This is a genomic window from Pseudohalocynthiibacter aestuariivivens (genome assembly GCF_018457175.1).
Classification (GTDB): Bacteria; Pseudomonadota; Alphaproteobacteria; order Rhodobacterales; family Rhodobacteraceae; genus Pseudohalocynthiibacter; species Pseudohalocynthiibacter aestuariivivens.
The window spans coordinates 1-115343 of the sequence record NZ_JAGFNU010000008.1 but is presented as its reverse complement, the minus strand read 5'-3'; the positions used below and the strand labels follow the sequence as shown (position 1 = coordinate 115343).

The 115343-nt window shown below is 52.7% G+C and carries 102 protein-coding genes, 1 tRNA gene and 1 pseudogene; 50 read left to right on the top strand and 54 right to left on the bottom strand.

Annotated elements, in window-relative coordinates; genetic code table 11:
• The first annotated feature begins 55 nt into the window (after window positions 1–55).
• Together J4E70_RS12820 and J4E70_RS12815 are read left to right on the top strand one after the other, a co-directional pair.
• Window positions 56–295, top strand: a complete 240-nt coding sequence (locus J4E70_RS12820) for an Lrp/AsnC ligand binding domain-containing protein (protein WP_213889954.1) — start codon at window positions 56–58, stop codon at window positions 293–295.
• Window positions 296–613: 318 nt separating this feature from the next.
• Complete coding sequence (locus J4E70_RS12815) at window positions 614–1120, top strand: thioredoxin domain-containing protein (RefSeq protein WP_213889952.1); 507 nt, start codon at window positions 614–616, stop codon at window positions 1118–1120.
• 50 nt (window positions 1121–1170) lie between these two features.
• On the opposite strand, the gene speB is transcribed toward J4E70_RS12815, so the two are convergent.
• The 8 genes from speB to J4E70_RS12775 form a co-directional block, all read right to left on the bottom strand.
• Window positions 1171–2142, bottom strand: coding sequence for an agmatinase (gene speB / locus J4E70_RS12810; protein ID WP_213889950.1), 972 nt, complete (start codon window positions 2140–2142; stop codon window positions 1171–1173).
• 22 nt (window positions 2143–2164) lie between these two features.
• Window positions 2165–2881 carry a type 1 glutamine amidotransferase gene (locus J4E70_RS12805; protein WP_213889948.1) on the bottom strand — a complete coding sequence of 239 codons (717 nt, stop codon included), beginning with the start codon at window positions 2879–2881 and terminating at the stop codon, window positions 2165–2167.
• A 6-nt stretch (window positions 2882–2887) separates the two neighbouring features.
• A complete protein-coding gene (locus J4E70_RS12800; RefSeq protein ID WP_213889947.1) occupies window positions 2888–4234 on the bottom strand; it encodes an NAD(P)/FAD-dependent oxidoreductase in 1347 nt (448 codons plus the stop codon).
• A gap of 9 nt (window positions 4235–4243) precedes the next feature.
• Window positions 4244–5590 (bottom strand): glutamine synthetase family protein, encoded by a 1347-nt coding sequence (locus tag J4E70_RS12795; RefSeq protein ID WP_213889946.1) that lies wholly within the window; start codon window positions 5588–5590, stop codon window positions 4244–4246.
• Window positions 5587–6405 carry an ABC transporter permease gene (locus J4E70_RS12790; RefSeq protein ID WP_213889945.1) on the bottom strand — a complete coding sequence of 273 codons (819 nt, stop codon included), beginning with the start codon at window positions 6403–6405 and terminating at the stop codon, window positions 5587–5589. The genes J4E70_RS12795 and J4E70_RS12790 overlap by 4 nt, the downstream gene beginning before the upstream one ends.
• Window positions 6402–7298 carry an ABC transporter permease subunit gene (locus J4E70_RS12785; RefSeq protein WP_213889943.1) on the bottom strand — a complete coding sequence of 299 codons (897 nt, stop codon included), beginning with the start codon at window positions 7296–7298 and terminating at the stop codon, window positions 6402–6404. Before J4E70_RS12785 ends, J4E70_RS12790 begins: the two co-directional genes overlap by 4 nt.
• Before the next feature lie 2 nt (window positions 7299–7300).
• The gene (locus J4E70_RS12780; RefSeq protein WP_213889941.1) at window positions 7301–8452 is read right to left on the bottom strand and encodes an ABC transporter ATP-binding protein; all 1152 of its coding nucleotides are present in this window, start codon (window positions 8450–8452) and stop codon (window positions 7301–7303) included.
• Window positions 8453–8519: 67 nt separating this feature from the next.
• The gene (locus J4E70_RS12775) at window positions 8520–9605 is read right to left on the bottom strand and encodes a polyamine ABC transporter substrate-binding protein (protein ID WP_213889939.1); all 1086 of its coding nucleotides are present in this window, start codon (window positions 9603–9605) and stop codon (window positions 8520–8522) included.
• Window positions 9606–9782: 177 nt separating this feature from the next.
• Here J4E70_RS12775 and J4E70_RS12770 point away from each other — a divergent pair, with 177 nt between their 5' ends.
• From J4E70_RS12770 to J4E70_RS12755, 4 genes are all read left to right on the top strand, one after another.
• Window positions 9783–10427: a GntR family transcriptional regulator gene (locus tag J4E70_RS12770; RefSeq protein WP_213890115.1), complete on the top strand. Its 645-nt coding sequence runs from the start codon at window positions 9783–9785 to the stop codon at window positions 10425–10427.
• A gap of 181 nt (window positions 10428–10608) precedes the next feature.
• Window positions 10609–12012: a glutamine synthetase family protein gene (locus tag J4E70_RS12765; protein ID WP_246531742.1), complete on the top strand. Its 1404-nt coding sequence runs from the start codon at window positions 10609–10611 to the stop codon at window positions 12010–12012.
• 28 nt (window positions 12013–12040) lie between these two features.
• Window positions 12041–13438 (top strand): aspartate aminotransferase family protein, encoded by a 1398-nt coding sequence (locus J4E70_RS12760; protein ID WP_213889937.1) that lies wholly within the window; start codon window positions 12041–12043, stop codon window positions 13436–13438.
• 18 nt (window positions 13439–13456) lie between these two features.
• Window positions 13457–14758 carry an NAD(P)/FAD-dependent oxidoreductase gene (locus J4E70_RS12755; protein WP_213889936.1) on the top strand — a complete coding sequence of 434 codons (1302 nt, stop codon included), beginning with the start codon at window positions 13457–13459 and terminating at the stop codon, window positions 14756–14758.
• Between the two features lie 668 nt (window positions 14759–15426).
• Here the strand turns inward: J4E70_RS12755 and J4E70_RS12750 are convergent.
• On the bottom strand, window positions 15427–16956 hold the full coding sequence (locus J4E70_RS12750; RefSeq protein WP_343229466.1) for a sulfatase-like hydrolase/transferase: 1530 nt from the start codon (window positions 16954–16956) through the stop codon (window positions 15427–15429).
• Window positions 16957–17059: 103 nt separating this feature from the next.
• Between J4E70_RS12750 and J4E70_RS12745 the strand changes: the two genes are divergently transcribed.
• The 8 genes from J4E70_RS12745 (at window position 17060) to J4E70_RS12710 (ending at window position 27051) form a co-directional block, all read left to right on the top strand.
• Window positions 17060–17878 carry a DeoR/GlpR family DNA-binding transcription regulator gene (locus tag J4E70_RS12745; protein ID WP_213889935.1) on the top strand — a complete coding sequence of 273 codons (819 nt, stop codon included), beginning with the start codon at window positions 17060–17062 and terminating at the stop codon, window positions 17876–17878.
• Complete coding sequence (locus J4E70_RS12740; protein ID WP_213889934.1) at window positions 17875–18642, top strand: inositol monophosphatase family protein; 768 nt, start codon at window positions 17875–17877, stop codon at window positions 18640–18642. Before J4E70_RS12745 ends, J4E70_RS12740 begins: the two co-directional genes overlap by 4 nt.
• Before the next feature lie 4 nt (window positions 18643–18646).
• Window positions 18647–20326 carry a Na/Pi cotransporter family protein gene (locus J4E70_RS12735; RefSeq protein ID WP_213889932.1) on the top strand — a complete coding sequence of 560 codons (1680 nt, stop codon included), beginning with the start codon at window positions 18647–18649 and terminating at the stop codon, window positions 20324–20326.
• Window positions 20327–20701: 375 nt separating this feature from the next.
• The gene (locus tag J4E70_RS12730; protein ID WP_213889930.1) at window positions 20702–22744 is read left to right on the top strand and encodes an ABC transporter substrate-binding protein; all 2043 of its coding nucleotides are present in this window, start codon (window positions 20702–20704) and stop codon (window positions 22742–22744) included.
• Between the two features lie 110 nt (window positions 22745–22854).
• The gene (locus tag J4E70_RS12725) at window positions 22855–23859 is read left to right on the top strand and encodes an ABC transporter permease (RefSeq protein WP_213889929.1); all 1005 of its coding nucleotides are present in this window, start codon (window positions 22855–22857) and stop codon (window positions 23857–23859) included.
• Window positions 23860–23864: 5 nt separating this feature from the next.
• Window positions 23865–25061 carry an ABC transporter permease gene (locus J4E70_RS12720; protein ID WP_213889928.1) on the top strand — a complete coding sequence of 399 codons (1197 nt, stop codon included), beginning with the start codon at window positions 23865–23867 and terminating at the stop codon, window positions 25059–25061.
• Complete coding sequence (locus J4E70_RS12715; protein ID WP_213889926.1) at window positions 25058–26056, top strand: ABC transporter ATP-binding protein; 999 nt, start codon at window positions 25058–25060, stop codon at window positions 26054–26056. Before J4E70_RS12720 ends, J4E70_RS12715 begins: the two co-directional genes overlap by 4 nt.
• A complete protein-coding gene (locus J4E70_RS12710) occupies window positions 26053–27051 on the top strand; it encodes an ABC transporter ATP-binding protein (RefSeq protein ID WP_213889925.1) in 999 nt (332 codons plus the stop codon). Before J4E70_RS12715 ends, J4E70_RS12710 begins: the two co-directional genes overlap by 4 nt.
• Before the next feature lie 23 nt (window positions 27052–27074).
• Here the strand turns inward: J4E70_RS12710 and J4E70_RS12705 are convergent, their stop codons facing one another.
• From J4E70_RS12705 to J4E70_RS12690, 4 genes are all read right to left on the bottom strand, one after another.
• Complete coding sequence (locus J4E70_RS12705) at window positions 27075–28343, bottom strand: APC family permease (RefSeq protein ID WP_246531741.1); 1269 nt, start codon at window positions 28341–28343, stop codon at window positions 27075–27077.
• Window positions 28344–28366: 23 nt separating this feature from the next.
• Window positions 28367–29182, bottom strand: coding sequence for a hypothetical protein (locus tag J4E70_RS12700; protein WP_213889923.1), 816 nt, complete (start codon window positions 29180–29182; stop codon window positions 28367–28369).
• Complete coding sequence (locus J4E70_RS12695) at window positions 29179–31641, bottom strand: Lon protease family protein (protein ID WP_246531740.1); 2463 nt, start codon at window positions 31639–31641, stop codon at window positions 29179–29181. The genes J4E70_RS12700 and J4E70_RS12695 overlap by 4 nt, the downstream gene beginning before the upstream one ends.
• A gap of 134 nt (window positions 31642–31775) precedes the next feature.
• Complete coding sequence (locus J4E70_RS12690; protein WP_213889920.1) at window positions 31776–32723, bottom strand: 1-phosphofructokinase family hexose kinase; 948 nt, start codon at window positions 32721–32723, stop codon at window positions 31776–31778.
• Window positions 32724–32899: 176 nt separating this feature from the next.
• Here J4E70_RS12690 and J4E70_RS12685 point away from each other — a divergent pair, with 176 nt between their 5' ends.
• Complete coding sequence (locus tag J4E70_RS12685; RefSeq protein WP_213889919.1) at window positions 32900–33574, top strand: phosphoribosyltransferase; 675 nt, start codon at window positions 32900–32902, stop codon at window positions 33572–33574.
• Between the two features lies 1 nt (window position 33575).
• On the opposite strand, the gene J4E70_RS12680 is transcribed toward J4E70_RS12685, so the two are convergent.
• Window positions 33576–35453, bottom strand: a complete 1878-nt coding sequence (locus J4E70_RS12680) for a heavy metal translocating P-type ATPase (RefSeq protein ID WP_213889918.1) — start codon at window positions 35451–35453, stop codon at window positions 33576–33578.
• 297 nt (window positions 35454–35750) lie between these two features.
• On the opposite strand from J4E70_RS12680, the gene J4E70_RS12675 reads away from it, so the two are divergent.
• Window positions 35751–36188, top strand: coding sequence for a DUF2267 domain-containing protein (locus J4E70_RS12675; protein WP_213889916.1), 438 nt, complete (start codon window positions 35751–35753; stop codon window positions 36186–36188).
• A 40-nt stretch (window positions 36189–36228) separates the two neighbouring features.
• On the opposite strand, the gene J4E70_RS12670 is transcribed toward J4E70_RS12675, so the two are convergent.
• The gene (locus tag J4E70_RS12670) at window positions 36229–36909 is read right to left on the bottom strand and encodes a helix-turn-helix domain-containing protein (protein ID WP_213889915.1); all 681 of its coding nucleotides are present in this window, start codon (window positions 36907–36909) and stop codon (window positions 36229–36231) included.
• Between the two features lie 157 nt (window positions 36910–37066).
• On the opposite strand from J4E70_RS12670, the gene J4E70_RS12665 reads away from it, so the two are divergent.
• Window positions 37067–37822 carry a response regulator gene (locus J4E70_RS12665; RefSeq protein WP_246531739.1) on the top strand — a complete coding sequence of 252 codons (756 nt, stop codon included), beginning with the start codon at window positions 37067–37069 and terminating at the stop codon, window positions 37820–37822.
• 3 nt (window positions 37823–37825) lie between these two features.
• On the opposite strand, the gene J4E70_RS12660 is transcribed toward J4E70_RS12665, so the two are convergent.
• The 6 genes from J4E70_RS12660 to J4E70_RS12635 all read right to left on the bottom strand — a co-directional run bounded on the left by J4E70_RS12660 (window position 37826) and on the right by J4E70_RS12635 (window position 45617).
• Complete coding sequence (locus tag J4E70_RS12660; protein ID WP_213889914.1) at window positions 37826–39361, bottom strand: PAS domain S-box protein; 1536 nt, start codon at window positions 39359–39361, stop codon at window positions 37826–37828.
• An 83-nt stretch (window positions 39362–39444) separates the two neighbouring features.
• Window positions 39445–40026: an NAD(P)H-dependent oxidoreductase gene (locus tag J4E70_RS12655; RefSeq protein WP_213889913.1), complete on the bottom strand. Its 582-nt coding sequence runs from the start codon at window positions 40024–40026 to the stop codon at window positions 39445–39447.
• A gap of 23 nt (window positions 40027–40049) precedes the next feature.
• Window positions 40050–41204 carry a site-2 protease family protein gene (locus J4E70_RS12650; RefSeq protein WP_213889912.1) on the bottom strand — a complete coding sequence of 385 codons (1155 nt, stop codon included), beginning with the start codon at window positions 41202–41204 and terminating at the stop codon, window positions 40050–40052.
• Between the two features lie 114 nt (window positions 41205–41318).
• On the bottom strand, window positions 41319–42533 hold the full coding sequence (locus J4E70_RS12645) for an efflux RND transporter periplasmic adaptor subunit (protein ID WP_213889911.1): 1215 nt from the start codon (window positions 42531–42533) through the stop codon (window positions 41319–41321).
• Window positions 42534–42537: 4 nt separating this feature from the next.
• On the bottom strand, window positions 42538–44901 hold the full coding sequence (locus J4E70_RS12640) for an ABC transporter permease (RefSeq protein ID WP_213889910.1): 2364 nt from the start codon (window positions 44899–44901) through the stop codon (window positions 42538–42540).
• Between the two features lie 8 nt (window positions 44902–44909).
• Window positions 44910–45617: an ABC transporter ATP-binding protein gene (locus tag J4E70_RS12635; RefSeq protein ID WP_213889909.1), complete on the bottom strand. Its 708-nt coding sequence runs from the start codon at window positions 45615–45617 to the stop codon at window positions 44910–44912.
• Window positions 45618–45835: 218 nt separating this feature from the next.
• Between J4E70_RS12635 and J4E70_RS12630 the strand changes: the two genes are divergently transcribed.
• Window positions 45836–45985, top strand: a complete 150-nt coding sequence (locus tag J4E70_RS12630; RefSeq protein ID WP_213889908.1) for a hypothetical protein — start codon at window positions 45836–45838, stop codon at window positions 45983–45985.
• A 162-nt stretch (window positions 45986–46147) separates the two neighbouring features.
• On the opposite strand, the gene J4E70_RS12625 is transcribed toward J4E70_RS12630, so the two are convergent.
• The 3 genes from J4E70_RS12625 to J4E70_RS12615 all read right to left on the bottom strand — a co-directional run bounded on the left by J4E70_RS12625 (window position 46148) and on the right by J4E70_RS12615 (window position 49378).
• A complete protein-coding gene (locus tag J4E70_RS12625; protein ID WP_213889907.1) occupies window positions 46148–46573 on the bottom strand; it encodes a c-type cytochrome in 426 nt (141 codons plus the stop codon).
• A 177-nt stretch (window positions 46574–46750) separates the two neighbouring features.
• A complete protein-coding gene (locus J4E70_RS12620; RefSeq protein WP_246531738.1) occupies window positions 46751–48082 on the bottom strand; it encodes a pyridoxal phosphate-dependent decarboxylase family protein in 1332 nt (443 codons plus the stop codon).
• Window positions 48083–48295: 213 nt separating this feature from the next.
• Entirely contained in the window at window positions 48296–49378 is a 1083-nt protein-coding gene (locus J4E70_RS12615) for a PLP-dependent cysteine synthase family protein (protein ID WP_213889905.1), read from the bottom strand.
• A 1081-nt stretch (window positions 49379–50459) separates the two neighbouring features.
• Here J4E70_RS12615 and J4E70_RS19545 point away from each other — a divergent pair.
• Complete coding sequence (locus tag J4E70_RS19545; RefSeq protein ID WP_213889903.1) at window positions 50460–51320, top strand: helix-turn-helix transcriptional regulator; 861 nt, start codon at window positions 50460–50462, stop codon at window positions 51318–51320.
• Window positions 51321–51430: 110 nt separating this feature from the next.
• Here the strand turns inward: J4E70_RS19545 and J4E70_RS12605 are convergent, their stop codons facing one another.
• Window positions 51431–52396: a D-2-hydroxyacid dehydrogenase gene (locus tag J4E70_RS12605; protein ID WP_213889902.1), complete on the bottom strand. Its 966-nt coding sequence runs from the start codon at window positions 52394–52396 to the stop codon at window positions 51431–51433.
• Between the two features lie 194 nt (window positions 52397–52590).
• Between J4E70_RS12605 and J4E70_RS12600 the strand changes: the two genes are divergently transcribed.
• Entirely contained in the window at window positions 52591–53478 is an 888-nt protein-coding gene (locus tag J4E70_RS12600) for a LysR family transcriptional regulator (RefSeq protein WP_213889901.1), read from the top strand.
• 84 nt (window positions 53479–53562) lie between these two features.
• On the opposite strand, the gene J4E70_RS12595 is transcribed toward J4E70_RS12600, so the two are convergent.
• The 4 genes from J4E70_RS12595 to J4E70_RS12580 all read right to left on the bottom strand — a co-directional run bounded on the left by J4E70_RS12595 (window position 53563) and on the right by J4E70_RS12580 (window position 58755).
• Entirely contained in the window at window positions 53563–55980 is a 2418-nt protein-coding gene (locus J4E70_RS12595; RefSeq protein ID WP_213889900.1) for a GcvT family protein, read from the bottom strand.
• 166 nt (window positions 55981–56146) lie between these two features.
• Window positions 56147–57400 carry an aminotransferase class V-fold PLP-dependent enzyme gene (locus J4E70_RS12590; RefSeq protein WP_213889899.1) on the bottom strand — a complete coding sequence of 418 codons (1254 nt, stop codon included), beginning with the start codon at window positions 57398–57400 and terminating at the stop codon, window positions 56147–56149.
• A 291-nt stretch (window positions 57401–57691) separates the two neighbouring features.
• Window positions 57692–57766 (bottom strand) — tRNA-Asn (locus J4E70_RS12585).
• Window positions 57767–57846: 80 nt separating this feature from the next.
• A complete protein-coding gene (locus tag J4E70_RS12580) occupies window positions 57847–58755 on the bottom strand; it encodes an MBL fold metallo-hydrolase (protein WP_213889898.1) in 909 nt (302 codons plus the stop codon).
• A gap of 43 nt (window positions 58756–58798) precedes the next feature.
• Between J4E70_RS12580 and J4E70_RS12575 the strand changes: the two genes are divergently transcribed.
• Window positions 58799–60124 (top strand): ATP-binding protein, encoded by a 1326-nt coding sequence (locus J4E70_RS12575; RefSeq protein WP_213889896.1) that lies wholly within the window; start codon window positions 58799–58801, stop codon window positions 60122–60124.
• A 53-nt stretch (window positions 60125–60177) separates the two neighbouring features.
• Here J4E70_RS12575 and J4E70_RS12570 read toward each other — a convergent pair whose 3' ends face one another.
• Complete coding sequence (locus tag J4E70_RS12570) at window positions 60178–60855, bottom strand: putative 2OG-Fe(II) oxygenase (protein WP_213889894.1); 678 nt, start codon at window positions 60853–60855, stop codon at window positions 60178–60180.
• A 300-nt stretch (window positions 60856–61155) separates the two neighbouring features.
• Between J4E70_RS12570 and J4E70_RS12565 the strand changes: the two genes are divergently transcribed.
• Complete coding sequence (locus J4E70_RS12565; RefSeq protein ID WP_213889893.1) at window positions 61156–61680, top strand: hypothetical protein; 525 nt, start codon at window positions 61156–61158, stop codon at window positions 61678–61680.
• 1 nt (window position 61681) lies between these two features.
• Window positions 61682–61957 (top strand): hypothetical protein, encoded by a 276-nt coding sequence (locus tag J4E70_RS12560; RefSeq protein WP_213889892.1) that lies wholly within the window; start codon window positions 61682–61684, stop codon window positions 61955–61957.
• 52 nt (window positions 61958–62009) lie between these two features.
• Here J4E70_RS12560 and J4E70_RS12555 read toward each other — a convergent pair whose 3' ends face one another.
• The 3 genes from J4E70_RS12555 to J4E70_RS12545 are packed head-to-tail and all read right to left on the bottom strand — an operon-like array spanning window position 62010 to window position 67361.
• Window positions 62010–65390, bottom strand: coding sequence for an error-prone DNA polymerase (locus J4E70_RS12555; protein ID WP_213889891.1), 3381 nt, complete (start codon window positions 65388–65390; stop codon window positions 62010–62012).
• Window positions 65387–66853 (bottom strand): Y-family DNA polymerase, encoded by a 1467-nt coding sequence (locus tag J4E70_RS12550; RefSeq protein ID WP_213889890.1) that lies wholly within the window; start codon window positions 66851–66853, stop codon window positions 65387–65389. Before J4E70_RS12550 ends, J4E70_RS12555 begins: the two co-directional genes overlap by 4 nt.
• Window positions 66807–67361 (bottom strand): ImuA family protein, encoded by a 555-nt coding sequence (locus J4E70_RS12545; RefSeq protein ID WP_213889889.1) that lies wholly within the window; start codon window positions 67359–67361, stop codon window positions 66807–66809. Before J4E70_RS12545 ends, J4E70_RS12550 begins: the two co-directional genes overlap by 47 nt.
• 205 nt (window positions 67362–67566) lie before the next feature.
• On the opposite strand from J4E70_RS12545, the gene J4E70_RS12540 reads away from it, so the two are divergent.
• A complete protein-coding gene (locus J4E70_RS12540) occupies window positions 67567–67932 on the top strand; it encodes a cupin domain-containing protein (RefSeq protein ID WP_213889888.1) in 366 nt (121 codons plus the stop codon).
• Between the two features lie 13 nt (window positions 67933–67945).
• On the opposite strand, the gene J4E70_RS12535 is transcribed toward J4E70_RS12540, so the two are convergent.
• Window positions 67946–68314, bottom strand: coding sequence for a LuxR C-terminal-related transcriptional regulator (locus J4E70_RS12535; protein ID WP_213889886.1), 369 nt, complete (start codon window positions 68312–68314; stop codon window positions 67946–67948).
• Window positions 68315–68338: 24 nt separating this feature from the next.
• Between J4E70_RS12535 and J4E70_RS12530 the strand changes: the two genes are divergently transcribed.
• The gene (locus J4E70_RS12530; protein ID WP_213889882.1) at window positions 68339–68575 is read left to right on the top strand and encodes a hypothetical protein; all 237 of its coding nucleotides are present in this window, start codon (window positions 68339–68341) and stop codon (window positions 68573–68575) included.
• A 229-nt stretch (window positions 68576–68804) separates the two neighbouring features.
• On the opposite strand, the gene J4E70_RS12525 is transcribed toward J4E70_RS12530, so the two are convergent.
• Window positions 68805–69125 (bottom strand): ArsR/SmtB family transcription factor, encoded by a 321-nt coding sequence (locus J4E70_RS12525; protein WP_246531737.1) that lies wholly within the window; start codon window positions 69123–69125, stop codon window positions 68805–68807.
• A gap of 145 nt (window positions 69126–69270) precedes the next feature.
• The gene (locus J4E70_RS12520) at window positions 69271–69762 is read right to left on the bottom strand and encodes a hypothetical protein (RefSeq protein ID WP_213889875.1); all 492 of its coding nucleotides are present in this window, start codon (window positions 69760–69762) and stop codon (window positions 69271–69273) included.
• 342 nt (window positions 69763–70104) lie between these two features.
• Between J4E70_RS12520 and J4E70_RS12515 the strand changes: the two genes are divergently transcribed.
• Window positions 70105–70995: a hypothetical protein gene (locus J4E70_RS12515; protein WP_213889873.1), complete on the top strand. Its 891-nt coding sequence runs from the start codon at window positions 70105–70107 to the stop codon at window positions 70993–70995.
• A 41-nt stretch (window positions 70996–71036) separates the two neighbouring features.
• On the opposite strand, the gene J4E70_RS12510 is transcribed toward J4E70_RS12515, so the two are convergent.
• The 5 genes from J4E70_RS12510 to J4E70_RS12490 form a co-directional block, all read right to left on the bottom strand.
• Entirely contained in the window at window positions 71037–71900 is an 864-nt protein-coding gene (locus J4E70_RS12510) for an SUMF1/EgtB/PvdO family nonheme iron enzyme (protein ID WP_213889871.1), read from the bottom strand.
• A gap of 143 nt (window positions 71901–72043) precedes the next feature.
• Window positions 72044–73825: a hypothetical protein gene (locus J4E70_RS12505; RefSeq protein WP_213889870.1), complete on the bottom strand. Its 1782-nt coding sequence runs from the start codon at window positions 73823–73825 to the stop codon at window positions 72044–72046.
• Window positions 73815–74849, bottom strand: a complete 1035-nt coding sequence (locus tag J4E70_RS12500) for an NAD-dependent epimerase/dehydratase family protein (RefSeq protein ID WP_213889869.1) — start codon at window positions 74847–74849, stop codon at window positions 73815–73817. The genes J4E70_RS12505 and J4E70_RS12500 overlap by 11 nt, the downstream gene beginning before the upstream one ends.
• A 210-nt stretch (window positions 74850–75059) precedes the next feature.
• Window positions 75060–75473, bottom strand: coding sequence for a GtrA family protein (locus J4E70_RS12495; RefSeq protein ID WP_213889868.1), 414 nt, complete (start codon window positions 75471–75473; stop codon window positions 75060–75062).
• Window positions 75474–75670: 197 nt separating this feature from the next.
• Complete coding sequence (locus J4E70_RS12490; protein WP_246531736.1) at window positions 75671–76474, bottom strand: metallophosphoesterase family protein; 804 nt, start codon at window positions 76472–76474, stop codon at window positions 75671–75673.
• Window positions 76475–76711: 237 nt separating this feature from the next.
• On the opposite strand from J4E70_RS12490, the gene J4E70_RS12485 reads away from it, so the two are divergent.
• Window positions 76712–77293 carry a VOC family protein gene (locus J4E70_RS12485; RefSeq protein WP_213889867.1) on the top strand — a complete coding sequence of 194 codons (582 nt, stop codon included), beginning with the start codon at window positions 76712–76714 and terminating at the stop codon, window positions 77291–77293.
• A gap of 163 nt (window positions 77294–77456) precedes the next feature.
• Here J4E70_RS12485 and J4E70_RS12480 read toward each other — a convergent pair whose 3' ends face one another.
• Window positions 77457–78020 carry a TetR/AcrR family transcriptional regulator gene (locus J4E70_RS12480; protein WP_213889866.1) on the bottom strand — a complete coding sequence of 188 codons (564 nt, stop codon included), beginning with the start codon at window positions 78018–78020 and terminating at the stop codon, window positions 77457–77459.
• A gap of 129 nt (window positions 78021–78149) precedes the next feature.
• Here J4E70_RS12480 and J4E70_RS12475 point away from each other — a divergent pair, with 129 nt between their 5' ends.
• The 3 genes from J4E70_RS12475 to J4E70_RS12465 all read left to right on the top strand — a co-directional run bounded on the left by J4E70_RS12475 (window position 78150) and on the right by J4E70_RS12465 (window position 80435).
• Complete coding sequence (locus tag J4E70_RS12475) at window positions 78150–78527, top strand: DsrE family protein (protein WP_213889864.1); 378 nt, start codon at window positions 78150–78152, stop codon at window positions 78525–78527.
• 65 nt (window positions 78528–78592) lie between these two features.
• Complete coding sequence (locus tag J4E70_RS12470) at window positions 78593–79507, top strand: pyridoxamine 5'-phosphate oxidase family protein (protein WP_213889861.1); 915 nt, start codon at window positions 78593–78595, stop codon at window positions 79505–79507.
• Between the two features lie 10 nt (window positions 79508–79517).
• Complete coding sequence (locus tag J4E70_RS12465) at window positions 79518–80435, top strand: PDR/VanB family oxidoreductase (protein ID WP_213889859.1); 918 nt, start codon at window positions 79518–79520, stop codon at window positions 80433–80435.
• Window positions 80436–80481: 46 nt separating this feature from the next.
• On the opposite strand, the gene J4E70_RS12460 is transcribed toward J4E70_RS12465, so the two are convergent.
• Window positions 80482–81231, bottom strand: coding sequence for a beta-ketoacyl synthase N-terminal-like domain-containing protein (locus J4E70_RS12460; RefSeq protein WP_213889857.1), 750 nt, complete (start codon window positions 81229–81231; stop codon window positions 80482–80484).
• Between the two features lie 274 nt (window positions 81232–81505).
• On the opposite strand from J4E70_RS12460, the gene J4E70_RS12455 reads away from it, so the two are divergent.
• Window positions 81506–82207 (top strand): tetratricopeptide repeat protein, encoded by a 702-nt coding sequence (locus J4E70_RS12455; RefSeq protein WP_213889855.1) that lies wholly within the window; start codon window positions 81506–81508, stop codon window positions 82205–82207.
• Window positions 82208–82923: 716 nt separating this feature from the next.
• Here J4E70_RS12455 and J4E70_RS12450 read toward each other — a convergent pair.
• On the bottom strand, window positions 82924–83118 hold the full coding sequence (locus J4E70_RS12450; RefSeq protein ID WP_213889854.1) for a hypothetical protein: 195 nt from the start codon (window positions 83116–83118) through the stop codon (window positions 82924–82926).
• A 251-nt stretch (window positions 83119–83369) separates the two neighbouring features.
• Between J4E70_RS12450 and J4E70_RS12445 the strand changes: the two genes are divergently transcribed.
• Window positions 83370–83753: an integrase core domain-containing protein gene (locus tag J4E70_RS12445; protein ID WP_213889853.1), complete on the top strand. Its 384-nt coding sequence runs from the start codon at window positions 83370–83372 to the stop codon at window positions 83751–83753.
• Here the strand turns inward: J4E70_RS12445 and J4E70_RS12440 are convergent.
• Window positions 83728–83892 carry a hypothetical protein gene (locus J4E70_RS12440; RefSeq protein WP_213889852.1) on the bottom strand — a complete coding sequence of 55 codons (165 nt, stop codon included), beginning with the start codon at window positions 83890–83892 and terminating at the stop codon, window positions 83728–83730. The two genes, J4E70_RS12445 and J4E70_RS12440, sit on opposite strands and share 26 nt — an antisense overlap.
• 379 nt (window positions 83893–84271) lie before the next feature.
• On the opposite strand from J4E70_RS12440, the gene J4E70_RS12435 reads away from it, so the two are divergent.
• Window positions 84272–85567, top strand: a complete 1296-nt coding sequence (locus J4E70_RS12435) for an MgtC/SapB family protein (protein ID WP_213889851.1) — start codon at window positions 84272–84274, stop codon at window positions 85565–85567.
• 457 nt (window positions 85568–86024) lie between these two features.
• The gene (locus J4E70_RS12430; protein WP_213890105.1) at window positions 86025–87125 is read left to right on the top strand and encodes a PQQ-dependent sugar dehydrogenase; all 1101 of its coding nucleotides are present in this window, start codon (window positions 86025–86027) and stop codon (window positions 87123–87125) included.
• Between the two features lie 105 nt (window positions 87126–87230).
• Here the strand turns inward: J4E70_RS12430 and J4E70_RS12425 are convergent, their stop codons facing one another.
• From J4E70_RS12425 to J4E70_RS12410, 4 genes are all read right to left on the bottom strand, one after another.
• A complete protein-coding gene (locus J4E70_RS12425) occupies window positions 87231–87533 on the bottom strand; it encodes a DUF6522 family protein (RefSeq protein ID WP_213889849.1) in 303 nt (100 codons plus the stop codon).
• Window positions 87530–87763 (bottom strand): hexameric tyrosine-coordinated heme protein, encoded by a 234-nt coding sequence (locus J4E70_RS12420; protein WP_213889842.1) that lies wholly within the window; start codon window positions 87761–87763, stop codon window positions 87530–87532. Before J4E70_RS12420 ends, J4E70_RS12425 begins: the two co-directional genes overlap by 4 nt.
• Before the next feature lie 236 nt (window positions 87764–87999).
• Window positions 88000–88860, bottom strand: a complete 861-nt coding sequence (locus J4E70_RS12415; RefSeq protein ID WP_213889840.1) for a helix-hairpin-helix domain-containing protein — start codon at window positions 88858–88860, stop codon at window positions 88000–88002.
• A gap of 5 nt (window positions 88861–88865) precedes the next feature.
• Entirely contained in the window at window positions 88866–89699 is an 834-nt protein-coding gene (locus J4E70_RS12410) for a class II glutamine amidotransferase (RefSeq protein WP_213889839.1), read from the bottom strand.
• 124 nt (window positions 89700–89823) lie between these two features.
• Between J4E70_RS12410 and J4E70_RS12405 the strand changes: the two genes are divergently transcribed.
• The 8 genes from J4E70_RS12405 to J4E70_RS12370 all read left to right on the top strand — a co-directional run bounded on the left by J4E70_RS12405 (window position 89824) and on the right by J4E70_RS12370 (window position 101606).
• A complete protein-coding gene (locus tag J4E70_RS12405) occupies window positions 89824–91287 on the top strand; it encodes a preATP grasp domain-containing protein (protein WP_213889837.1) in 1464 nt (487 codons plus the stop codon).
• A 276-nt stretch (window positions 91288–91563) separates the two neighbouring features.
• Window positions 91564–94272: a cation-translocating P-type ATPase gene (locus tag J4E70_RS12400; protein WP_213889835.1), complete on the top strand. Its 2709-nt coding sequence runs from the start codon at window positions 91564–91566 to the stop codon at window positions 94270–94272.
• A 392-nt stretch (window positions 94273–94664) separates the two neighbouring features.
• Window positions 94665–96371: an AMP-binding protein gene (locus tag J4E70_RS12395; protein WP_213889833.1), complete on the top strand. Its 1707-nt coding sequence runs from the start codon at window positions 94665–94667 to the stop codon at window positions 96369–96371.
• A gap of 3 nt (window positions 96372–96374) precedes the next feature.
• Entirely contained in the window at window positions 96375–97439 is a 1065-nt protein-coding gene (gene pdhA / locus J4E70_RS12390) for a pyruvate dehydrogenase (acetyl-transferring) E1 component subunit alpha (protein ID WP_213889831.1), read from the top strand.
• Window positions 97432–98412, top strand: coding sequence for an alpha-ketoacid dehydrogenase subunit beta (locus J4E70_RS12385; RefSeq protein ID WP_213889829.1), 981 nt, complete (start codon window positions 97432–97434; stop codon window positions 98410–98412). Before pdhA ends, J4E70_RS12385 begins: the two co-directional genes overlap by 8 nt.
• Window positions 98409–99521: a dihydrolipoamide acetyltransferase family protein gene (locus J4E70_RS12380; protein ID WP_213889828.1), complete on the top strand. Its 1113-nt coding sequence runs from the start codon at window positions 98409–98411 to the stop codon at window positions 99519–99521. The genes J4E70_RS12385 and J4E70_RS12380 overlap by 4 nt, the downstream gene beginning before the upstream one ends.
• Before the next feature lie 4 nt (window positions 99522–99525).
• Window positions 99526–100662, top strand: a complete 1137-nt coding sequence (locus tag J4E70_RS12375; RefSeq protein ID WP_213889827.1) for a Glu/Leu/Phe/Val family dehydrogenase — start codon at window positions 99526–99528, stop codon at window positions 100660–100662.
• Window positions 100663–100925: 263 nt separating this feature from the next.
• On the top strand, window positions 100926–101606 hold the full coding sequence (locus J4E70_RS12370) for a Pr6Pr family membrane protein (protein WP_213889826.1): 681 nt from the start codon (window positions 100926–100928) through the stop codon (window positions 101604–101606).
• A gap of 266 nt (window positions 101607–101872) precedes the next feature.
• Here the strand turns inward: J4E70_RS12370 and J4E70_RS19345 are convergent, their stop codons facing one another.
• Together J4E70_RS19345 and J4E70_RS12360 are read right to left on the bottom strand one after the other, a co-directional pair.
• A complete protein-coding gene (locus tag J4E70_RS19345; RefSeq protein WP_247079635.1) occupies window positions 101873–102142 on the bottom strand; it encodes a transposase in 270 nt (89 codons plus the stop codon).
• A gap of 401 nt (window positions 102143–102543) precedes the next feature.
• Window positions 102544–104364: a PHA/PHB synthase family protein gene (locus J4E70_RS12360; protein WP_213889824.1), complete on the bottom strand. Its 1821-nt coding sequence runs from the start codon at window positions 104362–104364 to the stop codon at window positions 102544–102546.
• Window positions 104365–104402: 38 nt separating this feature from the next.
• On the opposite strand from J4E70_RS12360, the gene J4E70_RS12355 reads away from it, so the two are divergent.
• Entirely contained in the window at window positions 104403–104720 is a 318-nt protein-coding gene (locus tag J4E70_RS12355; protein WP_213889823.1) for a hypothetical protein, read from the top strand.
• A gap of 334 nt (window positions 104721–105054) precedes the next feature.
• Window positions 105055–106671 (top strand): MFS transporter, encoded by a 1617-nt coding sequence (locus J4E70_RS12350; RefSeq protein ID WP_246531734.1) that lies wholly within the window; start codon window positions 105055–105057, stop codon window positions 106669–106671.
• A 10-nt stretch (window positions 106672–106681) separates the two neighbouring features.
• Here J4E70_RS12350 and J4E70_RS12345 read toward each other — a convergent pair whose 3' ends face one another.
• The 3 genes and pseudogenes from J4E70_RS12345 to J4E70_RS12335 all read right to left on the bottom strand — a co-directional run bounded on the left by J4E70_RS12345 (window position 106682) and on the right by J4E70_RS12335 (window position 110438).
• Window positions 106682–108274 carry a trypsin-like peptidase domain-containing protein gene (locus J4E70_RS12345; protein WP_213889821.1) on the bottom strand — a complete coding sequence of 531 codons (1593 nt, stop codon included), beginning with the start codon at window positions 108272–108274 and terminating at the stop codon, window positions 106682–106684.
• Between the two features lie 197 nt (window positions 108275–108471).
• Complete coding sequence (locus J4E70_RS12340; RefSeq protein WP_213889820.1) at window positions 108472–108714, bottom strand: hypothetical protein; 243 nt, start codon at window positions 108712–108714, stop codon at window positions 108472–108474.
• Window positions 108715–109230: 516 nt separating this feature from the next.
• Window positions 109231–110438: pseudogene (locus tag J4E70_RS12335) on the bottom strand (IS3 family transposase).
• Window positions 110439–110503: 65 nt separating this feature from the next.
• On the opposite strand from J4E70_RS12335, the gene J4E70_RS12330 reads away from it, so the two are divergent.
• From J4E70_RS12330 to J4E70_RS19615, 6 genes are all read left to right on the top strand, one after another.
• Entirely contained in the window at window positions 110504–110794 is a 291-nt protein-coding gene (locus J4E70_RS12330) for a TOBE domain-containing protein (RefSeq protein ID WP_246531733.1), read from the top strand.
• The gene (locus J4E70_RS12325) at window positions 110791–111105 is read left to right on the top strand and encodes a metallophosphoesterase (RefSeq protein ID WP_213889818.1); all 315 of its coding nucleotides are present in this window, start codon (window positions 110791–110793) and stop codon (window positions 111103–111105) included. Before J4E70_RS12330 ends, J4E70_RS12325 begins: the two co-directional genes overlap by 4 nt.
• Window positions 111050–111607, top strand: a complete 558-nt coding sequence (locus tag J4E70_RS12320; protein WP_213889817.1) for a metallophosphoesterase family protein — start codon at window positions 111050–111052, stop codon at window positions 111605–111607. The genes J4E70_RS12325 and J4E70_RS12320 overlap by 56 nt, the downstream gene beginning before the upstream one ends.
• A 685-nt stretch (window positions 111608–112292) precedes the next feature.
• Entirely contained in the window at window positions 112293–113219 is a 927-nt protein-coding gene (locus tag J4E70_RS12315; protein ID WP_213889816.1) for a LysR family transcriptional regulator, read from the top strand.
• Between the two features lie 201 nt (window positions 113220–113420).
• On the top strand, window positions 113421–114461 hold the full coding sequence (locus J4E70_RS12310) for an amino acid ABC transporter substrate-binding protein (RefSeq protein WP_213889815.1): 1041 nt from the start codon (window positions 113421–113423) through the stop codon (window positions 114459–114461).
• A 100-nt stretch (window positions 114462–114561) separates the two neighbouring features.
• The coding region (locus tag J4E70_RS19615) for an ABC transporter permease subunit (protein ID WP_213889814.1) at window positions 114562–115343 on the top strand (782 nt) is incomplete at its 3' end.

Here is a 115343-nt window from a genome sequence, read left to right as displayed (position 1 = left end):
AGGGGGTGCGGCATCTGTGCAAACCCTAGGGGTAGAACCCCAATCGGAGAGTGATATGACCACGCTCGTCTTTGTGCAGCTACGCTGCCGCCCCGGACAGACCTACCACGTTGCGGAAGAAGTCGTTTTGAAAGAAATACACTCAGAGCTTTATTCAACCAGTGGTGACTATGACTTGCTGCTGAAAATCTACATTCCCGAAGGGCAGGATGTAGGCAAATTCCTGAACGACAATCTGCTGACGATTGAAGGGATAGATCGCTCGCTGACGACCCTGACGTTCAAGGCGTTTTAGCTGCCGGAATTGTTTAGGTTTGAAAGGCGCTAAAGCTTGCGGGCGCAGATTTTGGCGGCGTTTCGACGCGCTATTACTCAAGCGGCAATGCTGCGTTGATCAAAGCTAATTCTTTGTTGATACTACCGTCTGTTTTTGCAGGTGGTTTAGGGGCAGGGGGTGTTGGGGAACATCTAAGATCAGACAAATTCGGTAGTTTGAACAGGCCACGGCGAACGACGGCTTCAAACCCTGATCAACCGAACGTGATTTGTGCCCTGCCCGAAAGCTCGCGATGTTGCTCTACCATTTATAGACTTTCCCGGAGAGCGTGCACTTATGAAGAGGCAACCGAAAAAACCTCGAAAGAAGCGCAGCGGTGGGCAGGTTAATCCCGCGTTAATCGCTGAGAAAGCTCGAATAGAAGGGCGGCGGCGTTTTCTACGCTTCATTCGCAATGGAGCGATTGCGCTTCCAGTTTTTGCGGGGGTTGTTTTTTTCTCGGTCCAGTCTGTTCAAGCCACTATTTGCGAGGCGGATCTAACCAAGGTCGGACAGGGCAAGCCGTCAATCGTTCAGATACACGACCCACAGTGCTCGCTTTGTCAAACGCTTCAACGACAGACCCGTAAAGCTTTGAAATCCTTTGACAGCGACGATTTTACGTTTCTGGTTGCGAATATCAAAACCTCTGATGGTAGTGCGTTTGCCGCGCGATATGGCGTACCGCACGTCACGCTTTTATTGTTTGATGCCCGTGGCGAGATGGTGCAAATCGTCAGAGGACCAAGTGACACGGACAGCTTGCGAACTATTTTTGAGGCTCACTTAGAGACCTACCGTTAGAATCGACCTGGGCAGTTGATCGAAATGAACCATTCGGTCGCGCGTAATTTCTACAGCCGTCCCATTTCCTTGCGTTTTGCGCCTTTTGCCTCTGCCAGCAAACATAGCCAGTCGTGTGCGACTGTAGCAGCGGCAATAGCTGTAATTTCTGCATGGTCATAAGCCGGGGCAACTTCGACGACATCCATGCCGACAAGGTTCATGCCGCCCATTCCCCGGAGCAATTCAAGCGCCTGCCAGGAACTGAGCCCACCCATGACGGGTGTACCGGTTCCCGGTGCGAACGCGGGGTCTAACCCGTCAACGTCGAATGAAATATAAACCGGCGTGTCCCCGGCACGTTCGCGGATAATTTTTAGCGCGGCGTCTATGCCGTTACGATGCACCCATGGGGCGGTCAGCATTTCAAACCCGGCATCAAAATCGTTAAAGGTGCGCAGGCCAATCTGGGTGGATTTGCTGGCGTCAACCACGCCCTCCGCGACCGCATGGGCAAACATTGTGCCATGGTCAATTGCACTTCCGTCGTCATCCCATGTGTCGCAATGCGCGTCAAACTGCACCAGCGCGATGGGGCCGTGTTTCTTAGCGTGGGCCTTGAGCAGAGGGTAGGCAACAAAATGGTCGCCCCCAAGGGTCAGCATCTTAGCACCGGACGCCAGTATTGCATCTGCGTGTGCTTCGATTGCTGCGGGAACACTGGCTGCATGATGCGGGTCAAGATAACAATCGCCGTAATCAACAACAGAAAGGGTGTCGAAAGGATTGAAACCAAAAGGAAAAGCCTTGAGTTCTGCCAGTTGGACAGAGCCAGCACGAATTGCACGCGGCCCCAGCCGACAGCCTGTCCGGTATGTCACCGCGCAATCGTAGGGAACGCCGCTTACCACAACATCCACCCCGTCAAGGTCACGGCTGTAGCGGCGACGCAGAAAGCTTAGTGCACCACCGTAGGTCATCTCGTGCCAGCTGCCTTCGTTTGTGTCGGAACGGAACGCGAAGTCACCCTTGTTGTCGGTCATCGTGGTCTCCATCGGTAGAATGTTAAATGGTATCGAGGTGGTCGTTGATCAGTTGAGCCAACTCTCGCCTCGTGGTTTCATACACCATGTTTGCCTGCCCCTGATTGGCATCGGCGTCGCTCAGAACCGTGCCTCTGCGGCTTTCAAGCAGTTCGCTGGTGTAGCGCTTGGCGAATTCCGGGTGCCCCTGAACCGTTATGGCAAAGCCGGGGTACCAGAGGGCTGCGTATTCACAAAAATCTGAGCGGGCAATCTGTTCTGCACCTTCCGGTGGTTTAACGATCTGGTCCTGATGATAGGCCTGTATGTTGAACGTGTCTGGCGGAGGGCCAAGTGCTTCTGGCCAATCAACCAAATCGTAGCGATGCACGCCCAGACCCCAGCCTTTGTCGGATTTTTCAACCTTTCCGCCCAGGGCCTGCGCAATGATCTGGTGGCCAAAACAGATACCAATCATCTTTTTGCCGGCATCACGGCAGTCACGGATGAATGCCTCTAGCGGAGCGATCCAGTCATGCCCCTCGTAGACGCCAAACCGCGACCCCGTAATAACCCAAAGGTCACATTCCTCGGGTGATTTTGGCAGTTCTCCATCCAGTGCCGCGTAGCTCGAAAACTCCGCGTTAAATGGAGTGAGCCAATCAGCAACCATACCGGGGTAGTCACCATGGTTTGCGGCCAGTTCTTCTGGTGGGCGGCCGGTTTCCAAAATGCCTATGCGCAGTTTCTTGGTACTCATCGTTCGTTATCCTCTGTCCATAAGCGCATACCACGAATAGGCAGGCGGCAGTATCGCACGGCGCCACCGCCCAAGCGGAAATTTTCTGAGCGGCGCCTGCATGAGGCCCGGAATGCGAATTCTCGATTTGGTGCCTGTCGCCATATCCGCAAGCAGCGATCCGGCATAGGTGCCCATCGCGACCCCGTTTCCGTGATAGGCCAATGCTGTATAGGCGTTTGGCCAGTCGGCAATCGGCCCGGCGTAGGGTGTCAGATTGCGCGAGAGACAGACAAGTCCTGCCCAGAAATGCGGTGTCTCAACCGCGCTCCATTCAGGAAACATCGCTTCAAAATCGCGCCTGATATCGCGTTTCATCTTTGCGGTCGAGGTTTGCGTCGTGCGCGTGCTGCCCCGCATTCCAAAGAGAAAACGCCGATTGGGCATAAGGCGGAAATAGTGCAACAAATTGCGAGTATCGTAAGACATCTGATCGCTGGTCCAGCCCTGCGCCTCTATCTCGCTTTCGCTCATCTCTCTGGTCACGATGATATTTGATTGAACCGGCAAATACCGAGCCGCAAACCAGTCCGGAATGTTTTCACTGCTATATCCGTTTGTTGCGAGCAATAACGTCTTTGCCCTAACAAGACCTTTGGGGCAGGTGATCAGGTGGTCGCCGGTGTTTGAGCGGCCAATCTTTGTTGTTGGTGATTGTGTATATATTTCAACCCCGGCATCGAGCGCAGCATGGGCCAGCCCAAGAACATATTTTCGGGGGTTCAGTGCAAACCCCAAAGGCGAGGTTATCGCGCCGTGAAACCGGGGGCTGTTCATCCCATGTTCAGCGAGCTCGTCGCGCCTGATGATTTGCGCTTTGACGCCAAAATCAGCCTGCAATAAATCAGCGTAGTCCTGAAAACCGGCTACGTCCTTAGGGCGATGTGCGAGCAGTGTTTCACCATTGGAATGGGTGTCGGCAATTATTCCGTGTTTTTCAATCAGTTCAGCGACCAGATCAATCGATGCACGCTGGCTTTGATGATAGAGCGCGACATCTTCCTGCCCGTATCGTTTACGCAGTGCGCGGGTGCTCGATTTTTCGCCTCCAATGCAGGCAAATCCACCGTTACGCCCCGATGCGCCCCAACCTGGTGTTTTCGCATCAAGCACGACAATACGCCCAGCATCCCTCTCTGCGAGGTGCAGTGCTGCAGATAAACCGGTGAAACCCGCGCCGACGACAACAAAATCACAGGTGATTTCGTCTTCGACATTCGGGTAGGGTGCGCGCGCGTCGTCTATTGTTGTACGCCAATAGCACCCATCATCCGAAGACGAGGCATAGGCCGCTGCTTCGTAAATCCGTTTCATCGGGAACCTTCAGAGGCGGCTAAGGTAATAGCGATACTCAACCGCTGTGATAATAGAGGTCAGCTCTTTTATTTCATCGCGGCGCACGGCCGTATAGATTTTCTGATAATCTTCGCCAAACAAATCTTTGGCAAAGTCTGACTCTTCAAACAGAGCAACTGCAGTTGTCCAGTCGTGGGTCAAAGGTTCTGCATCGCTTGACTTATCATCTTCAAGTGGCAGTGGCAGGTCACATTCATGATGCAGACCGTAGTGAATGCCCCCCAAGATCGCCGCGAGAACAAGATATGGATTCACATCAGCGCCGCTTATCCGATGCTCTAACCGCGCACCCGGGCCGGAAATTTCCGGCAGCCGAATGGCCGCCCCCCGATGATCAAGCCCCCAGTCCGGTGCGGAAGGCGCAAAGCTGTTTGGCTGAAACCGACGGTACGAATTCATATGTGGCGCAAAAATCGCCTGCATATCGCGCATCGTTCCCAAAACTCCTGCTACTGCTGCTTTCAGGCGCGGAGATACGTCTTCGTCATTTTCAGAGGCAAAAATATTGTTGCCGTCATCGTCAACAACAGACGCATGAACATGCATCCCATTGCCCGGTTCTTCAGCATAGGGTTTTGCCATGAAGGTTGCTTCCAGCCCGTGCCCGTCCACGATGCCGATCACCAGACGTTTGAACATAAGCGCAGTATCGGCCGCTGCCAGTACGTCGTCAGTGTGGTGGAAATTGATCTCAAACTGGCCGGGCCCGTATTCGGCAATTAACGCATCCGTTGCCAGACCTTGCGCTTTGGAGGCTTCCAGAATTTCTGTCAGGATTGCCTCTGACTGGTTGAGCACCTCAAGATCATAGTTCTGCGCGTCGGGCAGACCATCCGGCGGGGAGGGCGCATCGGAAGAATCGTCGCGACGCTTCACGATGTAGAACTCAAGCTCGGTGGCCACAACGGGGTGCAGGCCTTCTTTTTCGAACCGGTCAATCACGTTTCTCAGGTGGTTGCGGGTTGAAATGCTGCTGATATTGCAGTCTTCATCGACCATTTCAACGAGAACCTGGGCGACATTTCCGTTCGCCCAGGGAACAGGTTTCAAAGTTCCGTCTACAGGAACGATAAACCCATCAGGATCGCCGATCGTGATGCCAAGCCCAGTCGCTTCAACCTCGGACCCCAGAATATTTGGCGCGTATGTCGACATTGGCAGGCGAACCCCGCCGTTAATAAGCTTGTCGACCTCGTCGCCGGGCAGCCATTTACCGCGCAAAACAGCGTTGAGGTCACAGAGCATCATTTCGATGCGGTCTGGCGTTCCATATTCGTTGCAATAGGCATCATACTCTGCCTGAAAATCGCTCATTGCTTTAGGGCCTTTTGTTCTTCGTTTTGTCGACGGGCGATTGCCTGTTTTGATACGAGTGAGGCAGTGATCACACCGATCGCAACGATGGCGATCATAATCGTTGAAAGCGCGTTGATTTCCGGGCTGACACCCAGGCGGACTGCACTGAATATCTTGATTGGCAGGGTCGTAGACGACGGGCCAGAGGTGAACGAGGCAATGACCAGATCGTCAAGAGATAAGGTAAAGGCCAGCAACCAACCAGAAATAACCGCAGGTGCGATGATTGGCAAAGTCACGCTTTTGAAAGCGTCGAAGGGGCTGCACCCAAGATCAAGCGCCGCTTCTTCCAAAGAACGATCGAACGTGACCAGCCGCGAGGAAACTACAACAGACACGTAGCACATTGAAAACGTTGTATGGGCCAACACAATGGTAACAACGCCACGATCCAATCCAATAGCAATGAACAGCAACAGAAGCGACAAGCCGGTGATAACTTCGGGCATCACAAGTGGTGCATAAATCATGCCGGAGAACAATGTTCTGCCCCGAAACCGCCCGCCTCGCACCATGACATATGCGGCCATTGTGCCGAGCACCGTTGCAAAGGTGGAGGAGAGGACAGCAACCTTTAACGTCACCCACGCCGCGTCAAGAAACGCCTCGTTGTGGAGCAGTTCGCCGTACCATTTAGTTGAAAAGCCAGCCCAGACCGTCACCAGCTTACTGGCGTTGAAGCTGTAGATAATCAGGATGAGCATTGGCAGGTAAAGGAAAGTGAAGCCAAGCGTCAGTGAAGTGGCGTTGAACCATGAAAAACGGCGGGTCATCCTTCACTCTCCCTCTGTTTCTGCTCGTTGCGCTGGAACAGGATGATAGGAATAACAAGGATCAAAAGCAGGATGACGGCGACTGCTGACGCGACAGGCCAGTCCCGGTTCGAGAAAAACTCTTCCCAAAGTACCTTACCGATCATCAGCGTTTTTGAACCGCCAAGCACAGACGGGATCACAAATTCACCCAGCGCCGGAATGAACACCAGAAAGCACCCTGCGATGATGCCTGATTTGGAAAGGGGAATTGTCACCAGCCAAAAGGCCTGCATCCGGGAACATCCCAGATCTTCAGCGGCTTCAAGCAAGGATTCATCCAGTTTCTCAATGGCCGCGTAAATCGGCAGGATCATGAAGGGCAGATAGGTGTAAACAATGCCAATATAGACCGCCGTGTTAGTGTTCAAAATTGTCAGGGGGTCGTTGATGATACCTGTCCAAAGCAGAAACTGGTTCAAAAAACCTTCCTGGCTCAGGATACCCATCCAAGAATACACCCGGATCAGAAAGCTGGTCCAGAAGGGCAGGATCACAAGCATCATCAGGGTAGGGCGCCATTCATCCGGGGCCTTAGCCATGCCATAAGCAATGGGATATCCGACCAGCAAAGTTATAGCTGTGGATATCGCAGCGATCTGCAGGCTCGACAGATACGCCCGCCAGTAAAGTTCATCTTCGGTCAGGAAGATGAAATTCTCCATATCCAGACCCGCGAAAAAGGTTTTGATCCCTTCCCAACCATTTGAGAAATCCAGTGTCGGGATATAAGGCGGAATGGCGAGCGCCCCATCCGATAGCGCGATTTTTAGCACGATCAGAAAGGGCACCAGAAATAACGCAAGCAGCCATAAATATGGCACAAAAATCAAAAACAGGCGGCGAACATTCATTTTCAGCCCCCCGCATTATCCGAAAGGACGATGCCGGCTGTATCCGTAAACGAAAGCCAGACCGCGTCTTCCCAAGTGAAACTGCGACGGGCGAGACGACGGTTGTTGGCTGCCTGTGCCTTGATGACATGCCCAGAAGGAAGTTCCACGTGATAGGTGGAAATATTCCCGAGGTACGCGATATCAAGCACCTTGCCTTCAATACAATTCGCCTTATCTGAAACACGCTCTTGGGTGATCGATACTTTTTCAGGCCGGATTGCGAATGTTACACGCGTGCCATCTTGCACCGCGTTTGTCGCAGTTCCCTGGATTGCTGGCTGTCCTTCGGCCCAGTTTATTTCGACAAGACCGTCACCTTTGTTGGACGCGTTTCCTTCGATGATGTTCACATCCCCGATGAAGTCTGCAACGTAAACGGAATTTGGGTTTTCATAGATGCGGGCGGGTGTGTCGACCTGAACCAGCCTACCTTCATCCATAACGGCCACGCGGCTGGCAACTGTCATTGCCTCTTCCTGATCATGGGTCACGATGACAAAGGTTGTGCCGGTTTTTTCCTGAATATCCATAAGCTCAAACTGCGTGTCCTGACGCAGCTTTTTGTCAAGCGCACCAAGGGGTTCGTCAAGCAACAGAAGTTTTGGTGCTTTCGCAAGCGAGCGGGCAAGAGCGACCCGTTGGCGTTGACCGCCGGATATCTGATGCGGTTTTCGCGTTGCGAATTTTTCAAGCCGCACAAGGCGCAACATTTCGTCGACACGGCCTTCGATCTCAGATTTGGGCATGTCTGATCGTTTCAGCCCAAAAGCGACATTGTCTGCCACTGTCAAATGGGGAAACAAAGCGTAGGACTGGAACATCATGTTCACGGCCCGCTTGTTGGGCGGAACCGGTGCCATGTCCTGACCATCCAGCAAAATTGTACCTTCGGTGGCGGATTCAAAACCCGCAAGCATGCGCATCAGGGTGGTTTTACCGCATCCCGACGGGCCCAGCAGTGCAAAGAATTCCTGCTCAAAAATATCGAGGTTCAGATTATCTATCGCAGTGAAACTACCGAACCGCTTGGTCACATTCTTGAACTGGATCAATGGTTTTTGTTCGGAGTCTTCCCAAGGTGCGAATGTAGATGTGCTGGAAGAATGCGCCATGAAGTCACCATGCTTAAACAAATAAACCCCGCGCCTTTTTTGGGGGCGCGGGGCACAGAAACCCGGATTAGATACCGGACTTTATTTTGGTCCAAAGACGCGTGACGATCCGCTGAACTTTTGGCTCGTAGGGTGTCGTTGTATAAAGATTGGCGAGCGTTTCCTCGTCCGGATAAATCGCTGTATCGCCGATCACATCCTCTTCGAGGAATTCCTGAGAGGCGAGGTTGCCGTTTGCATAGTAAACGTAGTTAGAAGCGGCAGCCATGTTCTGAGCGTTCAGAATGAAGTCCAGAAACTTATGCGCACCCGATGGGTTGGGGGCATCAGCCGGAATCGCCATCTGGTCAAACCACATCAAGGCGCCTTCTGACGGGGCGGCATATTCAATTACAACACCATTGTCGGCCTCGTCGGCGCGGTCGCGGGCTTGTAGAATGTCTCCGGACCAGCCGAATGCAACGCAGATGTCACCGTTTGCTAGCGCATTAATGTATTCAGAGCTGTGGAACTTTTGCACATAAGGAGCGATAGCAGTGAGTAGTGGTTCTACCTTTGCAATTACATCCGGGTCTTGGCTATCGGGGTTTTCGCCGATGTATGCCAGAGCAGCCGGGATTATCTCGACAGGTGCATCAAGCATGTGAACGCCGCATTCCGCCAGCTTTTCCATATTGCTGGGTTCAAAAATTAGGGCGAGCGACCCGATTGGTGCGTCTTCGCCCAAAACCTCAATAACTTTGTTGACGTTTACGCCAAGTCCGGTCGTGCCCCACATGTAGTTGATTGAATAAGCATTGCCTGGGTCATACACCTCTGTACGGGCCTTGATCGGCTCCCACAGGTTTCCGGCATTTGAAAGTTGCGACATGTCGAGTGGCTGAAAGACACCTGCAACAATCTGGCGCTGCAGGAAGGTGCCTGAGGGAACGACAACATCGTAGCCGGATCCACCAGCAAGCAGTTTGGTTTCCAGCACTTCGTTTGAATCGAACACATCGTAAATCAGGTCAATACCGGTTTCTTCTTCGAACTTTGTCAGAAGATCTTCGTCGATATAGTCAGACCAGTTGTAGACCCGGACTTCCTCCGCGGTGGCAGCAGCGGCGCTCAGTGTTAGAGCGGCGGCCAGCGGTAGCCATGTCTGTTTCATAAATATTACTCCCGTTGTTTTTGAGAGAGAGTCGTTTTACCCTCTTGCGCAAGATTTGATCAAAAAAAACGACTCAATGCAATATGGTATTTTTTTTCGTGAAGGTTTAAGCTGAAAAGCAGTTTGGATTTTTGAAATGCCAAGGCGGGTTCTTAGTAAAGGAAATAAGACGTGGACATGTCTTATCGTAAGTTACCGACGCACGAATTAGTGTATCGGAAAATCCGGGAGATGATTCTTTTTGGAGAGTTAGCGCCGGGGCAGGCGGTCACGATTCAGGGGTTGGTGTCCGTGTTGGAGGTGGGAATGACCCCCGTGCGCGAGGCGATTCGCCGCCTGACAGCCGAAGGCGCGCTTGAGTTTCTTGGTAACAGACGAATCTGTGTACCAGTCCTGTCTGTTTCTCAGTTGGAAGAGCTTACATTTGCCCGGCTCGCTATTGAGCCGCACCTTGCATATCTGGCCTCGCAAAAGATTTTACCTGAACAGATCGAGAAGCTGAGCGAGATAGACAAAGCATTGAATGTCGCGATCGCGAATGGCGACGTTCGCGCCTATCTGGAGCAAAACTATCGGTTCCATGCCGGGCTCTACAGAATTTCAGAAGCGCATATTCTGAGATCCATTGTCAGCACTTTGTGGCTACGGGTTGGGCCGTCATTACGCGTTGTCTGTGGTCGATTTGGGACCTACAATCTTCCGGATAAGCACCAGGAAGCACTTGATGCCTTGCGTATCGGAGACGCCGACGCAGCCGCAAATGCTATCAAGGAAGATTTGCGCCAAGGGCTTGAACAAATTAAAATGTCACTGGGAAAATAGATATTTTGATCAAAACCAATTGACAGTAAATAATTTGATCATATTCTGACCCTACAACGCCGAGTCGCCCCGTGCGTCCAGACTGAGCGTGACCTGCCGACCCAAATTAGCGTTATAAGCGATACGGGTTCGAGTTTGTTTCGCTGCCGGTAACATGGGAGAATGCGGCGGAGATCCCGCTTTGGGAAAAGCAATAAAAACTGGTGATATCGTGGCTTCTGACAACAAAACTGACTGGAGAGAGTCCTTGCCTGATGCTTTCAAAGAGTATCAGTCAGGGCGGCGTATTGAAGAGGTGGAATGTATTATTCCGGACCTTGCAGGTATGTCGCGCGGTAAATCCATGCCGTATTATAAATTCAGCCCGGACAGCACGTTCTTTCTGCCAATTTCCCTGTTTTACCAAACCATTACGGGTGAATACGTCGATCTTGATATCAAGAACCAGTGGATGGAATATGATGTTGTCCTAAGGCCGGATATGGCAACGGCGTCCGCTGTGCCGTGGGCTGATGATGTGACGCTTCAGGTGATCAGCGATCTTGAAACCCGCGATGGTAAGCCGGTTGCCGTTGCGCCGCGAAACGTGCTGAAGCGTGTTCTGGGTTTATATACTGACAAAGGTTGGAGACCCGTCGTTGCACCCGAGCTAGAGTTCTATCTTATTAAGCCAAATGTCGACCCCAATGAACCGATCGAACCACCTGTGGGTCGTACGGGGCGGCGCGGGGCAGGGCGACAAGCCTATTCCATGGTGGCCGTAGATGAATACGGGCCAGTGATCGATACCATATATGATTACGCAGAGGCGCAGGGTCTTGCGATTGATACGCTCATTCAGGAAGGCGGCGCTGGACAGATAGAGATCAACCTTTTGCACGGTGATCCGCTGGTGTTGGCAGATCAGGTATTTTATTTCAAACGCGCAATTCGAGAAGCAGCGCTGAAAAACGGAACATTCGCGACGTTCATGGCAAAACCCATGCGTGACGAACCCGGAAGTGCGATGCATATCCATCAAAGTGTGATTGATGCAAAAACCGGCGACAATATTTTCTCTGCGCCGGATGGTTCTGAAACGGCTGAGTTCTTTCACTTTATTGGTGGCTCTCAATACCATCTGAAATCTGTCGTTCCTTTGCTTTCACCTTATGTAAACTCCTACCGCCGTTTTACAGCCGGGATGAGTGCGCCGGTAAATCTCGAATGGGCAGCCGATAACCGAACCACCGGGCTTCGTATTCCGAATTCGCCGCCAATCGCGCGGCGTGTTGAGAACCGCGTCGTGGGGATTGATACAAATCCGTATCTGGCAATCGCGGCAAGCCTGGCTTGCGGGTATCTGGGCATGGTCAACAAGATTGACCCAAGCCCTGCTGCAACCGGGGAAGTCTATGAGGAGGGCGCTGTACTACCTCGTAGCCTGAATGTCGCGATGGACGAGTTTAACAATGATAGAACGATTCAGGAAATCCTTGGCGTTGAGTTTTGCGAGCTCTACGCCGGAATAAAAAATGCTGAACTCGAAGAGTTCCAGCGCGAGATTTCCCCTTGGGAACGCCAACATCTGCTTTTGAACGTCTGAGAGCGTCAATTTCTAAAGGAGTCATGAGATGAACATGATTACGAACCATATGCCGACTGCTGAACTTCAGGCACTTGATGCTGCACACCACATGCACCCGTTTACCGACGGGGCAGAGCTTGCTGCAAAAGGCGTTCGCATCATTACGAAAGCCTCGGGTGTGACATTGACGGATTCTGAAGGGTACGAAATTCTGGACGCTATGGCCGGTTTGTGGTGCGTCAACATCGGGTATGGCCGGGACGAACTGTCAGATGTTGCGGCGCGGCAGATGAAGCAATTGCCTTACTACAATACTTTCTTTCAGACATCGCACGTGCCTGCCATCGCACTGTCGGCGCGTCTGGCAGAACTGGCGCCCGGCGATTTGAACCATGTGTTCTATGCTGGATCTGGATCTGAGGCGAACGACACGAACATGCGCCTCGTGCGGCATTATTGGGCGGCCAAGGGCAAGCCGGACAAGAAAGTAATCATCAGCCGTCATAACGCGTACCACGGATCAACAATGGCCGGGGCAAGCCTTGGTGGTATGACACCGATGCATGAACAGGGCGGACTGCCCATTCCAGATGTTGTGCATATTGGTCAGCCGCATTGGTATGCCGAAGGCGGTGATATGAGCCCAGAGGAATTCGGCCTGCTGCGCGCCCGCGAGTTAGAAGCGAAAATCGCTGAACTTGGTGAAGACAAAGTTGCGGCCTTTATCGCGGAACCGGTGCAGGGTGCCGGGGGTGTGGTTATCCCGCCATCAACCTACTGGCCTGAAATCCAGCGGATTTGCGATGCACATGAAATTCTGCTGATCGCGGATGAAGTGATCTGTGGATTTGGCCGGACCGGCAACTGGTTTGGATCCCAGACATTTGGCATCCGCCCGGATATCATGACAATCGCCAAAGGCCTTTCATCAGGCTACGTACCAATCGGTGGATCGATTGTGTGTGACGAGGTGGCAAATGTTGTCGCCAATGCGGGCGATTTCAATCATGGCTACACCTATTCCGGTCATCCGGTTGCGGCGGCCGTTGCGCTAGAGAACCTGCGCATTCTCGAAGAAGAAAAAATCGTCGATCATGTGAATGATGTGGCAGGGCCATACCTCGCTGAAAAATGGGGGCAACTCGCTGATCATCCGTTGGTCGGAGAGGCGAAATCTGTCGGTCTTATGGCGACAATCGCCCTAACGCCCGATAAATCCTCGCGCGCAAATTTTGCATCCGAAGCAGGAATGATCGGCTTGCGTTGCCGCGAGCGGTGTTTTGCGAACCAACTGGTCATGCGCCACGTTGGAGACCGGATGATTATTGCGCCGCCTCTGGTGATCAAACCCGCAGAGATTGATACGCTTGTGGAACGCGCTGCCAGATCGCTGGACGAGACTTACGCAAGCATCAAGAGCGACGGTCTGCTGAAAGCGGCTTAAGTCGCAAGGAGCATTGGCGTGGACATTCTGACATCCAACGACCGCGTCGGCGAGTATCCTTCGTCGTGGTACGCAGCAACGGCCAAGGGACCTGCGCCCTTTCCGGCTGCGGAAGGGGCACTGGCTTGTAACGTTTGTGTCGTTGGTGCGGGTTTCACCGGGCTTTCGGCTGCAGTTATACTGGCGGACAAGGGCTATGATGTCATTCTGCTTGACGCGCACCGGGTTGGCTTTGGGGCCTCGGGGCGCAATGGCGGACAGGTTGGCACCGGGCAGCGCGTCGAACAGGACGCGCTTGAAAAAATGGTCGGAAAAGAGACTGCCCGCGAACTTTGGGATATTGGCCTTGAGTCCGTCCAACTGGTGCGTGATCTCATAAAAACGCATGACATGGATTGCGGATTTGTGGACGGCATCATCCATGCCGATCACCGCTCGCGGCTTGTTCCTGAAAACCATTCCTACGCCGAAAAGCTGAGAAACGAATACGGCTACGACCTCATTCGATCTATTGACCGCGAAGAAATGCGCCATCTTGTTGGCTCTCCTGCATACCACGGGGGAACACTTGATATGGGCGGTGGCCATACACACCCGTTGCGGTTCGCCTTTGGTCTTGCAAAACTTGCGGCAGAAAAAGGCGTGCGCATCTTTGAGCGGTCCAAAGTGACGGGGCTGACAGAGGCTGAACCCGCGAAAGTCACTACTCAAAACGCTGAGATTACAGCGGACTACGTTGTTCTGGCCTGCAACGGCTATCTTGGCCACCTGCAAGGCAGGGTCGCGGCCCGTGTGATGCCGATCAACAACTTTATCGCGGCAACTGAGCCGATGAGCGAAGCAGATGCCGAGGCACTGATCCGGAACAACTATGCCGTTGCCGATTCAAAGTTTGTCATCAACTATTTTCGCCTGTCCGAAGATCGGCGGATGTTGTTTGGTGGCGGAGAGTCCTACGGTTATCGTTTCCCAAAGGACATTGCCGGGCTGGTGCGTAAACCGATGTCAGAGATTTACCCGCAACTTAAAGATATCCGCATTGATTATGCCTGGGGCGGTACACTTGGCATAACGATGAACCGGATGCCGCATTTTGAACGGCTTCGTGGGAATATCCTTTCGGCCAGTGGCTATTCCGGTCACGGGGTCGCGATGGCAACTTTGGGTGGGAAGATTGCGGCAGAGGCAATTGCCGGGCAGGCTGAAAAGTTCGACCTTATGGCGAATGTGCCAACCCCGCGGTTTCCGGGTGGGGCCGCGCTACGCTCGCCTTTGCTGGTGCTGGCGATGCTGTGGTTTTCCCTGCGCGACAAGCTTTGATTTAGCGGCCTCTTCAGGCAGGACCCTTGGCCGTGCTGCAGTGCCATGGATCACCGACGAATAAAATTTTAGAGAAAAGAAACTTCGCCCCTAAACCCCCAGTTTGGTATCTCAACGTAACTCACTTAAAACTTTGGGTACACGTCGTCTTGAAGTTTATGAACTTTGACGTCTCAGCGGGGGCTGAAATCAACAAAAACGCTATCCATTCTCTAGTTTTCAACAATTTTGAGCAGAAATTGCCAGGTAAATGTCGAATATAAACCCGTTGAAGAATGAGCACGTTGGTCGTGTGGAGAATTCAAACTGTGAAAATTAAAGAGAATCCCATTTTTAGGGAAATCGTTATTTTTCTAACAATTAACGTTGGTATATCCGTTCTGTTGCGTGAAGCGCAGCTTTTGGCGCCAATTGAAATTCACTCCACTCTCACATTTCTGATCGCAATTTGTTCCATGCTTTTGCTCAATGGATACCGTGCATTTGTGGTTCCCTTTGCGAGGATGGCTTACATTTCCATTATTCTTCTAAACATCTCTACGACGGTTCTCATTGGGAATAGCGGGTTCCTAACCTCAATACACACCCTCTATTTGGTTCGTTCCAGCCTTTTTTACTGAGAGACTTTCAACCAAAATTGGATCAAACTCGTGACTTCGCCCCCTGAACTATCGGCTACCCCTGACAGGGCCCTTGGCTGTGATCATGGTCGTTGCAAGGGTTTGGTCCGCGTTTTCCATTCGGTGATCCAGCAATTTCCGGGTCATGTCCAAAACGATTGGCGTCATTTCAGGCTCTGCCGCCAGATTGCGGAATTCTCCTTCGCCGTCTTTGTCAAACAACAACGGGGGAAGGCCGCCGTTAAAATGCACCAGCGAGTAACGTGGCCCACGCAAGATCGCGAGGTTCGCTGAACTTGGCCCCAGCCCAAGTTCCTGCTGCCAGATTGTCGGTGAAACCGGGTTTGCAAAATCAAGCTCTGAATAGCTGTAATCCGGCCAATTCTCCGTGTTGCCGCCACTCAGGAACGGAGTGAGTGATGACCCATCCATCGAGCTCGGAATATCTTGCCCCATCCAATCCAGAATTGTGGGAGTGATATCAATCGTCTCGGTTGGTTTACTGACTTCTGCCCCATGCATTTGGGGGTTGAGCGGATCGCGGACGATAAGCGGTGTGTGATAGGCCGCATCATAGACCGACATCTTGCCCCAACTAAACCGATCGCCCAGCATTTCACCGTGGTCCGCAGTTACAACCAGCAGCGTATTGTCGTACTGGCCGGTATCCTTCAGAAAGGTGATGACACGACCGATATGCAAATCGACTTCGGTTGCCAGCCCAAGATAGACCGCACGAAGCGTCTGGATATCATCGTCATCTGCTTTCAGATCAGGAAAGCCTTTTACAAAGCTCTCTGCTGGCTGATGGGCATGTGCTGGGGCGAAAAAGGGGTGAATTTCCCGCTCTGACGCTGCGCTATCCAAGCGTGCGGGCCGGGGCAGGGATTTCGGGTCATACATCCGGTTGTATGGTGCAGGGGCAACAAGCGGTGGATGTGGGCGTATATAGGTCAGATGGCTGAACCAGCTTTCCTTTTTCCGCGCAGCAAGCTTTGTCAGGCAGGCCTTTGTCAGAAAGGCCGTGTCACTGTCTTCAGCTTTGTAAAAGGCCGGGTCATCTATACGGCGCGCGCGTCCTTCGGGGGCAGCGGGAACGTAATGTTCCGAATAGTCCGGAACATCATATCCTTTGGCAATCAGATCCGCGCGCCACGGATAAGATTCATCCAGCCGCATTTCGACAACCTCGTAAAACCCATACATCGAGTGTTCGTAAGTTTTCAGCGCCGGATCATTGGGCGGGTAGGCCCGCGGGTCCTGTGATGTGTCGGTATAACCAAACAACATCGGCATATAGCCTGCCTTGCGCGCCTCTGTGGCAAGGTTGGGCGTGTCATGTCGAAGCGGTGTGCCGTTTCGTACGCTTCGGTGGTTCATCGCATATTGCCCAGTCAAAATGGAAACACGGGATGGGCCGCAGGGGTTTGTCACAGAATAATTGCGTTTAAAGGTTACAGCTTCGCCCATCAGGGCGCGCAGGTTCGGCAGGTCGACATGGTTTGCCAATTCGCCAAACAGTGCATCCGCACGCAATTGGTCGATAATAATGAACATGACGTTTTTCTGGTCTGACACGCCGAATCCCCTTCCAGCAATTTGATAAAACCAAATGATTATATTCGGTCATTTTCAACCATTATTCTGGACAAATGTGGATATATGTGGTGTTTTCCGCCCAATGACACGGAATCAAGCTGTCGTAGCGCACGAAAAAAACACAATAACCCACAGAGGCCACGAGCTTTTGAACGTCTTGCAACGGTTAGGCGGCTCGGCCAGAAATGCGCAGATTTCCCAGGTGATGGGTGTGTCCGAGGAAACGGTACGCAGACTGGTTAAGGCGCTCGACAAAGCGGGTAGAGTCGAGCGTGTGCATGGTGGAACCTATCTGCGCGGAAATGATGAAGCCCCGGTTTTTTCTGGAAGCCTTGGGCAAAACCCCAAGGAAAAATCCAGAATTGCGAATGCTGTCGCCGATATGGTCAGTGATGACATGACGCTTTTTCTGAACGTTGGCAGCACTACAACTTATGTGGCTGAGCAGCTTCGGCTGCGTCGCAACCTGATGGTTGTGACAAACTCCATATCAGTCACGCAGGCGCTGGCGAACCACAATGACAACCGCGTTTTCCTGGCGGGTGGCGAGGTGGAACCGAGTGAAAGAGGAACTTTTGGAAGTGAAACAGAAGCTTACGTGCGACAGTTCACCTATGATCTGGCAATATTCGGGGCGAATGCGATTTCATCCGAATTTGGATTTATGGTAATGAATCCCGCAGAAGCTGGCTTAACAAGAGTTGCGAGCGGTCAGGCAGATAAAGTTGTGTTTGCGGCCGGATCGACAAAGTTTGGGGCACGTGCCCCCGTGGTAGTGTGCCCGCCTGAAACAGTTACCCACCTGGTTACCGATGCGCCACCTGACGAAAAGCTCGCTGCGGTTTTGGCGAAATGGGGCGTTGAAGTGCGTATCGCAAACGAGAAAGTAGAACAGCCATGAAAGCGCCAACCATTTCGGACGCAATTTCAATTGCTGAGACAGCTGGCGCCGAAGCGCTCCGTCATTTTCGGGGCAAGCTTGGAATTGAATTTAAAGCTGATGAAAGCCCGGTTACGCAGGCTGACAAAGCAGTCGAAACAGCCGTTCGGCGTGTGATTTCTGAAAAATTTCCGAACCATGGTATTTTTGGTGAAGAATTCGGTGTTGAAGGCGAAGGCCGCTCGAAAATGTGGATTGTAGATCCCATTGACGGAACGCGTTCATTCCTGTCGGGGCATCCCTTGTTTGGCTTTCTTCTGGGGCATCTTGTTGATGGAGTTCCGGACATGGGGGTTGTTGGTATGCCTGCGACCGGGGAAATTTTTGCCGGAGCAAAAGGCCAGGGAGCAACGCTGAACGGCAAACCCATACGGGTTTCCGAACAGACGGACCTGAACAAGGCTATCCTTTACATCAATGAAGGAGAGCGAATTTACAAAGCGCTGCCGGATGTTTTTGATCGGCTGATGAATGCTGGGCAAACGCGACGTATGTCGTATGATTGTTATCCCCATGCACTTTTGGCTGCGGGCTACATTGATGCCCTGGTCGATTTTGGTCTGGAACCTTATGACCATTTGCCCGTTACCGCGCTGATCGAGGCTGCAGGCGGGATCATCACAGACTGGCAAGGCGATTCCATGACGATGAACTCTGAGGGCAGGGTTGTTGCCGCTGCGACGCCCGAACTTCACGCAGAACTTCTTAAGTTGGTAAGCGAATAGAAACATGGCCATACTCGGGTTTCTCATAAATCTTGCCGGGGCGACGATGTTGCTGCTGTTTGCTGTGCGAATGGTCAGAACAGGGATTGAGCGCGGTTTTGGCGCATCTTTCCAACGTATTCTAACCGAAAGAGAAGGCTTACTGGGTGCTTCGTCTGCCGGGTTGGGGCTTGCTGTCGTTTTGCAATCTTCTGCTGCGGTTGCGCTTTTGGTTGCTGGTTTTTCAGCGAGTGGCGTTTTGAGTTTTGGAACCGGACTGGCCGTTGTTTTGGGGGGCGATCTTGGTTCGGCTCTTATCATTCAGATCCTCAGCTTTCGACTTGATTGGCTGGTCCCGCTTCTTTTGGCTGCTGGGGGGTGGCTCTTTGTAAACAGCGATCAGCGCAGGCTTCGCCAATACGGCCGTATCGTAATGGGAATCGCGTTTATTCTGATCTCGTTGCGGTTTCTGCGCGAGGCGATGGACCCGATCCGGGAAAGTGACTTTCTTCCTGCTATCGCCGAGTACCTTGCACGCGATTATCTGACAGCGTTTCTTGTGGGTGCCGCACTTGCTTTTGTAATGCATTCCAGCGTCGCAACGATCCTGATGTGTGTCACGCTTGTTGCAATCGGGGCTATTCCGCTTGAGGCGGGTATTTCATTGGTCCTGGGCGCAAACCTTGGGTCAGCAATCATTCCTATATGGTTGTCACGCGGGATGAGCCCGCTTGCACGGCGCGTTCCTTTTGCAAACTTCCTGCTGCGCGGCAGTTGGGCGCTCGTCACACTTTTTTTGGTGAATCTGCTCCCAGTCACAACCTACTTATCAATGATGGGCCCGGCTCAAACATTGATCAATACACATATCGCTTTCAACCTGTCGCTTCTGCTTTTGGCTTTACCATTCGTACGTAAGATGGGTGGCGTCGCCGAGATATATTTTCCAGATGAAGTGGCGGAAGCCGGAATAACACTAGCAGAGCCGATAAGCGCCCTCGACAGAACCGTTCTGGACAATCCGCGCCTGGCGCTTGCCAGCCTCAAGCGCGAAATTCTTAGAATGAGCGAACTTGTTGAACGAATGGCGCATCCGGTGATGGAGGTTTACGAAAGCGGTGACAGCCGACGTATTTCTGAACTTATTGCGCTTGACCAACAGGTAAACAAAACCAGGACGGGTGTCCGTCGCTACGTCGCAGAGATGTCGACGGAAAACATGAGCAAGCTTGATGTTAAACTCGCACGCGAGCTGGCTGACTACGCGATAAATCTTGGTATGGCGGGGGATACTGTTGCGAAGCGTTTGCTTCCGCTCGCACGGGAGGTTGCAAAGAAAGAGCTGCGGTTTTCAAAGGCGGGGTGGTCAGAGCTCGTTTCAATGCATGAATGTGTGATCTCTAACATGCGTCTCGCCTCAAACGTTCTGGTCTCGGATGATCTGGAAAGCGCGCGTCTGCTTATTGCTGAAAAGGCTGAAATTGCGCGTGTCGAAAGCAAAAGCCGAAAGCGCCATTTGAAGCGATTGTCTGAAGGCGGTGCCGTTAGCTTCGAATCAAGTGATGTTCATCTTGAAACGCTGCGCGGCCTCAAAGATTTGAACAGTCAGTGTTCTGCGGTTGCTTACCCGCTGCTCTACCGTAACGGCCAACTGCTCGAAACCCGCCTTATCGAAACATTGGATGATGCTGATGCCGAAATTTAAAAACACAGCACGCCAAACGAAGGCACGAACATGTTTCACAATGGAATTTGCTCCGATCAATCCAGTCGGAGCAACCGTGCTATCGCCCGGCCTTGTTGCCGCCCAATATGACAAACGTGTGAAATTACAGAGGAGGGTTTTGAAAGATCATTGACAGCTCAAAGGCTTAAGTTCAGTCTCGCTCGAGTTAGCCATAGCTGCTACGTGTTTGTGCTAGTTGACATATGAATCTTCTAAAACAGAGGATTGGTGAGGATACTCAGATAGGCCAAGAGCCAACTCAATGGGTACAAGTTGAGTAAATAAATGATGTCGAAACAAGACACCCGGACTGGCAAGTCAGTCCGGTTTGAACAACAACGGAGAGAAAAAAATATGAAATCGCTTTTTTATTCTGGAGTCGCGCTGCTTGCGCTGGCGACCGGGGCATCTGCTGCCTCGTGCCCGGCGGTGACAGTCGCGGACATGATGGGAGTCGCCCCTGGCGCGTTCCCGCAGCAATATGAACTTTCAGAGTTCCAGTCGCTGGCGAACTGCGAAATGGAGTTCTCTGCGAACCCCGACATTGAGGCTATGAACGCCCGCATTCGCGGTAACGGTGACCTTCCGGCCCTTGCAGATCGCCTTCCGGCTGAGCCACTGGTTGTAGCACCTTACGATGCAATCGGTTCTTATGGTGGCACACTGGATGCTCTGTCGAATGCAACAGAGTCCGGAACATCAGACTTTATGTCTGTGCGCCACGTGAACCTTGTTCGTTACTCTGACGACCTTGAAACCATTGTTCCAAACGTTGCCAAAGGCTGGGAATGGAATGAAGACTTCACGCAGCTGACATTCTTTTTGCGCGAAGGTCACAAATGGTCAGATGGTGCACCATTCACCGCCGAAGATGTTGAGTTCTGGTATGAAAATCTGGCGCTTGATACAAATGTGATCGCAAGCCCGAAAGATTATGTTCTTGTTGGTGGCGAGCCAATGACAGTGGACGCGGTTGACGCAACAACTGTCCGGTTTAACCTGCCAGCGCCAAAGCCTGGTTTGCTTTCGCATTTTGCGAACCACTATGCGCAGGGCTTCCAGCCCAAGCATTTCCTTGGCCAGTTCCACCCAGCGGTTGATCCGAACGCAGATGCAAACGCGCAAGCTCTTGGTTTTGAGACCGGATATGAAGCGATCGCCGCTTACTATGGTAGTTCTGACTGGATGGATACACCGACACCTATGTTGTCACATCCTGACAAGGTTGCCGGGATGCCAGCAGACACGACACCAACTTTGGAAAGTCACATCCTGATTTCTGAAACAACGGAAGGTCGCCATCTGGTTGCCAACCCGTATTTCTTCCAGGTTGACACTGCAGGTAACCAGCTTCCTTATATCAACGAGCAGGACGAGCTTTTTGTTGGTGAAAGCGAAGTTCGCCTTCTGAAACTGGTCAACGCAGAAGTTGACTATAAATCTCAGGCGCTAAACCTTGATTATGCACCATTGCTTCTTGAAAATCAGGAAACAGGTAACTTCTCGGTTGATCTGAAACCAGAGATCGCCCTGGCAACCTTTGCTTTCAACGTAACCTCTGCCGATGAAGGCAAGCGCGAAGCGTTTGGTAACCTGAAGTTCCGCCAAGCTATGTCTTTGGCGATTAACCGTGATGAGATTAACGAAGTCGTTTATTTTGGTCTTGGTCGTCCTCAGCAGTATATTGCTTTCTCGCCAACACCTTCGTTTGTTCCAGAAGAGGTTGAGCAATACCTAGCTCAATTCGATCCGGATGCCGCAAACGCCCTGCTGGATGAAATCGGTATGGTTGATGTGGATGGCGACGGAATGCGCGAATTGCCAAATGGCGACCGGCTCGTTCTGAACCTGCAAGTTGCGACCCAAGCTATCTCTGTCAAATTGGTAGAACTTGTGGGACAAAACTGGAAAGACGTCGGCATTGATAACACGGTGAAAGAAGTTACGACGGACGAGTATCGTTCGGCGCAATCTTCGAACCAGCTTGATGTGACTATGTATGCAAAAGGCCAACCACTCGCGGTTATCCTTGGTATTTCAGAGCTGTTCATCCCGCCGTTTGACAACTATTTCAACCTGAGATCTGCAATGCTCTGGGGCGAATACATCGACTCTGACGGTGCTGCAGGTATCAAACCACCCGACTATGTTTACGGAATGATGGACGATATCAACGCGTTCCAGTCTGCAATTGCAGGGTCCGATGAATCGAACGAGATTGGCCTCAGGCTCGCTAGAACGATGGCAGAAAGCCAGTTGTTCATCGGGACTGTAAAAGCGGTCGCACCGATCTATCACTCAAACACCCTGAAGAACTTCGCAGAATTCCAAACCCAATCGTACGCGTACTATCGGACCTATCCGTACCGCGCGACGCAGTGGTATTTTGACGAATAAAGTAGTCTTCTGAAGACAAAAACTAACTGCGGGCAGTTTCGATTGCCCGCAGTTCAAAAATAAAATGAGCCAAAGAGCTTTTCCAATATCGCGGGGGCGTAAGAACCATAATGCTTCAATTCTCAAAGTTCGTAGCAATTCGAGCCTCGCTGGCGATATTAACTCTGATATTGGTTTCCTTTATCGTCTTTACCCTGATGGAACTGGTCCCCGGCGATTGCGCCGAGCGGTATGTTGCATTTAAAAACTCCCAGGGCGCCGTAATCTCGATTGCAGATATTGAAGCAGAGCGCATCCGACTTGGCCTTAACAAACCATATGTCCAGCGCTGGGGTGTTTGGATTATCAACGCATTTCAAGGTGAATTTGGCGACAGCTGTATTTTGCGCCTGAACATCAGCCAGCTTCTGGGTCAGAAATTCTGGCTAAGCCTCGGGCTTTGCCTCACGTCTTTGATGGTTGCTTATATCATCGCTATTCCTGTCGGGATTATCTCGGCAACGTCCAACAACCGTGTTTTGAACAACAGCTTGCGCCTTGTCAGCTATCTGGGACTGGCTTTACCGAATTTCTTGCTGGCGCTGATGGTGATGCTGTTTTCGACAGTAATGTTCGGGGATAGCTTGACCGGGCTATTCTCAAAAGAATTCCGGGATGCCGAATGGTCCTATGAACGGGTCATGGATTTTCTTGGCCATGCTTGGCTTCCGATCTTTATTCTGGGCTGGTCAGCAACTGCGTTCGCGATCCAGACAGTGCGAGCCTTGATGTCTGACGAGATTGGCAAGCTCTATGTCACGGCCGCAGAGGCCCGAGGGGTTTCAGGACGACGATTACTGATGCGTTATCCAGCTCGCCACGCACTCAGTCCGATCATCAATTCCTTGGGTTTTGATCTGAATAGAATTTTCAATGAGTTGCCTATTGTTGCCCTGATCCTGACGCTGACCGAGGCCGGGTCGCTTTTGATCGAGGCGCTTGCGCGGTCTAACGACCAACAGCTTGCGGGTGCGATTATTTTCATGCTGACGGGCAGTATCGTCGCGATCAACTTTTTGACTGATATAATTCTGGCGCTTACTGACCCGCGGGTTCGCCGCAGTATTGTGGGGTAAATGATATGACCGATACTTCGAACAACCAGGCATCCACCGACCAGAAACTAAAAGAGGCGTATTTTACCGCGTCTCAGGGGCAGCTTATCTGGCAAAGGTTCAAAAAGAACAAGTCCGCCCTTTTTGGTGCGTGGGTTTTGATTATTCTTATCCTGTCAGGCATATTTGCACCTTTCCTTACACCCTATGACGCGACGATTTCCGGGCGGGATAAAGACTATCTAAATGGGGCACCGCAGATTCCCAGTTTCTGTGATGACAACGGCTGCTCATTGCGCCCGTTTATCTATAGTTCTGAAAGAACCAGATCGATCGAAACCAGTTTTCGCTGGGTGACCATCGTGAACACAGAACTTGAGGGCCGTCGGTATCTCGAGTTCTTTGTTGAAGGATCGGAATACACGTATCTGTCTTTTGACATCAATTTGCCTGGTGAAGCGCTTGATTTTAGAATTCCCGGTTTCACATTCAACACTCATTTGTTTGGTGTCGACAAAGGCATGATCCATATCTTTGGTACGGACTCGACCGGCAAGGATATTTATTCCCGAACGCTGACAGCTATTAATACCTCAATGGCAGTTGGTACAATCGGGGTGTTTATTGCCTTTATCATGGCATTGGTGATTGGTGGAATCTCTGGGTATTACGGCGGTTTCCTTGACTCCAGCCTGCAGATGATTACCGATACGGTTCGGACAATCCCGAGTATTCCGCTGTTCATGGCCCTAGCCGCCTTTATTCCGGATGTATGGAGCGCCGAAACGCGGTTCCTGTTCATTTCGATGGTTCTTGGTTTGATCGGCTGGCCAACACTGGCCCGACGAATACGAACGCACCTTTTGACGGAACGAAGTCAGGAATATGTGCTGGCCGCGCAGCTTTGCGGGGCGTCATCAAGCCACGTGATCCGGCGGCACCTGCTGCCAAGCTTTACCAGCTATATCATCGTGGATCTGGTGATTTCATTTCCTTACATGGTTCTGTCTGAAACCGCGCTCAGCTTTATCGGGCTTGGGCTTAAAGACCCGGTAAACTCGCTTGGCGTGATGCTGCAGAACGTAACCAGTGCAGATGTTCTGCTGAACTACCAGTGGTACTTTATTCCTGTGATCTTCTTCATAACGCTCGTGTTGGCCTTTGTGTTCGTCGGAGACGGACTGAGAGATGCCGCCGATCCCTATTCGGATTCCCATAAATGACGCGCCTTCTTGATGTAGAAAACCTGACCCTTAAATTCAAAACGGATGAGGGTTTGATCACTGCCGTCGATAACGTGTCTTTCACGCTGGAAGCCGGCGAAGTCATGGGTCTTGTCGGCGAAAGCGGCTCAGGAAAATCAGTCACGGCAAAATCACTGATGAAGCTTAACGCATCAAACGCAGTCTATGACGAACGCACAAAGATCGTTTTGCATCTTGATGACGGCCCGGTTGACATTATGACGCTGAAAAGTTCGAAAGACTTGCGTGTTGTGCGTGGTGGTGCAATTTCGATGATCTTTCAGGAACCGATGGCGAGCTTTGCACCCGCGATTTCAATTGGCGATCAAATGGTCGAACAGTTGCAAATTCATACGGATATGAATGCTAAACGCGCTAAAGAAGTCTCAATCGAGATGCTGGACCGTGTTGGGATATCTGACGCCTCAACGCGTTTCAAGCAATACGCCTTTGAACTCTCTGGTGGCATGCGCCAACGGGCGATGATTGCGATGGCGCTTTCGACTAGGCCGAAACTGCTGATCGCGGATGAGCCGACAACCGCACTGGACGTAACCATTCAGGCGCAGGTCATTGACCTGATGAAGGATCTCGTCACCGAATTTGGCATGGGCATCGTCTTTATTACCCACGATCTGGGCGTTATTGCGCAAACGGCAGATTCCGTTGCTGTGATGTACCTCAGTCGAATCGTAGAGCAGGGGACTGTGCGCGATGTTATTCGCAGACCGGCACACCCCTATACCAAGGGCTTGCTGGCAGCGCTGCCAAGCCTTGATGACCTCGACAGACCGCTGACCCCGGTTCCGGGGGATATTCCCTCCCCGCTTGACCGCCCATCAGGCTGTGTTTTTAACACGCGTTGTTCAGCTAATCTTGGGGCAGTTTGCAGCCGCGACTTGCCAGATTTCACAACGGTTGCCGATAGTCACCGTGTGGCTTGCCATTTGTTTAACGAGGGAGCTGCAAAATGAGTGACGACCTTCTGATTGAAGCCCGTGACCTTTCAGTTCACTTTCCCATTCGTGGCGGTGGGCTCTTTGGGCCCGCTGTGGTTGTTCGCGCTGTTGAAGGTGTCAATCTGGACATCGAAAAAGGCAGTTTCTTTGGTTTGGTTGGCGAATCCGGTTCCGGTAAAACAACGCTTGGGCGCGCGTTGCTAAAGGCGGCGCCAATTTCGCGCGGATCGGTTCAATACAACGATGGTGAAGTTCAGCACGACCTGACGAAAATTGATGGCAAAGCGCTGAAAGACTACCGCTCGCGTGCGCAGTTGATTTTTCAGGATCCATACGCTGCGCTTAGCCCGCGGATGACGGTGCGGGATATTATCGCAGAGCCGCTTGAGGTTATGGGGCTGACGTCCTCGCGCGAAGAAACAGATGAACGCGTGCGCGAAATTGCTGCGAAATGCCGTCTGAACCTTGAACATCTTCGCCGTTTCCCACACGCGTTTTCGGGTGGGCAACGGCAGCGTATTTCGATTGCCCGGGCGCTTGTTTCCGGCCCACGCTTTGTTGTGGCAGATGAAAGCGTTGCGGCCCTTGATGTTTCAATTCAGGCTGATGTTCTGAACCTTTTGAAAGAGATCCAGCAAGAGATGGGTCTAACCTTTATGTTCATCAGTCATGATCTTAGTGTTGTTGCCCATATTTGCGATCATGTGGCGGTGATGTATCTGGGCAGGCTTGTCGAGTCCGCCCCGACACGAGAGCTCTTTGCCGCACCACGCCACCCGTACACAAAAGCTTTGCTATCTGCGATACCGTCGCTTGACCCGGATGCTCCGAACATCGCGCAAAAGCTGGAGGGAGAGATTCCGTCACCGACAAACCCTCCGCCGGGTTGTAAGTTCCAGACGCGCTGCCCTTACGCAACAGATATCTGCCGCAAAGAAGAACCGAAATTGGAACATTCCAGCGGTGAACATGAAGTTGCCTGCCATCATTGGCAAGATCTGATGGATTAACTGAAACCTGGCCCTGTGTCTGGCTATAGGATGAAGGGCCCTGCCAGCAGTGCTATGCAGGATAAAAATCCCAATACGGGAATCCAAACCGGAACAATGAAAACACCGTCCGGGGCTTTGGCTTTTCTAAACTTGATGGTGGCTAGCGACAGATTCACCAAAGTAAAAACCACCAGAATGATCTGCGTTGTCAGTTCTGCAAGCCGACTAATCGGAAAGAAAAGCGCCAGCACAAGAACCAATGACGAAACAATGAATGTCGAAACCAACGGTGTGTGGGTTGAAGCGTTCACACTCCCAAAGAATTCCGGAATTCGCCCTGCATTTCCAAGCCCGTAAAGTACCCGTGACGCCATGATAATCTGAATGACAATCCCATTCAGTGTCGCAACAATGGCAATCAGAGAGATAGCCAACGGCGACAAACCTGTAAGCTGTTCGAACATAAGACTGATTGGCGCCCCAGTGGTCGCAAGAGCCTGATGTGGAATTGTCATTACAGCAACCGTCGCCACAGAAAAATAAACTAACGTGACAATCAAAAGCGTCAGTATGATCGCCCGTGGCATCTTTTTGATCGGGTCTTTGGTTTCTTCCACCAGATTAACGACATCGTCAAAACCGATGAAGGCAAAGAAAGCGATCAGGCTTGTCGTGAAAGCGGCACTCATCGCCGCAGGGTTGCTTAAAGGTGGAAAGACTTCGGGAAGTCTTTGCGGGATATCCGGATGGGCCCAGATGCCAGCTATGATAATGATGAGCAGGCCTATAATTTCCAGAACCGTAAAAACGGCTGCAAATGTCACAGATTCCAGCACCCCCCAACCCGCGACCGTTCCCATAAGAACAACAATTGCAATGACGACCAATGGTTGCGGAAGATCCAGAATTGCCAAAACATATCCCGTGCCTCCAAGGGTGATCGCCGCAGCAGCCACGATAGCGGACAAGATCACAAACCCACCCGTTACGCGGGTCAGCCACGGTTTGCCAAAAGCTGCGTCCACATAGATGGCTTCGCCTGCGCTTTTGGGAAATCTTCCGGTTAGTTCAGCAAAACTGCCTGCGCTAAACGCCATCACAAAAGCAGCAATCAGAAACGAACTGGGGGCATAGATGCCTGCTTGCGCAACGGTTGCGCCGATCAGCACATAGATGCCAGCACCAATGGTAACCCCAAGACCATACAAAACAAGCAAAGGCAGCGATATTGCACGCAGCAGTTCCTGTTTTTCTGGTGCGGGTGATCGTGTGTTAAGATCGCTTTTTTTGGGATGCACGTCTTGCGTCAATTTGAAACTGCTTTCGGTTAGATTCAACGAGTCTCGGGAATGACCGTGCTATATTCGAGCGTGTGAGAGCCCGCATGCGCCCCAACCACCACGACCGGGCAACGTGCTTTATCCAGAAAATCCTGAAGTTCTTCGTTAGTTTGAAACGGACCGGCATCGATGTCGATAACAACCGTTGCCGCGTTGAAATGGGAAAGCCGTGTGAGCAAGTCTGATTTCGTGTCAAAAATTTCGCCGGATGATCCCCGTTGGTGGGCGTCTTGCAACATTTCGCGTTGTTCGCGGATTGCTGCTGAATACTCATGCTGGTCGGTGGCAATCGCAGCAATAAACAACGGTTTTTTCAGATCGTTTGATAGGTGTCTCGCCAGACTGAAGGCCGCTTTGTAGTCACGTCCCGGCTGATGAACAAGCACGACGTCTCCAATGTACTGATGGACGGTTTGGTGGCCAATCAACAGAATGTCGTGGCTACCTGTTGTTGCGCGCAAATGGCTTAGCATTTCGCCCCTAAACCGTTCGAACGTCCAGCTTCGAAAGCTCGCGCGCGCAAGATCAGAAACTGCTTTTTCAAAAGCACGGGCATCGCCGGCTAAAACCGTCAGCATTTGTTGCAGTGAAGGTGTAACTATTCGTTCTCCGGCAGGGGATACAATGCGTGAGGTCGGGAACTGCGCAATACTCAGCAACTGGTCTTCTTCAACAAGAATACCCCTGATGTCCGCCTTCGTAAGCGGCGCAAGCATTGCGGCGAGGTTCAGGGCAGGTGTCGCATCTGCATAGCAACTCGCCCCCACAATTATGCAACCAGTGGTTTCTTTGTCTTTGCTCTTGTTCATGACTCTTCCCCGTTCGGGCCGTTTTTTCCGGAACGCGCAAAGTTTTTACGGAGCTGAGCGAACTCGTACATGCGGCTTTCAACAAAGGCATTGACCGAGCCATCAGGGAAACGCCCGTTGCGGCCCCTTTTTCCGGCTTCGACCCCGGTTGCAAGTTCCAGACCCTGATCAATTGTCTCGACAGGTATAATCCGGAATTTACCCTTGCGCGCGGCGTCGACAACGTCGGGCCGAAGCATAAGATGGTCAACATTTGCCTCGGGTATCAGAACGCCTTGATGACCCGTCAACCGCCGGGTTTTGCAAATGTCAAAGAACCCCTCGATCTTTTCATTTACGCCACCAATCGCCTGAACTTCCCCGGCTTGGTTCACGGACCCGGTGACTGCGAAACTTTGTAAAATCGGAACCCCTGACAAGGCAGACAAAAGCGCATAAAGCTCTGCTGATGACGCACTGTCCCCGTCGACACCGCCATAGCTTTGTTCAAATACAATACTGGCCTGTAAAGACATCGGTACATCCAGCGCGTAGTGGGTGGCCAGATAGCCCGATAGTATGAAAACGCCCTTGGAATGAAGCGGGCCACCAAGTTCGACTTCGCGCTCAATATCAACGACTTTACCGGCACCAACGCGCACACGCGCCGTAATGCGCGAGGGGCGGCCGAAGCGATGCGTGCCAAGGTCGATAACAGAAAGGCCGTTTATCTGCCCGACGTCCTTACCGCTGGTTTTGATAAGGATCGTGTTGCGTGTGATCATTTCCTGGCTGCGATCGCGGATGCGCGACGCGCGATATTCTGCCTGGTTGATCGCTTGTTCAACGTCTGTTTTGTCGATGGTGTCGCGCTTTGCTTCGCCTGCATAATATTCTGCCTCACGTAGAATATCAGCCAATGCGCCAAGCTTGAGCGATAGCCGCTTGCTATCCTCGGCCATCCTGACCGCTTCATCCAGCAGACGGGCAACTGCGGTAGCTGTCAGCGGGCGCAAGCCGTCATGTCGCGCAGATGCAGCAATCAAGCGGGCGAAAAGCTGAAGCGTTTTCGGAGTGCGTTCCACATCTTGTTCAAAATCGGCCTGAACTTTGAACAAAGCGCTGAAATCTGGGTCAAACATAACCAAAAGCGCATGAAGATAGCGATCACCAATCAACACGATGCGCACATCCAGCGGAATTGGATCTGGTTCAAGTGACGTTGTAGAAACAAGGCTAAGCCGTTCTGACATTGAAGTGATTGAGATCGCTTTGTTGTCCAAACACCGCTTAAGGGCATCCCATGCGAAAGGTTCGCTCAGCAACCGACGGGCATCCATGACCAGATACCCCCCGTTTGCACGGTGAAGCGCGCCGGGTTTGATCAGGGTAAAGTTGGTCATAAGCGCACCCATGTCAGACACATGTTCGATCCGACCGGTCAGGTTCCCCAAAGTGGGAAGGCTTTCTTTTTCCAGCGGTGCGCCTTCGCCTTTGTTGCCATTGTGCGAAACCATGACATTGACGGCATAACGTTGGAAAATTGGTTCCCGGTGGAATTTCAATATCGCCTGCGGGAAGGGGCCCTGATCGCCACCCTGGCGAACCTGAAGAAACAATTCTGCATTGGTGACCATGTCGCCGCGAACCGCCTCGAGGTACTCTTTGATTGGTTCGACACCCAAAAATTTTTGCTGTACCTGTTTGATTTGTCCTGCAACAGCCTGTTCCGCCAGTTCGGCGTGCAGTCTTTCCAACCGCCGCCGGTGTTCTTTTTCAAGAGCCGGGAAGGTTTTTAGAACGGCAGACAGTTCTTCCTGCAGGGTTTCTATTTTTGACGTTATCGCATCTTGATCGTTTTGGCTGAGTTTCTCAAAAACTTCGGGCTTTATAATCTCGCCATCTTTTATGGCGGCCAATGCAAACCCGACTGGCGTGCGCAGTACCGCAACGCTCTGTTCTTTTGCGTGATCCACAAAATCCGAAAATGCGGTTTCATGTCTTTCGCCGAACTCCTGTTCAATTGAACGGCGTTGGGTTTGGTAATCTTCTGATTCAAAGAGGGCAGGGATTTCGACCGCCATATCGTCTACAAGTTCTTCCATCGCAGATTTCAATTGCTCAGCCATGCCCGCAGGAAGTCGCAGCGCATGAGGCTTGTGCGGTGCGTCAAAGTTGTTGACGTAGGCCCAGTCGCAAGGAATGGGGCGTTTTTCGGCTTGTTCCCCCAATAGTTTTTCAACAGCGCGGTGGCGTCCGGTTCCTGAAGGACCAAGAACAAATAAGTTAAAGTCCCTGTGGGATATCCGCGCTGACAGTCGCAACGCGTCCATCGCGCGTTCTTGTCCGATTAACCCTTGGATGTCTTTCAATTCTTTGGTTGTCTTAAAGGTAAAGGCAGAAGGGTCGCACTCGCGCCGCAACTCTCCCACCTCTAGGGGCAAGGGCATATTGCGTCTGCTTGGTTTCGCTTTGGACATAACCATCATCCCACTATTCTATGAACTGACTATGAAGGTCAGTCAGGATCATAGCATTGACTTGCGTCAAAACGAATATTTCGCGTGTTTGCTTCGCAAGGCGAAAAATTCGGCTTCTGTTCAGACAATTAGTTCTAAATACGTGCGATGTCGCATTCTGCGCGCAAACGTTCAGTGCTTGCTTTAGTGCAAAGCGCTGTCGCGTCTGTTGTAAGGGCGGAAGAGGCTGCAGCGACGCCCCATTGGAAAGCAATGGCATGCGGCTCACCACGTGACAGGCTAAGCGTCAGTGCCGCGAGAAAACTGTCGCCCGCACCCGTTCGGCTTTTGATGGCGACCTCTGCAGCCGTACAAGTCAAACATTCGTCTTTGCTCACCAGAACAGAACCGTCGCGCCCGCGCCCGACAATAATGACGTTCGCGACACCCGCTGCGACACGGTCAGCGGCAAACGCAATATAATCGCGTTCATTTACAAGAGATCGGCCAGATACATTTTCTGCTTCACGTTGGTTTAGTCTTACCAGATACGGCTTGTGCTTTGGCGCTGATACGGTCTGTTTAAGGGCTGCGCCGGAGGTGTCTACTAACAGTTTTGCACCTGCATTGTTTGCAATATCTGCTAGGGTTGAAACGATATCATCAGGCGTGCCGGGTGGCATGCTTCCACTAAGAACAATATAGCGATATTTCGGTGCCGCCTCTTTAATTTCGGATAGCGCGCGGGCCGTTTCTTCTTTTGCCCAAACTGGCCCGGGTAGGACAAAACGGTACTGTGCCTCTGTGCTGTCATCCGTGATCATAATGCTTTGGCGGGTTTCTCCGGGTCCGTCGAAAGGCAGAACAGTAACGCCGAGTTCTTCCAGCAAGCAAAGCAGGGTTGCCCCGGTTCGCCCGGCAGTCGCGACAAAGGCGGTGCTTGACCCGCCCAGTATCTGAGTTGCGCGGGAGATATTGATACCACCACCACCTGCGTCGACCCTGGGCGTGGCGCATCGCAGTTTTGGCCCTGCAACAACGCGTTCGACCGATGTGGAAATGTCCACCGCAGGATTCAGGGTGATGGTCAGAATTTTTGACATGTGACCTCATATAGCACCTGTAAGCTAGATCATTGATAGATTGTGCGAATGGCCCGCTCTTTGATCAGGATCAATCGAAGAAACGGCGATTGGCTGTAGACTAGATCAGTAACGCAAACCCCCATCGGTTGCCTGACACAGAATTCAATTGGGGGCAGGCGAACAAGGTGTAAGACATGACCTGGCGAAGGAATATGTACAACAACAGGGCGGATGCTGGCGCGCTTTTGGCCGAAGCGCTGCCAACGCCTGATCCAAAAGAAACTGTGGTCATCGCGTTGCCGCGCGGCGGTGTGCCTGTGGCTGCGGAAATTTGCCGGGCCTTTGATCTGCCCCTTGATTTGGCTTTCGTACGTAAAATTGGCGCGCCGGGCCAGCCCGAGCTTGCTGTTGGGGCCATTGTCGATGGCGATCAGCCAATGATCGAAGTGAACGAACGGATTGCGCGGGCTTTCGAGTTAAGCAAGACGGATATCAAGGCGATGGGTGCTGCACTGTTGCCTGAAATCGAGCGTCGCAAGGAACTCTACCTTGGGGGGCGGCCTCGCCCATCCCTAAAAGGAAAAACACTGGTCGTTGTCGATGATGGTGTCGCGACCGGTGCTACACTTCGCGCTGCATTAAAAGCGCTCAGACAAAAGAACGCCGCACGCTTAATCCTTGCGCTTCCCGTCGCACCGCCTGGCACGATCGAAGCGTTCAAGCCGTTGGCTGATGAAATGATCTGCCTTATGACGCCCGGCAGTTTTATGTCTGTAGGGGCCTATTATCACAGCTTTCCTCAAGTCAGTGACGCAGAGGTTATTGCGATAATGGAACAGTTTTCAGAAGGTCGCAAAAGTGGTGCCTGATCTAGGGAGCCGCGAACGGTTGCTTTTGTTCAGTTATTGAGTTCCCCTGCAGTGCGCGTAGTGCATTCAGAATGACAACCACATCAATCACTTCCTGCAAAAGAGCGCCCTGAACAGGGGTGATATGACCAAAGGCGGCAGCAAACATGCCAAGCAATGACAGCCCAATGCCTGCATAAACACTTTGTAGTGCTATATTTCTGGAACGGCGTGCGATCTTTAGGGCCGAATGAATGCGATCAAGCCGGTCAACCAGCAAAACGACATCAGCAGCTTCGGCTGATGCCGCGGCACCACGGGCACCCATTGCAACACCGATATCCGCGGCTGAAAGGGCGGGCGCATCGTTCACACCGTCCCCGATCATCATGACCGGGCCATTTTTGCGCTCTACCAGCACGACTCTGATTTTCTGTTCCGGCGTCAATTCGGCATTGATGGAATCAAAATCAAGGCCATCAACAACCTCTTTGGCAACATCACGTCTGTCTCCGGTCGCCAGAACGATGCGGCGAACACCGAAATCCCTGATGTTCTTCAAAAAAGCGTCAGTACCGTCGCGCAGGCCATCGGCAAATATCAATTCACCAACCCACTGACTATCTACCGCCATCGCCACGCTGATCGCACCGGGTGTTTCGTGCGAATTCGTAAGATTTGATGGATCGAGACCAATTTTATTTGCCACAAAGGCGCGGCCGCCCAAGATAACCTGGCGCCCGTCAACATTGCCTTCCATGCCTTCCCCGGCCGTTTCTTTGACAGATTTTGGTATTGAAAGGTTCAAACCCTGATTTCGTGCCTCTGCGACAAGCGTCTGGGCGATTGTGTGTTTCGATGTCTGGTCAAGCGAGGCGGCAATGCGAAGCATTTCCTGCGCGCCCATCTCTGTCGTGGCGGAGGTGGCCACAATATGCGCCTTGCCGTCGGTCAGCGTTCCGGTCTTGTCCAGAACAAAAGTCTGAACCTGCGACATGAGCTCCAGAACTTTGGTGCCCTTTATCAAAATGCCGTGGCTTGCCGCGCGCGAAAGCCCCGAAACCAAGGCAACAGGGACAGCAAGAATAAGCGGGCAGGGCGTTGCCACCACAAGCACGGCGACAGCGCGTATCGGATCATCCGAGAGGCCCCAGGCCGCACCCGCAATTGCGAGCGTTGCGAACAGGAAATAGATCGCAAACCGGTCAGCAAGCCGCGTCATGGGCGCTTTGCTTTTTTGGGCTTGCTCAACGAGACGCACAATACCTGCATATGTACTGTCAGCTGCTTTTCGTGTGGTGACAATATCGAAGGGATCACCAACGTTGGTTACGCCGCTCATGACAGCGTCACCAACGGAATGCCGTGCGGGAAGGGACTCTCCGGTCAGGGCGGCTTGGTCCAGTACTGCAACACCCTCTGAAACTGTTCCGTCCGTGGGAACGATATCTCCGTTCCGCACCAAAAGGCGGTCGCCCGGGATGACGTCATCAAGAGCAACTTCTTCCAGTTCTCCATTAAGGTGACGCAATGCGGTGCGCGGGACACGAGAGAGTAGCGCTGTCATTTCGCGCCGGGCACGGTGCGCTGCATAGGCGTCAAGATACTGCCCACCCGCATACATCAGCGCCACAACCGCAGCGGCCAGGTGTTCCCCAAAAACCAGAGCGGCTGTCATCGACAGGGCTGCAATTATGTCGAGACCATAGTCGCCCCTGTGCAGGCTGACCCATATCTCTGCGCATAGTTTTGCCAGAACTGGCAAGGTTGCCGCGACCCATAGAACAGAGGCGGCGGTAGCGTTTCCATACCAAAGCGCGGCAAGACCCAGGATCAGACCCAACAACGGGATCGCCACAAAACCTGAGCGGAGTATATTTATAGCTTTTTGAGGCGTCATTGAGCGCTTCTATCGAACGCAAACTTATGCGTCCCTAAGCGCGGAGTGCGACAGATAGTTCTTGATGGGGCGTTCAACATTTCAAAACTTCTGCAGATTTGGCCGCGAACGGTTTGACTGAGGACGATCAACTTTAAAGCTACCAGTACAATTTTCGTAAAAAATTGATACGGATCAAGCCAGCAGAAAATTGTTTCTCTACAATCGCTTTACAGGATTTCGACATATACAGAGCGCGAAAAATGTCGTTTGTTGAAATACTTGTTCGGACAATTACGCTGTAACCAGGGGAATAACATGACTGCAAAGGGCTTGGAAGTTATCGAACACACGGTCCATTTGACACATGAATGGATCAACGAACTTTGCGAACGCTTGGATTGGAGCAGCCACAAAGATGCGCTTAGACTGCTGCGTGTTACGATGCGCACGTTCCGCGACTATCTGAGCCACGATGAGATCGCCCAGTTCACAGCACAGCTGCCCTTGCTGATACGGGGTATGTTTTATGAAGGCTGGAACCCATCACCCACCAAAGGCAAGGACCGTCACCTTGACGCATTTCTTGCCGAGATTGATGCAGAAGTTTCGAATGTAACGGAATATCGAGGTTCAGAGGACATAAGGACGGTGCTGCGCTTTCTTAACGCACGGCTTTCAAGCGGCGAGATTGAAGATATTCGTGCGTCTCTGCCAGAAGCGATCCGCGAATTCTGGCCGTCGACCAAAATTTGAAGCTAGTGAGATTTTGGTCGATCAGAATGGTTTGTGCCAATCAGTTACTATAGGCGATTTTTAGCAATTCGTCCTCTTCTAACACGATCACAGTATGCGCATCATCCAGCGCAATAATGTTTTTATGCCGGAATTCCGATACAGTCCTGCTTACGGTTTCGGTTGTCAGACCTAAAAAATCTGCGATATCAGACCGGCTCATTGGCAGCTTGATCTTTTTGTATTGCCCTAAAGGTGTTCCTGCACGGTTCATCAGTGCGATCAGAAAAGACGCAAGTTTTTCTTTTGCCGTTTTTCGTCCGAGCATCAGGAAATGATCCTGCATCAAGGCAATTTCTTCAAGTGCAGATTCGGTCAGAAACTTGTGCAGCGCGACGTCGGTGGCGCAACTGTGAAGCGCATCGCGACGGTACATTTTGACCGTGCCGGCCGAGATAACATCGCATTCAGTGTGGTAGCGGCCGTTTCGGGGGAACCCGATCACGTCACCGGGGTAGCCGAACGATATCACTTGTCTTTGACCGTTTTCCAACACCCGGGTTAAACGCATGACCCCGCTGACAACCTCATACACATAGTCGGCTCTGTCGCCCTCTCTAAAGAGGGTCTGGCCAGTGATAAGGGCCCGTTCTTTCACCCGGGATTGTTTGTCGCTCTGCCTTTGACGATAGATCGGTTTTCCGGCCTGTGGGAAAAATTCATTTGGCACTGTGACATACATGTTAACCCCCTATATGTTGCCACCGCTCAAATTATCGGTACTTTGTCGCAGGGGTTATTTGTTGAATGTATTACTTTGTATGAATGTGTCCGCTATTGTAATCGAAACAATATCACTCATACTCTAAGAATTAGACTCAACAAATGGGGGTATTAATTTGAAGCGCGACGGTAGCAACCCATTGATTTTGGTTGTGGATGATGACCGAAGCGTTCGCAAGTTATTGCACCGTTGCCTGGAAGGTGACGGCTATATTGTTCTTGAGGCTGAAACAGAACGGGATGTAATTTCTGCGCTTGAGCAGAATGATATCCGGCTCATAACACTTGATCTGAACCTTGGCCACGAAAGCGGTGTTACCATTGCGCAGTCGATTCGACGGCGTTCAGATGTTCCGATAATTATGCTGACTGGCAAGGGGGATGTTATTGACCGGGTCGTCGGGCTTGAGGTTGGCGCAGACGACTACATCACGAAACCATTTCACGTTCGCGAAGTTCTGGCCCGTGTCAAAACCGTTCTGCGGAGAACGGATGCGCGGGCGCAGCCATCTGCTGGCGCGTCTGATAACCAAGTGTCCCGGAATACTGAAAGTACCAGCTTTCGCTTTGATGGACTGGTTGCGAATACTGAACGGTTTGAGTTGCTTGACCGTGACGGAAACGTAGCAGAACTCACGACTGGTGATTTTAATTTGCTCCAGATATTTTTGAAACACCCTAAACGTGTTTTGTCACGCGAACACATTATGGATCAGTTGAATGGAATTGAATGGACTCCATTGGATCGGACAATCGACAATCAGGTCGCCCGGCTTAGAAAAAAACTTGAACGAGAGCCTGCCAATCCAATGCTCATTAAAACCGTTCGCGGAATTGGATATATCTTTGCCACCGATGTGGAGCGCGGCTAGATATTAACTCTGATCTTCAGAAAGCAATGCGTGGATTTCCGCGGCGATATCCGCTTGGCGGTAGGGTTTGCGTAACAGGCGAAATCCACTTTTGGAAAGTGTGCCACCATTTAGCAGGTCTTCGGCATAGCCCGAAGTCAGAAGAATTTTGATTCTTGGCCATTTTTCATGCACGGTCTTGGCGAGATCATATCCTGTCATGTCACCTGGCATTACGAGATCGGTGAACATCAGATCGATGTCTGATCTGTCAGCCAAAAATTCCAAGGCTTCGGCGGCATCAGCGGCACCGATGACGTTGTAATTCAGTGCTTCAAGGCGCAACAGGGATATCTGTTGGATCGCCGGATTATCTTCGACCGCCAAAATGGTTTGGCCGTTGCCCGCGACAGAAACTTTTGTGAGATCATCGACTTTCACCGCGTCGCCATCTGACGCTGGAAGATAAAGGTTGACCGTAGTTCCCTGACCCGGCTCGCTGTAAAGTGCGACATGACCACCGGATTGCTTTACAAAACCGTAAACCATAGACAAGCCAAGGCCCGTTCCTTTGCGGGCGGGTTTTGTGGTAAAGAAAGGTTCAAAGGCCTGGCCCAATTCTGCCTGGCTCATCCCATGCCCCGTGTCAGTGACGGAGAGCCGTACGTATCTGCCCATTTCAATTTCAATCTCTTTCGCCATAAAGGCGTCATCGATCACAATATTGGACGTTTCAATCACCAGCTTGCCACCATCTGGCATTGCGTCCTGCGCATTGAGCGCGAGGTTAAGGATTGCTGTTTGCAGTTGCGCAGGATCAGCATGCACATGCCAAATATTTGGGCTTGGAACGATGTTTAAATCGTATCGTGCGCTTATTGTCCGGGCTAAAATTTTACCGACGCGATCGACGAATACGCTAATATCGACCGGTACCGGGGCGAGCGGGCTTCTTCGGGCAAAGGCCAGAAGACGGTGAATAAGATCAGCGCCATGTTCGGCAGACTCTAGCGCATCATTTAGTAACTCCGACTGTTCTTTTGTTCTCAGCGTAGGTTCAAGCAGTTCGAGGTTGCCGATGACAACAGTCAGCAAATTGTTGAAATCATGTGCGACGCCGCCCGTTAACTGACCGATTGCTTCCAGTCTCTGTGACCGGTTAAGCGCAGTTTCGGCGTTTTTCCGTTCAGTGAGGTCGTGCAGGACACCGACAAAAAAAACCTGCCTTCCGACTTCTGCGCTCCCGATGGAAAGATGCACCGGGAAAATGGAACCATCTTTCTTTTGCCCCTCGAGGTCGCGACCGACACCAATGATGGAGGTTTCTCTTGTCTCGAGATAGCGCTGCAAGAAATCGCCGTGTTTGGCCGCCATCTTATCGGGCATGAGAGATCTAACATTTAACCCCAGAATTTCGTCAGGCTCATATCCGAACATCTTGCTTGCTGCAGGGTTTGAACGAATAATGTTTCCCGTTTCATCGGAAACGATTATTGCATCGACGGCTGCATTTAGCAGGGCATCCAGCAGCGCCTCATTCTTGGCAGTGACATTGGTCATGCACAGAATATGGCACGCTTAAGGGTGCAAAGGTCAATAACTTAAAACAGCATAGTTTTTGCCGAGCAGTTGGTGTGTTTTTCCTATCGGGCGGCTGCCCCGTCTGCCTTCATTTGTTTTACCCATGCTTCCCGACCGGCACTGTTCTTGGTGTCAACCATGCCAATTAAAGACCAGCGAACCGGGCGAATACCGGAAAACTTTAGTATGTTCCTTTCAAAGCTTTTCAGACTGTGGGCGAAAAAGAACCATCGGTAGGCAGTTGCGGGCATTCCCATTGTAACGACTATACGTGCTGATCTGCCTTTCAAGTTGGCAGTCCAGCTGTTTCCGCCTTCTAAATCAAATGCAAAATCTGGCCGTAACACATGCTCAAGCCAGGCTTTCATCAACGCAGGCATGGTTCCCATCCAGAGCGGATAGATGAAAACGATATGATCTGCTTCAAGTATCTTTTCCTGCCCGTCCTTTACAAAATCGGGGGGTGTTCCGGTCTCCCATTCCTTTTTGGAGCGTAACATGGGGATATCAAGCCGCCCCAGATCAATTGTATGAACCGTATGGCCCGCAGATACAGCTCCTTCGCCGTAGGCATTGGCAAGCGCGTGACAGAAGTGCGGTTCAACACCGTCTGGATGGCCCTGAATGATCAGTATGTTCTTCATATTGATATCTCACTGTGCCGGATTCAGTCGCTACTTTTTTTGGGCTTCGTTGGTCCGCCCAACTCCTGAAGTATTGCAATAAAGGACAGAAGATCTGACAGTGTGATGACCCCAATAAGCCGACCGTCGCGAGAAACCAGAAATTTCCGCCGCCCAGTCTCAACAATTTGTTCCATCAGGGTTTCTGTTGGCATATCCAGGTTGACGGTGTTTTTGCTGTCCGTGGCGACAAAAACGTCGGCGACTTGCGTGTCGGGCCAATGTTCCCGATCGATCTTCTGCAAGATGCCGCTATCGACGTAACCAAGCAGGTGTTCCCCTTCGCAGACGGGAACAAAACTGACTGCGTGGTGCAGCAGAATTTTTTCGACAAGGTCTGACAAGGTTTCTTCGGGTTCGACGGACCATGGGGCAGGGGTCATCAGATCAGCAACGGTTTTTCCGGAGAATGCAGCTTTGAAAATGACCTGCTGGTAGGCCGTTCGTGCCGCCGTCAAAAGGAAAATCCCAATCAGAATTTGCCAGAGCCCACTGATTCTACCGCCTGAAAACAAGGTTAGAAACCCGAGCGCCATCAAACAATAGGCAAAGCCCACACCAAAGTTGCTTGCGACTCGTGTTGCGCGTGTCAGATCACCATACCAATGCCACAGGGCGGCCCTGAGTACCCGCCCACCATCAAGCGGAAACGCCGGCAGAAGATTGAAAAATGCAAGCACAAGGTTGATCACGGCAAGATAGTTAAGAACAACCTGCAAAGGTGCCGAAAGATCAGCACCTGCAGTCAATCGGCTGATCAGATACACGATACCGGCCAAAGCAAAGCTCATCAAAGGCCCGGCAATCGCGATCCAGAACTCAGATCTGGCGTCAGCCGGTTCATGCTCTAGCTCTGCAACACCACCGAAAATGAAAAGTGTAATCCCCCCAACGCCAAGCCCAAAACGCCGTGCAACAAGGGAATGTGCCAGTTCATGCAGAATGAGACAGGCGAAAAGGCCCAGCATCGCAATGATCGACAGGGCAATATAATCCAGTTGTCCGAGGCCGGGTAATGCATCAGGAAAAAAGCTTGAGGAGAGGCTCCAGACGATCAGAATTGCAATCAAAATCCAGCTGGGCTCCACCTTTATTTGAAACCCGAATATGTCGAATAGACGAACCGCTCTGGCTTGCATCTGCCACACTTTCCTAGCTAGGCTGGGTCAAGCTTACCGTAGCGTTTGATGCATGCTTTGATTTTACTCAATTATCCGACTTAATTCTTCGCGGCGTTTGAATTTTCTCGTATTTTACATCTGAGAGCGGCTGACGATTTCCACACCGTCTGCAATTTCGTCGCTGGGATGCGTGATAACCTGTTGTCCTTCCTCTAAACCGTTGATGATTTGGGCGTTTGTTCCATTGCGTCGGCCAATCGTTACCTCTGTCTTATGGGCAACGCTGTCATCTGCGACGAAAACAGCCCATTTTCCCTCGGACCTGAACAGTGCGCTGAGCGGAACTTGCAGGACATCCTCAGCCTGCCATTCGATAACCCTTAGAAAAACCGAAAACCCGTCTCCCAGACCTTTGCGTTCGCCCAGCGGAGATAACAGTTCAAAAGTGGCATCAACACGTTGCTCTTCGATCCCCAGGGACGAAACGATTGTACGTGCTGCTGGGTCAACTGAAACCAGCCGTGCCGATAACGGGTTTGGGCCGCCCCAACGCTCTACAATAGCCATGGTGCCCGGACCAATTCGAACGGCATCGCTCGAAAGAAGATCTGCAACGATTTCCAGATTGTTGCGGTCTCCAATGGAAACAAGGCGCGTTCCAACGCTTACCGGGCGTTCGCTGACAACATCTACAGATAAAACGGTCCCATCAATTGGCGCGCGCAGTTCCACGCAGCAGGTGGGCAAATCACCAAACCTGCCGCCGCTTGGTTCGAGCAATACTGCACGTGCGCGGTCTAGTGAGCCCGTTGCCATGTCGAGACGTGCAAATGCCGCCGCTCTAGCAGCCTGTCTGATCGCGACATGCTGCGCTGCATCTTCCAACTGAGTCTCAGATGTGACCCCACGCAAGACCAGAGTCTGAATTCGGTTGAATTGGCTTTGCGCGTAGGCAAGCTCTTCCTCGGCCTGGCTTATCTCACTTTCCGCAACATGTAGCGCTGCTTCTGCTTCACGCACCGCAGCTTCGGCCTGAATCCGGCTTCTGCCGTCAAGCAGACTTGGCGTGACGGGCTCAACAACGGCGACGACCGTTTCATTACCAATTACGGTATCCCCGACCTCAACAGGGGAACGTATCGCTGTTCCTGCTATGGGCGTTGCAACCTCATAAACATCGCGGATCTTGGTTTTGCCATCAGCGTTGATTGTGATCTGCAGGTTTTCGCGCGTAACCGGCTGCAGATCAACAGGGATCGGATCGGTCCGGAACGTCACGTACAGCAGCGCAGAAATCACGGCAGCAAGCAGCGTCGACAATACGACATTTCGCAGGTTCAGCTTCATCGGCTCACTCTCGCGTTTTCATAACGGCAACAAGGTCCAGGCGATCCAGCCGTCTGCGCACCACCAATGTTGCCACCAATGCAGCACTCAGGACAACAAGGCTCGCAAAACTGAATGTCGCGGGCTTTAAAATCAAAGGTATGGTGTACAGGTCGCTCGTGAACCCGTTTGTCATAAGGCGGGCAATCTCGACCCCGATCAACCACCCCAAAGGCTGCGCTAGCAGCGCAAGGATCATCGTCTCGCCCATCAAGATAAACGAGACCTCACCGCGGGTGAAGCCAAGGATGCGCAGGCTTGCCAGTTCTCTGGCGCGTTCAGACAATTGTATGCGCGCACCATTGTAAGCCACCCCAACCGTGATCAGCGTCGCAACAATTACATAAATCGTTGTCATGATGATCACATTCTGGCGGATTGTATCCAGAAAGGATTGCCGCGTTTCAGTCATCATCGTTGTTCCCGCCAGGTTTGGGGCTTCTTTCAAGGCAGCATGAAAATTGTCAGTTTGATTTTCATCAAGCGTTACGTTCACAATACCAATCCGCGGTTTCTGGCGAAACAGCGCCGACAGACCATCCATATCCATATAGGCACCAAGGCCAAGATATTGTGTCACGGTTCCTGCGACCATAATTTTGTGTGATTCACGCCGCCCGCTCAGAAAATCGACAGCTATTGTGTCACCCGCCCGCACATTCAGTTCAGACGCGAGCCGGTCTGAGAGCATAATACCGTTTGCTGGCGGGTTCACCACCCGGCCATCGCTGTCGATGACACGGCTGAGATCGGGATTTGGACGGCTGGACTCGATCGCAATCCGTTTAGACAGATGGCCGTTTCGCAAGGTGGCAGGATAGTACTGTTTGCTCTCTGCCTGTAGCACGCCCGGTAGCCTTCGAACGTCTTCCAAGACACTTTCATGCATTTCATCTGTAAAGGTAAGAACCGCGTCCTGCCGGTTTGATTGATAGAAGGCCGTGTCGACGATGGTGTCGAGCGAATCGTCAAAAAATGTTGCAGCAACCAGAATGCTGACCGCAAGAGACAAGCCAAGTGTGGTAAGTGCTGACCGGACGGGCCAGCGCATCAGGTTGCGAAAGATCATCATGGTCGGCTGCGAAAGGCGCAAAGCAAGAAGTGCATGGTCAAGCGTGTTTCTTTTGTACTTTGGCGGGGCAGGTGGGGACATCGCAACCGCAGGCGCAAGGCGTGCTGCGTTAAGAACGCTTCGTATCGCGCCAACAGCCGCTGTCGCGACACCGATAATTCCGGAAATGATGTAAGCATCATAAGAAACCCGGTAGATCAGAAATGGAAAATTGAAGAAATCGGCGTAAAGACGGGCTAGAGACTGGGAAAGCCAACTTCCCACACCCCAACCAATCACGATACCAACGACAGCGATGAGCCCAGCCAGCAGCAGGTAGTGAAGGCAGATATCGAAGTTAGAATATCCAATCGCTTTTAAAAGCCCGATTTCGCTCCGCTCCAGTGCAATAATACGGCCGATCACCATGTTGACTAAAAAGGCCGTAATACCAAAGAAAACCGGTGGTAGGATGATAGAGGTGCTTCGGAGTTGTTTGATTTCAGCATCAATGAAAGCATCTGATTGTTGTTGTGAACGGTCATAAGCATCAAGTCCGCCATAAGGTTCTAGCAAATTATCCAGGCTGCTTACGACGGTTTCAGCCCGGGCATCTGCCCTGAGTTTGAGGCTGACGTGATTGAAAGCACCTGCCATGTCAAACGCGGCGGCGACAGCATCTTCTGGCATCCAGATAATGCCATACCCTTCGTTATCTGGCATCAAACCGCCTGGGCCAATCGTATAGATGAACTCGGGCGAAAGCACTGTTCCGGTGATGGTCAACGGCCTTTTCTGGCCGTTAAGATTTGCGGCAAAAACATCACCGATCTGAAAGCCGTTGGCCTGTGCGAACGGTTCATTCACCAGAACCTGATCTGTGGTTTCCGGGTCCGGAACGTGCCCCGACCTTAGCAGTGGAACGTTCAGAGAAAATCTGCCCGACGTCGGGATTGAAAGGATGCGTCCAACGGCAGATTTGGAGCGCCCCGGGATGTCAAGAATTGCGGCACCGGATACACGTGTTTCAACCGCCCATACACCTTCGATTGTTTCTATTTCACGTGCGAGGGAAAGCGGCGCGCGGCGGGCATCGGAAAAGACGTCTGCAAACCGATTGCGCTCGTAGTAAGCGATGCGGGTTTCCTCGAGCGCGCGGTACATACCAAAGGACGTGATGAATATCGCTACGCCGCAGGCAAGCACCAGTGCGATGGCCAATGCCTGCGCCCAAAGACGTCTGAAATCGCGTAGTAACTTTCGGTCTAATGCTTGCATTGCCCCGCTCACCACACAATTTCGGAAGGCGGAAGTCTTTGGTCATTTGTATAAACATTGCTAATACGCCCGTCCTGAAAATGGATCACCCGATGGGCCATCTTCTGGATTGCCGCATTATGCGTGATCACAACCGTTGTCGTTCCAAAACGGTCATTGATGTTCTTCAAGGCTTCCAGCACCTGAATGCCCGTTTTGCTGTCAAGCGCACCTGTCGGTTCATCACATAAAAGCACTTCGGGGCGTTTCGCAATCGCGCGGGCGATCGCCACTCGTTGCTGTTCTCCGCCGGACATTTCTGCGGGGAAATGATCCATCCGGTGACCGAGCCCTACAAGTTCCAATGCCTCTTCCGGCGCCATTGGATCTGGCGAGACATCGGTAACCAGTTGAACATTTTCACGTGCGGTCAGGCTTGGAACAAGGTTATAAAACTGAAACACAAACCCAACGTGGTCGCGCCTGAACCATGTCAGACCACGATCATTTAATTGTGTGAGGTCCAGTTCTTTGAACCAGACCCGGCCTTCCGTCACATGGTCCAGTCCACCCAGAATATTCAGCAGCGTCGACTTACCGCTACCGGACGCGCCAAGAAGAACTGTAAACTCACCAGCAAAGAGTTTTAAATCCACGCCAGCAAGCGCGTAGATCTTTACTTCGCCGGTATCATAAACCTTGGTCACCCCTTCGGTCCTGAAGATTAGGTCTGGCATGAACGCACCTTTCCCTGCACATAGTCTCAGGTGCCGCCTGTTTGTTCTTTGATTTCGCTCAAAACTTGAAAGGCGGCTTAAAAAGCAGGCTTGTTTGATGGATATCAAATTACTGCAACGGTCTTTTGGCTAATAATTCCCTGCAAACATTAACTGCACCCGGGCAGACCGCTTTGCAACTGATCTTTGCGGGGTTCGGTATCTGGAAAGGATATAAAATGAAATTGTCCAGCCTTATTGCTTTGGCGCTGACTGCCGTTTTTCTGATTGGTTGCACTGGCCCCGACCAATACCCGATTTCGGGTGAGGAATGTGGTCCAAACGACCCCGTAAAGGATTTGAGCGTTCCAGACTGCCTTCCTGAATGATGCCTCATCCGGTGAAAACAGTTTAAACTGCTTCCGAGGCTCGGGCGCTTCTACCCAAGCCTCGGAAAAATAACACAGCCATTAAGCGACTTTGGATCGAATGATCATGAGAGCCCTTTTTCAAACCGGCCTGCCAAAGAATAATGCCGAGAGAGAAATTACTTAAGGTTGCTGGATACTTTGAAGAAAATACACAACCGACAAGATACGACCCTGCACGATGGCCTCCGAATCCAATCCATGGGATGACGGCAAGTCACGCATGGAATCTGCCATAAAATAATCACCCCAGACTGGCATTGTCCGCATTCCGTGTGCCGCAATATCGCGCCGCCCGTCTACAGCCTGATACACTTCTGAAAATGGAAACGCACCGCCGTTTTCTTTCGACAGAAGCGTCAAATCTTTTGGCTGTTGGCTGAACAAACCGCCGATCTCTCCGTCTCCCATACCGCCGTCGCCATGGCAGACAGCACAGCGCATGCTAAATTCTGTCCTGCCGAGCGCGGAATCCTGAGCGAATGCAGATGCTGCAAAAGTCATAGCAGCGCCTAAAGCGCATGCGAGCGTTAAAGCACGATGTTTCATGCCATCCTCCGTTGCTGATTGGTCTATGGCGGTATGTTCTTCTGATAACAGGCAGGCTGCATTGATAACTATCAATTGATCGCAACAATCCAGACACACACCCTTTGCGTGCTGGTACAGGGTTTTCACGCGGATTGTCCGAACTAAGTTAGAATTAAGCCCAACCGCTGGCTTGCTCTACGAATTCGGTTGGCAAATTTCAGCACCTAGACGCACCGTTTCCTTCACAAGGAAATCCAGGTCAGCCAGGGTCGTTCGGTGATTGTTGATCGCAACACGAAGACAGTGACTCCCCCGAACGGTCGTGTCTGAAATGGCAGCAACACCGGTTTCCTGCATCCGAAGCATGATTTCAGTGTTGACTTCCTTTAGCTCAGACTCTGATTTACCTTTGGGATTAAAGCGGTAGCAAACAATATTAATGTTTGTTTCGTGCGCAAGTTCTAGCATTGGTTCTTTCTGAACCAATTCATCAAGATATCTTGCTTGGTTGAAGTTCTGGTCGATCAGGCGGCCGAATTTTTGGATGCCATGCTCCTTGAGCGCCATCCAAACCTTAAGCGCTCGAAAGCCCCGAGATGTCTGAACCCCATAGTCATGCAGCCAATGTGCAGATGCGATGCCGCGCTCCGTCATCTCAAGATATTCAGGCGTAAGGGTAAATGCGCCGTAGTGGGCGTCGTGATCGCGCACCAATGCGCATCCGACTTCAAACGGGGCATGTAGCCATTTGTGAGGGTCCAACGCAATGGAATCGGCGCGTTCGATACCAGCCACCCGGTGTTTGTTCTCAGGCGCAATTGCGATCAGAGCACCAATGCAGCCATCGACGTGAAACCACATGTTTTCGCGCCGGCAAATTGCTTCGATAGCATGTAGATCATCGATGGCCCCGGTATTCACAGTGCCAGATGTCGCGATGACACAGGCGGGTTTGAGGCCAGCCGCCCGATCATTGGTGATAGCTTGTTCCAGGGCGCTGATGTTCATTGTGCAATCGGGGTTTGACGGAACCTTGCAAAGCGCCTTGTTTCCCAAGCCAAGTGTTTCAACACCGATCTGGTGGCAACTGTGAATCTGGTCAGATCCGTAGTACCGAAGGGGTTGTTTGATCACCGCGACCCCTTCTTCACGGACATCAATACCTGCCATCTGGTTGCGCGCGACGGTCAGCCCAATGATATTCGCCATTGAGCCGCCACTGACCAGCGTTCCGCTCGCAGATTTGGGAAACCCCATCATCTCTTTGCACCAGTCGACCACCTGCTGGTCAATACAACTTGCGGCGTGGTTACCACCGCCAAGGTTAGAACCAAGAATCGCTGCCAGAAAATCGCCAAGCGCCCCGGTGTAATTGCTCGACCCCATGTACCACATCCAAAACCGCGGATGGATGTTTCCCATCGGGTAAGGCATCATGTTTTCGGTCAGCAGATTGTAAACGTTTTCGATTGCAGTTGGTTCCTGAGGCAGCGGCTCGGAAAAAAGGCCGACCACGTCGTCCGGCATCGTTTGCCAAAGCGGGCGGTCCCGGACATCACGTGTAAAATCAATGGCTTCGTCGATTATTTTATGTGAAAGAGCACGTATGTCAGACCAGTCATTCGGGTCAAGAGTTTCTTCTTTTTTAGACGTAGTAAGTCTCTCTTTGAACTTTTCTGGAATTGTTGGATCGAAAAGACAAAGCGACGCATCAAAAAGGATGCGCCGCTCAGGTGTGGATTAGCTCATATGAAAGCCGGGTGTTGAGAGAGAAAGCGCGGTTTCCTCTTCATCCATGTCTTCAGGAATTGTCTCGAACAAAGGTGTGGTCATGTAACGTTCACCTGTGTCAGGCAGCATACATAGAATGACAGATCCAGGTGCTGCTTTGGCCGCGACTTCCATCGCGATTCCAAAGGTAGATCCGCCTGAGATCCCCGTTAAAATTCCTTCGTGCTTGGCAAGTTTCTGAGCCCAGCTTATTCCGACAGGACCGGCGATTGGGATAAGCTCGTCATAGCCCTTTGAATCGATATTTTCCTGTAGAACCAAAGGTATAAAGTCAGGTGTCCACCCTTGAATCGGATGCGGCTCGAACGCGCTGTGGCTGGCTGCGGGTGAGCCGCCATCGCCGCGTTTCTGGGGCTCGTTGCTTCCAACCAGCTGGGCGTTTGCAGGCTCTGTCAGGATGATCTTCGTTTCAGGACGTTCCTTGCGCAGAACGCGCGAAACCCCTGTCACGGTGCCGCCAGTTCCGTAGCCGGTCACAAAATAATCCAGACGCTCACCTTTGAAATCAGCAATAATTTCGCGCCCAGTGGTCGACTCGTGGATATCGGCATTTGCAGTTGTTTCAAATTGGCGGGCCAAAAACCAACCATTTGCTTCAGCCAGTTCAACCGCCTTTTTGTACATCCCTAAGCCTTTTTCGGCTCTGGGTGTCAGTACGACCTTTGCGCCCAGCATTCGCATAAGCTTGCGCCGTTCAATCGAAAAACTATCAGCCATTGTTACAACGAGCGGATATCCTTTTTGCGCACAGACCATCGCAAGTCCGATACCGGTGTTCCCGCTGGTCGCTTCGACAACGGTCTGGCCCGGTTTTAGCGTTCCGTTCCGTTCGCCTTCTTCAATAATGTTAAGCGCAAGACGGTCTTTAACTGACGCAGCCGGATTGAAAAATTCAGCCTTCACATAAATGGTAACGCCTTCAGGCGCGAGGTTGTTAACCCTCACGCAGGGCGTGTCGCCGACCGTATCCAAAATGCTGTCAAACAGGCGTCCACGCCCGTTCGTCTTTCTGATCTTTGTGTTCTTAGACATTGTTGGTCCCCTCTTCAATACGCCTTTATAGCGCAAATTTTGGGTACCGATGACGGAAAACGTGTTTCAGATAGATTTGTTTTTGTTTCAATTTTGTATCTGAAGTGGAGTGCACGTCGTCCAAAGGCGGGTGCGAAGCAGTTTTGTTTTCCGGAATGCGAAACGCGGCACAACAGTGAGTCGCTTTCGTAAAAAACACCTCTGCAGAAAACTACTGTTTCGTGATCAGCCGAACGTTGGCCCTGCTTCTTGGCGAGCGTTGGCAGGGATTGGCGCTGATAACAAAGGCTTTGGGTCCAAACTGAGCGACAATTTGTGCGGCTGTCGGGGGCTGATCGAACGTGTATTCCAGCTTGTTCACACCATCTAACGTCGTAACGACACTGTAGCCAGTAATGGATTGCAGCGCTTTTTTGCGTCGGCTTCTCGCTAGGCTGCTGTATTGCCGGGTTGCCCTATACCCGAAGCGGTCACTCGACTTCTGCTTAACTGGCAGGTTCATCGCGAATGTCCTCTAAAAAAATCCCTGACCAATTCAAAATTGCAAACCTTCATCGTGCGACCCCGCCATAAATGTATTTTTACCAAGTCAATACTGTGCGTGGCGACTCCAATGTGAAAACCTCCCGCCATTCACCTTCTAAAATACGCGGGTGAGGGTGCAGCACACATCCATCAACACAATGAATAAAGCAACCTTGGGATGTTCAATCACAGAAGGCGGTCGCCTCAGGGACGCTTTTTTGGTGTTTAGTTTGCTTACCTGTTTCGAATCATGCTCAGTACGCTTCGCTGCCAAGTTTAAGGCGATAATGAGGCATAAAATTGGCTATTGTTTTGAATAGCTGACACAAAGATGTTTGATCCCACTTTCAGCTCCTCGACCAAATAAGCCGAAAAAATACTTTAATAACAAAGGATTGTGCCTTGCCGCGCTTTCCTTGTGAAGGTCAAGTAAGCAAATTGCCTCGAAAACCTTGCGTTAGATAAGTGTCAGATAGGAAAATCTGAATGCCCCTCTGGCTGGAGGGCAGTGGTTGTAGAAATCTTTTGGTACGAGTTTTTATGTTTGAGGTGTGTTGTGGGTCAGTTATTTCAAAATCGCGCAGGACGACCGATTAATCCAAACAGTTTTGATGTGTTGGCAACATGGGTTCAGGCACTGCACGGTCAGGGCAAAATCACAAACGCTCTTTTCAGTCTTTTGTCACTTTACAAGTCCGATGCCGCGCTGATTGTCCGCTTTGTTGAGGGCAACTGGCAGCCGAGGAAAGTCGCTGTAGTTGATCAGAAGTCAGATAAATGTATTGCGCGCGGGCATTCTTCATTCGCGGAAATAATGCTTGGCGAGAACCTTGGCGTTTCAAAAACCGGCACCTTGTGGTTGTGGTCCGATTTGATTGAGGATTTTGATGCCGTGGAGAGTTTGCACATTCAACAGCGATTTCTAAGTAGCGGTCTGAGCGATGTTGGACTAATCGGCCTGGAAAATTCAGCCGGGCACTATGATTATCTGGAACTCCACTTTAAATCGAATCTTGGCAAAGACGATAAAAACCACCTTTCTCTGCTTGCGGCGACCTTGTCAAAAACATGGGAGCAGCGTTTGCCGGGTACTGTACAAAAGTTGCTGGCACAATCGCGCGTTCAAAAGACGCTTGATCAACCAGGGCTGCCCTCAAAACTGATACTGGACATCAACAACCCGTATGAGCTTAGTCGGTGCGAATACAGAATTTGCACGATGGTTAAAGAGGGCATGCTTGTAAAAGACATTGCATCCGGTCTTTCCATTCGTGAAGTCACGGTCAGGTCCCATCTTTGCTCAATCTACGCCAAGACTGATACCTCTGGGCAAATAGAGCTGTTGCATCGCTTGACCATTGGTACAGCGAGCGTTCCGCCGGAAATAATTGGACAGCCAAACCGCAAAATCAGCTGAACAGCGCAAAAGGTTTTTGACTCTGATTTGTCATCCGCCTTACACGCCCTCAGCGAGGTAAAGCAAACTGAAGAATGAGCTTTAACTTTTCTATTCGCTTTTACGTCCCGTCAGTAGCCACGCTTTGGATCGACAATTCTTGTTAGAGTTTCGCCCCTTCGGTACCGCCCGAGGTTCTCCGAAAACATTTCGACAGATTTCAGGTCCCATCCCGCATAAACGGAAGAGCAATGTGGGGTGATGATCACGTTGTCATATGCCCAAAGCTTATGATCGGCTGGCAAAGGTTCGGTCATGAAGACATCAAGGGCTGCACCGCGAATACTGTTTTCATCAAGCGCGCGGATCAACGAACCTTCGTCAATAACGCCACCTCGCGACACATCTATGATGACGGCATCCGGTTTCATTCGCGCGAAGGCATCGGAACTGACAAGCCCCTTTGTGCTGTCCAGCAAAGGCACACAAACGACTATAAAGTCAGCGTGGTGCCACAGGTCTGGCAATGCATCAATGCCGTACACCTCGTCTACATTGTCGGTCGGCTTTGGTTGCGCCCGCACACCGATGGTTTTCTGTCCCATGGGTTTGCAACGCGCCCCCACAGCCTCGCCGGTGTTGCCAAGGCCAATGATCAAAACAGTTTTACCGTCGATCGGTTCAACCTCTGCCGATATCCATTCATGGCGGTTTTGGGCGGCACGAAAAGCAGGAAATCCAAGCGAAAAATGCAACATTGCCCCAAGCGCATACTGCGCCATCATGTCCGCTGCGACACCCGCTGAATTTGTCACGATTAACCGTTTAGTATCCCAAGGGGTTATGTGATTTATACCCGAACCGCCGACCGATACCCATTTGACCGAAGCGCTTTCAACCAGCGTTTCTCGGGGGTAGTCAGGCGTATCCAGGAAGCGCATTGCATAGACCACTTCGGCTTGTGTTTCTTCAATCAGCGCAGGCAGATCTTCGTAGGTATCACAGGCAAAAATTGGTAGATCCGGGTGCTGTTTTGCAACCAGGTCACGCGCGGCTTCGGCGTTTTCTGTGTGAATGATAACGGTGGGGTTAATCATTTACTGGTCCTTGGTTTCAATCTATCCGACATCTTAAATTTAATGCACATGACTTGTTAGCGTGTTGCTCAATCATAGCTTCATTTTCGCATGATCTGCGAACCTAATCTGCCACTTTTATGCAAAGACAGTCTTTGTCCGGCAAGGGAACATAGGCAATAGAACCGATTTTGAGTTTGGTATACTAAAGCCCTATGAAAAATGTACCTCATCTTACCTTTTTGCGATCATTTGAGGCCGCAGCGCGCCATCTGAGTTTCACCAGTGCTGCGGAAGAGCTGAATTGCACCCAATCAGCGGTCAGTAATCACATACGTTCGTTGGAAGAATTTATCGGACGCCCGTTGTTCGTGCGCCATCCGCGGTCATTAACGTTGACCGAAGTCGGAGAGGCCTATTTGCCCTCGATCCGTCACGCCCTGCAAGAGATTGATGTTGCAACGGATTCTCTGATCTCGATCAGCCACAAGCGAGAGGTGGTGGTTTCCTGCCCAATCAGTTTGGCAGAAAGCTGGTTGCCGCAGGTCATGCAGGATTTCAACATTCTGCATCCTGATATCATTGTTACCGTTCATGGAACTGTCTGGACGGATGTGGAACCAAAGATTTCGGACATAAGCATTACTATCAATCATCTGGATGACGTAAATGGAGACGCGGTAAAGCTCTGGAATGAAAAGCTCTCACTCGTTTGCGCGCCATCCTATCAGGTCAGCGGTGTAGCTTTGAGTGATCCCGTGCAACTAGATGACGCCAATCTGATCCATATTCTCGGACGGCCCGTTTATTGGGAACTGATAGCGAAACATTTTGGTTTGGGGGAACTTGGGTTGAAAGCAGGGTTCCAGACAAACATTTCAAATCTCGCGCTGGAAATGGCGGTCAAGAACATTGGTTGTGCGGTGATGCCAAAATCGCTGGTGAAACCCTATCTGGAACGCGGGCTGCTGTACGAGCCATTCGCGTTCGATATTTCAAGCCCCTGGACATATTTCGCAGACTTCAAAGATAAATCGGCGACTCCGTCAGTGAAACTGTTCAAGAACTGGTTGTTAAAGGCTGCCGCAGAGATGGACGTTTGAGAATGCGGACGGAATAATTTTGACAGGAGAGCAGGTTTTTGTGGATTTAATGGGCCGTCCCAAGGGGGGCGGCCCTGTTTCATATCACGCCCGCAGTTTGTCACCATCAGGATCAAAGGGAGGTTTCGCAAGAAGTGTGGCCTTATGTGGTTTGCCTAGAATGAAAATGTGAACAGTGTCCCCGGGTTTTGCGACACCTTCCTTTGCGTATCCAAGCGCAAGGGACTTGCCGACCGAATAGCCGAAAGCGCCGGATGTTACACGGCCTACTGGCGTGCCATCTGGTAGGAAAATGGGCTCACCACCCGAGGCGTCGGCATCGTCTGTTATTTCAACCTCAAAGATTGAAAGCCGCTCACGAGCTACATTATCTTTGACTGACAAATATGCCTCTTTATTCAAGAAATCTTTGTCGAGCTTGATAAGGCGTTCAAGCGAAACCTCTTGCGGCCAGTATTCCGGAGAATACTCACGCCCCCACGAACCGTAGCCTTTTTCAATCCGAAGACTGCCAAGCGCACGGCCGCCAACCGGACCGCCATCAAATTCACGCGCGGCATCCAGCAAAGCGGTGTAAAGCTGCACTTGATCTTTTTCGTCGCAATGCAGCTCCCAACCCAAATCACCGGTAAAGCTGACACGGATCGCCAAACATTCGATACCGGCGACCTCGATGGTTTTTGAACGCATAAAGCGGAACGCAAAATTTGAAAGATCAGCATTGGTAAGCCGTTGCAACATGCTGCGCGACTTTGGCCCAGCCACGTTAAAGCCCGCAATATTGTTTGTTTCGACCTTAAAGGTAGTGCCTTCCGGCAATTCAATCATATTGAAGAATCGCTGGTGATAACGTTCTGCCATGCCAGAGCCGACCATCATGTATTTGTCATCCGCGACTTTCGTGATGGTGAAATCCCCGGCGACACCGCCGCGCACCCCGATCAGCGGGGTCAGGCAGGAACGGCCAACCTCGGACGGGACACGGTTGGCGACCAAGGCGTCCAGCCAGTCTTGTGCGCCCGTGCCTTTGATCACGTAATTTGCGAAGTTCGAAATGTCGATCACGCCAACATTGTCCCGCAACATTTTTACTTCACGCCCGACAGGCTCAAACCAGTTTTGTCGCGTGAAACCGATGGTTTCCTCTGCTCCCGGCGCATCAGCAAACCACAATGGATGCTCCCAGCCGCAGTTCAGACCAAAGACAGCGCCCATTCCTTTTTGCATTTCATAAGCCGGGCGCACACGGGCAGGGCGGCCCGCTGAGCGTTCTTCGTTCGGGAAATGAATTTTGAAACGGTGCTGGTACTGGTCACGCACCCGTGCCTTGGTGAATTTCTTGTCGGCCCAGTCGCCAAACCGTGCCAGATCCCAGGCGAACATGTCATATTCGGGCTCGCCTTCGATAATCCATTGGGCGGCCAAAAGGCCGAGACCACCCGACTGGCTGAAGCCCGGGATGATGCCGGTACAGCAGAAATAGTTTTGAAGCTCGGGCACCGTTCCGAACAATGCGTTTGAATCCGGACTCCAGATCATCGGGCCATTGATCACACGTTTCACGCCGGCTGTTGCCGCTGCCGGCACCCGGTCCATCGCGCGCATCACGTTTTCCATGATACGGTCAAGGTCATCGGCAAAAAGTTCGTGTCCAAAACCTTGGGGCGTGCCGTCTTCGGCCCAGAACTTCATGTCTTTTTCGTAGGCACCGATCAGCAATCCGTTGCCTTCCTGACGGAAATAATATTCGCCATCGCGGTCCGCTATAGAGGGCAGGCGCCGCCCGAGATCCGCAACTTCGCTAATGGCTTCGGTTACAAAATACTGGTGTTCAGTCGGCAGTAGCGGCAGTTCTATCCCCGCCATCGCAGCAACCTCGCGGCCCCAAAGACCGCCGGCGTTCACGACCCATTGTGCATGAATGTCGCCCTTCTTGGTGCGGACGATCCAACTGCCATCCGGTTGTTGTTCTGTTCCGATGACCGGGCAAAACCGTTCAACCGTTGCCCCCATCTGGCGCGCACCCGCAGCGTAGGCCATCGTGACGCCCGAAGGGTCAACATTGCCGCCCTCTGGTTCAAACATGATGCAGCGAATATCGTCAAACTGCGCCAGCGGGTGCAATTCCAGCGCTTTTTCCCTGTCGATCTCATAAAAATTGAGGCCGTAGAATTTTGCTTTGGCTTCTTGCAGGCGAAGCTGATGCTCTCGCTCTTCTGTCTGGGCAAGGTATAGCGAGCCGGGCTGAAACACACCGCAGCCCTGTCCGGTTTCCTTTTCCAGCTCTTTGTAGAGGTTCATCGTATAATGCTGGATTCGCGTGATATTGTTGTTGTCGTGAAGACCATGAATATTGGCCGCCGCATGCCAGGTTGAACCACTTGTCAGTTCGTCCCGTTCCAACAGAACAACGTTTGTCCAGCCAAGTTTCGCCAGGTGATAGAGGATCGAGCAGCCAACAAGCCCGCCTCCGATAACAACGACCTGTGCATGTGTCTTCATCTATACGTTCCCTTGCCTGCATTTAACCCAGAAACACGGCCCACAGGCAGGGTCCGCATTTTGCAGAGATTCGACGCGAAGCTAGCCCGAGAATGCGCGATGTACCCACAAATAAATCGGGCTCTCAGGCCCTGGTTTCGTTGTGCATAGAAAACCTTTGATCGCTTCACTCAGCAATGGTTTTCAGTGCTGCAAGAAACTGGGCAACTTCATGCGCGCTGTTGTAGTGGCACATCGATACGCGAACGCAGCTCGCAAGCCCCAAAGGTTTCAGGATATTGCCTGAATAATGGTCGTCTTTGCGCAGATGCGTGCGGATGCCCTGCGCGTTCAGCCTGGCAACCACATCGACCGAGGGCACGCCATCAACATAAAGCGAAACAAGGCCTTCGCGCGCCGGGTTGTCAACGCCGCCAATCAGATGCACCTTTTCCATTTCTGCCAGCCCCTCCAGGTTTCCGGTGCCGTGGATCATTGCGTCGGTCAGCGCTTTTTCCTGCGCATGAATCGCTTCACCCGCCGCAACAAATTTTTCACGGCGATCAGTCGTGTCGCTGACCTGTTCCCCCAGCCATTCAAAATAGGCGGCGACTTCGGACAGGGTGGCATAGGCGCCGGTATCGCGCGTGCCCATTTCCCAATTGTCAGCCGGTCCATCAATCAGGCAGTCATGGGGCAGGGCGCCCATCCGATCAGATATCCAGGCGAACCCGTACCCGTGACGCGAAAACACTTTGTAAGGTGAAATCACGTAGCCATCGATGTCATAGCTAGCGATGTCGATCCGGCCATGAGCAGCGTGCTGAATGCCGTCAACGATGATGAAACAATCCGGTGCAACCTTGCGTATCTCGGCGGCGACGGCGGCCACATCGACGCTCATACCGGTGACAGGAGAAGTGTGCACGATCGTGGCAACCTGCGTGTCTTTTGTAACTTTGGCGGCATAGGCGGCAGGCTCCAGCGTGCCTGTTGCGCCATCATGCTGAACTAAAACATGACTTTGGCGTGCAATCTTTGCCCAGCGGTCACAGGCGCTTCGCGTTGCGGGGTGTTCCAATGTCGAGCCAAGAACAACTCCGCCCTCGGGTGTGCCAAGACAGGCGTTCGAGATCAGGCGAAACAGCAGTTCAGTGCCACTTTCGCCAACAAAGAACTGCCCGCCCGGCGCATTCATAAAGACGCGCATGTCGTCCTTTGCCTTGTTGATGACCCGCACAAGTTCGTGGCTGGCCGGATTGTCACGCCCCTGGTTGTCGGGGATCGAGGCATATAGAGCTGAGCACTCAACCACAGAATTCAGCGTCAAGGCGCCACCAGCATTTTCGAAAAAGACGCGTGGGCCTTGTTGCGGACAATGGTCGACCTGCGCGAACTTTTTTCTGATGTTCACCAGCAGGGTCTGGTCGATCGATTTCATTATTACTCCATCGGTGCTGGAAAGGGCCGCAATGCGGACGGTAGGGCGCATCACCAAAAATGGCACGCGAAATTTCTGGTGCCAAGGGGTAACGAAAGCCGGACTGACGAGGTGGTGAAGAGCGCCAAGCAACATATGGTGTTTGTTACTAATAGTAAAAAACTGAATTTGCTGGCCAGAGTAGCAGCGAAAAATTCACACTTAAACGTTTGCCTCACTCTTTCGTGAAACATTCATATGAACTTTGCCAAACTCAACTAATCAATAAGTAATTGATAATGTATGATTATTTGGCTCCGGCGGTAGGGATCGAACCTACGACCAATTGATTAACAGTCAACTGCTCTACCGCTGAGCTACGCCGGAACACGACGCACGATATAGCGATAGGTTTTTGCGGCGTCCAGAGGGTTTTATCACAAAAGCACCGGAATCTGCTACAATTGTCAAATGAGCGAATAAACTGCGTCAATCGCAAGTTCACCTTTAGTCTTCACAAGTGATCTTTGAGACAAATCAATCAGGTGCGCAAACACGTTCCGTGCTGCAGCACCCAAAAGGGCAGCGGGAACATCTGTGTACATGTCTGCGGTCAGAGCTTTTACACTTTGCGGGCCTTTGGACAGGGCGCGCAGTATTTCCGCTTCCCGGCTGTGGCGGTGGCTGATCAGCCAGTCGATACGCGCCTTTGGCTCTGTAACCGGGGTACCGTGGCCCGGGTAATATATTCTGTCATTTCTTGCTGCCAGACGCGCGCAAGATGCCATAAACGCGGTCAGGTCACCATCTGGCGGAGACACCAGCGAACTGGCCCATCCCATGACGTGATCTCCTGTAAAAACCGCATTCCCCCAGACAAAGCTAAGATGATTTCCAAAATGCCCGGGTGTCCAGAGCGCTCGCAGACTCCATTCGGCGGATTTGATTTCTTGATTGTCTGCGAGCGTCACGTCAGGCGCAAACGCCGGGTCAACGCCTTCTCCGCCTTTGACAAGGCCTGATGCGGCCAGTTTTTCCATCAGTTGCGACCGCCCAGAGCGACTGTCGCCATAGGCCATGACGGGAGCTGCGGTTCTTTCCGACAAAGCCCGCGACAGGGGAGAATGATCCAGATGGCTATGAGTGACCAATATCGCCTCTACCTTTTGGCCATTCACCGCGTTCAGGATGGCTGAGAGATGTGCAGGGCTGTCTGGCCCAGGGTCAATTACCGCAACATGGCTTTCGCCCACCAGATAGGTATTCGTGCCGTGATACGTCATTGGCGATGGGTTTGGCGCAAGAATACGACGCAATCCAGGCTCCAGCATTTCTGCGACGCCGGTCGGCGGTGGAACATTCTCTTTTGCGCTCATAATCCTGCTTTCCGTTTGTCGATGGTATCGCTAGTCTTTTGTCATGTTTTTCGGTTGGCTCAAACGTTTCATGCCACGCAGCCTGTATGGGCGTGCCGCACTTATTCTGATTGTGCCGATTGTCACAATTCAATTGGTTGTGTCCATCGTCTTTATCCAGCGCCATTTTGACCGTGTGACACAGCAGATGACGCAAAACGTTGAGCTGGAACTCGCGTATCTTCTCGATGAGATCGAGGCTGAGGAAAGGCTTGAAGAGGCGCAGGAAGGTTCAAAGGCTCTGGCTGATCCACTGGAAATGACGATCACATTGCCGGGAGCCGGTACCAGTGCGACTGCGGACAAACGTGACTTCGCCGATCTTACAGGCATCACAGTCATTGAAACGCTACGCAGCGGTGGCTTGCCGATATCGGTCATAGATCTGCAAGGTGACAGCGATATCGTGCATTTACAGGTTGAAACGCGCCACGGTAACATGGCGGTAGAATTCTCGCGGTCCCGTGTGTCCGCAACCAATCCGCACCAATTGTTAGTTCTGATGATCGCTGTGAGCTTGTTGATGACCGTGATTGCTTATTTGTTTTTGCGCAACCAGCTGCGCCCCATCAAACGGCTTGCCGTTGCTTCGGAAGCCTTTGGGAAGGGCAGGTCAGTTCCCTATAACCCGTCTGGTGCGCTTGAAGTGCGGGCAGCCGGAAGCTCGTTTCTCGATATGCGGTCGCGTATCGAAAGGCAGATCGAACAGCGTACCCTTATGCTATCTGGTGTCAGCCACGATTTGCGCACCCCGTTGACGCGCCTCAAACTTGGTTTGTCTATGGTGGACGAAAATGAAGATGTTGATGCCATGTTGCAGGACGTCGCAGAAATGGAGCGGCTTCTGGACGGGTTCCTGAACTTTGCCCGGGGTGCCGCTGGGGATGAACTGGTGCTCTCAGATCCAATGGTGATCGCTCGCACGGCCGTTGAAAACGCGGAGCGAGCGGGCAAAGATGTGCAACTCGTTTCCGAAGAGGGGGCTGGGGAGGTCTTGGTGCGGCCTACGGCGATTGGCCGTGCGCTTGATAATCTTATTGGCAATGCCGTGCGCTACGGGACGCGCGCCGAAGTCAGCGTTGCTATTACCGAAAAAGCGGTGCGCATCTCTGTGGAGGATGATGGCCCGGGTATTGCGCCTGAAGACCGAGAAGAAGCGTTAAAGCCGTTTTCGCGTCTAGAACCTGGCCGCAACCAAAACAAAGGCAGCGGTGTTGGTCTTGGACTGTCAATCGCAATTGATATTGCGCGGGGGCATGGTGGCACCCTGCGTCTGAGCGAAAGCGACCGGCTTGGAGGTCTAAAGGTTGATTTGGTTCTGGCACGGTGACGACCGGCTCTGATCCCTTCGCTGTACCGCGATCCCGGCTGTTTTTTTTAACCCTACATGGCCCGAGTGCGGGTGTTGAATGCCATCACGATCCGGTCTGTTTCGCCAGTGTAGGGAAGGGCGCTGTGTAACAGATATGACGGAAAAATCACCAGCCGCCCGTCATGTGGCTGGACGTCCAGAAAGCCGCGTCCGAGATAGGCGTTTCCGTAGTCACGGACCAACCCGCCGCTGCTGAGAGGGCTGTAAAACCGGTTAATGCCATTTGCAGCCACAGCATTGCCGTCTGCACTGACTTCGCCCGCTTCACCGGCGACAAGATAATAGATGCCGCACCAGGAACATGCACCATGTGTATGCGCGTCATGGAAGCCGCCATCATTCGTTATGTGAAACCAGCTCTGCGAGAACTCAAGTTGCAAACGCTCTGGAGGAACCTGATCGCCGTTCACTTTGCTGACTGCAACCTTAACGCTGTTCGATATCCAGTTGACCAGTTTTAGAAGGCTTTCGTTCTTTGTGGTTGTGAACAGGTTCAGCGGGCTTTCTATAAGGCCCTTCGCCGGTTTCGCGGATTTGGCGACACCGCTTGCGATTGGCTCGTTGTAACCAGATGCAAGTTCATTAATATGCGAGACAATGTTTGGAGCATGAGTTGCGTGCTCTGCCCATTCACACAGGAACAGCATGCTGGGCCACGCCGGAGTGATGGAAATCGAATTTTGCTGCATGCGATGGTTTCCTGTTTTTGCGGTTTTTTCCCTGAATACTCTGTTTGACCGACAATTGGCAGGCTTGCAAAGTGAAAGATGCCTTGGCTGTGACGTGCCGCCGCCAAAGTAGCCATCCTTTAGCAAAGAAGTCGATTTCCACCGGCGCGGGTGAACACAAAAAATACAAGAATTTTTGAAGCCGTTTCACAGAGAAATAACAGCCCGTGAAAGCTGGATGGCCGTAAACTCAAAAAAGCTAACGAACGAAAAGAGACAATCATCACGACGATCAAATGGAAAAGCAGAAAGGCACTACGCATGGAAAAATTATTACACAAAAATATCGCGGCTACCGCAGTGGTCGTTGCCAGCACGCTGGCCGGCAGTGGCGTGCAAGCCTTTTCTACCACCGAAGCACAGCTTCACTTTGGTGATGGCTACCGTCTTGGGCGCAACGGGTTAGATGAAACAGCGCGCACACCGATTACGCTGGAACACTTCACAGCATTTGAACATGGTGATGTCTTTTTCTTTGTTGATTTGTTCAGCGATCACGACGGACCCTCAACAAATACCCAGAGCAGTCGTTATGGCGAAATCTACGGGCACCTGAACGGCAGCGCGTTGGGGTTGAGTTTCGGGGAGTCCGGTTTCATCAGTGATATTGGTCCGGATTTTGGCATTAACCAGGGCGATGATTTTCTTGTGGGGCTCTACGGGCTGCGTGCAAGCTTTAATGTGCCCGGTTTCAACGTGTTCACTTTCGGGGTCTACGCTTACGACAATGTTACCGATCCTTTCGATCGCAATCTGGACACGACCTATCAGGCGACTTTCGTGTAGAATGCGCCGTTTTGAGGTTGGAAGCCAGAAGTTCAGCGCTCAAGGGTTTGTCGATTTCATCGGTGATCAGGGGGCAGGTGTGGACGGTCAAATCGTGTTTTCCCCGCAACTGCGCTGGGATATTGGCCATGCTTTTGGCGGTGCGGAAAACAAGTATAATCTGGGGCTGGAATATACCCATTTTATTAACAAATTCGGGGTAACAGGCGTACACGGAAAATTCCGTGCCAGTATTTGTCGCGATGAAATTCTGACAATTTTTCGCAGACCAACATAGGTTTGATGCGAATAGGGCATCCCCGTTCATTCGCCTTGGCCGCTTGGCATTTCTAATGGAAATCCCGGCTTGGGAATAATTTCTTCGCCTGATCCCTTGGGTGGTATGCGCGGGCGGCGGGCTTTTTCGCGGTTCTGCGCGGGGCATCGTCTGCCTGCGGTTGGGTCTGGCCAATGCTGTCTGCATTTGGGTGGCCAAGCAGCGCAAGGCTGTGAGACATATCCTCAATACGCTGCGCGATCAGGTGCACAACAATACCTTCGCGTTGCAGATAGCCGGTGACCCGCAGCAGCCGCCCGCCCATTACCGCACGGCGATAATGCGCGCAGACCTTTGGCCAGACAATCACGTTGCTGACACCTGTTTCATCTTCCAGCGTCAGAAATACGACACCCGAGGCTGTGCCGGGGCGCTGACGGGTAATCACAAGGCCGCAGACGACAGCGCGCCCCAGAGAGGCCGTAGCCAACTCGCCGTGCGGGATAAGGCCGGGCATCGAGGGGCGCAGAAGTTCCATCGGATGGGCGCGCAAGCTAAGGCGCATGGCGACGTAGTCTTCCACAACCTCTTGCCCCAGATGCATGGCGGGCAGGGTGACGGCGGGCTCGTCAATGCCTTCGCCTTCAATCGGGTCATTGAACAGGGGTAGGGGCTGTTGACTGCGAATGGCCTTGATCCGCCAAAGTGCGTTGCGCCGCCCAAGCCCCATGTCGGAAAACGCATCCGCCTCGGCCAGCCGTTCCAGCGCAGCAGGTGTAATGCCGGCCCGCAGCCAAAGCGCCTCTGGGTCCGGATAACCATTGCCGCGTGCCGCCACGATCCAACTCGCGTCATCCTCTCGCAGCCCCTTGATCTGGCGAAATCCCAGCCTGAGGGCAAGTGCGCCGTCCGGGCGGCGTTCCAGCGTGTTGTCCCACAGGCTGTTGTTCACACAGATCGGGCGCACCTCGATCTGATGTTCACGCGCATCGCGCACGATCTGGGCCGGGGCATAAAACCCCATGGGTTGCGCGTTCAGCAAGGCACAGGCAAAGGCCGCAGGATGGTGGCATTTCAGCCAGGCTGAGACATAGGCCAGCATTGCAAAGGCGGCTGCATGGCTTTCGGGAAAGCCGTATTCACCAAAGCCTTCGATCTGGCTGAAACAACGCTCTGCAAAATCGGGGGTGTAATTACGCTCGAGCATGCCATTGATAAACCGGTCACGAAAGGTGCCGATGGTGCCCATCCGCCGAAAGGTGGCAAGCGAACGGCGCAGGCGATCCGCCTCTTCTGCGGTAAATCCAGCCGCGACAACGGCGATTTGCATCGCCTGTTCCTGAAACAGGGGCACACCAAGCGTTTTGCCCAGCACACCGCGCAACGCTTCTGACGGGATTTCCGGTTTCTCGCGCCCTTGGCGGCGGTTGATATAGGGATGCACCATGCCGCCCTGAATGGGGCCGGGCCGCACGATCGCAACTTCGATCACAAGGTCATAAAACTTACGCGGTTTCATCCGGGGTAGGAAATTCATCTGCGCCCGGCTTTCGACCTGAAAGACCCCAACAGCATCAGCCTTGCACAGCATTTCATAGGTTGGGGTGTCGTCCTGCGGCACCGTGGCGATAGAAAGCTGTTCGCCCCCGTGACCGGCAATCAGATCAAAACACTTCCGGATGCAAGTCAACATCCCGAGGCTCAGCACATCGACCTTCAGAATGCCAAGGGCGTCGATGTCATTCTTGTCCCACTCAATAACGGTGCGGTCTTCCATCGCGGCATTCTCAATCGGGCAGAGTTCGTCCAGCCGGCCCTTGGTAATGACAAAGCCGCCCACGTGCTGCGACAGGTGCCGGGGAAAGCCGATCAACTCTCCGATCAGGCGCAGGGTCTGGGCCAGCCGCCGGTCTGCGGGGTCAAGGCCAAGCTCGCGCACCCGGTTTTCATCAACACCGCCGCCCGACATGCCCCAGATCTGCCCTGACAGGCTGGCGGTCACATCCTGGCTTAGCCCCATCACTTTACCCACCTCGCGTATCGCGGCACGGGTGCGAAAATGGATCACTGTGGCGCAAAGCCCGGCGCGGTGGCGGCCATAGCGCTCGTAGATATGTTGGATGACCTCTTCGCGGCGCTCATGTTCAAAGTCGACGTCGATATCAGGTGGCTCGCCCCGGTGTTCGGACATGAAGCGTTCAAACACCATGGTGATGACCTCGGGTCCGACGTCGGTGATACCAAGCGCATAGCAGAGGATGGAGTTTGCAGCAGATCCGCGCCCCTGACAAAGGATGTTCAGACTGCGCGCGTGTTCGACAATGTCATGCACCGTCAGGAAATAGGCGGCAAACCCAAGCTTTTCGACCAGCCTCAGTTCCTTTGCAACAAGCGCGCGCACATGGTCTGTCACCCCGTCAGGGTAGCGGCGCGCGAGCCCCTCGTGCGTCAGGCGCGCAAGCCGGTCCTGCGGGGCTTCGCCATTGCTTATTTCATCGGGGTATTCATAAGACAGCTCCCCCAGATCAAAGGTGCAGCGGGCTGCAATTTCAAGACTGCGGCTGATCGCGGCGGGGTGGTGGCGGAACAGCCGAGCCATGTCGTCTGGTCCTTTCAGCCGGCGTTCCGCATTGGGGAGCGCGCGCGTGCCGATATCCTCGATCATTATATGTTCCCGCATGCAGGTCAGCACATCGGCCAATTGGCGGCGTTTGCCGTGATGCATGATGACATCGCCAACCGCAACCATCGGGGCCGCGCAGCGATGGGCAAGGCGCGCGCAATGGTCAAAATAAGCCTGATCGCGGCCGTCATACCGGGGGGCAGCCCCCAGAAAAACATGACCGGGGAAATGGGTGGCCGTGCGGCGGATATGGATCATGACATCGTGCTGCTCTGGACCTGTTTGTTTTGCTTTTTTCGGGGGCAGGGCAATCAGGATCATCCCCTTGGCACCTTCCAGAAAATCGCTCAGGGTCAGGTGGCATTCCCCTTTTTCGGCTCTGCGTTTTCCAAGGGTCAGCAATCGGGAAAGCCGCGCATAGGCCGCGCGGTTTTTAGGCAGGGCCAGCCAGTCAACCGGGCTGGCGCGCAACACCAGACGACACCCGACAATCAGGCGCGGTAAGGGCCGTTGCGCTGGGCGGGCAAGCATGACGTGATTGCCAATATCCTGCCGACTGCTTGGGTCAATGCGCTGACTTGAACGGATATGGATATCCTCTGTCGATTCACGTTTCAGTTCCTTGAGGGCCGCCCAGGCCCGCACGACACCCGCCAGCGAATTGCGGTCGGTGATGGCAATGGCTGCAAGGCCGAGTTCCGCAGCACGTGTCACAAGCTCTTCGGGGTGCGATGCCCCGGTCAGAAAGGTAAAATTCGAGGTCACGCAAAGTTCGGCATAGCCGCGATTGTACCCATTGTCGTGTGAACGTGGGGCTTGTGGTGCAGTCATGCAAATTCCCCCTGCACATACCAGCCGGGGTTTTGCGGGGTATGGAAAAGCCACAGCCGCCGCCCCTGACGGGTTTCCACCATCCAGTAATCACGCAGGCCGGTGCGCCATGCTTCATCCTCTAGCCACCATTCGGGCGCAATGCGTTCCGGCCCCGTGGCGCGCGCCGTGGACAGCGCCATGCGCCGCCAGCGAAACCCGCGCGGCGGGGTGCGCCCGGATGCGGCGATCTGTTCTGGCGGAAACAGGCGCAACGGGCGGTGATGTAGTACAGGCCATGCGCCGCCGGGCGCGCTATAGGCAGCCGATGCGGTAATATAGCTGCGTTCCGGGATATGGCTGTCGGCGGGCAGGAACCGGATGATATTGTCCAGCCCGATCCGGCTGCCAAGGCGCGTGATCAGGTCATCCAGTTTGTCGTCTGGTCCGCTGCTGGCGTGGCTGATCTGGCGCAAGGGCTGGTCTTCGACCAAGGTGGCCTCAAGACGCAGTTGATCAATACCAAAGCCGGCATCAACGGTTTCGACGCCTTTCTGAAACAAGGGCAGGATGCGGGCCGGATCACGCAGGGGCCGGGCGAGGCGCAGTTCTACCTGCTGGCTGGCCTGATCAACGCGCCGCAATGTGAGTTGCAGGGTGCGCGCACCCTGTTCCCTGTCGGTCAATCGCGCGCAGAGTTGCCCCAGCAACCGTTCAAGCCCTGCCATGACATCGCTGGCAAGGCCGATTGGGTCTGGCAGGCTCAGGCGCGCGCTGTAGCGCGGCGGATCAGGTAGGGGCGAGACATCCTCTGGCTGGTCGCCAAGGGCCTGATCAAGCCGCAGCAGCGGTTCGCGGCCAAAGCGCCGGGTCAGCGTGGCACGGGGCAGGGCGTGCAGATCGGCAATGCTGTTGATGCCCAGACGCTGCAGCGTGTCGCAGACCGACCCGGACAATCGCAAACCAGCAACCGGCAGGGGGGCGATCTTTTCCAGCGTTTTGTCGGGCAGGGCGACCCCTTCACCAAACCGTGCCAGGGCCCATGCGCCACCACGGGTATCGGCCAGCCCGAGCCGTGCCGTCAGCCCCGCCCGCGACAGCCGTGCGCGCATATCTGCAAGCAGTGCAGCCTCGCCCCCAAACAGATGGGCCGAGCCGGTGATGTTCAGAACCAGACCGTCCGTGCCTTCCTGCCCGACCCAGGGGCAATAGCGCGCGGCCCAACGGGCAAGAGCCCGTAGAAACTGGCTGTCAGCACGCGGATCGGCAGGGCAGGTCTGCAAGTCGGGAAAAAGCGCACGCGCATCGGAAAACCCCATGCCGCGTCTAAGACCCAGCTCTTCGGCTTTCATGTTCAGACAATAAAGCCGCTCGGTGTTGTTTTCGCGAAGCGTCAGGGCAAAGGGCGCGTCCATGGTGCGTGCGCGCAAAAAGCGGTCACTCGCCAGCCTCGGAAACCACAATGACACGACGCGCTTCTGCATCCCAGCGGACTCTCCAAACTTTTAATGTTCCCGATTTGTTCTTAATAAGTTCCCACCGCTGAAGAGTCGAGTCCTGCGCGTCAAATTCTGGCGAACACCGCCAGCGGGTTTCTGTTGCGTTGCTGCCCATCCCGTCAGAAATAATGAAGACACCCGTCGTCTTTCCCGCCTCTGCGGCCAATTGCAGGCGCCGCCCGGCCGTCAGGCCTAAGGGTTTGGTCAGTTCCGCAACAACAGTGCTGACCGCACCCGAGCGTAAGGCTTCTTCAGAGGCGGCCAGCACATCGATGGGGCTATCCGCACGCACCAGAACCACCTTTGCAGGATCACAGAAAGGGGCGAGGCCAACAGGGTTGAGCGTTTCCTGCTGCCAGCTTTCCACGATCCACATCGCGCCTTTTCCCCCATGCCCACAGGCGATTGCGGCAAAACTCAGGGCAGTGGGGCCCGTCACCTCATGGGCGCGGGATTTTCGCAGCGGGAAATGGTCTTTGAAACTGTTGTTCATGGCCCGTCGGCTGGTGTGTTTTGCTTACAGTCAGATAGCATGGCCACGCAGACGGGTTTGATCAAGTGTTTTCGTTTGTATCAACAGAGGGACGGACTTCAGTGACAAAGGCCAACCCTACCAAGATATTGAAACCAGCCATTACAATAAGAAGCGCTTTTCAGATATCTTGCCAGAAACATTTTGGAAGAAAGAGATCAGCATCATGCAATATTTGCACATGACTGAGGACGAAAACGGTGTTTCGTACTTCGCGGATGTAGAAATTCCACTGTCATCAGGTGATTTTGCACCACCCGCACCGACAATGCCGATCTCGCAAAAAGAAGACTGCAAGCATCTGTTATATCTTGTTCTTCCCGCGGGATGGGGTGGTGCAAAGCATCCTTCGCCGCGCAGGCAGGTCGGGTTCTGCCTGTCGGGCAGGTTAAGAGTGGAAGCAGGTAGTGGTGAGGTTCGCGAGTTTGGTGCCGGTGCGATATGGCGGATGGAAGATGTTTCGGGATCAGGCCATACCACGACCGTGCTTGGTGACGAGGATGTGCAGCTTTCCATTGTCCAGCTTGAATAGACGCAGTGCAGTGTTACTCCTGTGCAATGTTGAAGTGTACCAGCGGGTCTTTCGTGCTTGAAGGCGGTGCGGCGGAAAGGGCTGACAAAAAGAGCGAAAGTAGCTCTCCTTGCGAGGCAATCTGCAGTTTTGTGTAAACACGCCGACGGTGCACCTTGATGGTCTCGGGACTGTTATCAAAGGCCCTGGCAATGGCTTTGCTTGAATGCCCCCGCAGGATCATGTGTACAATCTCTCCTTCGCGGGGGCTGAGTATTGTTGAACCAAACGCATTAAATGCGGCGTCAAGATGGGCCGCCAGCCGCCCGGTGCCGTCCGTGCGTTCCGGTGTCAGAACCGTCCAGTATCTTTTGGCAAGTGACACGACGAAGGGCAGTGCCATGCGCAGTTGCGCCGGGCGCGTCCGATGCCCCTTTTGATGAACCCCGAACGAGAAAAACAATGCGGCAGTATCGCTGATATGGATCATCAGGCCGCATTCGTCGCGCAACCCCATCGCCTAGTAGAAAAGCTGGTAATACTCGCTTTTCTTGAAATTATCAGACGCAAAGTCACTGAGGCGAATAACCTCGTCGCCAAGCTTATCCTGAAATCACTTGAAAAAGGGATTCAGAACATAGGCAACATCGTTGTAGAGCTTTAAGGCGGTCCGAGTTTTTTTCATCATCGTGATTTGCGTAAAGGGGAACCGGCTTTTGATGGTCAAAAAAGGCACAAAGATAAACCGCATCGGCCAAACAGAGATCGGCGCAGAGCTGGCTTAGCAATTTGGGAAAGGCCTCAGTCCCGACGGCGTCCACGCAGTTCCCAAAGGTCTTGAAGCTCTCAATTGTCAAAGTCACATGGCTTTTCGATTTTTGAGACATCGTTTTTTACGACTGCCTGTCCAAATCCAGCAACGTGCCAATCTCAGACATTGCACGGCGAATGGCAGGCCTGTCAGGTTTATAAAAAACCCAGTTTTTAATTTGCTTAGAGGTGACCAGTCCAGCATCGGCGAGCTGTTTCATATGTGACGTTACAGTTGGCTGCGAAAGACCGATTTTTTCGGTGATAAATCCGACGCAAACCCCGTCTTCAACAAGATCGCCATCTTGCTGCGGTGGAAAATGCTCCTCCGGAGAGAGGACCCATTCCATGATTTTCAGGCGTTTGTCGTTTGCCAGTGCTTTCAAAACCATAAGAGGTGACATGCTGTCTTTCATATTGGTGAAAATCTATATGATTTATCACCGATGAAATGCCTTTACGCAAGCGCGCTGGGTCACATTTCTTTGAGAAACACCATGCCAAAAAAAATGCTTAGCAGGGGGTGGGTAAACATTTACCCAAGAGGCATTAGTTTGGGCCACACCAAAGGATGGTGTATTCAACGTTCGGCTCCATCTCCTCAGAGAGTAAAAGAAAAACAGAGCCTTGTGTTGTTGATGTGTCCGCAACGATTGAGCCGCTCAATGCGCGGCCGTTTTCAGACATCAGTGCGATCGGGTGAACGTTGTTGCCAACAAACTGGTTTGCACCCACGTCGACAGGTCTGGCCATCGTAATCACGATCTGATTTTCTGAACCGCTAAGAAATGCGGGTTTCGCATTTGCCGAGCTGGCCAATTTCAACGTGTCACCTGCGATAAAATCCTCGACACTCTCTATCTTTTCGCCACTGCAGACGCCGCACGTGATGCGCAGTGCGTTTGCCGAAAAAAGAAAGGCTGGTTCCGCAATCCGGTGTTCGTCGCGAAGGACAAACAGACCAACGTTTTTCAAATTACTTTCAGACGGCGGAAAACGATTCTCCGCATGTCCTGGTTCGTATTGAGAAGCCAGATTCATAATAACCTCTGTCGTCGCCTGTCTGATTTTGCATCAGTTTTATCGTTTGAAGCCTCGCGTTTCTTAGGGTCATTTTTTTGTCCAAAGAAAGATACTTTAAGGCCAATCAATGTTTAGCTTGCCGGAAGAATGTGGACCATGAACGCATGCGCTGACAGATATTGTCGAGATATCGAGGTGAAAATGTAAAAGAATAGTCGTATCCAAGCTGATTTCCATATCGCTAAATTGTAGCGGTGACTAGCGGATTTCCGCCCGCCTGATCGGCCCGACTTGACTGAAATCCAGTTTTCTTGGCAAAGAGTATCACTCTAAAAAAAATAATTGGAACACGGACAGCATATGAAAAGACTTTCCATTACTGGGCGGATCAACTTTTTTGTCTTTATCGCTTTTATAATTTTTCCAGCTATGATCAACTTTAGTGCATCAGCAGCCGAGTGTAACAGCCAGTTAACAAAGCAAATTCCGGCGCGTGCGGCGCGTGCATTGGTGGGGAGTGTCGTTATGGACCGATTGCTTCACCTAAGCGGTTCTGAGCGGGATCAGGTTGTCGCTGAGCAGGTTTTAGATGGAAACATTCCTGCTTTTTTGCGCAAACTTACACCGGTTATATTCGAGGGGGAGTTGTCGGACGGACAAAACGCCCAAGTAACGATCTGCGTTACGCCGGATTATCTTGCAATCGGTCATGATCGTGACTTTGTGCGTGTCCCGATGGGGCTGCCAGCTGCCGCAAGAATTGCGGTGCGGTTTGGATTTTTCCTTCCGACAACGAAAATGGTTGACGCGATCTATTCACAGGCCGCTGTACATTTGGAGCCTAGTCCGATGAGCCCGACCAATCAGATGACGTCGACATCTTATCTGATGCAACACAATTCGACTGTCGACACGATGCGCGCGCGCTCAGGCAGGTCTCTTGATGCGCTGACAGCGGGCCAGAAGAAAGACCTAGTGTTTTCGATGCGGCTGCGTGCGGCACCCGGTAAGGTTGCGATCTATGGCTGGCACCGGACCAATGGCATTCCGATTCAGCCGCTTAGCACTGTGCACGGAGCGCGTTATGCAGATTATAGTCACGGCGTAAGACTTGTGAGCCAGACCGCATTCGTGAATGGCAATGCCCAATCTTTGACAAGCATTATGCAGAACCCGGAATTGGCGCAAATGGTCAGCGAAGAAGGGCCAATTACCAATGCGCAGGATCTATTGATCTCTCTAAGCAACTGATATCATTTTTTTAAATGTTAAGTGATGAATGAACGGGCTGGTTAGTCTATGGTTTTACAACACCTGAATCCCAGATGATAATTCGCGTGACTACCAGAACTCATTACCCGTGAGCCGTGCCAGAACGGGGCCCTCCAGCGGCACCAATCCGGATGGGCGCGATATCTGTCAAATATGAACCAACTGCCTTTCATCTCGGTCACGCCGAGTGTCGTGCTGCCACGGCTGGCCATCTGGCCGGGCGAGAGCGGCAGGTTCATATGCTCGGCTGCGTTTCCGTTCAGATCATAAATACCAAGCGCACTGCGACAATTCGGGAAACTTCCGGTTGGATAGGTATTTGACCCGCAGCTCCGAAATCCACCGCCGCCGCATGTCGCGCTTTTCTGACTCGCGGCGGCACATGTTCCGCGTTCATATTCGGGACCATAGCTCCAGCTTTTGCTGGGCGCGTATCTGGCGTTATGCGCTGCCTGCATGCGCCTTACGGCAGTTCCTGCCGAAACTCCTGCCGCCAGATCAAACCGATAGTCTGGTGGTTCCAGCGCACCTGCACAGGCACCTTCCCATTCATGGGCATCGCAAAGGCGTTTACCCACGGCAGCACAAATCTCTGCGGCTTCAGCCGCTTTTGTCCAGACCACAGGGTAGGTGCAAGGAATGTTGGGGAACTCAAACTGGTCAATGCAGGCCGTCGCGTCTCTTGGCTGTTGTGTGCGCGGATCATAAAGCGGCGCCATGTAACGGTCGCCACAAACCCTCTCGTTTCTGGCATTGTTATAACCGTTGGTTCCATCCGGTATACGTGCGCGGCACTGTTCAGGTGTAAGCGGATGGTTCGTGATCGCAGGGTTGCCCTGACCGATAAACCCGGAACGTTGAAATATTCGTCTTAGTTGGCTCATTTCAACATCACTTAGGCGATGTACCTGGTTGATTTGCTGAAATAAAAGCTCATTGCGCTGCTGTAGGGTTGTTTGGGCGTCGACGGTTGAGTCGAGGCCGACAAGTAAAAAAACTAATATTATCGCAAGGCCACGCATTGTGATTATTCCTCCCGAAGTGTCAGGTAAAACAGGTCCCGATTGTCAACAAACCCCAAGAATCTTGGAATCAGGCTGCCATCACGCGCTTTTTTGTCAATCAGACGCATTCCCGGAACCAGATGTTCGACGAGCAGGTCTCCTTCATGGCGCACATAGAGCGCAAGATAGGTGTGTTCGAGCGCGTTCATATCGAGCAACATCGCATATTTGCATCCATAGGCCTGAAAGGTTCGCGCCATGGCTGAGGGCGTCGCCGTGGAAAAATATCCGTAGATCAAATATCTTTCCCCTTCAGATTCACGAAGGCACGCACCTGCGCGCAGAGTGCGAAGTTTTGCGTCAGCCGAACCAGACCAATTGCCCGGCCCCCAGCGCGTCACCAATGCCCCGGGGACACCAAGGCCGGTTTCCGGATCGGTTTCTAAAAGGGGTACGCCGTTCTGGCGGGCGAACCTGATCTGCGGCAGCAATACATTGTCGTCTTCCGTCCACGTTTTCATTCCGATCGTGCCATCCGCAAGCACGTAAAGGGTTGAAAGACTAGGTTGTAGTTTGCTCAGGATCGTTCCGTTTTCAATGAACCCATAGTGGGTTCCAAAGTTGATTGATATGTAGTCCCCCCATTTGAAGGCTCCATGCGCACGCTTGAACCCGCCAGTGAAAACAGCGACTGTTCGGTCGGCTAGCGCTGGGTTGACCATTCCGAGGGTCACAAGCGGTCGCGGCGAATTTATACCATCAGGCCCCGGCACTCCGCGTGGCCTTATACGTGACGGTGGCCGGGGCGACCATCCAAGCCCTGGATGATCCGTGCCCAAAGCAAAGTTAAGGTCAAAACGGCCCAGGTCGAAAGCAACCAGATAAGTGATGGCGCGGGCTTCGACCCAATCCAATGCGCTTGTTACACCCGGGCCTTGCGTTACAGCTTCACTGATGGCTTTTGGCTGCATCGCGCTTGCAAAGACACCGGGCAAGCCGATGACGGGATACCAAAGCCCCAAAGTCATCCGATGTCCATCGGTTCCGCTAAGTCCAAGCTCCGTTTGCGTTGCTATGACGGGTCGTTCTTCAAGCGGCGCGTCTATTGCTGCTGCTCCGGGCCCCACGGCAAGTCGCCCGAACCCGGTCGCCTCAAGTTCTTCGCTTGTTTCAAACTGGCTATCCCTGAAGAAACTGTCGCGCACAAAGCGAACGATGGTTTCTCCGCCCCAGAAATGGTCCCGTAAAAATTCTGCCGTTCGCTCCAGACTTGTGCGGGAACCGGATACCTGATTGCGCAGATAAAGCCGACCTCCGCAAAGGGGCGCGAAGGGCAGGCCGGTTTCGCGCGCCTCGTTTAACGCGCTTTGTCCGTCCGCCCATGGCGCACAGAATTCGGTTCCTGTCTCGTCATTCAGGATTAGGGTTGGGTTGGGGCCGGTTTCCAACCTGACGGTTTGCCCGGTCGGATTCGGATTCTCGATATGGTAACTTGTCGGCGCGGTTCTGCTGTCAAATGTACCTATTTGCAATAAGAACCAACCGTTGATTGCGGGATTCATTGAAACCCACCTCAACTCAGTATCCGCATCAGTTAGAACCACCGCTGTCTCATGCCTGAATGGCTGCAGTTCAAGAATAGTCTTAGCGCGAACTTCGTCATATTGTACGCGCTGCTGCTCCAGAACCTCATCAGACTGCGCCCATGCTGCATGGCAGAACAGACCCAGAAAAATGGTTAAAGAAACAGTCTGAAACACCCTTTTCAGCAGAGTGTTCGTCATCATTCGCGTGTCAAAATACATAGCGAGCCACCTGCAATGCTCCCCTTTTCCAAGGGACACGATGTGTCACGCCAGTCGCATTAGCAATTCGGTCGTGGTTGGCGACATACCAATCGAAATTTCGAATTAATGCCTCTTCGTTTGAGTACTTCGGGGTAAATTCGAAACGGTCAACGAGCTTGTCTATGCCGACAAAGCTCTCTTTCCCGGCTGTTTCATAAATCCATTGGTATAACGGTGAGAGATGTAGCGCTTCCAGCACCCGTAGCGTCCAGATTGCCGGTGTCAGTGGCAAACCAATTATACGCTTGCCATGGCCCGCCCGATCAAGCACCGCCTGAAAACTTTGGCGCAACGTTCCAAAGCGCGCGGCCCCCACATTGAATACATCGTTGACAGCACTTTGGTCTTTATTTGCACAAAGCTGAACCACCTCACACAAATCTTCGACATCAAGCAACTGATATCGATTGTCGCCTGATCCAAGAACCGGAAAATTGTGGCGGTTATAGGCAAAGTCATAAAGCAGTTCGAATGCACCAAGGCGTTCCGGACCGATAAAGGATTTTGGACGCAAAACAGGAATGCAAAGTCCTTTATCGCGAAACTCAGTGCACACCTGCTCAGCTAAAATCTTGGCCTCTCCGTATGGGCCGACGCCGATCAAACTGTCATCTTCAAACAACGGATGATGGTCCGGAACGCCGTAAACAGCGGTGGACGAAATATGGATGAACCGGTCAATCTTCTCCTTTTCGGCAGTGTCCAAAAGTCTGCGTGTACCTTCGACATCTGTCGACATGATCTCTTCTCGGCTACAGAGCGGCAGAGCCGCTGCGCAGTGAACGACGATGTCCACGCCCTCAAAGGCCTGCTGATGTATTGAACGATCCCTGATGTCGCCCTGAAGAACGGAGATCTCGTTTGCCTCCGGGTAATCGAACGGGGCTATATCGTAGCTCCGAACCTGATGTCCGCGCGCAAGCAGGTACCGGATGAGGTTTATGCCCATAAACCCGGCGCCGCCTGTTATCAGGTAGTTCAAGGTCGCCTCCGTCATTTCATACCGGGCCATGCCCGTCTGTGCCGATCTCTGCTAAGTTCCCGCAACGCGGAAGCTTATCTCAATTGCACCTTAGAATGGTGCTAGGTCTCGGCACTTGACGCAAATCAAAACATGCAAGGTATTGATCACGAAATGAAGATACCGGGCTTACTGGTTTCATTTTTCGTGAATTGAAACTTAAACGCCAATTCAGTGACCGGAGCTATCCTGAAACACGTATCGGCGGTCCAGATTGTACTTAACGACATAGCCAACGATCAGGCCAAGAATTGCACCAACCTCGCGCATAGCATCGGTTTTCCAGATCATCCAAAAAGCGGTTTCAGCACCCCAGAAAATTAAGGTTGTTGAAATTCCCATCACTGTGTAAAGCGTAAATTTTTTCGCATGGGTTGCCGTTCCGCTGGTTGTGTCAAAAAATATCCAGCGCTTGTCGAGAATATATTTCAGGATAAGCCCAACAATGGTCCCAACACCAATCGCGAGTGCGAGCCGGAGGTCAGCAGTCACCGTTTTCAGAACAAGTCGTTGCGCCGCAAGGTTTGCCACCGTGGCCATAGCAGCAAAAACCGCATAGCGAAGTATCAGTTGCCATTTTCCCAATGCTGCTTTCCCTCAAAACTTCTCATACGTTAGAACAAAATCTACCTAGACCCGCCAGCAAGTTGGATTTTGACCGATATCAATACAGCAGCGTTGCTGCTTCACCATAGTTCACACGAATAGCAATGGCAGGAAGCTGATGAATTTTTACCATTGGGGCAGGGCGTTTTAACTTTTACAGGCGAATTTCCGCGAGATCAGCCTCGTAGCTCATCGGGCAAAACATCCACACTTGGCCATATGCCCGATAACAGAGAGTCATGATATCCCTGCGTCAGCCCAGCTGCGACCATCGCTTCAGATTCTGCCTTTGCATCATATTGTAACCGTTTAAAGAACACGCCGTCTTCACGGAGCACGACATACCGCGTGTCTTGCTGACCGTCGTGAGGGGGCATGCCAATAACCCCCGCGTTTATCCAGAGAAACCCGTCGATCTCGTGTCTGAAGGGTATTCCTGAATGTCCGCTTATGATGACGTCCACTGGTCCTGCGGCGGCCGCTACTGCACTGCATTCTTCGCGAAAAACCTCCTCTGGCGAAGTGGACCAGATGAAACGGGAGATATTGGTAAGGCCGCCATGAATAACTGCATATCGGCAGCCAAAATGTTCGAACACGATTAAATCTGGCAATGCGTTCATCCATGCGCGCGCATCCGCGTTCACGGTGTTGTTTGCGTGTGCGTACCAGCCTGCGGCCAACAGATCACATGTGGTTCCCTCGTCAAAGCCACAGCCGCAGTCGAGCGCGCTGTTTCCAAGTTGTTTTTCGCAGTTCCCGGCGATGACAGGGCATCCAAATTTCCTGATTTCGGATACGGTTTCATTCGCGTTTGCGCAATACGCAACGATATCGCCTGTGCAAATGCATCGTTGCGCCGGAATGCCGAGCGCCTTCGCTTTGGCAATCAACGCGCGCGTGGCGCCTAAATTTGAATAGGGGCCACCAAACAACAGAACGTCGCCATCCAAGACCCCAAGATCCTGCACTTTAATCATGCTTGCCTCCGCGATAACGCAACCCTGCGATCTGCTAACCAGTAAGGTCGGCCCTAAATGTTAGAGCATGATTGGATCGTATTCCATGATGATTTTTTTCAGCCATGCCTTTGGGTGGTTGGATCGCTTTACAAGGAACCTAATACGTGAAACGTCAAACCCAGCCGAAGGTCATGCTGGCAAGATTAGGACAAACGGATTAGGCTTGTCGGCATTCAGTAATTGGGCGAAATGGTCATGCGAAAACTACAGACCCAAGGCGTACATCACATCACCATCGTTGGCGCAGATCGACAAACTTCGATCGATTTCTGGGAAGGTGTATTGGGCATGCCCTTCATCTTTGATCAGCCAAACCTGGATAACCCGAATGAGGGCCATCTCTACTTTGACCCCGGTGACGGGCGGTTGATCACTGTTTTCACAAACGAAAACCGCAAGCCAGACTCAACACGAACGTCAACCGACCCGGGGGCTGTCCATCATCTGGCATTCGCGATCAGTCAAGCTACATTCAAGCAGGCGGTGACGCGTCTTGACGAACGCGGCATCAAACATTCCGGTCCGAAAGACCGTGGGTTTATGGATTCAATATATTTCAAAGATCCACTTGGTCTTTTGATTGAGCTAGCCTCTTACAGGTTTGAGCCGCCAATGGGCTGCAGCTATGCCGATGTAATGATCCAGGCGCATAAGCTTCGTGTTGAACGCGGCGATTACAATATCCAGGAAGAGCATTTGGCCGACGCGATCGAACTGCTAGTAGAACGCAGACAGGCATCGCTTTCTGACGACAGGACGCCCAAGAACCCATATTAATAGGGATTCATGTTTTGGCACTTGGTGCCGGACCGGGCCCTTTTCAAAACTTTCCTTGGACCACCTCGTCGGGCGTTGTCCCAAGATCAACGTTATTGGAAGGTTAAATCAACTCGCAGGGTAGGGGAGGTGCCATTGAAGCTCATTTTCTGAAGTGTCTTTGTTAGCCAATCAATTCTTCTGGAAGAGTTTTCAAAAACCGCTTGAAGGGCTGTGTCGATCCCGTGCCACGGGAAAGGACCAGGCTGCCATGCAAGAGCATCACCGCACGTTCTGCTCTTTGGCGGGCTTCATCCTGCTCAAGCCCGTGTTCGCACAACAGGTTCGCGAGAGTTCTGATCAAGGAATCGAACAAATCTTTGATCGGTTTAACGAAAGGCCCTTCCTGAATACGCGCGGATGTCAGCATGTTCAAAAGGCAAGCCTGTTTCCCGCCAGAGTAAAACTCGTCAAGCTTCCGCGTCATGGCCCGAATGCGCGCTTCTGGTTTCCCGTCGCCTCTGAGAGGTGACAGCAAATTTTCCTCGAGCCAACTTGCAGCATCTTCGAGCACCTCGCGGGCCATCTGTTCTTTGCCACCGGGAAATCGGTGGTAAAGGCTGGCTTTTTTCAGCCCGGTCTCTGCGGACAGGGACGTAAGCGTGGCACCTTCATACCCTACATCACGAAACACCCGGCTTAGCCGCGTCATCAGTTCACTTTCTTCAATGGTTGCTTTGCGCCCCATAGCAGAATTACCTCCTGTCACAACTATTTTACCGAACGAACGGTAAAATATATTGACCTCACCTTACCACTCAGGCATTTGTCTTTTACCGTTCGTTCGGTAATTGTCAACTCAACCCAGGAGAATTCTATGTCGAAAACAGCAATCGTCGTTTATTCCGACCCCAAAGCAGGCTCGGAAGAGGCGGTCGGACGGCTCTTCAATGCCATGTTCCTTGCTTATGAGCTCAAAGATAAGAAACAGGAAGTCGAGCTCATCTTTCAGGGTGCAGGCGTCCGGTGGGCCAGCGAACTGGTCAACCCAGAGCACCCAGCCCATGCGCTTTACAATGCTGTTTCAGACACCGTGGCAGGTGCCTGCAAAGGATGCGCTGAAGTTTTCGGCGCAACCGATGATGTGAAATCCGCAGGATTTGAGTTGGTCGGTGACAAAGCCATTCCAGGCACAGCGGGCGTTATCGATCTGTCCCGTTACCTGGATGAAGGTTACCGCATCGTAACGTTCTGATCGGAAAAACAAAGACGGGCGCCACAGGCTGTGTGGCGCCCAATTCGACACTGAAGGAGGCTGATATGTCACAACCATTCCACCGTGGCGAAATCGAAATACAGGAATTAACCGGCGAGCGTGCGATGGCTGCTGCACACGGGCGTCTGATCGCAGGTGCTATTCCGCGCAACGCGTTGATGTTTCTGGCACAACAATTCTACTGCGTGGTCGGGGGCGAAGACAAAGCTGGTTCCGTCTGGGCGGAATTTATTGCGGGGGATAAGGGTTTTGCCATTTCAGACCAGGCTGGCAAGACACTAACGCTGGCGTTGGACGACGCATCGGGCCCCTCAAATAAGGCTTCGTCGTTGTCGGGTCTGCGTCCAGGTGACAATCTCGGTGCTTTGTTCATCGAACTTGCCACGAAACGACGTTTGCGCGTGAATGGCACGGTATCGAACCTCTCATCGAACAAACTCGTTCTTTCGGTGGTCGAGGCGTATCCCAATTGCCCAAAATACATTCAGAGCAGGCATCTTACCCCGGTCAATACAGGCACTGCGCAGCCTTTGGCAGAAACAGGCGAAGCCCTGACAGACGAGATTCGTAAGTGGATAAAAGATGCCGACACCTTCTTTGTGGCAAGCGCATATCCCGGTGGCCGCGCTGACGTTTCGCATCGCGGCGGAAAACCGGGGTTTATCAGGCTTCAAAACGATACGCTGAGCATTCCAGACTATCCCGGAAATTCAATGTTCGGCACTTTAGGGAATTTTGCAGCAAACCCTCGTGCGGGCATCGTGTTTCTGGACTTCGAAGGCAATCGCCAGTTGCGGCTTAGCGGGGAGGTCGTCCTTGATCTAAAATCCGGCGCAGATCTAGCTGCGACAGCCAATACAGGCAGATGGTGGACATTCCGGCCGACCCACTGGACGATTTCGCCACTGAACCGCACCTTCGAGAGTCTGTACCTCGATGCGTCACCTTTCAATCCATGAGGGGTAGGTCATGGATCTGATCGTCAGAGAAAAAAAGTTGATTGCAGCAGAGACTGTCAGGCTTCGTCTGGAATGTGCAGACGGCAGGCCACTACCAGAGTTTGAACCCGGTGCACATGTCGAGCTTTTGTTCAACGGTCTGTCTAGGCGTTATTCGCTGACGTCCGATCTTTCAGATCGGCAAGGCTATGAGATCTGTGTGCTCAGAACCGATCCCAGCCGGGGTGGGTCAGCTTTCGTACACGATGAATTGCAGGTTGGCAGCGGTGTAACTTTATTTGGGCCGTTCAATGCGTTTAAGCTAGATGTTGATGCGGCACATAGTGTAATCATTGCAGGTGGTATTGGCGTGACGCCCTTCTATTCAATGATCGAAAAGCTTACCAAACTCGGTAAATCGTTCGAGGTGCACTATGCGGCGCGCAACCTTGAAAGGTTGTTGCCATTAACGGGGCGTGAAGGGTCCATATCTCTCTACACGGACGATGGCGCAAAGCCCGCGCTGAACCTTGAGAATGTGTTGCGCAAAACACCAAAGGAGTCTGCGGTTTACGTGTGTGGACCGCGCCCCTTGATTGAAGCAACAATCGAAAAGGCGGGGGAGCTTGGGTGGGCTTTCGAAAATATCCACTTCGAAAGTTTCGGAGCGACCCAAAAACCCGATGATGCACCGGTCACAGTGAAATTGGCGCAAACAGGTATGGAATTCACCGTTGTGCCGGGAACCACGATTTTGGAAGCTCTCGAAGAGAACGGAATCTGGGCCTCTTATGAATGTCGCCGTGGGGAGTGTGGCTCTTGCGCGACGGCATTTGTTTCAGGCACCCCTGACCACAGAGATGTTTGCCTTACACCGGAACAGCGCGGCAAAGTGATGTGCCCCTGCGTGTCCTGGGTTAAGGGCAGCGAAATCACGCTTGATATCTGATTGGTTGTGGGTGACCGAACCCACAACCAACTTAACAGAGGTGTTGTTACACTTCTTTGTCAGCATCCCATTTACAGAAAACTGCAGAGGCATTTACGCCGCCAAAACCAAAGGCATTTGAGAGCGCATATGTCATGTCTTTCTTCTCGACGTGAGGCCCAATGAGATTGAGGCCTTCGGCGTTTTCGTCTGGATTTTCGAGGTTTAGGGTCGGTGGAACGGTTCCGGATCTAAGGGCCATAATGGTGAAAATCGCTTCAACCGCACCGGCAGCGCCAAGTGTATGCCCTGTTGCGGATTTGGTTGAAGATATTGCCCCCTGATAGTCTTTCCCGAACACGGATTTAATGGCAGCTATTTCAGCAGCATCGCCGACAGGCGTCGATGTTGCATGCGCGTTGATGTGATCAATTTGCTGAGGTTCAATGCCTGCCTGCCTGAGCGCGAGTTTCATCGCCTGCGCTGCACCATGTCCATCGGGCGGGCCCGAAGTAATGTGGTATGCGTCGGCACTTGTGCCATAGCCTGCAATTTCAGCCAGCGGTGTGGCGCCGCGCTTCATGGCATGATCGAGTGTTTCAAGGATCAGCGTGCCTGCACCTTCGCTCATGACAAACCCGCTGCGGTCACGGTCAAAAGGCCGCGATGCGCTGGTGGGGTTTTCGTTGTACCCGCTCGCCAGCGCACGCGCTGCGGCAAATACTACACTGCAGACCTCATTCCCAAACCCGGTGAAACTGAACGGCTGAATGGCCTGATCCTGATCCCCGGCATGCCTGTTGAGGCATTCATACAAACGGGAGAACGCTCACCCCTCAGCTACCTCCTGAAACCCTTCACGGATTATTTCTCAAAAGCGTTCAGGGAATAAAGATACCTTTTAAACCTGTAGAATCTGGCTCTGACCTCGGCAGGCAATTTGTGATACTGGAATGTCGCTGTATTGTAGGGAAAGCTTCCAGGGGATGCCTCTGGAATGACCCGGGCCACTTTGGTAGGGCTGATCACAAGTTTTTGTTGAAAACCGAAACGAAACTTCAGATAGTCCGGCAGTTTTTAGGAGAAACTTTTTGCGTTCCTTATTGAAAATTTGTGCGTGGGTTTTGGTTCTATCACCCTCTGTGGCAATCGGACAGAATTACCAAGCTGGCGCAGAAGCATACCAAGCCGGCGACTACCAGGCAGCCCTGGAGCAATGGCGACCATTGGCAGAGCAAGGAGATGCGCGCGCTCAGTTTAACCTTGGTGCAATGCACGAGCTTGGTACAGGCGTGTCCCGAGACATGGAAGAGGCTTTCAATTGGTATTCGTTGGCGGCTGAACAGGGTGATATAAGAGCGCAGTTCAACCTTGGTGTATTGTATTCTGCGGGCAATGGTGTTCCCGAAGATGATACCGAAGCTGTCCGGTTGTTTCTTTTGGTAGCGGAGCAGGGTTACGCGAGAGGGCAGAATAACCTTGGTGTAATGTACGACCACGGAGATGGTGTTCCAGAGGATGATGTCGAAGCTGTAAGGTGGTTCCGGCTGGCGGCGGAACAAGGATACGCAACAGCCCAGTTCAACCTTGGTGGAATGTACGAAAAGGGTGAAGGTTTGCCAAATGACTACGTGTCGGCCCATATGTGGTACAGCGTCGCGATTGCGAATGGACATACAATCGGTCTAACGGAGCGCGATAGGATAAAAACTGAGATGACACTTGTAGATATTTCCGAGGCTCAAAGGCGCGCAGGTGTTTGCCTTGAGTCTGACTTTAATGACTGCGACTAAGATCAAAACCGTGGAATCATTTATCGCTGCGGCGGCTCTACGAGGTTGAGCCTAAACCTTTCTGTGAAACGAACAGCAATCACCAAGTCATGTAAATAGAACGCGGTCGCGACGATCCCCGGTACTGAACCAGCATTCCACGCGAATTGGATTCGTCCTGCGTGTTTCGTAAGCCATTCGAAAATCTCAGCTTGTTGATTGCCTTAGAAAGAGCATCAGGACGCTATGTGGTCGCTCTGATTATTTCACAAAACGGTTCTTCGAATTTTTCCTGCGTTGCGCGTAGGTATCACTTCGCGTTTCGACATTTGAAAATGGAAAATCAAAGACTCGCGTTGTTCGAAGGCAGAGCACTCCGTAGTGTAACCCATTGATATATTTAGGCGCACAAGTGCCTCAAGAGAAACTATGTTTTGTAAATTTATAAAGTTAGGTGATTTCTGGTAGTGCAGGCAGTCCGTGGCTAACCCGTCTCGGTCTTACTTTCCCTGATTTACAGGGAATTTACAGGGAAAATCGTTCCTTTTCGGACATAATCGGCGATTTCGATGCCGATATCCCGCGTGATATCAATGCGTTCCGGATAATTTCCCTGCTTCAATTAACAGGGAATATTTTTCGACCTATCAGGGAAAGAACTCGCGTGTATCAGGGATACTCAGCGCATGAACAGGGTAGGGCGTGTCGGTGCCAGATCTAGCGGAACCGCGGCATGCTCACCTCTGCAGAATCTCGTCTTCGTCAGTATCGTCAGGCAATTCTGCCCATAACAGCGTCACGGCGTGGCCGTTGGTGCCGACGCGGGTTTGCTCGTAGATCTCCAGATCTGCTTGATCGGTCCAGGTGATCGAAGAGGTTTCGGCGAATTCTGTGAAGCCGCGTTTCGCATTCGAGATTGCGCGATGGGCCATGCTTAACTCAGGCAAGCGATTTCCGCGCTTCAGTGTGATCCAGGGGAACTCGCCGTCACGCAGCCAGTATCGACCCGTCCGTTTGTGGACCAGATTGCGCAGAGAGGTTCTTCGCGGATCTCGATCATTCGCCTGAAGCAGGCTTGAAGGCTGACATCAATAGTGTCTCGCATCCGTTACGCGTCGCGCAGACTCGGATCCGAAGGCAAGACCGGTTCAATGAGGCTCTGTGTGTGACAGTGCGGCCCAAGATGAACGCGAACGATGTTCTGGACGCACTTCATCCGCTGCTCATGAAACACGGCAAGCCTGAGTTCATTCGCTCCGACAACGGCCCCGAATTTATCGCAGGTGCCCTGCAGGACTGGCTGAAAAAGGTCCATATCCAACCGATGCAAATCTATCCGGGCAGCCCTTGGGAGAACGGCTACAACGAGCGGTTCAACGGAACATTAAGACGGGAAGTCCTGAATGCCGAGTGGTTCCACAGCACTAGGCAAGCCCAGGTCGCCATCAATGTTTGGCTCAGGCAATACAACCGGATAAGACCACATCACGCATTGAACATGCGCCCGCCAGTGCTTGAAACCTTATTAGAGAAAACGAAAATTACTGGTACTGAAATTGGGGGCTAGACATCCATATTGCATCGTGGCCCTCATCAACGCCAAACAACATTCCATCCGCAGCAACATCTGCGTCGTGGATGAAAGACAGCCCGTCACCAACCGACCATTCCTCAATGCTCGCCTGTGCAAGAAGGGGGGAAATCATGGGTCTGCCGTGTTGCAGCAAATGTCCGCTAATGAAATGCTTGGTGGGTTAACTCTGACTGAAGCGCACATAAACACCGGGCGGGTGTGGTGAACGTATTGCGTGATCTGAGTCACGATCTGTACACCGCTGCACCGTGGGGAAATTCGTTGGTCCAACGCATTCTACTACGGTTGCTCGTTTAGAGTCTTGGCGTGTCGCGGCGATGTTTTAGCCCGAATTCCGGTTCTCATTCTGGGCGGCGCGTTGGCCGATTGGCTCGTCGTGCGTTTTGTGTTCTGGTTTCGACGTACAGCGACACTACTGGAAAATCATACGCCTTCAGAACTCGAACACCACAAGAATTGCAGCATAGGGAAACAACAGCTAGGGTCGCTGGATGGAAACAGACCCGGAAGCATTCTACGCATTGATCGAAGCCCTCGGGATTGGACTCCTGATCGGGATTGAACGCGAACGCAGCACTCATACGCCAAGCGAGGGTGCATCGACAGGTGTTCGCACTTTCGCTTTGGCATCACTGATTGGTGCAATCAGTATGATGACGGGCGGTGTACCGCTGTTGATGGTCGCTGTTGCTGTAGTTGCGATCGCTCGGATCGTATCAGTTGCTCAACAGACCGATCCAAACATTGGCCTTACGACCAGTCTGGCGCTCGTATCAGTCGTACTTCTGGGAGCCTTGGCAACGGAAACTACAATGCTTGCGGCTGGCGTCGCTGTCGTCATCGCGTCTTTGCTTGCCGCGCGCGAAATGCTGCGCGGGTTCAGCCGGTCGGTTCTGACGGCAGTCGAGTTGCGTGACGGCCTCATCCTTGGCGTTTCGATCCTGGTGATCCTACCAATCCTGCCAAACCTTGAGATCGGTCCCGGCGGAGCGCTCAATCCGCGCGCCCTCTTCATCATCGTTGTTGTCATCATGCTGATCAGCGCAGCAGGTCATATTGCAACGCGTGTCATCGGGGCGCGCCTCGGATTGCCGGTCAGTGGGTTTTTGTCTGGCTTTGTGTCGAGCACTTCAACAATTCTGGCGCTTGGTCAACGCGCCACTGAAAAGCCGGAAGACGCACAAAGCGCCGCAGCAGGGGCGACACTTTCCTCCGTGTCTTCACTTGTTCAGATCGGGATTATCCTGCTGGCACTGAGTCCTGCCATGTTTACAGTGGGACTTCCCCTACTATTTGCCGCGGGCCTCGCAGCCGCACTGCACGGGGCTGCGATATTCTTCTTGGCGTTGCGCCGCAAAGTGGAGCCAGCAGTACTGGAGCTGCCATCGCAGGTCTTTTCGATTAAAGGGGCACTCAGTTTCGCGCTCGTCGTTGCGGTTGTCATGTTGATCTCTGCAACGCTTAATGACGTGTTCGGGAACACAGCCGTACTCGCGACCGTCGCGCTCGCCGGGCTGGTTAGCACAAACTCCGCAACGGTCGCTCTTGCTTCGCTCGTAGCGGCCGGGCAAATCTCGGCCGTAGATGGAGCGCTGCCGCTGGCAGCCGCGCTGAGTACAAACACCATCGCTCGACTCCTGATCGCATGGCGCGGAAAGAACGTCACTTTCAGAAGAACCGTTGCATTTGGCCTCGTGCTTCAGTTCGCAGCGATTTGGTTCTCCTGGTGGCTGGCTGAAATTCTTCGGGAATGGTTTGCTGATTGGTCCGCGATCATTTCTCAATAGATGCGCCAAAGTGCGGCTCCGAAAGTCAGTCGTCTTGCATGACTCAATATGCGTTCTCTGGGGAACCGCGATCATTCACAAACCCGAGTAACACAGTTCTCGTAGCGGTCGTTGGCATAGATGCAGCGAAGACATACTTGTCCGCATCCCAGACATAAGAGTGAAACGCAGCGAATGGCCGCTTTGCGCCTTTGGTGCAATGGAACGCGCAGGCTTGAAGTCTTTGGGTCCTTCCTCGGCCTTTTCAACATGCGGGTAATTCGCACCCCATGCCGAGCAGGTGTTTTGAATTTCAGAAGGGTTGAGGATGGCGTTGTTGTTGTTGATTAAAGGACAGCGATTCTGGTCTTGCAAAGATTGGTTCAAATTCGTCTGACAGCACGCCCGGGAATGGTTTAGTCTTACAAAGACCAAATGCTGGCTTCAGCGCATGATCAATTTACGGGGGGTGCTGCTTATGCTGCGTAGTGTGTTGCTTGTTCTTGTTCTGTCAAATGCGCAACCAGTCGCTGCGCAGGAAGTCGTCACAACAGATGCTGGGCCGGCCAGGATTTCTCAGGTTGTCGGGGATCTAGATACACCCTGGGCCTTTGGGTTCTTGCCCGGTGGAGCAATGTTAGTGACCGAACGTCCAGGCCGTTTGTTGTACATCGCTGCAGACGGATCCCGGCACGAAATTGTTGGGTTGCCAGAAATCGCGGCCAGAGGTCAGGGCGGTTTGCTGGACCTGCTGATCCCACTCGACTTTAGCCGTAACCGGGAAATATTCCTGACCTTTTCTGAACCGCACGGCCGGACCGTTGGAACCGCTGTACTTCGGGCACGTCTGAGTGATGACAACAGGCATCTGCGCAATACCTCCACTATTTTCAGGATGTCTGAGTTTTCGGATTTAGAACGTCATTTTGGATCGCGCCTCGCAGAAGCACCCGACCGGACATTGTTTGTCACAATAGGCGAGCGGGGTGATCGACCTTCAGCGCAGGACTTGCAAAGGCACAATGGTTCAATTGTGCATATTACCAGAGACGGTGGTCCGGCCCCGGGCAACCCGGATCTGGGTGCTGATACGCTTCCTGAAATTTGGTCGTTCGGACACCGAAATCCGCAGGGGCTGGCATTTGATCTGAACGGTCAACTGTGGGCAATTGAACACGGTGCACGTGGCGGAGACGAGTTGAACCGTATCCGAAAAGGCGCGAATTATGGCTGGCCTGTTATCGCCTATGGCCGCCATTATTCGGGCCTTCCTATTGGTGAAGGTACGCACAAACCCGGTATGGAACAGCCGGAATTTTACTGGGACCCATCTATCGCGCCTTCGGGAATGACTTTCTATTCCGGCAGGCTCTGGCCGGAATGGCGTGGGGATTTGTTTGTCGGGTCTCTTAAGTTTGATTATATTTCCCGCCTTGAGGGATCCCCGCTACGTGAAGCAGAACAAATTCAAACACCTCAGGCCGGTAGAGTTCGTGATGTTAGGGAAGCTCCGGACGGCAGCCTTTTCTTTCTGAGCGTTGATACCGGTGCTTTGTATCGGATAACGCCCGCACAATAGGCCTTGCGTCGGGTTTGTCGGAGGAAACTGGTTTAAGAGGGGCAGGGTGGTCGTCTAGTTACTGACCATGAACGGTTCAATTAATCTGACAACCCTGTGAAGACGTCATTCGGCGGCACCGTCTCTGCCGTGTTGCCGGGTCTGAGATTGCGTACTGCGCACAAAATCGATCTGTGCGGGTTCAACCATTTCTCCCGCCGCATCCACAGTCAGGCGCAGTACGCGATTTCCATACAGAAAGTTCAGCCTCGTGCGTCCGGCATCCTCACCTTCGCCGGTCTCACAGCGCGTGGTGATTGTGCCCGCTTGCATCAAGTCGCGCAATCGCTGCTCATCCAGGCCAAAGCCTTCGGCTACCAGCGCGGCCTGCACAGTGACCTGTTCATCGCCAATACTGACTGCACTCATTTTGCCACGCGCCAATGGTTGTTGGCGATTGCGATGGTGGCAAAATGTGTGGCTACAACCTGTGAAACTGCAATGAGCGCACCTGCATCTGCCCCGTAATCCTTTCGCAGCTTGTCACGTACTTCAGCATCGGGTTGGGTCTTTTTCACCGCGATTCGAGCGAGTTTTACCGCGAGATCATAGCCTTCGGTTGGGGTGGGCACGATGAGACTGGGAAGCCAATTATCCATAGGTTTTCTCCTTTGTTGTCAAATTGGCAGATTCTTCGAGCGTTGTCAGTACGCGTGCCGGGATTGTCAGAGCAAACCGGCTTGAGGAGGGCAGGGTGGTTGTCTAGTTTTCGACCATGACCCAAAAATACCCCTTTCGATTCTTCACGAACAGCCCGTACATCATCCACCTGGAGGTGCCAAACTGTCATACTAAATCATTATATTTACAAGTAATCGCAATCGAACTCAGCTGCTTAAACCTTGTATAATTCAGCACACTCTTTTTCTCGCCCACGTACCACTCGAAAGCCAGACAACGGGCCATGACGTTCTGTTACAACAGTGCATTGTTGTTCAGGTGCATTGGTTTTTTGGAAGAACATCACAACCCAGTCTTTCGTACGGTTAAGCTTGTGCGCAAGCGGTGTGTTCGAGAACAGAACAGTGAAATGCCAGTCTTCGCGATCAGTATGTAGGATCGGAATTCTGGCAGTACCTGTCGGATTGAAGCGTCTTGGTGTGATCAGTGGCATGTCCCCAATAATCGCGCGTTCCCTATACTCGCGATCCACATCAAGCAATGTTGCGACGGATGGTATTGGTGAAGATGTTTTGGGCCGTCTTCTCGACAGCATTTGAGACAGCGAATGTCGTATCGCACTTAGTCTGCGCGAACCAACGCCTTGAACTTTTGCAAGCCTGCCATCATATGCGGCCGCCTCCAAAGCCTCTAGCGTTTCAATCTGCAGTTCATCATGGATGGCCTCTGCCAGCTTTGGGCCAATCATGGGTACTGTTTGAAACAAGGCTTCCGGGTCGAACGAGCCGCGAAGCCGCTCGACAAGAGATAAGGTTCCTGTCTCGCACAACTCCTGAACCGCCGACGCAATTGAGCTTCCGATATTTGGCAAAGCCACAAGTGCTTTAACTCCACCAAGCTCCAGCGTGTCTGCTACTGGTCTTGGAAGAGATGCAAGGTATTCAGCTGCTTCCCGGTATGCCTTGACGCGGAACATGCTTGCGTGTTGCTGTTCGAGAAGGTCAGCGACTTCGTTCAGCTTTTCTGCAACGAACGTATTTTCGGGCTCAAAAGCAGTATTTGATTTTTGTTCCATTGCCATCAGCTCCGAACTTTTGGTTGGAGCAATTTTTCAATCGAAAGTCTGTAGTCGTCCTTTGCTTCAAAGACGACGCCGTTTGGAACCTCTTTCCACGGCTCGCCATGTGTGACGGGTTCAGATGCTATCTCGATCGCTTGATAGGTGTTGGTCGCACTGTGATGGACATGTGATTTTCCGCAGATCGGGCAGATGAAAACCTTATCCCGATGCAAGAAATACAACGATCTGTTGTATCTGGACCCGATAAGGTGTTTTCCGTCCGTCAGTACGATGTTAAGTCCAACTCGCGCCTTCGGGTCGATTTCAGCCGACCATTTGATTATCTGGTTGAGGCCCTTACGAACGGTTTGAAACAAACCATCCTCAGGGTGTTTTAAAAAGAGGCTCAGAAGATATCGGAATACATGCTCACTGTCTGTCGTGCCTTGGATTTCCGATCTGTGCAGGGGGTCCATGTTTTCAAGCATCTTGAAACGCATCTGGTCAAAGTTTGGAACCGTACCGTTGTGGGCAAAGATCCATCGACCATGATGAAACGGATGGGTGTTTTCGATGCTAATCCCACCAACTGTGGCACGGCGTACATGAGCGACAACGGTGTGGGCATAAACGCGCGCTGCTTTCTTTATGAAATGTTCACCGTGATAGGCTGCCCATATTTGTTTTTCTATCATGGGAACACCGTCTGGGTAGTCTGCAACTCCCCACCCGTGGCTATGCGCATAGCCACTTAAGTCGCTCTTGCTTTGTTCCATCAGAGCATTCTGTGATTTAACCAGTCCGCATTCAACGCGTGTCGGTTCATTGGCGTGCATTGCATAGAGACGGCACATAACCCAGCCCTCTTGTTTGCTCTATATCTCTCTTAATACTGATGCGTCCGTCATGATTTATGTCAGTTTCATTTGCGAATTCGTGCTTAAACTGCGGCTAAAGTTGGTTTTGGGTGCTATTTGAATGATGAGGAAGACAGATAAGCACGCAGAGACCCTTCATGCGGGAATGCGCTTTTCAGCTGATGAAAAAGCTAAGATTGCGCATTTGGCCAAGCGACTGTCACAGGACGAACCTGCGCTTCTCACCTCGTTGGACTTTGGTGAACGCGTTCAACAAGGGGTGGGCGACGGTCCATCTTTGATCATTGGTGATCAGGCTGAAATTGCGCTTCTTAGCAACGCGGTGCAATCGAGGTTTGATTACCGGATGGCGATGTTAGCGGAGCGAGGAGATATTGTGCTCGTTCGGCAGCGAGAACCTGAATTTGAAAGATATATGACCGAGTACTTGGCGCAAGTGGACATCAATTTCCTAGAAGCTGCGAAACGGGATTTTAGGCCTGTCGCCACTCAGTGTCGCACCTCTGCCGCCATTCACGATCAGCTTGTCAGGCAGATGGAAAGTGGGAATGACCTAACACTTCTGCCGTATCTTACGACCGGAAATATCTGGCGCCTGGCCCAGAGTCTGGGAGAGGCACGTGGCCAGATCGCCTATGTCAACGGACCTTCACCGCGTTTAGCGCGGCGCGTAAATGACAAGCTTTGGTTCGCAAACCTTGCACGCAGTATTATCGGGAGCGAGGCAACACCCCCGACATTGGCGGCCTTTGGGCCTGCGGGTGCTGCGGGGTTGGTTGTGCGGTTGGCACGGCGGTCTTCGCATGTTGTTGTCAAGGTTCCGGACAGCGCGGGATCTGCCGGTAACATCAAACTTGATAGTGCAAATTTGGCAGAACTTTCAATGAATGATGTGCGCCGTTTCCTTCAGGAACGCCTTCAGGACACCGGATGGCAGGGGCGCTATCCGATTTTGGTAGGCGTTTGGGAAGACGATGTAAATTGCAGCCCTTCGGTGCAATTGTGGGTTCCGCAACTCAAATCGGGCCCTCCAATTAGAGAGGCAATCTTTGAACAAAAGGTGCAAGGTGCTGAGGGGACATTCGTTGGCGCGGTCAAATCGACACTGCCCATGGAACTTCAAGAAAAACTCACCCACGAAGCAGTGAAAATCGCTGCTGTTCTGCAGCGAATTGGATATTTTGGGCGGTGTAGTCTGGATGCCGTCATTTCTTCGCCCAACGGAGGTGCCACGAGTATTCATTGGATAGAATGCAATGGTCGTTGGGGTGGTGTTTCAATTCCAATGACGGCTGGGGTTCGACTGATGAATGGTAAGCTGCCAGAAGGTCTGGTTGTTGTTCAGGAAAAGCGACCTGACCTGCCAGCGCTATCAACATCGCAATCAATTTCGCGTCTGGCGGGCCTGCTGTTTCACCGTTACGAGAACCATTCGGGCATTGTGCTTTTGTCTCCATCCGAGGCGAACATTGGCAGGTCCATAAACTTTATGGCGACCGCGCCGTCTCAAGCTGAAGCTGACGTCCTGAGTGAAGAGGCAGTACAACGCTTGCGAAAACTTTAATGCTCACTTCCGACACAGACCACTGTAAAATATCTCGCTATCGAGCGGTCACTGAGGCGGTCAGTAAATTAGGTTATTCTGGTTTGATTCATCTGGAAAGTTCAACTCACGGCTTTCGTATGGTGCAGGTCAGTTAGCAATGAGTACACGAAAACGCCGCCAGATGCCATGAAGGTCAGATGCCAGCAACTCAAAATAACAGCAATCAGATAGGCTATCATTGAAAAGCTGATCTGATCCTGTATCCCTTGGGTAGTACGCTCAAGGGGTTCGACAGTGTCGATTGATGTTGCAGTTCGGTCAAATCTTTATTCCCGCAGTTGCAACGAAGCTCTCGTTGTTCTGGATGTCGACAGAACATACGGTCTAACAGCCCAACAGGTCGCTGAACGTCAGAAAACCTATGGGAAAAACCTGATCCAGCAACGTAAAAACCGTGCAATCTTGTCGCTTTTTGCTGAACAGTTTCGCGGCGTGATCGTCTGGTTGCTCAGTGCGGCCGCTTTGCTTTCCTTTGCCGTTGGAGAGATTCCCGAAGGTGTTGCGATTGTTTGTGTGTTGGTGATCAACACGGTGATCGGTTTTGTCACCAGCTGGAAGGCGGTCCGCTCAATGGAAGCGCTTTATCGCATGATTCCGGTAACTGCCCGGGTCAGGCGCGAAGGGCTATCCGAATTGATACCCATACGCGAACTGACACCTGGAGATATCGTTTTGCTGGAAGGTGGCGATATCGTTCCGGCCGGACTACGCTTGCTGGAGGCGGCAAATCTGTATTGCGACGAGTCGACCCTGACCGGAGAGTCCGCTCCGGTGCAAAAAACAACTGAAGCTCTGCCCGTTGATACCTTTTTGGCCGATCGAACAAATGTGGCTTTCAAGGGCGTAGCGGTTGTTCGGGGTGCGGGGGTTGGTGTCGTTTCAAACATTGGCGGGGAAACCGAGCTTGGCCGGATTTCAGAACTGTTACAAGATGCCAAGGCCAAGTCGCATCCGTTGGAAAAACGACTGGATAAACTTGGGGAGGCCCTCGTCGGGATCACTTTTGTGCTGTCCTTTCTGATTGCCCTTGCTGGTTACTTGCGGGGCTTTGGTCTTGTGGAAATGGTCGAAACAGCTATCGCCCTTGTGGTTGCCGCCGTACCCGAAGGACTACCGGTTGTCGCTACCCTGGCGCTGGCCCGTGGCATGTTTCGGATGGCGCGAAGAAACACATTAATAGCACGGCTCTCTGCCGTTGAAACCTTGGGCGCCACTACAATCATCCTGACCGATAAAACCGGCACGTTGACAGAAAACCGTATGACGGTGTCCGGTTTTCTGCTCGACGGGCGAGATATCAAAGTTGGGAGTGGATTAAATAAAACAAGTGTGGCGGAAGATCAGGTTCTGCGACGGGCACTTGAAATTGGAGCGCTCTGCAACACGGCCGAAATGACAAGTGCCGGAATTGTGGGGGAAGCAGCCGGTGTTGGTGATCCGATGGAGCTTGCCTTGCTTGATGTGGCGCATTCTGCAGGTGTCCAGCCAGATCTTGACCCGGATGACCGACCAGAAATATCGATGCACGCCTTTGATTCTTCTCACAACATGATGGCAACGGTCCACAGGGCTGAGGACGGATACTTCACCGCCGTCAAAGGTGCCCCCGAAGCGGTTTTGAAACACGTTGACCGAGTATTGACAGACGGAGATATCGTTGAGGTTACCGACAGTGACCGTGCGAACTGGCTGGCACGAGTCGAGGCTTCGGCGCGCAAGGGTTACCGGCTGATAGGCCTTGCATGCAAATATCATCAGGCAATGGACGAGGCGCCTTACGATTCACTGACCCTCGTTGGGTTCGTGTGTCTTCTTGATCCACTACGCAAGGACGTCGCAGCCGCGGTGGCGCAAAGTCAGGGGGCGGGCGTGCGTGTGGTAATGATGACAGGCGACCATATTGCCACCGCGACTGAAATTGCGACCCAGGCGGGTCTGGCGGATGATGGCCGCATCGTTGCCCTGACAGAACTTGATTTGCAACAATTGGGCACTGATGATTCACAGGACGATCTCCGCGACAAACTCCTAAAGGCCGATGTGTTTGCACGCGTTTCACCCGAGTCCAAGCTGAAGCTTGTTGAATTCTATCAGGATGCCGGTCACGTCGTTGCAATGACAGGAGATGGGGTCAACGATGCGCCTGCGCTGAAAAAGGCGGATATCGGGATCGCTATGGGGCAGCGCGGTACGCAGGTTGCCCGTGACGCAGCGGACATGGTGCTTAAAGACGACGCCTTTAATTCAATTATTGCAGCAATGCAGCAGGGGCGCGTCATCTTTGGCAACATAAGACGTTTTGTGGTTTACCTGATGTCCTGTAATTTCAGTGAAATAATGGTTGTTGGGATCGCAATTCTTGCAGGGCTTGCCGCCCCGATTACGCCCTTGCAGATATTGTTTCTCAATATCGTGACGGATGTGTTTCCGGCTTTTGCACTGGGCCTTGGCGAAGGTGATGGGAACGTTATGAAACAACCGCCACGCGATCCGGCAAAACCGATCATCGATAGATCACGATGGATGGATATCTTTGTGTTCGGAGGTATCATTACGGTGACGACCCTGAGCGTCTATTGGATGGCGCTTGGTTATTTTGAGATGTTGCAAGAAGATGCAACGACTGTCGCATTCCTGACTTTGGCACTGGCGCAGCTTTGGCATGTCTTCAATATGCGCGAACCCGAAGAGCCGATTTTCGTAAACAGCGTGGTGAAAAACCCTTATGTCTGGGCCGCAATATCGTTTTGCATCTTTCTGTTGGCGGCTGCCTTTTACATCCCTGTCCTGTCGGATGTATTAAATTTGAGGCCCCTTAGTATATCGCAACTTGTGCTGTCTGTCGGGGCCAGCCTTATACCTTTGCTACTCGGGCAAATATGGGTTGTGATCAGGGGAAATGCCAAGCGCATAGTCAAGGGCGAACCCATTCCGGTGCCTTGACGTGTCGGATGGTTGCAACGGGCCGGGTCGCGTTCGCATATTGTGATCCACGTCCACGCGGTAGACGACGCCATCAGGAAACGCTTATCAATTCTCAGAGTTGGCCACATGTCCGGGCCGGGTCTGCTGCAGCGTTCATCTTCTCGGGGGTTGTTTTCACGATACCACAGAGCTTTGAAGAAGGGACATGCCTGTACTTTCTATCTTTAGCGTTAACAAATTCGCAGACGGTTGCGCAGGCTGAACTACAATTCAGCGCCTTACGGAACCGCATTGACCTACGTCATTGTGACAAAGCTGAAACGCGTATTTGATTAAGCAGCGGGAATAGACACTTTTTTATAATGTTTTGTGCTCCGGTTCATTCAGGAGCGCCCGGTTCAGGAGGTGAAATGTCGTTAGCTGGTAAAAGTTTGCGATCTGCCTATAGCTATGCTCATGGAGTGTCCGACATTCCTCTAGCGGGTCTGACCATCGGTAATCTGCTACAGGAAACTGCAGCCAAATACCCAGAAACCGAGGCGATCGTCGTTCCTTATCAGAACGTACGCTGGACATACCACGACCTCGATCTGCGGGCAGACGAGATGGCTGCTGGGCTGCTTGCGCTGGGCCTTGAGCCGGGTGACCGGGTCGGGGTTTGGGCACCCAATATGGCTGAGTGGGTGGTTTTGCAGTTTGCCACGGCTAGAGCCGGGATGATCTTGGTGAATGTAAATCCGGCTTACCGGCTTTCAGAACTGAAGTTCGCGTTAAACCAGGTGGAAGCAAAGGCTCTGATCACTGTTCCAAGCTTAAAAACCAGTGATTATCTTGCGATGCTGACAGAACTGATGCCGGAAATGGCAAAGGCCACGCCGGGTCAGTTACACGCCGAAAAAATACCGAGCCTTCGTTGGGTTATTACTTTGGGCAATGTTTCAACGCTGGGCACAAAAAGCTACGAAAGCGTGATGAAAGGCGCAACGGTTGCGGCACGGCAACGGGTACAGGACCTGGCAACCCAGTTGCAGTTTGATGACCCGATCAACATCCAGTTCACTAGTGGTACTACTGGCAGGCCCAAGGCGGCGACCCTTACGCACCATAATATCGTCAACAATGCTTATTTTGCCGGTTTGCAGATGAAACTGACGGATGCGGACCGTATGTGTATCCCGGTGCCCATGTACCATTGTTTTGGCATGGTCTTGGGCACACTTTGCTGCGCGGCGCATGGCGCGACGATGGTGTTTGCTTCAGCCGGATTTGATGCCGTCGCAGCGATGGACGTGGTGGAAACAGAGCGATGCACAGTGTTCCACGGGGTGCCGACGATGTTTATCGCAGCGCTTGATTCACCGGGTTTCCAGGATCGTGACCTTTCCAGTCTGCGCACGGGTATTATCGCTGGTGCACCTTGTCCTGCTGAGTTGATGAAACGGATAATGAATGAAATGCACATGACCCAGATTACCATTGCATATGGCATGACTGAAACCGGCCCGATCAGCACCCAGACATCTGTCGATGATCCGGTCAAGCGCCGGGTCGAGACGGTTGGGCGTGTATTGCCACATACAGAAATCAAGGTTGTTGATCCCGAGGGTCGCATAACCCCGCGAGGCACCGCGGGCGAGCTTTTGACCCGCGGTTATTGTGTGATGCCGAAATACTGGGATGACCCCGAAAAAACCGCCAAGGCGATAGACGAAGCGCGCTGGATTGCCAGCGGAGACATCGCCATTGTTGACGATGAGGGATATTTCCAGATTGTCGGACGGATCAAAGATATGCTTATCCGTGGTGGTGAAAACATATTTCCCCGAGAGATAGAGGATTTTCTATACACTCATCCCGCCGTCGAACAGGTCGAGGTGATCGGTGCCCCGGATGAAAAATACGGTGAGGAAGTCTGCGCCTGGATCAAGCTGCGCCAGGGTCACACATGCAGCGAAGAGGAAGTTCGCGAGTTCTGCAAAGGGAAGATCGCGCACTTCAAGATACCACGATATGTCCGCTTCGTGGAAAGTTACCCGATGACAATTACCGGCAAAGTACAGAAATTTGTCATGCGCGAACAGATGGCAAAGGAACTGGCCAGCGAAAAAGGGGGTTAAGCTATGCCCAAACGTGCTGACCATTTCAAAATTAATTGCAGTGCCTTTCTTGATGCATCGGGAAACCCAATTGGTGAACTGCCGGAATTTGCGAATAGTCGCGAGACACTGACAGAACTTTATTCCGCAATGGTCAGAACCCGCACTTTTGACGCCAAAGCGATTGCCCTGCAACGCACCGGGCGGTTAGGGACATATGCGTCCAGCCTCGGTCAGGAGGCCATTGCGATTGGTGTCGCCAGTGCGATGACCGACAATGATGTTTTCCTTCCCTCGTTTCGGGAACACGGGGCGCAATTGTGGCGAGGTGTTTCTCTGGAAGAGCTTTTTCTTTTCTGGGGCGGCGATGAACGCGGCAATGATTTCGCACAGGCAAGGCAAGACTTCCCTGTGTGTATTCCTGTGGCTTCACAATTCCCGCACGCAGCAGGCGTGGCCCTGGCAATTGTCCAAAAGGGCGAACCCGGCGTTGCCGTTGCCATCGCCGGGGATGGCGCGACTTCGAAAGGGGATTTCTACGAAGCAATGAATGTTGTCGGTGCCTGGAAATTGCCTGCGGTATTTGTGATCAACAACAACCAATGGGCCATTTCTGTCCCCCGTGAGGAACAGACAGCGGCAACAACGCTTGCGCAGAAAGCTTTTGCAGCGGGGATTCCGGGTGAACAGGTTGACGGCAACGATGTAATTGCTGTTCGCGACACGGTAGTGCGCGCTTTGACGTGCGCGCGCGAAGGCAAGGGCGGAACGTTGATTGAATGTCTGAGCTATCGGCTTAGCGATCACACAACAGCCGATGACGCAAGCCGCTACCGCGAAGACGAAGTCGTCAGCGCCCATTGGAAAGCGGAACCCCTTGTTCGTTTGCGTGCCTTCCTGATCGCTGAACATGGCTGGTCGAAGTCCGAGGAGGAAAACCTTATTCACGCTTGCGGTAAAGAGGTTGAGGCAGCTGCGGAAAACTATCTTGCGACCCCACCAGAGCCAGCACGCGCCATGTTCGAAAATCTGTTTGCGGAGATCACTACAGATATTTCAGCTTTAGCCAGGGAGTTGAACAATGGCTGAGTTGACAATGATCGAAGCAATTCGGGCCGCCTTGTTCCGTGCGCTTACAGACGACCCGGATGTGATTATTTTCGGCGAAGACGTCGGTATCGATGGTGGCGTTTTCCGGGCAACTGACGGGTTGATCCAACGCTTTGGTGCGTCGCGGGTGCGTGACACACCGCTCTCCGAGACCTTGATAGCAGGCATGGCAGTCGGGGCGGCAGCGCATGGGTTGCGACCAGTGGCGGAAATTCAGTTTATGGGGTTCATTTACCCGGTTCTGGATCAACTGGCCAATCACGCCAGCCGTTTGCGCAACCGCACACGCGGACGCCTGACATGCCCGATGGTTCTGCGCGCACCCTTTGGTGGTGGGATCAAGGCACCCGAACATCACTCTGAAAGCACGGAAGCAATGCTGGCGCATATTCCAGGACTTCGGGTTGTTGTTCCAAGTTCGCCGCCCCGTGCTTACGGGTTATTGCTTGCGGCGATCCGCGATCCTGATCCTGTCGTGTTTCTTGAACCCAAGCGACTCTACCGCTCAACAAGTGAGGAGGTGGAGGACGACGGTGAAGCCTTACCGCTCGACAAGGCCTTTGTGCTGCGGGAAGGCGAGGATGTAACGATTGTCACCTGGGGTGCAATGGTTGCCGAAGCCACCGAAGCTGCGCAGCAACTGGCGGAAACTGGTGTTTCGGTTGAGCTGGTTGACCTTGCCACACTGAAACCGATCGATCGGGCCACAATCCGTTCTTCGGTCGAAAAGACGGGCCGGTGCGTGGTTGTCCATGAAGCGCCTCTGACAGCAGGTCTTGGGGCAGAAATCGCAGCCGATTTGGCGGAACATTGCCTGACCAGCCTGCTTGCACCGATCCGGCGGGTAACAGGATATGATACGGTTATGCCCTACCTGAGGCTTGAGCGTCACTATTTGCCAAACACCGCGCGCATTGTTGAAGCTGTTGGTGGCGTGATGGAGTTTGCATGACTGTCTTTTCCCTTCCAGATCTCGGCGAGGGCTTGCAGAGCGCCGAAATTGTTGCCTGGCAAGTGTCGGTCGGCGATCATGTGATAGCAGACCAGCCTTTGGTTTCAGTTGAAACCGACAAGGCGGTGGTGGAAATCCCGGCCCCGTTTTCGGGGACGGTCAAAGCACTTTTGGTCAAGGCCGGTGACATCGTAGCCACGGATGCCCCGCTGGTTGAAATCACGACGGGCAAGGCAGAAGATTCAGGCGCAATTGTCGGGGATTTGGTTTCGGGGAAAAAAGCTGCAGCCAAAGCCATGGCGCAGGCCCCTTCGAAAACCGCGACAGATGGTTCGCAGACTGCGGTAAAGGCCACCCCTGCAGTTCGCAAACTCGCACGGGAAGAAGGCGTTGATCTGTCGGTCGTCGCAGGCAGCGGGCCGGATGGTGCAATTCTTTCTGCTGACGTTCTTTCTGCGACTTCCGGACTGGCACGTGGCGAAGAACTGCGGGGTGTGCGCCGCGCAATGGCCATGGTGATGACCAACGCGCACGCAAACGCAGTTCCTGCAACGGTCACTGATCACGCCGATATTCACAATTGGTTGCCGGGAGAAGTGCCGACACTCCGTCTGGTGCAGGCTATTGCTGCAGCATGTAAAGCGGAACCGGCCCTCAATGCGTGGTTTGATGGAACGCGGCGTCAGTTACACAATCATGTCGACCTTGCCCTAGCGGTCGACACAGCGGATGGGCTTTTTACGCCGGTGCTTAGGGCAGTCGAAGCTGGCGAAGATATCCCGGAAAAAATTGCGGCGCTCAGGGCTGCGATTGAAACCCGCTCAATTTCACCTCGGCAAATGAAAGGTGCGACGATCACATTGTCAAATTTCGGTATGATTGGCGGTGAACATGCAGTTTTGGTTGTTGTCCCGCCGCAGGTGGCAATCCTTGGGGCAGGGCGGATCACGGATGCAATTGTCGTTGCTGAGGGAGCTCCCGCAGTACGGCGTCTGCTACCTTTGTCGCTGACTTTTGATCACCGCGTCGTAACCGGGGGCGAAGCCGCGCGCTTTCTGGCTGCCCTTCGCGCGCATCTTGAACAACCGAACATAACGAGAAAGGAATGACCCGTTGACCGATGTATTCACTCTGGCTGACACTTTTGGGCCCGAAAAAGTCATCCACATAAACAACCCGGCAGCCGGGTTGCGGGCCATTGTCGTCGTTGACAATACGGCCGCCGGACCTTCAATCGGCGGGATAAGAATGGCACCGGATGTCTCGCTTGAAGAATGCGCCAGACTTGCCCGTGCTATGACGCTGAAGAATCTCGCAGCAGGCTTGCCACACGGAGGCGGTAAGTCGGTCATTCTTGCTGATCCGGCAATGCCGGGAGTTGAAAAAGAGAACCTGATACGCGCTTTCGCTTCTGCGATAGAGCAAATCAAGGACTATATACCTGGTCCTGATATGGGCACCAACGAAACCTGCTTAGCATGGGTTCACGACGAGATTTCACGTGCGGTTGGTTTGCCACGTGTGATTGGTGGCATTCCACTTGATGAAATTGGTGCAACTGGTTTTGGCGTCGCTGTAGCAGCTCAAGCCGCGGAAGGTTACTGTGATGTGCGACTTGAGGGTGCTGCGGTGGCAATTCAGGGATTTGGTGCTGTCGGCAAGCATGCAGCACGCTTTCTTATGGAAAAAGGTGCAAAACTTGTAGCTGTTTCGGATTCCCGCGGCACAGTATTTGATCCAGATGGCCTGCAACTCTCAGAGCTTCTGGCACTAAAGGAGGGCGGAAAAAGTGTTTCCGATCTTGGCGGTGCACAGGTTGGTCACAGCGAAGCTGTCATTACGGCTCAGTGTGATATCCTGATCCCTGCCGCCAGACCGGATGTGATTAACGAAGGAAACGCCAGCAATGTGAAAGCAAAACTGATTGTTCAGGGCGCCAATATTCCCGCGACAATTGACGCCGAAGAAATCCTGCATCAGCGCGGTATTCTGGTGATACCGGATTTCATTGCAAATGCCGGAGGGGTTATTTGCGCCTCGGTAGAATTTCATGGTGGAACGGAAAATCAGGCAATGGCTGTAATCGCCGAAAAATTAAAACATAATTCGAATGTCGTCCTGAAACAGGCCTGCGACAGTGGCGTTTCACCGCGCGATGCAGCTAACGAAATTGTCAAAGCTCGTTTAAATGAAGCGATGCCCCTGAAGCGGTTTTTCAAAGCAGGAGGGCTAGGCTCGCGGGTCAGCTAAGGCACGGACCTACAACCTTTCAGCTTATTGACAAATATCAAAGCGCGCGCGTGAAAAATTCTTACGATTTACGCATGGACTGACGGTGTTTTGGCAAGGCTTAAATAGCCGTGGAGTTCAAGGTTTGGCAGCTCTACGCAGCATGGTGTGTGATATTACCGAAAGATGAATGAAAACTAAAGCACTGTCTTGAATGCCCGAAAATAGCCCGCACATGAAGGCACGTTGAGCCCGCCAGTGATTGGAAGAGGGGCTGAAACGGTATGCACAGCAACATCAACATTCACAAATTCTCAAGGCTTGCCACAGTAACGGTTGCCGTGCTGACCCTTTCATCATTGGGCGCAGGCGTTCGTGCCGAGGTTATTGATCTGGGATCGACTGTGACCAGCGAAATATTATGGTCAATGGCGCGCTACTTTACATTTCTTACCAACACTCTGGTAGCTGTAGTGTTTAGCTTGGCAGCAATATCCGGACGATGGCCCAGACCGTCTCTGCTTGCGGCTTTGACCTTGTGGATTGTTGCCGTGGGCGCAGTTTACCATGTCCTTCTGGCATCCGCTCATCACCCAACAGGTATTGCAGCTTGGTCGAACCTGGGTACCCACACGGTTGTTCCAACTGCCTGCCTTGGCATTTGGATTATAGCAGTACCTAAAGTTGCGCTGCGATTTCGCGACCCTTTTATATGGTCACTCTGGCCTCTTGGCTACGCGGGCTATGTAATAGTTCGCAGTTCTTTCGACCAAGCCTATCCGTATTTCTTTTTGAATCCTGAACTGGTGGGCGTGGTCGGTGTAGGGGCGTATATCGCGGGTTTGTGGCTGGCGTTTGTTACTGTCGGGACACTTTTCGTTCTGGCCACTCACCGAATTGAGAAAGCTAAGGCAGAAAACAAACTCACCTCCTCGCCAAACGGATATCGGAATGCACTAATTTAAAGTCTCCGAGCGAGCTGAAGATCTGTTTTTGCACCCGCTGTGGTTCTGTCTGACAAACCGGGACTGTTGCATTAATTACGCCAAACCAATGGGCGCTGGTTTCTCTGGCTTTAAGCAGCCAACCAAAACAGACGGTTGAGAAACGCAATCTCCCCGCGGACATCTGTAGTCGCGGGTCCAGTGTCCCCATACTTGATTGCTCTGATTGTCTCGATGCCCTGAATCGTTACTGTTGCTGATTGGAATGTCTTGAAGCCTTTGCCAATTCAAATAAAGCGCTTGAACGCGGCGTGATTGCTTTCGATCCTGTTGTTTTGGTATTTCTGATCGACATAAGAGATACTATCAAAGTGAGGGTCATGGATTTGATTCAGGCCTTGGATCACTTTGATATAGGCGTCGGCTTTGTCGGTCACGATCATTGTGGGGCGATCGGGTAAAACACTCTCGATCAATTTTTTGAGAAAGGCCTTGGCGGCTTTTGTATCCCTGTATCGTGTTAGTAAAAAGTCGATAAAACAGCCGTTCAGATCCACGGCGCGCTAGAGGTCGCACAATGTGCCATTCACTCGAATGTAGGTTTCGTCGACATGCCAGGACCGCCCACTTTGGGTGCGATGATGATGTGCTCGCTTTGAAATTTCAGGGCCAAACTTCCGGACCCAACGGTAAACGATGGCTCGATCAACATCGCCTCCTCGTTCAGCCAGGAGATCGCGAATGTCCTGATAGGATAATGGATATCGCAGGTACATCCTAACAGCACAAAGGATGATCAAAGACGGGACACGATGACTTTTGAAAGTTTGATCACGAAGCACTATGTTGCGCGGCTCGGTGTGATAGTTGGCTAGACTGGAGCACGCCACAATGTATTATTCCAGCACGCAGGTGTTCGCCGCAGCTCCCCGGATCTGATGGCACCGCACAGCAATGATCATGTCTGATGAATGAAAGTGCCGGGTGCCGCGATGATCGTTGCAGTGTTCTGTCCTGATGCTCCGACGGCGGGCGGAGGCATCAAACCGCTGCTTGTTTCAACCAGCCAGTCTTTCCATGCAGGCCACCATGATCCCAGTTGTTCTGTTTGCTGTGCAAGCCAGGCATCTGGGCCGACATAAAGCGCCCCGTCTGGGCGATGTGAGATACGGTAGTGACGCCGCAGTTTCCCAGGTTCGTTGACGATCCCACCGTTGTGGCCGCCACTGGTCAGCACGAAGGTAAGGTCACAATCGGTGAACAACTGGGTCTTATAAACTGATTTCCAGGGCGCGATGTGATCGGTTTCTGTGGCGATGACGAACATCGGGGCCGAGATATCTTTCAGTGCAATAACCCGGCCCTCGACAGCGAAACGCCCCGCCGTGAGACGGTTCTCCAGAAACAGACCACGCAGGTATTGCGAATGCATCCGGGCGGGCATCCGCGTCGTATCGGCCACCCAGACGCCCATGTCGGTTGGAAGATCCTCCTTGCCGAGGAAATACCGCCGCACGGCCCGGGAATAGATCAGATCTTCGGACCGGATCGTGGAAAAGGCGCGCGCCATCTGCGGCCGATCAAGATAGCCTTGATCCCACATCATGTCTTCGAGAAAAGCAACCTGACTTTCGTCAAGAAACAATAGCAATTCGCCCGCTTCGGCGAAATCGACCTGCGCGGCCATCAGCGTGATCGTGGCGAAACGTTCATCACGGTCGCGCGCCATTGTCGCCGTCGTGATCGCCAGAATCGTGCCACCCAGGCAATAACCGACGGCATGGACCTTTTTATCCGGTACGATGGCATTTACCATATCCAGCGCCGCCATCACGCCATTTTTTCGATAGTCTTCGAGCGACAATTCGGCCTGATCGGCAGTTGGATTGCACCAAGAAATCATGAACACGGTAAACCCCTGTCCGACGAGGTAATTCACCATTGAATTCTGCGGCGACAGGTCGAGGATATAGTATTTCATGATCCAGGCCGGGACGAACAGAATTGGTTCCGCCTGCACCTTCTTGGTTTGCGGCGTATACTGGATCAGTTCGAACAGATCGTTGCGAAACACGACCTGACCCGGCGTACATGCCAAGTCCTTGCCGATCTGATAACCCTCTGGCGGAGCATCTTGCGTCTGAGACACCGTTTTCAGGAAGTCATGCGCGAAATTGGCAGCACCGTCTCTCAGATTCTTACCACCGCTCTTTAGAGTCCCGTCGATGATCTCGGGGTTGAGCCATGGGAAGTTTGATGGCGAGACCAGATCAAGTGCCTGCCGTGCCATAAAGCGGGTTCGGTTTGCGTCTTCGGGCTGCAGGCCACGCAACTGATCGGTTGCAAGGTCCCACCAGTCTTGCACTGCAAGGAATCCCTGTTTCCACATCTCGAACGGAGCCTTATGCCAGCCCGGACTGTCAAAACGATGATCGTAGTCCTTTGGGGCAAAGGGCGGGCGTCCATCGCTCTTTGCATCAGTGGCGTAGGTCATGAGCTTGAGCGCACTCTTCTGCGCGTGCTCAAGAAGCTCGAGTTGACGCCCGGGCGATTGGCTCATGTGATGTGCCCAATCGGACCACGCTTCTATGAAGGCATGGGTCGATACACCGCCGCTCAATCGTGCTGCTGCCGCATGCACCCCACGGTCGAGGTTCTGATGCGGATGTTCCGGGCCGTGTTCGGGCCGGGGCTCGACAACGGCCGGGGCCAGCGCAGTAGCGGCCCGGGGAGTTCTGGTGGTCGGTTTCGGTTTGGATCTTGAAGATCTTTTGTTCATTTGAGCGCCTTTAAATCTGGCTTGCAGGAGCCATTCTTGTGGGTCTTTGCGACGGACATGATCGCGATCTCGGTTACCAAGCGGTCCTCGACCCCTTTCATTTTCAGGGTGTGCTTGAAGAGATCCGAAGTGAAATCGCAATCGAGCGAACTGTTGGTACGGGTTGGACAATGAACAAGAAAAATGGGGTGCGCATTGACCTGGAACAACTACGAAATACCATTCTGTTAATCGACGTCAGACCCAGACTAACACCCATGATGGACATTCACTGGGGATCGGAATCGGTCACGCAAGCCATTGATCTTTGGAATGCTCCGGTTGGCCGAGCCTTGTCTAGGGGGCCTTCACGTTGATGCTACATCGTGCGCCAAGGTCTGCTATGTGAGACTGCAACGCCGCATAGAATATTGTGCATGGCTGACAGGTTTGGGCCGTTTGCTGACCTGGATGCCTTTGCGCCGATATGTTGAATCCACACCCATATAGCGGTCATTTGCGGCAGAGCTTGAACTTTGCCCCGTCACCAATTGCTGGATTACCAATCAAAACTTCAATCGGCGGTGCATTTTCGCTAGCCTGTACAAAAGCGGGTGCTTGCTTGCCGGTAGTGGTGTGACTTGCTCCAAAAGGTGGGCACGGCCTGCAAACCTTAAGGCGCGCGATGCGTTTGTGTGCCGAGAGTATTAAATGACGTGGCAAGACGAACATAACCCAATGGATGGGAGCTCTTGGTTTCAGCGAGTTTTTCTGGACCTCGCGCGGCAGATGCGATGGTCATTTCTGCCGCCGCTTATGGTGTATTTCGCAGCCGGGGTGTCAGGCCTAACCTCGGTCGTTGGGGCGTTTTTCCTCAAGGATTATCTAGATTTGTCCGCGCAATTCATTGCAGGGCTGGCGTTCTGGGCAGGCCTGCCATGGATTTTGAAGGTGCCATTGGGACATGTTGTCGATTTGTTCTGGAGATGGAAGTCTTTGTTGATCCTGATGGGCGCAGGGCTGATCACGCTGTCGCTCCTAATCATGTTTGGTTTGGTGTCGCGCCCAGATGAGATGCGCAGCGTCTTCCCGCTTGAGACTTGGTACGTAATAGCTCTGCTGCTGGCCCCGTCCGGTTATGCTATTCAAGATATTGTTGCCGATGCAATGACGGTCGAGGCCGTACCCCACGCCAACGACACCGGACAAGCTTTCAGCGAAGAACAGTCGCGGGCCATGCATACCACCATGCAGACGCTCGGCAGGATCGCGATCATATCGGGCTTTGTGTCGGTCGCGGCGATCAACATCTGGATATTCACCGGGGCCGAGGAAATGCCTCGCGAGGCAAGGTTGGCGTTGTACGCCCGGGTCTATCTGACCGCCCTCGCAATTCCGGTGATTTCGGTCAGTGGGATGTTGCTGCATACGATCATACAGCAGCGAAAGGCCGCGAAAGGAATGACGCAGGCACGCCCGGACACCGAGACCGAGGTTAACTGGCAGATTCTTGGCGGTGGGTTGACCTTTGTAGTGCTGAGTATCGCATTAGGTACCTCCAATCTTGTCTTTGCGCAGGAGATCGTCTTTGTGGCCTCCCTGTCAGTCATCCTTTTTCTGATCAGACAATTGCTCAAAAAACTGGAACCTGCAGCCGCCCGCGCGCTTGTTGGAACAGCCACTATCATTTTTGTGTTCAGGGCAGTGCCCTTACCGGGACCGGGTTTGACGTGGTTCGAGATCGATGGCCTCGGGTTTGATGAACGGTTTCTTTCGATCCTGTCGCTGATTACCTCGCTACTGACATTGGTCGGTCTCGTTATTCTGCGACCCCTGATGGCACATCGGTCGATCGCGTATATCATAGTGCTTCTGACCATCGCTGCGGGCGTGCTGTCGCTACCGAACATCGGGCTTTACTATGGGGTGCACGAATGGACAGCGGCAAAGACCGGCGGGATCGTGGACGCGCGGTTCATTGCCGTTCTTGATACCGCACTTGAATCGCCCTTGGGACAGATCGCAATGGTGCCGATGCTCGCGTGGATCGCGCGCAACGCGCCACCCGATCTCAAAGCCACGTTCTTTGCAGTCATGGCGTCGTTTACAAATATGGCTTTGTCGGCAAGCAGTCTGGGAACAAAGTACCTCAACAAGGTGTTTTTGGTCACCCGTGCCTCGGTCGACCCCGTCACCGGCGAGCAAATCTCGGCAGCGAATTACTCCCAACTGGGTCAATTACTGGTCGTCGTCGGGGTGATCACGGTAGCGGTGCCGCTTTTGGTCGTATTTGTGGTGCAGTCTTCGCGGTTTCGTACAACAGAATAATTCGGTTTGGTCAGTTGGCCACAGTTTCTGCCAGAAGACGGTGCACTTCGCGCACCGGAACACCGATGTTCGCACCACCAAATTCGGGCAAGATCGTGGCATTCACAGCAACCACATGACCATTGCTGTCCAACGCTGGCGCACCGCTACCGCCAACAGTGGTTTCCGCATCATAGACGACAGCCTTTTTGGTAATCTGCGCGATGATCCCGCGACTTGCCAGGGGTGCTATTCTGTTCTCTTCGGACAAACGGGCCGCAATTGTCCAGAAATTGGTCTCACCCGTCTCTTGTAGCGAGGTAAGAAAGTCACGCCCTGCCTGCGCCAAGAGAGCGCGCAAACCGGTAGAGAAACCAATGACGATTACCTCATCTCCAATTTCCGGCTCACCCTGCGCCAGAGTTAACCCACGGTCCATTGTTGCTGAGGCCGGCACTGATAATAAAGCTAGATCAGCAGTGTCGCTGGAGATCAATAATGCTGCTTCAACCGGCACTGGCAAGCCAGGTAAGAACACCAGAAGCTTCAGCATCTCTGGCGCAAGGCCGCCTTGTTCGAACGCAAGCATCCGGTCGCCGTTGGTCCAAGGCAAGGCAACATGCCGGTTAGTAACAAGCTGCCCTCCGTCCTTGAGCAGAAAACCCGTGCCGGTGAATTGAAATTCAATAGGGTTGCCGGTGCCGTCGGGGTCTATCACCGGCTTGCCTAAAGGCGTCCGCAGGGGTAGCCCGTCCGCACCCAAAACATGGCGTAGCAGTTTACCGCTTTCCACCTGTCTCAAACCGTAAGCGCCTTGCAGGAAGGCGACAGACGCGGTCGAGTCGCTAATAACACGCGCAGAGGCACCTAAGCGGCGCTCGAGTACGGAAAGACGTTCGGCATTGGTATTCAATTGGAGATCCAGTTGTTCGCGCAAAGTCGCCAGTTCGCTCGCAGTCAACGCTTCCTGACGTGTCTCAGCAAGAGTGCTGGCGATCACCTCAAGGCGTAGAGCTTCCTCTTGAATACTTTGTTGCAGGAGTATGTCGCTTCGGTACTGCCACGCGACGAATGTGGTCAGGACGACCAGCACAAGAATGACCGTCACTCGGAAAACGATTGTAGTTTCCAATAATATTCGCCGGACGCTGTCGAACAGAGCGTTCGACAGGCGCGATCCGAATGGCCGACGGCTTGTTCGTGCGTAGGCCACTGCGTCGCTCAGAATTTCTTCGACCGGCCAACTGGTCGGGAAAGTATGGTCGCACAGGCGGAATCGGGACATCGGCCCATCTTCTCCAAATTCGATCATGTCGCCGTGCATCAGATGCGCCGTGCCGATCTTGCGCCCGTTCACCCAGATGTCGGCGTCCGACAGCGCCTCGATCTCGTAAGTTTCCCCCGACCAGGATAGCCGCGCGCGCGCTTCAGCGCTGTCCGTTGCGGCCACATCCGGGTCAATCCGCAGCAGGCGGTCCGCACCGATGCACACTCGTGCCTGATCCAGTGAAAGCCATCCGATCCGGCCACGTGAGGGGCCGGTAAGATTCTCCAGAAAGGCGCGGACATCATCATTTATTGCCTGCGGGACGTCTTCTGGCTCGGTGGTAGGGTCTTGATCCAATCGGTATCCTTACCTGGCATTTCCGGTCTGGCACCGATCATCGTATCCGCACAAGGCGCATCGGTCCATGATTTGCATGAAGCCGCCACTTTCTGTCAGCCGCCGACAAGTGACGCACCCAGCAAAATCGCGAGGCACAAAACTGCGCCCGCAATCGGAAACACGATGTGCATGATAAACGCACCTTATCGAAACAACTATCCGCTGCGGTAAGTCTCTTTGTAGAGACGAGCCAGTCTCTTTTTCTTGGATGCAGGGGTTCCACCATCCTTAATGCCTTTGGGGCGGCCTTGTCGAAGGCCGTCAGCTCCGTCATAGACACAAAACTCACGGATTTGATCAGCCGACAGAAACACAAGCGCTTCCAGATTGAAATGAGGTGCTTGTTCATCCAAGAGATGGGGGTCCACCTCGTCTTCAGAGTATTCAAAGCCCGTCAAATAATTCGCTCGAGGAACATGATAATATTCCAGTCCATCAAATCCCTTTCCGGGGAGAGCTACGACAAATCCGCCATCGCTTTCTCATCGAAATATTAGCATCTGGCCCGCCCAATGAGTTTCCTTGATCTGTTTGAAGAAAATGTTCGGAGTTTGGCGTTCGACTTGGCGTGTTCTTCGCGGTCCATTCGAACAGCCATATCGAAAAACCAAATACCCCCTTTTTGTACCGGCGTGGGTAGCTCAGTTTACACGTCCGCCGATTTGAGAAAAAAAGCCCATATCTAAGCACTGGAAAGCAGCATCGAGGATTTGGTTCTTCAGGTCAGAAAAGTGTTAATGTGGATTTGTCACATGAAGGAATAACACATGAGAGTATGCGGATGTGAGATATCGGCACAGGAGGTTCGGCTTGCCGTTGTTTTCTTGAACGATGATAGCAACGTGGAGATGCTTCGACTAAAGACCACACGAATAGTGGACCTGTCACGCTTTAGTGCCGCTCCGGGTTCTCATTTAAGCGGCCTGTCGCTCAAAAGCCAAGGGGCTTTTCCAACCCAATGCTGAGTGCTTCCTGCGCGGATTGTAGAAGCCGTTAATGTATTCCACTGCACGGCAGTGGTTTGCCTGCAAACCATGAGAGTGGAAGGTGGCCAGTTCCGCCTGCCGTCGTGTGGTCCAGGACCGCCGCCAGATCAATTCGGCCTTGATGGTTTTGAAGAAGGTTTCGACCGCTGCATTATCATAGCAATTGCCTTTGCCACTCATCGACACCTTGAAGCCATGATGGCGCAGGATTTTCTGATAGTCGTGCGAGCAGTATTGGCTGCCGCGGTCGGTGTGATGCATGCAGCCCCTGGGCGGTCTGCGCAGAGCGATAGCCATTTCCAAAGCCTTGATTGCAAAATCTCTTTTCATTCGGTTGCTGACCGCCCAGCCGATGACCCGCCTCGAATGAAGGTCCAAAACCACGGCCAGATACAGCCACCCCTCACGGGTCCAGATGTAGCTGATATCGCCAGCCCATTTCTGATTTGGCGTGTTGGCGCTAAAGTTGCGATCCAGCAGGTTCGGGGCAATATTGAACTTGTGATTGCTGTCTGTCGTCACTTTGTGTTTGCGGGTTCTCACAATGGATATGCCGTTCTGGCGCATCAATCTGCCAACACGCCGGTGGCCGACACTCAGCCCCAGTTCCTTCAGCTCTTCGGTCATTCTTGGCCTGCCACTCTCATTGAATGCAAGCATTCAACTGCCGTGCAATGCATAGCTCCCCAGAGAAAGGCGAAACTGTTCCCGGATATGTGCCAGCACAATCAGCTCCTTGCGCTGCCTTCGGCTCATGGGGCGACTGCGATATGCCCGATAGCTTCGTGGGCTGACGTTCATGATCTGGCAAAGCCGGTTGACCGGTAGCTGGTTGCGGTGTTTTTCGACAAAGGCAAATCTCATTTGCTTCTCTCCGCAAAGAACACTGTGGCCTTTTTCAAGATCCCCCTCTCCTCGCGAAGCAGCCGGTTTTCTTTCCGAAGCTCTGCATTCTCACGTTCCAGATCAGATTGTCCTGCGGGCTTTTCCGGGTTGCGCCGATCCAGTTGTATCCACCGGCTCAGTGTCGAAAAGCCAACGCCAAAATCAGACGCAACCTGCTTTCGTGTAAGCCCGCTTGTCAGCGCGACACGCACTGCTTCTTGTCTAAACTCAAATGAATGTTTCGGTCCCATTGTCGTTCTCCTTTTGCGCACAATATGCGGTTAAAGGAGCGGCACAATTCCGCGACAGGTCCAATATGCTGACTCTCGAGGGTGGCACGCTGCAACTACCTAAAGACGGTACAGGCCAGATCGTTTTTGTCAGAGCCGAAGACTCGCTGATTGACCCCAATGGTCCGCTGACCGGACAAGTGGAAACTGTCACGTTTCTCGGAACCCATTACCGGGTCGGGATTAAGGGTGTCATGCCCGGCGTGCTGACTTCGAATTTTGCCGGTCAAAATGCCCCGAAGGTCGGTGAAACCGTCCAGGAGGCGATCAAACCCGAAGCGCTGATACTCCTGCCCGAAGGAGCAACCGGAGCGTGACCAAGATCATTCAAATCTCAGATCCACACATCGTCCCAAAGGGTAAACTCGCCTATGGCCGGGTTGACACCGCAGCCCCACTCGTGGCGTGTGTCGAAACCATCAACCGCGTTTTGCCGTATATCGGCGCCGTCGATATGGTAATTGTCACCGGCGACATGACTGATTTTGGCACGGCTGAAGAGTATCAACGGTTCCGAGACATCATGGAACCGCTTGATATCCCATATCGTGCGATACCTGAGAACCATGACAATGTGGAAGCAATGCGAACTGGCTTTGCCGATCAGGACTGGATGCCAAAAAACTAGCCCGATCAACTGGACATCTGAGTTCGTTGACCTAGCGTTGATTGGACTGGATACGAATGTCGCTGGCAAAGCGCACGGACACCTGACCGACGAGATTCTTGACTATTTGCAACACAAGCTGACGGCTTTGCACGCCAAACCAGTCATCGTGGCGATACACCATCCGCCCGTTCTGACGGGCATCGAAAAGATGGATATCCAAAATTTGCGTGACAGCAGAAAACTGCAAACCATCCTGTCAGAATACCAAGGCGAATTGAGGTTGGTCTGCGGCCACGTACATCGCAACATTGTAGCACCTTTTGGCAGCGTGATCTACCAGATCGCGCCGGGAACATCTCATGCCGTTACCCTGGATCTACGCGTCGGTGCCCCAAACTGCCTGACCAAAGAACCCGGCGCGTTCTTGTTGCATGAAATGCGTGGCGCGATTTTGACGCATAGCATCCCTATCGGTCAGTTTGATGGCCCATATTTGTTCTATCCGGACTCTGGCACTTAGCTCGTTTGACTCTAGGCGACAAACAAAACCGATTCGATCAATACCCACTTAGAGTAATGCTGCTCTGACAAGGCACTGCTTCCGCCGCGCGATGGATGAATGACCGTTCTGGCTCGAACCTGCCGTTCGCTACCGTCTGCACCAATGACTGCTCGGCGTAGAGGCTGTGTTAAAACTTCCTAAACGCCAAACTTTAAAGAATTTCGTTCCAGCAGAAGCCTGCTCATCCGCGTTCTTAGGAACAAAGTCCTGCAAAACTCAGGGAATTGAAATGGTGTCCTCGTCGATCTTGCCTTGGCGGAGTTTTCACACACCCTCCGGACATTCCAGTCGTTCGCTGCAGTTGCGCTAATGTACCGTTGTGGCGCATCGCAACAACTAACAACCGAAGGGAAGGCGGAACCCGGACTTTCGCTCCGAGAGCGAAGCAATCGCCAGTCAACGGTATAGCGGATAATCAAACTTATCGAAAAACGTTCAAGATTAGAGTAACCTCAGAAGTACCCTTTTGAGTGACGGCTCATGTGGCGATGGTGCGTCGTCAGTTTGATCTGCGTGGTGGGCGGCTACAAGTAGAGCGTAAATGATAGGGCCTGCTGCCCGGGATCATACATTCACTATATGTGTTTTTCTGACGAAATTGGGTCTATGGTTCTCTAACTGCTACCAGAAAGAAGGAAATCTTTTGGAAATCAAATGGCTGGAGGATCTCTTGGCGCTGGAATCTACTGGAAATTTCCGCATCGCCGCCGAACAGCGCAACGTATCTCAACCAGCGTTCAGCCGCAGGATTCAGGCGCTAGAAGCTTGGGTGGGCGCCTCTTTGGTCGACCGGCGAAGTCAACCTGCCTGCCTTACTGAAGCGGGAAAAATTTTTGGTGGTGTGGCGCAAGACATTGTCAGCCTTGCTTATCAGTCCCGCGACGATATCGTGGCGAAAACCGCGCGCGAAAAAGAGAAAATCCGGTTTGCCACACTCAGTACACTTGCCCAGTTTTTCATACCCGCGTGGTTGAAAAGCCTTAAGCCCTATATCGATACGGATCAGTTTGTCGTGCGAACTGATTTCGCCACCATAGCGCAATACCTCACAGCTCTTGAAGAAAACGTTGTGGACCTGTTTGTCTGCTACGAGGACCCAAGTGCCGGATTTTACAGAGATGCGGAAAAATTCACCTCGCTGAAACTGGGGCAAGAGGCCTTGGTGCCGGTTGTGGCCCCGGATGCAACCGGTGCGCCGCTTTGGTGGCTGCCCGACAGGCCAACCGACCCGATCCCCTATCTTCGCACGGCATCCTCTCTCGCCCTGTGGCCCGTCCAAGAACACCTTGAGAAAAAATATGGCGATCTGACCTTTGCGACTGTTTATGAAACCTCTATTGCGACAGCCGTAAAAGCCATGGCCGTCGAAGGCTATGGTATGGCATGGATTCCCTGGTTCATCGTTGCCGATGATCTGGAAAATGGGCGTCTGGTTCGCGCGGCGGGCGTTGCCGATGACATCTCTGTCGATATCAATATCTATCGCTGCACAGCCTTCAACGAACCGAAAGTCGCGGCCTTCTGGCAAACCCTGCTTGAGAAAACAGTATGTGTTGAGGCCAAAGACTGATAGGTTGACCTATCTTTTCCAAGCTTTTTGCGGAATGCGCGCTAATCGCGGCATCCGGTGCTCTTTCAATTCCATACCGATAACGCATGACCTTCACGAGTGATGCGTTTTGCGCATGAGTTGTGCCAACAACGGCATTGGACGGTTTAGCACAGGCCCCAATACAGTTCGGTAAAACAAAACCAACAGGGAGAATACGGAATGAAACGAAGAACTCAAATTGTGACGCTTGCCGCCATGGGGGCAGCCGTCGTAATGGGCGCAACCGTCGCCTCGGCCCAAAGCACACTGGATATCGTCAAGGAACGCGGACATCTGCGCTGTCAGGTCGGCCCACCGTCTGCCGGGTATTACAACCTTGATAGTGACGGCAACTGGTACGGGCTGGACGTTTCGGTCTGTCAGGCTGTCGCCGCCGCCATCTTTGGCGATATAACGAAAATGGAAATTCAGTCAGTGTCGAGTCAGGCGCGATTCACGGCCCTGGCAAATGGCGAAAGCGATATGTTGTCGCGCACCGCCACATGGACGCTGTCCCGTGATACCCAACTGGGCATCGATTTTCTGTCGCCTAACTTTTATGACGGTCAGGGATTTACCGTGCGGCGCGACAGCGGGATCACCAGCGCTCTCGAATTGAAAGGCGCCAAGGTCTGCGTGACCACCGGCACCACGACCGAGTTGAACCTGACCGATTTCAGCCGCACCAATGAGCTGGGTATCTCAAACGTCACGTTTGAAGATTACAACGTACGCGATGATACCTATCTAAATGGCGGGTGTGACGCGGTGACGGGTGATAAATCGTCGATGGCCGGTAATATCGCGTCGTTCCCGGTTCCTGGCGATCACATGATACTGCCTGAAACCCTGTCAAAAGAACCCTTGGCATCTGCGGTGCGCCATGGCGACAACCAATGGGCCGATATCGTGCGCTGGAGCGTTTTCGCGCTGATCAATGCCGAGGAACTGGGCATCACCCAAGCCAATGTCGATGACATGCTGGCCACCTCAAAAGATCCGAATGTCCTTCGCATGCTGGGCGCCGAAGGCAACCTGAACGAAGGGCTGGGCCTGGAGCCTGACTGGGCCTACAATATCATCAAATCGGTGGGCAATTACGGCGAAATCTACGAAGCCTATATGGGCCACGGCGAACAGGGGATTGGCATTGACCGTGCGGGTTCTCTGAACGCGCTGTGGACTGATGGCGGGCTGATGTATTCGCCTCCCATGCGCTAAAATGCAAATGGGGTGCCGGGCGGTATGTTCGACACCCCAATTTTTTACGGGGTACACAACCCATTATCGAAGCTGCATGCGTTGGAAACGGGGGCCTTGAGTGTCAGACACCACAGTAAAGACAGGCCCGGTGCGTGCCAGACCAAAAGAGACGTTCGACTTTTTCCATGACGAACGCGTCCGTTCGGTGTTTTACCAACTTCTGACCGCCGGGATTTTTGGCTGGCTGATGTGGTATCTGGTCGCCAACACCGCCCATAACCTTGAAGTGCGCGGCATGAACACCGGCTTTGGCTTTATCAAAAGCTCGGCCGGGTTTGATATTGATTTTAGACTGATCGACTATTCGCCCGGCGTCGGCACCTATGGCCTGATATTTCTGATTGGGGCGATGAACACCCTGTTTGTTTCTTTTCTGGCAATCATCGTCAGCACGGCCTTGGGCTTTTTCATCGGCGTTCTGCGGCTGTCAAACAACTGGCTGGTGTCAAAAGTAGCGCTGGCATTTGTCGAAATCTTCCGCAACACGCCGCTGTTGATCCAGATCGTGTTTTGGTACATCGGGGTGTTTTCACTGTTACCGGCGGTCAAAAAGACGATTGATATCTCGCTCGGTGCCAAGATGTTTCTTTTGAATAACCGCGGCTTGTATGTGGCAACACCGATCATGGGCGGGCTGTTCTGGATGACCCTGTTGGCGGTTGGTGCCGCCCTTGTGGGGGTGTTCCTGCTGCGGCGCAAGGCGCGGAAACTGCAAGAGCGCACAGGCCAGCAAACCAAAACGCTACTTCCATCCCTAGCACTGGTGCTCTTGGTGCCAAGTGCGGTGTTTGTACTGACTGGCATGCCGCTCAGCTGGGATATGCCAACGCTGCAAGGCTT

Coding starts and splice junctions, on each gene's coding strand:
- J4E70_RS12465 (WP_213889859.1), top strand. CDS start 79,518: ATGGATCTGATCGTCAGAGAAAAAAAGTTGATTGCAGCAGAGACTGTC.
- J4E70_RS12685 (WP_213889919.1), top strand. CDS start 32,900: ATGACCTGGCGAAGGAATATGTACAACAACAGGGCGGATGCTGGCGCG.
- J4E70_RS12370 (WP_213889826.1), top strand. CDS start 100,926: ATGCACAGCAACATCAACATTCACAAATTCTCAAGGCTTGCCACAGTA.
- J4E70_RS12450 (WP_213889854.1), bottom strand. CDS start 83,118: ATGGCCCATCGCGCAATCTCGAATGCGAAACGCGGCTTCACAGAATTC.
- J4E70_RS12735 (WP_213889932.1), top strand. CDS start 18,647: ATGGCCATACTCGGGTTTCTCATAAATCTTGCCGGGGCGACGATGTTG.
- J4E70_RS12820 (WP_213889954.1), top strand. CDS start 56: ATGACCACGCTCGTCTTTGTGCAGCTACGCTGCCGCCCCGGACAGACC.
- J4E70_RS12520 (WP_213889875.1), bottom strand. CDS start 69,762: ATGAATCTGGCTTCTCAATACGAACCAGGACATGCGGAGAATCGTTTT.
- J4E70_RS12470 (WP_213889861.1), top strand. CDS start 78,593: ATGTCACAACCATTCCACCGTGGCGAAATCGAAATACAGGAATTAACC.
- J4E70_RS12730 (WP_213889930.1), top strand. CDS start 20,702: ATGAAATCGCTTTTTTATTCTGGAGTCGCGCTGCTTGCGCTGGCGACC.
- J4E70_RS12725 (WP_213889929.1), top strand. CDS start 22,855: ATGCTTCAATTCTCAAAGTTCGTAGCAATTCGAGCCTCGCTGGCGATA.
- J4E70_RS12660 (WP_213889914.1), bottom strand. CDS start 39,361: ATGACCAATGTCACTGCCAAGAATGAGGCGCTGCTGGATGCCCTGCTA.
- J4E70_RS12570 (WP_213889894.1), bottom strand. CDS start 60,855: ATGCAGCAAAATTCGATTTCCATCACTCCGGCGTGGCCCAGCATGCTG.
- J4E70_RS12360 (WP_213889824.1), bottom strand. CDS start 104,364: ATGAACAAAAGATCTTCAAGATCCAAACCGAAACCGACCACCAGAACT.
- J4E70_RS12805 (WP_213889948.1), bottom strand. CDS start 2,881: ATGAGTACCAAGAAACTGCGCATAGGCATTTTGGAAACCGGCCGCCCA.
- J4E70_RS12815 (WP_213889952.1), top strand. CDS start 614: ATGAAGAGGCAACCGAAAAAACCTCGAAAGAAGCGCAGCGGTGGGCAG.
- J4E70_RS12385 (WP_213889829.1), top strand. CDS start 97,432: ATGGCTGAGTTGACAATGATCGAAGCAATTCGGGCCGCCTTGTTCCGT.
- J4E70_RS12510 (WP_213889871.1), bottom strand. CDS start 71,900: ATGAGCCAACTAAGACGAATATTTCAACGTTCCGGGTTTATCGGTCAG.
- J4E70_RS12690 (WP_213889920.1), bottom strand. CDS start 32,723: ATGTCAAAAATTCTGACCATCACCCTGAATCCTGCGGTGGACATTTCC.
- J4E70_RS12635 (WP_213889909.1), bottom strand. CDS start 45,617: ATGCCAGACCTAATCTTCAGGACCGAAGGGGTGACCAAGGTTTATGAT.
- J4E70_RS12380 (WP_213889828.1), top strand. CDS start 98,409: ATGACTGTCTTTTCCCTTCCAGATCTCGGCGAGGGCTTGCAGAGCGCC.
- J4E70_RS12530 (WP_213889882.1), top strand. CDS start 68,339: ATGCCCCTTTTGATGAACCCCGAACGAGAAAAACAATGCGGCAGTATC.
- J4E70_RS12790 (WP_213889945.1), bottom strand. CDS start 6,405: ATGACCCGCCGTTTTTCATGGTTCAACGCCACTTCACTGACGCTTGGC.
- J4E70_RS12680 (WP_213889918.1), bottom strand. CDS start 35,453: ATGACGCCTCAAAAAGCTATAAATATACTCCGCTCAGGTTTTGTGGCG.
- J4E70_RS12430 (WP_213890105.1), top strand. CDS start 86,025: ATGCTGCGTAGTGTGTTGCTTGTTCTTGTTCTGTCAAATGCGCAACCA.
- J4E70_RS12395 (WP_213889833.1), top strand. CDS start 94,665: ATGTCGTTAGCTGGTAAAAGTTTGCGATCTGCCTATAGCTATGCTCAT.
- J4E70_RS12310 (WP_213889815.1), top strand. CDS start 113,421: ATGAAACGAAGAACTCAAATTGTGACGCTTGCCGCCATGGGGGCAGCC.
- J4E70_RS12625 (WP_213889907.1), bottom strand. CDS start 46,573: ATGAAACATCGTGCTTTAACGCTCGCATGCGCTTTAGGCGCTGCTATG.
- J4E70_RS12715 (WP_213889926.1), top strand. CDS start 25,058: ATGACGCGCCTTCTTGATGTAGAAAACCTGACCCTTAAATTCAAAACG.
- J4E70_RS12350 (WP_246531734.1), top strand. CDS start 105,055: ATGACGTGGCAAGACGAACATAACCCAATGGATGGGAGCTCTTGGTTT.
- J4E70_RS12480 (WP_213889866.1), bottom strand. CDS start 78,020: ATGGGGCGCAAAGCAACCATTGAAGAAAGTGAACTGATGACGCGGCTA.
- J4E70_RS12475 (WP_213889864.1), top strand. CDS start 78,150: ATGTCGAAAACAGCAATCGTCGTTTATTCCGACCCCAAAGCAGGCTCG.
- J4E70_RS12590 (WP_213889899.1), bottom strand. CDS start 57,400: ATGAAATCGATCGACCAGACCCTGCTGGTGAACATCAGAAAAAAGTTC.
- J4E70_RS12525 (WP_246531737.1), bottom strand. CDS start 69,125: ATGTCACCTCTTATGGTTTTGAAAGCACTGGCAAACGACAAACGCCTG.
- pdhA (WP_213889831.1), top strand. CDS start 96,375: ATGCCCAAACGTGCTGACCATTTCAAAATTAATTGCAGTGCCTTTCTT.
- J4E70_RS12535 (WP_213889886.1), bottom strand. CDS start 68,314: ATGGCACTGCCCTTCGTCGTGTCACTTGCCAAAAGATACTGGACGGTT.
- J4E70_RS12330 (WP_246531733.1), top strand. CDS start 110,504: ATGCTGACTCTCGAGGGTGGCACGCTGCAACTACCTAAAGACGGTACA.
- J4E70_RS12645 (WP_213889911.1), bottom strand. CDS start 42,533: ATGAAGCTGAACCTGCGAAATGTCGTATTGTCGACGCTGCTTGCTGCC.
- J4E70_RS12800 (WP_213889947.1), bottom strand. CDS start 4,234: ATGAAACGGATTTACGAAGCAGCGGCCTATGCCTCGTCTTCGGATGAT.
- J4E70_RS12420 (WP_213889842.1), bottom strand. CDS start 87,763: ATGGATAATTGGCTTCCCAGTCTCATCGTGCCCACCCCAACCGAAGGC.
- J4E70_RS12780 (WP_213889941.1), bottom strand. CDS start 8,452: ATGGCGCATTCTTCCAGCACATCTACATTCGCACCTTGGGAAGACTCC.
- J4E70_RS12545 (WP_213889889.1), bottom strand. CDS start 67,361: ATGAACAACAGTTTCAAAGACCATTTCCCGCTGCGAAAATCCCGCGCC.
- J4E70_RS12740 (WP_213889934.1), top strand. CDS start 17,875: ATGAAAGCGCCAACCATTTCGGACGCAATTTCAATTGCTGAGACAGCT.
- J4E70_RS12630 (WP_213889908.1), top strand. CDS start 45,836: ATGAAATTGTCCAGCCTTATTGCTTTGGCGCTGACTGCCGTTTTTCTG.
- J4E70_RS12700 (WP_213889923.1), bottom strand. CDS start 29,182: ATGAACAAGAGCAAAGACAAAGAAACCACTGGTTGCATAATTGTGGGG.
- J4E70_RS12440 (WP_213889852.1), bottom strand. CDS start 83,892: ATGATTTCCCCCCTTCTTGCACAGGCGAGCATTGAGGAATGGTCGGTT.
- J4E70_RS12515 (WP_213889873.1), top strand. CDS start 70,105: ATGAAAAGACTTTCCATTACTGGGCGGATCAACTTTTTTGTCTTTATC.
- J4E70_RS12445 (WP_213889853.1), top strand. CDS start 83,370: ATGAACGCGAACGATGTTCTGGACGCACTTCATCCGCTGCTCATGAAA.
- J4E70_RS12320 (WP_213889817.1), top strand. CDS start 111,050: ATGTGGAAGCAATGCGAACTGGCTTTGCCGATCAGGACTGGATGCCAA.
- J4E70_RS12650 (WP_213889912.1), bottom strand. CDS start 41,204: ATGCAAGCCAGAGCGGTTCGTCTATTCGACATATTCGGGTTTCAAATA.
- J4E70_RS12410 (WP_213889839.1), bottom strand. CDS start 89,699: ATGTGCCGTCTCTATGCAATGCACGCCAATGAACCGACACGCGTTGAA.
- J4E70_RS12640 (WP_213889910.1), bottom strand. CDS start 44,901: ATGCAAGCATTAGACCGAAAGTTACTACGCGATTTCAGACGTCTTTGG.
- J4E70_RS12770 (WP_213890115.1), top strand. CDS start 9,783: ATGTCTTATCGTAAGTTACCGACGCACGAATTAGTGTATCGGAAAATC.
- J4E70_RS12615 (WP_213889905.1), bottom strand. CDS start 49,378: ATGTCTAAGAACACAAAGATCAGAAAGACGAACGGGCGTGGACGCCTG.
- J4E70_RS12555 (WP_213889891.1), bottom strand. CDS start 65,390: ATGACTGCACCACAAGCCCCACGTTCACACGACAATGGGTACAATCGC.
- J4E70_RS12675 (WP_213889916.1), top strand. CDS start 35,751: ATGACTGCAAAGGGCTTGGAAGTTATCGAACACACGGTCCATTTGACA.
- J4E70_RS12435 (WP_213889851.1), top strand. CDS start 84,272: ATGGAAACAGACCCGGAAGCATTCTACGCATTGATCGAAGCCCTCGGG.
- J4E70_RS12580 (WP_213889898.1), bottom strand. CDS start 58,755: ATGAGCGCAAAAGAGAATGTTCCACCGCCGACCGGCGTCGCAGAAATG.
- J4E70_RS12600 (WP_213889901.1), top strand. CDS start 52,591: ATGAAAAATGTACCTCATCTTACCTTTTTGCGATCATTTGAGGCCGCA.
- J4E70_RS12655 (WP_213889913.1), bottom strand. CDS start 40,026: ATGAAGAACATACTGATCATTCAGGGCCATCCAGACGGTGTTGAACCG.
- J4E70_RS12550 (WP_213889890.1), bottom strand. CDS start 66,853: ATGCAGAAGCGCGTCGTGTCATTGTGGTTTCCGAGGCTGGCGAGTGAC.
- J4E70_RS12710 (WP_213889925.1), top strand. CDS start 26,053: ATGAGTGACGACCTTCTGATTGAAGCCCGTGACCTTTCAGTTCACTTT.
- J4E70_RS12795 (WP_213889946.1), bottom strand. CDS start 5,590: ATGAGCGATTTTCAGGCAGAGTATGATGCCTATTGCAACGAATATGGA.
- J4E70_RS12565 (WP_213889893.1), top strand. CDS start 61,156: ATGGAAAAATTATTACACAAAAATATCGCGGCTACCGCAGTGGTCGTT.
- J4E70_RS12505 (WP_213889870.1), bottom strand. CDS start 73,825: ATGTATTTTGACACGCGAATGATGACGAACACTCTGCTGAAAAGGGTG.
- J4E70_RS12415 (WP_213889840.1), bottom strand. CDS start 88,860: ATGGAACAAAAATCAAATACTGCTTTTGAGCCCGAAAATACGTTCGTT.
- J4E70_RS12485 (WP_213889867.1), top strand. CDS start 76,712: ATGCGAAAACTACAGACCCAAGGCGTACATCACATCACCATCGTTGGC.
- J4E70_RS12575 (WP_213889896.1), top strand. CDS start 58,799: ATGTTTTTCGGTTGGCTCAAACGTTTCATGCCACGCAGCCTGTATGGG.
- J4E70_RS12620 (WP_246531738.1), bottom strand. CDS start 48,082: ATGCCGGACGACGTGGTCGGCCTTTTTTCCGAGCCGCTGCCTCAGGAA.
- J4E70_RS12695 (WP_246531740.1), bottom strand. CDS start 31,641: ATGTCCAAAGCGAAACCAAGCAGACGCAATATGCCCTTGCCCCTAGAG.
- J4E70_RS12595 (WP_213889900.1), bottom strand. CDS start 55,980: ATGAAGACACATGCACAGGTCGTTGTTATCGGAGGCGGGCTTGTTGGC.
- J4E70_RS12540 (WP_213889888.1), top strand. CDS start 67,567: ATGCAATATTTGCACATGACTGAGGACGAAAACGGTGTTTCGTACTTC.
- J4E70_RS12745 (WP_213889935.1), top strand. CDS start 17,060: ATGACACGGAATCAAGCTGTCGTAGCGCACGAAAAAAACACAATAACC.
- J4E70_RS12775 (WP_213889939.1), bottom strand. CDS start 9,605: ATGAAACAGACATGGCTACCGCTGGCCGCCGCTCTAACACTGAGCGCC.
- J4E70_RS12720 (WP_213889928.1), top strand. CDS start 23,865: ATGACCGATACTTCGAACAACCAGGCATCCACCGACCAGAAACTAAAA.
- J4E70_RS12605 (WP_213889902.1), bottom strand. CDS start 52,396: ATGATTAACCCCACCGTTATCATTCACACAGAAAACGCCGAAGCCGCG.
- J4E70_RS12785 (WP_213889943.1), bottom strand. CDS start 7,298: ATGAATGTTCGCCGCCTGTTTTTGATTTTTGTGCCATATTTATGGCTG.
- J4E70_RS12760 (WP_213889937.1), top strand. CDS start 12,041: ATGAACATGATTACGAACCATATGCCGACTGCTGAACTTCAGGCACTT.
- J4E70_RS12405 (WP_213889837.1), top strand. CDS start 89,824: ATGATGAGGAAGACAGATAAGCACGCAGAGACCCTTCATGCGGGAATG.
- J4E70_RS12560 (WP_213889892.1), top strand. CDS start 61,682: ATGCGCCGTTTTGAGGTTGGAAGCCAGAAGTTCAGCGCTCAAGGGTTT.
- J4E70_RS12425 (WP_213889849.1), bottom strand. CDS start 87,533: ATGAGTGCAGTCAGTATTGGCGATGAACAGGTCACTGTGCAGGCCGCG.
- J4E70_RS12670 (WP_213889915.1), bottom strand. CDS start 36,909: ATGTATGTCACAGTGCCAAATGAATTTTTCCCACAGGCCGGAAAACCG.
- J4E70_RS12490 (WP_246531736.1), bottom strand. CDS start 76,474: ATGATTAAAGTGCAGGATCTTGGGGTCTTGGATGGCGACGTTCTGTTG.
- speB (WP_213889950.1), bottom strand. CDS start 2,142: ATGACCGACAACAAGGGTGACTTCGCGTTCCGTTCCGACACAAACGAA.